Source organism: Pseudomonas sp. PvP027 (genome assembly GCF_017833005.1).
In the GTDB taxonomy this organism is placed as follows: Bacteria; Pseudomonadota; Gammaproteobacteria; order Pseudomonadales; family Pseudomonadaceae; genus Aquipseudomonas; species Aquipseudomonas congelans.
In genome coordinates, this window is record NZ_JAFIBK010000001.1 from 1 (window position 1) to 115,343 (window position 115,343).

Annotated in this window: 105 protein-coding genes and 2 pseudogenes (1 of these 107 running past the window's edge); 54 read left to right on the forward strand and 53 right to left on the reverse strand. The window is 56.2% G+C overall.

The window, feature by feature from the left end:
• Window positions 1-777: LysR family transcriptional regulator (locus tag JOE33_RS00005; protein ID WP_209924001.1), on the reverse strand; the 777-nt coding region annotated here is incomplete at its 3' end.
• Between the two features lie 156 nt (window positions 778-933).
• Between JOE33_RS00005 and JOE33_RS00010 the strand changes: the two genes are divergently transcribed.
• The 3 genes from JOE33_RS00010 to JOE33_RS00020 all read left to right on the forward strand — a co-directional run bounded on the left by JOE33_RS00010 (window position 934) and on the right by JOE33_RS00020 (window position 3,619).
• Window positions 934-1,689, forward strand: a complete 756-nt coding sequence (locus JOE33_RS00010; RefSeq protein WP_010432715.1) for a 5-oxoprolinase subunit PxpA — start codon at window positions 934-936, stop codon at window positions 1,687-1,689.
• Between the two features lie 86 nt (window positions 1,690-1,775).
• Window positions 1,776-2,648 carry an allophanate hydrolase subunit 1 gene (locus JOE33_RS00015; RefSeq protein WP_046719364.1) on the forward strand — a complete coding sequence of 291 codons (873 nt, stop codon included), beginning with the start codon at window positions 1,776-1,778 and terminating at the stop codon, window positions 2,646-2,648.
• Window positions 2,645-3,619 (forward strand): biotin-dependent carboxyltransferase family protein, encoded by a 975-nt coding sequence (locus JOE33_RS00020; RefSeq protein WP_187625786.1) that lies wholly within the window; start codon window positions 2,645-2,647, stop codon window positions 3,617-3,619. Before JOE33_RS00015 ends, JOE33_RS00020 begins: the two co-directional genes overlap by 4 nt.
• A gap of 5 nt (window positions 3,620-3,624) precedes the next feature.
• On the opposite strand, the gene JOE33_RS00025 is transcribed toward JOE33_RS00020, so the two are convergent.
• Entirely contained in the window at window positions 3,625-4,206 is a 582-nt protein-coding gene (locus tag JOE33_RS00025; protein ID WP_187625785.1) for a TetR family transcriptional regulator, read from the reverse strand.
• 321 nt (window positions 4,207-4,527) lie between these two features.
• Here JOE33_RS00025 and JOE33_RS00030 point away from each other — a divergent pair, with 321 nt between their 5' ends.
• Window positions 4,528-5,712, forward strand: coding sequence for an L-dopachrome tautomerase-related protein (locus tag JOE33_RS00030; RefSeq protein WP_010432727.1), 1,185 nt, complete (start codon window positions 4,528-4,530; stop codon window positions 5,710-5,712).
• A 26-nt stretch (window positions 5,713-5,738) separates the two neighbouring features.
• On the forward strand, window positions 5,739-6,047 hold the full coding sequence (locus tag JOE33_RS00035; protein WP_187625784.1) for a putative quinol monooxygenase: 309 nt from the start codon (window positions 5,739-5,741) through the stop codon (window positions 6,045-6,047).
• Between the two features lie 47 nt (window positions 6,048-6,094).
• Here the strand turns inward: JOE33_RS00035 and JOE33_RS00040 are convergent, their stop codons facing one another.
• The 4 genes from JOE33_RS00040 to JOE33_RS00055 all read right to left on the reverse strand — a co-directional run bounded on the left by JOE33_RS00040 (window position 6,095) and on the right by JOE33_RS00055 (window position 10,898).
• Window positions 6,095-6,577 (reverse strand): hypothetical protein, encoded by a 483-nt coding sequence (locus JOE33_RS00040; RefSeq protein WP_054994167.1) that lies wholly within the window; start codon window positions 6,575-6,577, stop codon window positions 6,095-6,097.
• Window positions 6,578-6,694: 117 nt separating this feature from the next.
• The gene (locus JOE33_RS00045) at window positions 6,695-8,026 is read right to left on the reverse strand and encodes an OprD family porin (RefSeq protein WP_187625783.1); all 1,332 of its coding nucleotides are present in this window, start codon (window positions 8,024-8,026) and stop codon (window positions 6,695-6,697) included.
• Between the two features lie 57 nt (window positions 8,027-8,083).
• Window positions 8,084-9,679 carry an MFS transporter gene (locus JOE33_RS00050; protein ID WP_187625798.1) on the reverse strand — a complete coding sequence of 532 codons (1,596 nt, stop codon included), beginning with the start codon at window positions 9,677-9,679 and terminating at the stop codon, window positions 8,084-8,086.
• Between the two features lie 10 nt (window positions 9,680-9,689).
• Window positions 9,690-10,898, reverse strand: coding sequence for an aspartate transaminase (locus JOE33_RS00055; RefSeq protein WP_096101651.1), 1,209 nt, complete (start codon window positions 10,896-10,898; stop codon window positions 9,690-9,692).
• Window positions 10,899-11,174: 276 nt separating this feature from the next.
• Here JOE33_RS00055 and nac point away from each other — a divergent pair, with 276 nt between their 5' ends.
• The 12 genes from nac to JOE33_RS00115 all read left to right on the forward strand — a co-directional run bounded on the left by nac (window position 11,175) and on the right by JOE33_RS00115 (window position 20,953).
• Window positions 11,175-12,086 carry a nitrogen assimilation transcriptional regulator NAC gene (gene nac / locus JOE33_RS00060; protein ID WP_096138928.1) on the forward strand — a complete coding sequence of 304 codons (912 nt, stop codon included), beginning with the start codon at window positions 11,175-11,177 and terminating at the stop codon, window positions 12,084-12,086.
• Between the two features lie 115 nt (window positions 12,087-12,201).
• A complete protein-coding gene (locus JOE33_RS00065) occupies window positions 12,202-12,648 on the forward strand; it encodes an acetyl-CoA carboxylase biotin carboxyl carrier protein subunit (RefSeq protein WP_187625782.1) in 447 nt (148 codons plus the stop codon).
• A 55-nt stretch (window positions 12,649-12,703) separates the two neighbouring features.
• Window positions 12,704-14,056, forward strand: a complete 1,353-nt coding sequence (gene accC / locus JOE33_RS00070; protein WP_187625781.1) for an acetyl-CoA carboxylase biotin carboxylase subunit — start codon at window positions 12,704-12,706, stop codon at window positions 14,054-14,056.
• Window positions 14,053-14,724 carry a 5-oxoprolinase subunit PxpB gene (pxpB, locus tag JOE33_RS00075; protein ID WP_187625780.1) on the forward strand — a complete coding sequence of 224 codons (672 nt, stop codon included), beginning with the start codon at window positions 14,053-14,055 and terminating at the stop codon, window positions 14,722-14,724. The genes accC and pxpB overlap by 4 nt, the downstream gene beginning before the upstream one ends.
• A complete protein-coding gene (locus JOE33_RS00080; RefSeq protein WP_187625779.1) occupies window positions 14,721-15,692 on the forward strand; it encodes a biotin-dependent carboxyltransferase family protein in 972 nt (323 codons plus the stop codon). Before pxpB ends, JOE33_RS00080 begins: the two co-directional genes overlap by 4 nt.
• The gene (locus JOE33_RS00085) at window positions 15,692-16,114 is read left to right on the forward strand and encodes a biotin/lipoyl-containing protein (protein ID WP_187625778.1); all 423 of its coding nucleotides are present in this window, start codon (window positions 15,692-15,694) and stop codon (window positions 16,112-16,114) included. The genes JOE33_RS00080 and JOE33_RS00085 overlap by 1 nt, the downstream gene beginning before the upstream one ends.
• A complete protein-coding gene (locus JOE33_RS00090; protein ID WP_187625777.1) occupies window positions 16,104-16,874 on the forward strand; it encodes a 5-oxoprolinase subunit PxpA in 771 nt (256 codons plus the stop codon). The genes JOE33_RS00085 and JOE33_RS00090 overlap by 11 nt, the downstream gene beginning before the upstream one ends.
• Window positions 16,875-17,001: 127 nt before the next feature.
• Window positions 17,002-17,754, forward strand: a complete 753-nt coding sequence (locus tag JOE33_RS00095) for an SDR family oxidoreductase (RefSeq protein WP_187625776.1) — start codon at window positions 17,002-17,004, stop codon at window positions 17,752-17,754.
• 118 nt (window positions 17,755-17,872) lie between these two features.
• Entirely contained in the window at window positions 17,873-18,574 is a 702-nt protein-coding gene (locus tag JOE33_RS00100; protein ID WP_187625775.1) for an amino acid ABC transporter permease, read from the forward strand.
• Between the two features lie 6 nt (window positions 18,575-18,580).
• Window positions 18,581-19,321 (forward strand): amino acid ABC transporter permease, encoded by a 741-nt coding sequence (locus JOE33_RS00105; protein ID WP_187625774.1) that lies wholly within the window; start codon window positions 18,581-18,583, stop codon window positions 19,319-19,321.
• A 19-nt stretch (window positions 19,322-19,340) separates the two neighbouring features.
• Entirely contained in the window at window positions 19,341-20,069 is a 729-nt protein-coding gene (locus JOE33_RS00110; RefSeq protein WP_170963801.1) for an amino acid ABC transporter ATP-binding protein, read from the forward strand.
• 50 nt (window positions 20,070-20,119) lie between these two features.
• On the forward strand, window positions 20,120-20,953 hold the full coding sequence (locus JOE33_RS00115) for an ABC transporter substrate-binding protein (RefSeq protein ID WP_122694122.1): 834 nt from the start codon (window positions 20,120-20,122) through the stop codon (window positions 20,951-20,953).
• A gap of 69 nt (window positions 20,954-21,022) precedes the next feature.
• Here JOE33_RS00115 and JOE33_RS00120 read toward each other — a convergent pair whose 3' ends face one another.
• Window positions 21,023-22,297: a glucarate dehydratase family protein gene (locus tag JOE33_RS00120; protein ID WP_010432743.1), complete on the reverse strand. Its 1,275-nt coding sequence runs from the start codon at window positions 22,295-22,297 to the stop codon at window positions 21,023-21,025.
• Between the two features lie 18 nt (window positions 22,298-22,315).
• Window positions 22,316-23,659, reverse strand: coding sequence for an MFS transporter (locus JOE33_RS00125; RefSeq protein WP_338125260.1), 1,344 nt, complete (start codon window positions 23,657-23,659; stop codon window positions 22,316-22,318).
• 139 nt (window positions 23,660-23,798) lie between these two features.
• Here JOE33_RS00125 and JOE33_RS00130 point away from each other — a divergent pair, with 139 nt between their 5' ends.
• Together JOE33_RS00130 and JOE33_RS00135 are read left to right on the forward strand one after the other, a co-directional pair.
• The gene (locus JOE33_RS00130; protein ID WP_187625772.1) at window positions 23,799-24,698 is read left to right on the forward strand and encodes a LysR substrate-binding domain-containing protein; all 900 of its coding nucleotides are present in this window, start codon (window positions 23,799-23,801) and stop codon (window positions 24,696-24,698) included.
• A 138-nt stretch (window positions 24,699-24,836) separates the two neighbouring features.
• Window positions 24,837-25,520: an ATPase gene (locus JOE33_RS00135; protein ID WP_187625771.1), complete on the forward strand. Its 684-nt coding sequence runs from the start codon at window positions 24,837-24,839 to the stop codon at window positions 25,518-25,520.
• 50 nt (window positions 25,521-25,570) lie between these two features.
• Here JOE33_RS00135 and JOE33_RS00140 read toward each other — a convergent pair whose 3' ends face one another.
• Window positions 25,571-26,563 (reverse strand): nucleoside hydrolase, encoded by a 993-nt coding sequence (locus JOE33_RS00140; RefSeq protein WP_032614048.1) that lies wholly within the window; start codon window positions 26,561-26,563, stop codon window positions 25,571-25,573.
• A 250-nt stretch (window positions 26,564-26,813) separates the two neighbouring features.
• Between JOE33_RS00140 and JOE33_RS00145 the strand changes: the two genes are divergently transcribed.
• On the forward strand, window positions 26,814-28,784 hold the full coding sequence (locus JOE33_RS00145; RefSeq protein WP_032614047.1) for an EAL domain-containing protein: 1,971 nt from the start codon (window positions 26,814-26,816) through the stop codon (window positions 28,782-28,784).
• Window positions 28,785-28,859: 75 nt separating this feature from the next.
• Window positions 28,860-29,570, forward strand: coding sequence for a GntR family transcriptional regulator (locus JOE33_RS00150; protein WP_122529529.1), 711 nt, complete (start codon window positions 28,860-28,862; stop codon window positions 29,568-29,570).
• Here JOE33_RS00150 and JOE33_RS00155 read toward each other — a convergent pair whose 3' ends face one another.
• From JOE33_RS00155 to JOE33_RS00165, 3 genes are all read right to left on the reverse strand, one after another.
• The gene (locus tag JOE33_RS00155) at window positions 29,571-30,521 is read right to left on the reverse strand and encodes a PDR/VanB family oxidoreductase (RefSeq protein ID WP_122529528.1); all 951 of its coding nucleotides are present in this window, start codon (window positions 30,519-30,521) and stop codon (window positions 29,571-29,573) included.
• 73 nt (window positions 30,522-30,594) lie between these two features.
• Window positions 30,595-31,659 (reverse strand): aromatic ring-hydroxylating dioxygenase subunit alpha, encoded by a 1,065-nt coding sequence (locus JOE33_RS00160; RefSeq protein ID WP_096130164.1) that lies wholly within the window; start codon window positions 31,657-31,659, stop codon window positions 30,595-30,597.
• 145 nt (window positions 31,660-31,804) lie between these two features.
• Entirely contained in the window at window positions 31,805-32,692 is an 888-nt protein-coding gene (locus tag JOE33_RS00165; protein WP_187625770.1) for a LysR family transcriptional regulator, read from the reverse strand.
• Between the two features lie 130 nt (window positions 32,693-32,822).
• Here JOE33_RS00165 and JOE33_RS00170 point away from each other — a divergent pair, with 130 nt between their 5' ends.
• On the forward strand, window positions 32,823-33,572 hold the full coding sequence (locus JOE33_RS00170; protein ID WP_187625769.1) for a gamma-glutamyl-gamma-aminobutyrate hydrolase family protein: 750 nt from the start codon (window positions 32,823-32,825) through the stop codon (window positions 33,570-33,572).
• A 127-nt stretch (window positions 33,573-33,699) separates the two neighbouring features.
• Window positions 33,700-34,248: a cupin domain-containing protein gene (locus JOE33_RS00175; RefSeq protein WP_003344936.1), complete on the forward strand. Its 549-nt coding sequence runs from the start codon at window positions 33,700-33,702 to the stop codon at window positions 34,246-34,248.
• Between the two features lie 72 nt (window positions 34,249-34,320).
• Here the strand turns inward: JOE33_RS00175 and galE are convergent, their stop codons facing one another.
• A complete protein-coding gene (gene galE, locus JOE33_RS00180) occupies window positions 34,321-35,349 on the reverse strand; it encodes a UDP-glucose 4-epimerase GalE (protein ID WP_122529526.1) in 1,029 nt (342 codons plus the stop codon).
• Between the two features lie 432 nt (window positions 35,350-35,781).
• Here galE and JOE33_RS00185 point away from each other — a divergent pair, with 432 nt between their 5' ends.
• From JOE33_RS00185 to JOE33_RS00210, 6 genes are all read left to right on the forward strand, one after another.
• Window positions 35,782-36,966, forward strand: coding sequence for a glycosyltransferase family 1 protein (locus JOE33_RS00185; protein ID WP_209924002.1), 1,185 nt, complete (start codon window positions 35,782-35,784; stop codon window positions 36,964-36,966).
• Entirely contained in the window at window positions 36,954-38,135 is a 1,182-nt protein-coding gene (gene glf, locus JOE33_RS00190) for a UDP-galactopyranose mutase (protein WP_122529524.1), read from the forward strand. Before JOE33_RS00185 ends, glf begins: the two co-directional genes overlap by 13 nt.
• A gap of 2 nt (window positions 38,136-38,137) precedes the next feature.
• Window positions 38,138-39,280 carry a family 1 glycosylhydrolase gene (locus JOE33_RS00195; protein ID WP_122529523.1) on the forward strand — a complete coding sequence of 381 codons (1,143 nt, stop codon included), beginning with the start codon at window positions 38,138-38,140 and terminating at the stop codon, window positions 39,278-39,280.
• Between the two features lie 144 nt (window positions 39,281-39,424).
• The gene (locus tag JOE33_RS00200; RefSeq protein WP_096138951.1) at window positions 39,425-41,029 is read left to right on the forward strand and encodes a hybrid sensor histidine kinase/response regulator; all 1,605 of its coding nucleotides are present in this window, start codon (window positions 39,425-39,427) and stop codon (window positions 41,027-41,029) included.
• A gap of 461 nt (window positions 41,030-41,490) precedes the next feature.
• Complete coding sequence (locus JOE33_RS00205) at window positions 41,491-42,510, forward strand: hypothetical protein (protein ID WP_032614037.1); 1,020 nt, start codon at window positions 41,491-41,493, stop codon at window positions 42,508-42,510.
• Window positions 42,511-42,747: 237 nt separating this feature from the next.
• On the forward strand, window positions 42,748-44,229 hold the full coding sequence (locus JOE33_RS00210) for a phospholipid carrier-dependent glycosyltransferase (RefSeq protein ID WP_187625797.1): 1,482 nt from the start codon (window positions 42,748-42,750) through the stop codon (window positions 44,227-44,229).
• A gap of 33 nt (window positions 44,230-44,262) precedes the next feature.
• On the opposite strand, the gene JOE33_RS00215 is transcribed toward JOE33_RS00210, so the two are convergent.
• Genes JOE33_RS00215 through arnB form a run of 8 tightly spaced genes read right to left on the reverse strand, consistent with a single transcriptional unit; the run spans window position 44,263 to window position 53,086 of the window.
• Window positions 44,263-45,657, reverse strand: coding sequence for a UDP-glucose/GDP-mannose dehydrogenase family protein (locus tag JOE33_RS00215; RefSeq protein ID WP_010432798.1), 1,395 nt, complete (start codon window positions 45,655-45,657; stop codon window positions 44,263-44,265).
• Window positions 45,635-46,039, reverse strand: coding sequence for a 4-amino-4-deoxy-L-arabinose-phosphoundecaprenol flippase subunit ArnF (gene arnF / locus JOE33_RS00220; RefSeq protein WP_240009401.1), 405 nt, complete (start codon window positions 46,037-46,039; stop codon window positions 45,635-45,637). The genes JOE33_RS00215 and arnF overlap by 23 nt, the downstream gene beginning before the upstream one ends.
• Before the next feature lie 26 nt (window positions 46,040-46,065).
• The gene (gene arnE / locus JOE33_RS00225; protein WP_096244034.1) at window positions 46,066-46,410 is read right to left on the reverse strand and encodes a 4-amino-4-deoxy-L-arabinose-phosphoundecaprenol flippase subunit ArnE; all 345 of its coding nucleotides are present in this window, start codon (window positions 46,408-46,410) and stop codon (window positions 46,066-46,068) included.
• Window positions 46,407-48,056 carry a lipid IV(A) 4-amino-4-deoxy-L-arabinosyltransferase gene (arnT, locus tag JOE33_RS00230; protein ID WP_163009579.1) on the reverse strand — a complete coding sequence of 550 codons (1,650 nt, stop codon included), beginning with the start codon at window positions 48,054-48,056 and terminating at the stop codon, window positions 46,407-46,409. Before arnT ends, arnE begins: the two co-directional genes overlap by 4 nt.
• On the reverse strand, window positions 48,056-48,937 hold the full coding sequence (arnD, locus tag JOE33_RS00235) for a 4-deoxy-4-formamido-L-arabinose-phosphoundecaprenol deformylase (RefSeq protein ID WP_187625767.1): 882 nt from the start codon (window positions 48,935-48,937) through the stop codon (window positions 48,056-48,058). Before arnD ends, arnT begins: the two co-directional genes overlap by 1 nt.
• The gene (arnA, locus tag JOE33_RS00240; RefSeq protein WP_187625766.1) at window positions 48,937-50,931 is read right to left on the reverse strand and encodes a bifunctional UDP-4-amino-4-deoxy-L-arabinose formyltransferase/UDP-glucuronic acid oxidase ArnA; all 1,995 of its coding nucleotides are present in this window, start codon (window positions 50,929-50,931) and stop codon (window positions 48,937-48,939) included. Before arnA ends, arnD begins: the two co-directional genes overlap by 1 nt.
• Complete coding sequence (arnC, locus tag JOE33_RS00245; RefSeq protein WP_187625765.1) at window positions 50,928-51,941, reverse strand: undecaprenyl-phosphate 4-deoxy-4-formamido-L-arabinose transferase; 1,014 nt, start codon at window positions 51,939-51,941, stop codon at window positions 50,928-50,930. Before arnC ends, arnA begins: the two co-directional genes overlap by 4 nt.
• Entirely contained in the window at window positions 51,938-53,086 is a 1,149-nt protein-coding gene (arnB, locus tag JOE33_RS00250) for a UDP-4-amino-4-deoxy-L-arabinose aminotransferase (RefSeq protein WP_096101625.1), read from the reverse strand. Before arnB ends, arnC begins: the two co-directional genes overlap by 4 nt.
• A gap of 834 nt (window positions 53,087-53,920) precedes the next feature.
• Between arnB and JOE33_RS00255 the strand changes: the two genes are divergently transcribed.
• Together JOE33_RS00255 and JOE33_RS00260 are read left to right on the forward strand one after the other, a co-directional pair.
• Window positions 53,921-54,463 (forward strand): DUF2946 family protein, encoded by a 543-nt coding sequence (locus JOE33_RS00255; protein ID WP_338125258.1) that lies wholly within the window; start codon window positions 53,921-53,923, stop codon window positions 54,461-54,463.
• A gap of 108 nt (window positions 54,464-54,571) precedes the next feature.
• Entirely contained in the window at window positions 54,572-55,966 is a 1,395-nt protein-coding gene (locus JOE33_RS00260) for a PepSY-associated TM helix domain-containing protein (RefSeq protein ID WP_187625764.1), read from the forward strand.
• A gap of 163 nt (window positions 55,967-56,129) precedes the next feature.
• On the opposite strand, the gene arcC is transcribed toward JOE33_RS00260, so the two are convergent.
• Window positions 56,130-57,059: a carbamate kinase gene (gene arcC / locus JOE33_RS00265; RefSeq protein ID WP_054994133.1), complete on the reverse strand. Its 930-nt coding sequence runs from the start codon at window positions 57,057-57,059 to the stop codon at window positions 56,130-56,132.
• A gap of 94 nt (window positions 57,060-57,153) precedes the next feature.
• A pseudogene (locus JOE33_RS00270) lies at window positions 57,154-57,225 on the reverse strand (ornithine carbamoyltransferase); the annotation flags it as partial.
• Here JOE33_RS00270 and JOE33_RS00275 point away from each other — a divergent pair.
• Window positions 57,222-57,971: pseudogene (locus JOE33_RS00275) on the forward strand (methyl-accepting chemotaxis protein); the annotation flags it as partial. The pseudogenes JOE33_RS00270 and JOE33_RS00275 sit on opposite strands and share 4 nt — an antisense overlap.
• 61 nt (window positions 57,972-58,032) lie before the next feature.
• Here JOE33_RS00275 and JOE33_RS00280 read toward each other — a convergent pair.
• From JOE33_RS00280 to JOE33_RS00325, 10 genes are all read right to left on the reverse strand, one after another.
• Complete coding sequence (locus JOE33_RS00280; RefSeq protein WP_187625763.1) at window positions 58,033-59,628, reverse strand: gamma-glutamyltransferase family protein; 1,596 nt, start codon at window positions 59,626-59,628, stop codon at window positions 58,033-58,035.
• Between the two features lie 31 nt (window positions 59,629-59,659).
• Window positions 59,660-60,532, reverse strand: a complete 873-nt coding sequence (locus JOE33_RS00285) for an ABC transporter permease (RefSeq protein ID WP_003410575.1) — start codon at window positions 60,530-60,532, stop codon at window positions 59,660-59,662.
• Complete coding sequence (locus JOE33_RS00290) at window positions 60,532-61,476, reverse strand: ABC transporter permease (protein WP_054994130.1); 945 nt, start codon at window positions 61,474-61,476, stop codon at window positions 60,532-60,534. The genes JOE33_RS00285 and JOE33_RS00290 overlap by 1 nt, the downstream gene beginning before the upstream one ends.
• A 28-nt stretch (window positions 61,477-61,504) precedes the next feature.
• On the reverse strand, window positions 61,505-63,007 hold the full coding sequence (locus tag JOE33_RS00295; RefSeq protein WP_010436232.1) for an ABC transporter substrate-binding protein: 1,503 nt from the start codon (window positions 63,005-63,007) through the stop codon (window positions 61,505-61,507).
• A complete protein-coding gene (locus JOE33_RS00300; protein ID WP_096138962.1) occupies window positions 63,004-64,137 on the reverse strand; it encodes an oligopeptide/dipeptide ABC transporter ATP-binding protein in 1,134 nt (377 codons plus the stop codon). Before JOE33_RS00300 ends, JOE33_RS00295 begins: the two co-directional genes overlap by 4 nt.
• On the reverse strand, window positions 64,134-65,150 hold the full coding sequence (locus tag JOE33_RS00305) for an ABC transporter ATP-binding protein (RefSeq protein ID WP_054994127.1): 1,017 nt from the start codon (window positions 65,148-65,150) through the stop codon (window positions 64,134-64,136). Before JOE33_RS00305 ends, JOE33_RS00300 begins: the two co-directional genes overlap by 4 nt.
• Window positions 65,147-65,884, reverse strand: coding sequence for an FCD domain-containing protein (locus JOE33_RS00310; protein ID WP_010436236.1), 738 nt, complete (start codon window positions 65,882-65,884; stop codon window positions 65,147-65,149). Before JOE33_RS00310 ends, JOE33_RS00305 begins: the two co-directional genes overlap by 4 nt.
• Before the next feature lie 289 nt (window positions 65,885-66,173).
• Window positions 66,174-66,536 (reverse strand): hypothetical protein, encoded by a 363-nt coding sequence (locus JOE33_RS00315; protein WP_096130145.1) that lies wholly within the window; start codon window positions 66,534-66,536, stop codon window positions 66,174-66,176.
• The gene (locus JOE33_RS00320; protein WP_187625762.1) at window positions 66,533-67,897 is read right to left on the reverse strand and encodes an acyclic terpene utilization AtuA family protein; all 1,365 of its coding nucleotides are present in this window, start codon (window positions 67,895-67,897) and stop codon (window positions 66,533-66,535) included. Before JOE33_RS00320 ends, JOE33_RS00315 begins: the two co-directional genes overlap by 4 nt.
• On the reverse strand, window positions 67,898-69,190 hold the full coding sequence (locus JOE33_RS00325; protein WP_187625761.1) for a citrate:proton symporter: 1,293 nt from the start codon (window positions 69,188-69,190) through the stop codon (window positions 67,898-67,900).
• A 131-nt stretch (window positions 69,191-69,321) separates the two neighbouring features.
• On the opposite strand from JOE33_RS00325, the gene JOE33_RS00330 reads away from it, so the two are divergent.
• The 4 genes from JOE33_RS00330 (at window position 69,322) to JOE33_RS00345 (ending at window position 73,915) form a co-directional block, all read left to right on the forward strand.
• Window positions 69,322-70,221 (forward strand): LysR family transcriptional regulator, encoded by a 900-nt coding sequence (locus JOE33_RS00330; protein ID WP_187625796.1) that lies wholly within the window; start codon window positions 69,322-69,324, stop codon window positions 70,219-70,221.
• Between the two features lie 90 nt (window positions 70,222-70,311).
• Entirely contained in the window at window positions 70,312-70,782 is a 471-nt protein-coding gene (locus JOE33_RS00335) for an arsenate reductase ArsC (protein ID WP_187625760.1), read from the forward strand.
• 73 nt (window positions 70,783-70,855) lie between these two features.
• On the forward strand, window positions 70,856-71,383 hold the full coding sequence (locus JOE33_RS00340) for an NUDIX domain-containing protein (protein WP_054994120.1): 528 nt from the start codon (window positions 70,856-70,858) through the stop codon (window positions 71,381-71,383).
• 2,037 nt (window positions 71,384-73,420) lie between these two features.
• Window positions 73,421-73,915 (forward strand): hypothetical protein, encoded by a 495-nt coding sequence (locus tag JOE33_RS00345; protein ID WP_209924003.1) that lies wholly within the window; start codon window positions 73,421-73,423, stop codon window positions 73,913-73,915.
• Window positions 73,916-73,955: 40 nt separating this feature from the next.
• On the opposite strand, the gene JOE33_RS00350 is transcribed toward JOE33_RS00345, so the two are convergent.
• Window positions 73,956-74,936 (reverse strand): IS5 family transposase, encoded by a 981-nt coding sequence (locus JOE33_RS00350; RefSeq protein WP_105223850.1) that lies wholly within the window; start codon window positions 74,934-74,936, stop codon window positions 73,956-73,958.
• A gap of 335 nt (window positions 74,937-75,271) precedes the next feature.
• On the opposite strand from JOE33_RS00350, the gene JOE33_RS00355 reads away from it, so the two are divergent.
• From JOE33_RS00355 to JOE33_RS00365, 3 genes are read left to right on the forward strand one after another with little or no spacing between them, the layout of a single operon-like run.
• Window positions 75,272-77,380, forward strand: a complete 2,109-nt coding sequence (locus JOE33_RS00355; protein WP_010434553.1) for a hypothetical protein — start codon at window positions 75,272-75,274, stop codon at window positions 77,378-77,380.
• Between the two features lie 15 nt (window positions 77,381-77,395).
• A complete protein-coding gene (locus tag JOE33_RS00360; protein ID WP_010434556.1) occupies window positions 77,396-78,385 on the forward strand; it encodes an ATP-binding protein in 990 nt (329 codons plus the stop codon).
• A complete protein-coding gene (locus JOE33_RS00365; RefSeq protein ID WP_157769318.1) occupies window positions 78,366-79,892 on the forward strand; it encodes a hypothetical protein in 1,527 nt (508 codons plus the stop codon). Before JOE33_RS00360 ends, JOE33_RS00365 begins: the two co-directional genes overlap by 20 nt.
• A gap of 388 nt (window positions 79,893-80,280) precedes the next feature.
• On the opposite strand, the gene JOE33_RS00370 is transcribed toward JOE33_RS00365, so the two are convergent.
• Window positions 80,281-80,748, reverse strand: coding sequence for a helix-turn-helix transcriptional regulator (locus tag JOE33_RS00370; RefSeq protein WP_010434560.1), 468 nt, complete (start codon window positions 80,746-80,748; stop codon window positions 80,281-80,283).
• A 393-nt stretch (window positions 80,749-81,141) separates the two neighbouring features.
• Here JOE33_RS00370 and JOE33_RS00375 point away from each other — a divergent pair, with 393 nt between their 5' ends.
• The 7 genes from JOE33_RS00375 (at window position 81,142) to JOE33_RS00405 (ending at window position 86,477) form a co-directional block, all read left to right on the forward strand.
• Entirely contained in the window at window positions 81,142-81,507 is a 366-nt protein-coding gene (locus JOE33_RS00375) for a hypothetical protein (RefSeq protein ID WP_010434561.1), read from the forward strand.
• A 569-nt stretch (window positions 81,508-82,076) separates the two neighbouring features.
• The gene (locus JOE33_RS00380) at window positions 82,077-82,811 is read left to right on the forward strand and encodes a metallophosphoesterase (protein ID WP_010434562.1); all 735 of its coding nucleotides are present in this window, start codon (window positions 82,077-82,079) and stop codon (window positions 82,809-82,811) included.
• A gap of 346 nt (window positions 82,812-83,157) precedes the next feature.
• Window positions 83,158-83,382 carry a hypothetical protein gene (locus tag JOE33_RS00385; RefSeq protein WP_010434569.1) on the forward strand — a complete coding sequence of 75 codons (225 nt, stop codon included), beginning with the start codon at window positions 83,158-83,160 and terminating at the stop codon, window positions 83,380-83,382.
• Window positions 83,383-83,514: 132 nt separating this feature from the next.
• Window positions 83,515-83,904, forward strand: coding sequence for a hypothetical protein (locus JOE33_RS00390; RefSeq protein ID WP_010434571.1), 390 nt, complete (start codon window positions 83,515-83,517; stop codon window positions 83,902-83,904).
• Between the two features lie 18 nt (window positions 83,905-83,922).
• Complete coding sequence (locus tag JOE33_RS00395; protein WP_100069513.1) at window positions 83,923-84,609, forward strand: HAD family hydrolase; 687 nt, start codon at window positions 83,923-83,925, stop codon at window positions 84,607-84,609.
• Between the two features lie 10 nt (window positions 84,610-84,619).
• A complete protein-coding gene (locus JOE33_RS00400; RefSeq protein WP_010434576.1) occupies window positions 84,620-84,829 on the forward strand; it encodes a hypothetical protein in 210 nt (69 codons plus the stop codon).
• A 655-nt stretch (window positions 84,830-85,484) separates the two neighbouring features.
• On the forward strand, window positions 85,485-86,477 hold the full coding sequence (locus JOE33_RS00405; protein ID WP_010434578.1) for an FAD-dependent oxidoreductase: 993 nt from the start codon (window positions 85,485-85,487) through the stop codon (window positions 86,475-86,477).
• A gap of 243 nt (window positions 86,478-86,720) precedes the next feature.
• Here JOE33_RS00405 and JOE33_RS00410 read toward each other — a convergent pair whose 3' ends face one another.
• From JOE33_RS00410 to JOE33_RS00460, 11 genes are all read right to left on the reverse strand, one after another.
• A complete protein-coding gene (locus JOE33_RS00410; protein WP_239642855.1) occupies window positions 86,721-89,420 on the reverse strand; it encodes a glycoside hydrolase family 3 C-terminal domain-containing protein in 2,700 nt (899 codons plus the stop codon).
• Window positions 89,421-90,270: 850 nt separating this feature from the next.
• Window positions 90,271-91,062 (reverse strand): SDR family NAD(P)-dependent oxidoreductase, encoded by a 792-nt coding sequence (locus JOE33_RS00415; protein WP_025991028.1) that lies wholly within the window; start codon window positions 91,060-91,062, stop codon window positions 90,271-90,273.
• A 649-nt stretch (window positions 91,063-91,711) separates the two neighbouring features.
• Window positions 91,712-92,368, reverse strand: a complete 657-nt coding sequence (locus JOE33_RS00420; protein WP_010434586.1) for an amino acid ABC transporter permease — start codon at window positions 92,366-92,368, stop codon at window positions 91,712-91,714.
• On the reverse strand, window positions 92,365-93,012 hold the full coding sequence (locus tag JOE33_RS00425; protein ID WP_010434592.1) for an amino acid ABC transporter permease: 648 nt from the start codon (window positions 93,010-93,012) through the stop codon (window positions 92,365-92,367). The genes JOE33_RS00420 and JOE33_RS00425 overlap by 4 nt, the downstream gene beginning before the upstream one ends.
• Complete coding sequence (locus JOE33_RS00430) at window positions 93,012-93,803, reverse strand: amino acid ABC transporter ATP-binding protein (RefSeq protein ID WP_100069514.1); 792 nt, start codon at window positions 93,801-93,803, stop codon at window positions 93,012-93,014. The genes JOE33_RS00425 and JOE33_RS00430 overlap by 1 nt, the downstream gene beginning before the upstream one ends.
• A 160-nt stretch (window positions 93,804-93,963) precedes the next feature.
• On the reverse strand, window positions 93,964-94,851 hold the full coding sequence (locus JOE33_RS00435) for a nitrilase-related carbon-nitrogen hydrolase (protein ID WP_010434598.1): 888 nt from the start codon (window positions 94,849-94,851) through the stop codon (window positions 93,964-93,966).
• Entirely contained in the window at window positions 94,844-96,340 is a 1,497-nt protein-coding gene (locus JOE33_RS00440) for an AMP-binding protein (RefSeq protein ID WP_010434600.1), read from the reverse strand. Before JOE33_RS00440 ends, JOE33_RS00435 begins: the two co-directional genes overlap by 8 nt.
• 50 nt (window positions 96,341-96,390) lie before the next feature.
• Window positions 96,391-96,879 (reverse strand): MaoC/PaaZ C-terminal domain-containing protein, encoded by a 489-nt coding sequence (locus JOE33_RS00445; RefSeq protein ID WP_010434604.1) that lies wholly within the window; start codon window positions 96,877-96,879, stop codon window positions 96,391-96,393.
• Window positions 96,872-97,708: a polysaccharide deacetylase gene (locus JOE33_RS00450; RefSeq protein ID WP_010434611.1), complete on the reverse strand. Its 837-nt coding sequence runs from the start codon at window positions 97,706-97,708 to the stop codon at window positions 96,872-96,874. The genes JOE33_RS00445 and JOE33_RS00450 overlap by 8 nt, the downstream gene beginning before the upstream one ends.
• Window positions 97,705-98,889 carry an acyl-CoA dehydrogenase family protein gene (locus JOE33_RS00455; RefSeq protein WP_025991030.1) on the reverse strand — a complete coding sequence of 395 codons (1,185 nt, stop codon included), beginning with the start codon at window positions 98,887-98,889 and terminating at the stop codon, window positions 97,705-97,707. The genes JOE33_RS00450 and JOE33_RS00455 overlap by 4 nt, the downstream gene beginning before the upstream one ends.
• 101 nt (window positions 98,890-98,990) lie before the next feature.
• Window positions 98,991-99,776 carry an aspartate/glutamate racemase family protein gene (locus tag JOE33_RS00460; RefSeq protein ID WP_010434615.1) on the reverse strand — a complete coding sequence of 262 codons (786 nt, stop codon included), beginning with the start codon at window positions 99,774-99,776 and terminating at the stop codon, window positions 98,991-98,993.
• Window positions 99,777-100,054: 278 nt separating this feature from the next.
• On the opposite strand from JOE33_RS00460, the gene JOE33_RS00465 reads away from it, so the two are divergent.
• The 4 genes from JOE33_RS00465 to JOE33_RS00480 all read left to right on the forward strand — a co-directional run bounded on the left by JOE33_RS00465 (window position 100,055) and on the right by JOE33_RS00480 (window position 103,284).
• Window positions 100,055-100,444, forward strand: a complete 390-nt coding sequence (locus tag JOE33_RS00465; protein ID WP_010434618.1) for a RidA family protein — start codon at window positions 100,055-100,057, stop codon at window positions 100,442-100,444.
• A 23-nt stretch (window positions 100,445-100,467) separates the two neighbouring features.
• A complete protein-coding gene (locus tag JOE33_RS00470; protein ID WP_010434619.1) occupies window positions 100,468-102,048 on the forward strand; it encodes an NAD(P)/FAD-dependent oxidoreductase in 1,581 nt (526 codons plus the stop codon).
• 197 nt (window positions 102,049-102,245) lie between these two features.
• Window positions 102,246-102,659, forward strand: a complete 414-nt coding sequence (locus tag JOE33_RS00475; RefSeq protein ID WP_025991031.1) for an acyl-CoA thioesterase — start codon at window positions 102,246-102,248, stop codon at window positions 102,657-102,659.
• Window positions 102,660-102,678: 19 nt separating this feature from the next.
• Window positions 102,679-103,284, forward strand: a complete 606-nt coding sequence (locus tag JOE33_RS00480; RefSeq protein WP_010434623.1) for a TetR/AcrR family transcriptional regulator — start codon at window positions 102,679-102,681, stop codon at window positions 103,282-103,284.
• A gap of 49 nt (window positions 103,285-103,333) precedes the next feature.
• Here the strand turns inward: JOE33_RS00480 and JOE33_RS00485 are convergent, their stop codons facing one another.
• The 3 genes from JOE33_RS00485 to JOE33_RS00495 form a co-directional block, all read right to left on the reverse strand.
• The gene (locus JOE33_RS00485) at window positions 103,334-104,185 is read right to left on the reverse strand and encodes a transporter substrate-binding domain-containing protein (protein WP_010434627.1); all 852 of its coding nucleotides are present in this window, start codon (window positions 104,183-104,185) and stop codon (window positions 103,334-103,336) included.
• A gap of 89 nt (window positions 104,186-104,274) precedes the next feature.
• Window positions 104,275-104,892 (reverse strand): TetR/AcrR family transcriptional regulator, encoded by a 618-nt coding sequence (locus tag JOE33_RS00490; RefSeq protein ID WP_010434630.1) that lies wholly within the window; start codon window positions 104,890-104,892, stop codon window positions 104,275-104,277.
• Between the two features lie 107 nt (window positions 104,893-104,999).
• Complete coding sequence (locus JOE33_RS00495) at window positions 105,000-105,803, reverse strand: citryl-CoA lyase (protein ID WP_209924004.1); 804 nt, start codon at window positions 105,801-105,803, stop codon at window positions 105,000-105,002.
• A gap of 469 nt (window positions 105,804-106,272) precedes the next feature.
• Between JOE33_RS00495 and JOE33_RS00500 the strand changes: the two genes are divergently transcribed.
• Window positions 106,273-106,902, forward strand: a complete 630-nt coding sequence (locus JOE33_RS00500) for a TetR family transcriptional regulator (RefSeq protein ID WP_157769319.1) — start codon at window positions 106,273-106,275, stop codon at window positions 106,900-106,902.
• A gap of 184 nt (window positions 106,903-107,086) precedes the next feature.
• Here the strand turns inward: JOE33_RS00500 and JOE33_RS00505 are convergent, their stop codons facing one another.
• From JOE33_RS00505 to JOE33_RS00520, 4 genes are all read right to left on the reverse strand, one after another.
• Window positions 107,087-107,767, reverse strand: a complete 681-nt coding sequence (locus JOE33_RS00505; RefSeq protein WP_100069515.1) for a cache domain-containing protein — start codon at window positions 107,765-107,767, stop codon at window positions 107,087-107,089.
• The gene (locus JOE33_RS00510) at window positions 107,760-108,512 is read right to left on the reverse strand and encodes a GntR family transcriptional regulator (protein WP_010434639.1); all 753 of its coding nucleotides are present in this window, start codon (window positions 108,510-108,512) and stop codon (window positions 107,760-107,762) included. Before JOE33_RS00510 ends, JOE33_RS00505 begins: the two co-directional genes overlap by 8 nt.
• 155 nt (window positions 108,513-108,667) lie before the next feature.
• The gene (locus tag JOE33_RS00515) at window positions 108,668-110,095 is read right to left on the reverse strand and encodes an aldehyde dehydrogenase family protein (protein ID WP_025991034.1); all 1,428 of its coding nucleotides are present in this window, start codon (window positions 110,093-110,095) and stop codon (window positions 108,668-108,670) included.
• 62 nt (window positions 110,096-110,157) lie between these two features.
• On the reverse strand, window positions 110,158-111,624 hold the full coding sequence (locus JOE33_RS00520; RefSeq protein WP_025991035.1) for an APC family permease: 1,467 nt from the start codon (window positions 111,622-111,624) through the stop codon (window positions 110,158-110,160).
• A 622-nt stretch (window positions 111,625-112,246) separates the two neighbouring features.
• Here JOE33_RS00520 and JOE33_RS00525 point away from each other — a divergent pair.
• The 3 genes from JOE33_RS00525 to JOE33_RS25950 form a co-directional block, all read left to right on the forward strand.
• Window positions 112,247-113,932: a choline dehydrogenase gene (locus tag JOE33_RS00525; protein WP_025991036.1), complete on the forward strand. Its 1,686-nt coding sequence runs from the start codon at window positions 112,247-112,249 to the stop codon at window positions 113,930-113,932.
• A 468-nt stretch (window positions 113,933-114,400) separates the two neighbouring features.
• Window positions 114,401-114,970, forward strand: coding sequence for a GNAT family protein (locus JOE33_RS00530; RefSeq protein WP_010434649.1), 570 nt, complete (start codon window positions 114,401-114,403; stop codon window positions 114,968-114,970).
• Between the two features lie 67 nt (window positions 114,971-115,037).
• A protein-coding gene (locus tag JOE33_RS25950) for a VOC family protein (RefSeq protein WP_275574511.1) crosses the window boundary here: on the forward strand, window positions 115,038-115,343 show its 5' portion. The gene runs 33 nt beyond the window's last position; only the first 306 of its 339 coding nucleotides appear in the window; the start codon lies at window positions 115,038-115,040; its stop codon lies off the right edge, out of view.

Below are 115,343 nucleotides of genomic sequence, written 5' to 3' on the forward strand. Positions count from 1 at the left end.
GATCGTTTCGATACGCTTGCCTTCCAACGACCAGGGGCGATGCACCAGATCGGAGAGGATCGCCACGCCGCTGCCGTTGGCGACCATACTGCGCACCGCTTCCACCGAGCTGGTGCGGATTCTGACATTGGGCTGCTGCCCGGCCAGTTCCCAATAGCGCATGGCGCTTTGTTCGGCTTCGTCGACGGTCAACAGGATATAGGGCTCCTGCGCGACGTCGGCGAGGCTGACAGAGGCGCGTTGGCACAGCGGGTGATGGCTGGACAGCCACAGGCGGCGCTCGGAGTTGAACAACGTTTCCGAGATGATATCCGGGTGAGTGATATTTGCCGTCAGCACTACCGCCATGTCGAAGCGACCTTGCAGCAGGCCTTGTTCGATGGCTTGTCGTTCCTGTTCATGCACCTCGATGGCGACGTCCGGGTGCCAGTGTTCCAGGCGCTGCAAATGATGCGGCAGGAAGTAGCCGATGACCGTGTAGCTGGCGGCCAGGCGCAATACGCCGCTGGCGCGAATATCGGGCAGCGGGCTGTTCAGCGCATCATCGACGCTGCGCAGGATGACGTAAGCCCGGTTGAGAAAGTGACGGCCTGCTTCAGTCAGGCTCATGCCCTGCGCCGAGCGCTGAAACAGCAGGGTGCCGAGCATGCTCTCCAGTTCCTTGATCGCCGTGGTGACCGCCGATTGGGAAATGTTCAGGTGAATGGCCGCCTGCGAGATCTGCCCGATCTCGGCAGTTGCCACGAAATAACGGACCTGGCGCAAGGTCAGGGACATAAGCACTCCAGACAAAGGTTCCACTGGGCGAGGTATCTGTTTTTCAGAAGATGGCGTATCTGTTAATAGATCTACCCAAGGGGTGCGACTGAATTTAACGTGCTTTGCATGAAGCCGGATAGCCCTTTGTCCGGACAGCCCCCAGGAGCAACTGCCATGCAGGTGGATTTCAACTCGGACATGGGTGAAAGCTTTGGCGCGTGGACCATTGGTGACGGCGTCGACATTGAATTGATGACGTTTATCAGCTCCGCCAATATTGCGACCGGGTTTCACGCGGGTGACCCCGGCACCATGCGCCGCACGATCGAGCAGGCGAAGCGCCTGGGCGTTGCCATCGGCGCACACCCGGGGTTCCGCGACCTGGTCGGCTTTGGCCGCCGGCATATCAACTCGACGCCCCAGGAACTGGTCGACGACATGCTCTACCAGCTGGGAGCCCTGCGCGAGCTGGCACGGGTTCAGGGCGTGGCCTTGCAGCATTTCAAACCGCATGGTGCCTTGTACATGCACTTGGCCAGGGACGAAGCCGCAGCCCGACTGCTGGTGGAAAACCTGCAGCGCCTGGAGCCTGATTTGCTGCTTTACTGCATGCCCGGTTCGGTTATCTGCAAGATCGCCGAGGAGCTGGGCCAGCCGGTGATCCGCGAGTTCTACGCTGATCGCGATTACGACCTCAGCGGCTCCATCGTCTTCACCCGTCACGTACGCGCGCTGGACCCGACCGAAGTCGCAGCCCGCGTGGTGCGTGCGTGCCTGCAAGGTCTGGTGCGTACCGTCGAGGGTGAGGACCTGAGTATCGAATTCGATTCGATTTGCCTGCACAGCGATACGCCCGGCGCGCTGGACCTTGCGGAAGCGACACGCCTGGCGCTCGATGCTGCGGGCATCAAGGTGCGTGCACCGCGTTGAATAAAAGGCATCGTGTGCGCAGACGCACGAGCCGTGTTACTGATTTTTGCCTGCCGTTCTACAACGATTTCAAGAAAGGAACAGACATGGCTGATCCGATACGCTACAGCTTTGGCGCTGATGAACATCTGTTCGCCGAGGTCAGTGACAGTATGTCGCTGGAAGCATTTTTCAAGGGGCTGGCAGTGACCCGTGCGGTCGAGCGTCTGGCGCTGGATGGTGTGCTGGACGTGTGCCTGGCCAACGCGTCATTCCAGATCCGTTTTGACCCGGACCGCATCGCACCACATGTGTTACTTGAAGCGGTAAGGGCGGCCGAGGCCGGTGCGGTCGCCGAACGTACCCTGCAGACCCGGATCATCGAGATCCCGGTGCTGTACAACGATCCGTGGACCCACGAAACCCTGATGCGTTTTCGTGACCGCCATCAGGACCCCGATTCCACCGATCTGGAATACGCTGCACGCATCAATAATCTGGCGGATGTCGATGCCTTCATCGCCGCCCACAGCGGCGCGCCGTGGTTCGTTTCGATGGTCGGTTTTGTCGCCGGTCTGCCGTTCATGTTCCAGATGGTGGAGCGCGAGCGTCAGCTGCAGGTGCCCAAATACCTGCGTCCGCGCACCGATACTCCCAAGCTCACACTCGGCCACGGCGGCTGCTTCGGTTGCATCTATTCGGTACGCGGGGCGGGCGGTTATCAGATGTTTGGCGTCACTCCGGCGCCGATCTATGACCCGCAACAGGGTCTGGCTTATCTGAAAGAGCACATGGTGTTTTTCCGTCCGGGCGATATCGTCCAGTTCAAACCGCTTGATCGGCAAGCCTATGACGAGGCTGTCGCAGAGGTTGAAGCCGGGCGCTTCGACCTGCGTATCCGCCCGGTCGAGTTTTCACTGGATGCCTTTCTGGCCGATCCGGTTGGCTATCCCAAGTCGTTGCAGGAGGTGCTGGCATGATCAAGGTGCTCAAACCCGGTCTGGCCACCTCGGTTCAGGACCTCGGCCGCGAGGGCTATTACCACCTGGGCATCCCGCCCTCCGGTGCGCTCGACCAGTACGCCCTCAGCGCCGCCAATCAGCTGGTTGGCAACCCACCCGGTGCTGCGGGGCTTGAATGCACACTGCTGGGTCCGGAACTGGAGTTCCAGTGCGATACGCTGGCTGCGGTCTGCGGCGCGCACATGGCGGCGCGCCTCGACGGCGTGGAAATGCACCACGACACTGCCTTTGCGGTGAAGGCCGGGCAAGTGCTGCGTTTCGACTTTCCCAAGGACGGTGCGCGCACCTATCTGGCCGTCGCGGGCGGTATTGATGTGCCACTGGTGCTGAGCAGCCGTTCGACTTACACGCTGGGGGCGCTTGGCGGTTTTCAGGGCCGTCGACTGGCCGCTGATGACGAGCTTCCGATAGGCACACCCAGCGGCAAGGGCCGTGCCGGGGCCAGCCTGCCGATGGCTTTGCGCCAATCGCTGGGTGGTGAAGTGTATCTGCGGGTCGTGCCGGGCCTGTATTACGAGCGCCTGACCGAATTTGCCGCCACCAGTTTTTTCTCCGAGCCGTGGAGCGTCGGGTCGGAAGCCGACCGCATCGGTTATCGCTTCAAGGGGGGCAGGGCGCTGACCTTCCAGCCCAGGGAACAGCCATTCGGGGCGGGTTCCGATCCATCCAATATCGTCGACAGCTGCTACCCGATCGGCTCGATTCAGGTGCCTGCCGGGCTGGAACCGATTGTGTTGCACCGTGACGCGGTGTCGGGCGGAGGCTACGCGATGATCGGCACGGTGATCAGCGCGGACCTGGATCTGATCGGTCAGATGCAACCCAACCAGACCGCCCGATTCGTGGCCGTAACGCTGGAGGAAGCGCTGGTGGCGCGCAAGTCATACAAGAAGAAGCTGGCGTGCCTGAGCAAACTGTTTCCTTCCTGAGACTGTCAGTCGGTCTGCCCGGACTCCAGTTGTGCCCGCATCCTGGCTCGGCACACCTCGAGTATTTCGTCCGCCAGCGGCGAATCATTCGGGCAGCTGCGTGACAACAGCAGGGCCCCCAGCGCATGGGCAAAGCGGTCGATGGTGTTTGCCCGCGCCTGTTTCCATTCTTCGTCGCCGGGTGATGCCTGTGCGGGAGCAAGCGCTGCAAGCAGGCTCTCGATGCCGTCGGCGAAGGTTGTTTTGACCTCGTCCGGCTGGCGCGCTGCATCGCCGCTCAGCGCGGCCAGGGGGCAGCCCGTGCCGAGGTTTTCGCGGTGCTCTCGGGACAGGTAGTAATCGATGAATTGCGCTGGATCGATGCCGGTCGATTTCGCCACTGTCTGCGAGATGGCACAGGCCGCCGACTCGGCCATCAAGTCTGACTTGGAGCCGAAATGCTTGTAGAACCCGCCGTGGGTAAAGCCCGCCGCAGCCATCAGGTCGGCCACCCCGACACCGTCATAGCCATGTTCGCGGAACTGGACGGATGCCGTCTCGACGATGTGCGCCCGGTTGGCTTGGGCCTGCGCCTTGGTAACTCTCATGCAGGTTGCCTCTTTGCCTGTCTGGTTATGCCTGTCTGGGCCTGGAAGAGCGTGAATATAGCATTGATGCTGACCGTCATCAAAACCGCTGATCGCAGGCTGCTGAAGGCAGCAGATGGCTGACGGGCGATACGGATCTTCGCCTCCGCGTTGAAAGTGTTAGCTTAATCCCCGCGTTTTTCTTTGTAACAAGAAAGATCAGACTAAGCGCCAACCTGTTTATCGCTTACCTTGCGCGGCAGATGTGATGAGCGTCATTACCCCTCGCGCGCAAAAAGCCCCCAATGCTGATGGGCAACTGGCCCTTCAGGAGAGAGCACCATGCATCGAACGAAAATTTCCGCAGCACTTGCCATCATTTCCGCAGCCACACTCGCCACTTCGCTGGCTTACGGCGCGACCGCCATTCCACTGCCTGCCAGTGCGCCTGCCGACAAACCCATCGGCAAGCTCGAGCAGGTCCATGCCTTTTATGACGCGATGCCCACCGGCGTGACCGTGACTGAAACCGGACGGATCTTCGTCAACTTCCCTCGTTGGGGCGACAAGGTGCCGTTTACCGTGGGCGAGATTCGTGACGGCAAAGTGGTTGCCTACCCCGATCTGGCGGTCAACAAGGAGAACCCCAAAGACCCCGGCGACGGGCTGATCAGCGTGCAGAGCGTGGTCGCCGACGGCAAGGGGCGTGTCTGGCTTCTGGACACGGCCGCACCGGGTTTTGCGTCTCCGCGTCGAGGCGGCGCCAAGCTGGTTGCGGTGGACCTGGCCACCAACCGGATCGTCAAGCGCCTGGTGTTTCCGGATAACGTCATCTTGCCCGGCACCTATGTCAACGACATGCGCTTTGATTTTCGCAAGGGATCGGAGGGGACGGTCTATGTAACGGACTCATCCTTGAGCGGGCCGGGCGCGATCATTGTCATGGACATTGCCAGCGGCCACGCCGTGCGACGTTTGAACGGGGCGCAGGCAACGTCTGTCGATCCGGCTTTTGTCCCTGTCGTCGAGGGCGTTGCCGTGCTGGGCGATGGCCCGAACGGAACGCGCAAACCGGTCGGCGTCGCCTCGGACGGCATTGCGCTGTCGGCAGATGGCAAGACACTGTATTTCTCGCCGTTGTCCAGCCGCCATCTGTATGCCGTTGCCACCGAGCTGCTGAACGACAGCAAGGTCAGTGAGCAGCAGTTGGCAGCGGCGGTGCAGGATCTCGGTGAAAAAGGCGCTTCGGATGGCCTCGAGGCCGACGCCAAAGGCGCGGTATACGCAGGCGACTACGAGCATAACTCGATTCGCAAACGCCTGCCGGATGGCACTTGGCAAACCGTGGCACACGATCCGCGCATGCTGTGGCCTGACACCTTGTCGATCGGCCCGGATGGCTACCTGTACTTCATCGTCAACCAGCTGCACCGCCAGGCCAACTTCAACGCCGGCCATGACAAGCGGGAAAAACCCTACAGCCTGCTGCGTTTGAAAATAGACGCTGCGCCCGCACCTACCCATTGATCGAATCGACTACCGGAGCATCGATAATGAACGCACCTGCAAAGCCATTGGCCTTGATGGCGGTCCTGAAAGCCAGTGCCGGCAAGGAGTCGGCCCTGAAACACGCATTATCGGAACTCGTGGAACCGACCCGGGCGGAGCCGGGCAATATCGAGTACACACTGTTCGAAGCGCGTGATGAGCGCGGCACGTTCTACATGCGTGAATGCTTCAAGGATCAGGCAGCACTGGACGCCCATGTCGCCACACCACACTACCAGCAGTTCGCGGCGGTCAGCGGCGAGTTGCTGGCAGAGCCGCCGCAGCTGATATTTCTTGATCAGGTATCGGGCTGAGTGTCCGAAAGGGCCCGGTCAGTCCGGGCCCTTTCGCAGTGAGTTGATCAGTTCTGCAACAGGAGTACTAGCGCACCGGCCAGCGCAACCACCCATTGCACAGCCAGTAAGATCACCAATCCCTTCGGCGCCCGCCGAATGAACCAGTACACCGTATTGAGCACCGCCGATATCAGATTGGTAAACCACAGTGCGGCAGCTGCAAGCACTCGATTTATTTGAGGCCAGTCGCCGTCCAGATTCAGAAAAAAGATAGCGACACAAACGCCGACAGCCACAACCGCAACTGAGGCGAAGGCAATGTACCTGCTCAGGTAAAGCGAGCTGAAGGGCATGCCAGTCTGGTTTTCCATTCCAGGGTAGGGTGCTGCAGGCATATCGCTAAAGGCAGGGTGAATGGCCTTGTGAGGTGTCGCCTGGACGCCTGCTTGAGGCGCGGACGGTCCCGACTCCAGATGACCGTTTTCAGGCTCTACTGACGGTGGCGGACGGGCGGGATCAGTTGCGTCATCCGGATGTGTGCTGTTCATGGTGTTCGCTTCCTTTGCATATTGCAGAGGTTATAACGAATGATTGGCCAATACGAGTTCGGGTGACTGATGCCGGTTCGCACAGCAGACACGTCCTGCATCTGCTGTCCCGTTGCCTTAGAAAATATTGATCGGGTAACTGACGATCACCCGGTGCTCGTCCGAGTCACGCTGGCTGGCGAATTCGGTGCGCAGTTGCGCGTGGCGTAGCGCGACGCTGAGGTTTTTTGCCGGGCCGGACTGCACTACATAACTCAGGGTCACGTTGCGTTCCCATTCCTTCTTGTCGCCGTCGGACGTCTGGATGTTCGAGCCGCTTTCATACATTGCCAGGAAGTTGAGACCCGGTACGCCCAGTCTGGCGAAATCGTAGCCATAGCGGATCTGCCAGGTACGCTCTCCGGCACGCTGGAATTTACCGATCATGGACTCGGTCATGAAGTAAGCGGTCGAGCCGTCACCCTGATTCAGCCAGACCGCGTCGCTGTCGCCTGTCACGGCCTGGTAACCCGCGGCGAAAGTGTGGCCATTGATCAGGTAGGTGAACTGGGCGCTGGACAGGCGGCTGTCGACTTCACCCTTGGTGACGCCGTTGCCGTAATAACCCACTGTGTAGAACGCCGGGTCGTGACCGTTGGCGCCGTCCGAGCGGTTGTCGAAATGGCGCAGGTCGGTGCGCAGGGTGCCCGGGCCCAGTTGCATGTCGTATTTCAGGCCCAGAAAGTTCTGCTTGTAGAAGTTTTCCAGGTTGCCGTAGTAGTACTGCAAGGTCAGGTCTTTGGTCGGTTTGTAATCGACGCCTGCATAGTAGAACTTGTTGACGAACTCGCCGGTCAGCGGGTTGTTTGCACCCGGAATGGACATGCCCATCTGATTGGTCGAACCACGGCCCATGACATGTTCCAGCTGGCCTGCGGTGAAGGTGAAGTCCTTCAGGTCGCCAGACTGAATCTGCCCGCCACGAAAAGTCTGTTGCAACATGCGGTCGGTGGACATCACCACCGGCAGCATGGGCACCAGCGTGCCGTATTTCAGTTCGGTCTTGGAGACGCGTGCCTTGAGCGTCGCCCCCAGGCTGCTGAACTCGTCGACCGCACGACCGTCGCTGTCCGTGGGAAAGATATTGCCATTGAACGCCGTGCTTTGCGGGTTGTAGTGGCGGCCTTTGCCCGAGTCCAGACGGATGCCCAACTGGCCGAGTGCATCGACACCGAAGCCCACTGTGCCCGGCGTATAGCCCGACTGGTAGTTGAGCATGAAGCCCTGGCCCCACTCCTGTGTGTAGTTCGGGTCGGCAGCGCCGCTGCGATTGTCTGCGTTGCTGAAGAAATTGCGCGCAAGAATGCTGGCCTTGCTGTCCTCCAGAAAACCTTCGGCGTAGCTCTGCTGAGCGATCAGCAGACCACAAAAGCCCGCAACGAAAGGGGTGGCGCGATTGATACGCTCCATCGGGTTCATCCTCATGCTGTAATTAAGTGTTTTTTGAGAGGCAGAGTCAGGCGGCAGTCAGGTTTCTTGTTGTTTTTCAGGCGCAGGTGTTGCAGATGAGTTCGTTGCAGACGTTGCTGCACGGGGCACCTGATGAAGCGTGATGCGAGGCAGGCGGTGCAGAACCAGCAACGCGAGCACGCCGAGTCCCGCGCATGTCAGCAGCCCTGTGCCAACGGCCTGGGCGAGGGCAGTGCGGGCTATCAGCAAAGCCGCATCGACATTCGCCGAGGGCGCGTGCTGCAGCAGAACCTGAGGGTCTGCCAGGCGCGGCAAGGCCGACGCCTCACCTGCTGCGCTCAGCGCACGTTGCAGGTTGGCGACATACAGCACTTTGACCAGCACCCCCATGGCCGCCGTGCCCAGCAAACCGCCGACCAGTCGCAAGGATTGGGTCAGCGCCGTGGCAATGCCGAGAAATTGTCGTTCGGCGAGCGTCTGGGTGAACACGGTCAGGTTGAGCAGAATGAAACCCAGTCCCAGCCCCGCCAGAAGAATGAGCCCCAGCAAGGTGCTGAACCCGGCATGCAGCCCGATCAGAGCCAGGGCAATGCAGGCGACTGACAAGGCCGCGAACCCTGCGATTGGCAGCCGGTTGGGGTTGTCCATGCGCGTCACGATCCGACTGTTGACGATGGCGCCCAGTGTGATGCTCAGCGCCAAGGGGGTAAGCAGTAACCCTGCGTCTTTGGGTGAGTAGCCGTAGCTGCCCTGCAAGAGCAGCGGCAGGTAAAAAAGAAGGGTGAACATGATGGCGCCAGCCAGCAGCGACATGACGAACAGCAAGCGGATGCTGCGGTTGGCGAACAGCCCGGCGGGCAGCAAGGCAAAGGCACAGCGACGCTCCTGGAACCACAGGCCGGCCATGGCCGCGAGGGTCACGGCGCCACAGGTGAGACTGATCGACAGAGAACGCTGGCCCAGCCATTCGACGAATAATTGCAGGCTGCCCAGAGTGAGTACGATCAATAAAGCCCCGAGCCAGTCGAGCCTGATCGCACCGGCAGAATGGGGTCGATACCCTTGCGGGCGATACCACGGCAGAAAGCGCCAGGCAAAAAACAAGGCAACCACGCCCAATGGGAGGTTCAACCAAAACACCGAGCGCCAGCCAAACTCGCCGGACAGATAACCCCCCAGCCCTGGACCGATGGCATTGACTACGCTGAACATGGCGCTCAGCAACACCTGCCAGCGCAACCGCTGGCGGGTGTCGGGAAACAGCTCGGGCACGCAGGCAAAGGCGGTACCGATCAACATGCCGCCGCCCACGCCTTGCAAGGCTCGCCCGATCACCAGTACCAACATGCTGTCTGCCAGTGCGCAGAGCAGCGAGGCCAGCGTGAAGATGACTGTTGCAGCCAGCACGAACGGTTTGCGCCCGTAAAAATCGCCCAGCCGGCCAAAGATCGGGATGGTTACGATAGACGCCAGCAGGTAGCCGGTGGCGACCCAGGCGTACAACTCGAAACCGTTGAGTTCGGCGACGATGCTTGGCAGTGCGTTGCCGATGACCGTCTGATCCAGCGCGGAAAGGCCCAGCACCAGTGATATGCCAAGCATGGCCAACAAAGCCTGTTTGAAGGTCAGGGCTGGATGGCTCGGCGTCGTCATGTCGAGGTGCTCAGCGCAACGCAGCGACAGCAGCCGCCATGCGCGCGCAGCCGTTTTCAAGGGTTTCCAGTGCTGTAGCCGTAGACATCCGGAAGAACGGTGCCAGGCCATAGGCGGTGCCTGCGACAACGGCCACGCCCTGGCTTTCCAGCAGATACAGAACCACGTCCGTATCGGCTTCCAGTACCGAGCCTGACGGTGTGGTTTTGCCGATCAGTGCCCCGCAATTGACGTAGAGATAGAACGCGCCCTCGGGCTTGATGCAGCTCAGGCCGTCAATGGCGTTGATCAGCTCAAGGCAACGATCACGGCGCTGTTTGTAGACCTTGACGCTGTCGCTGACAAAAGACTGGTCGCCGTTGAAGGCGGCTACTGCGGCGGCCTGGCTCACCGAGCAGGCGTTGCTGGTGGACTGCGATTGCAGGGTCGCCATCGCCTTGATGATATCGTCGGGGCCTGCGGCGTAGCCGATGCGCCAGCCGGTCATGGCGTAGGTTTTCGACACGCCGTTGATGATCAGCACGCGTTCGCGCAGCGCTGGCTCGACAGTGAGCAAGTGGCTGAGCGGAGCGTCGTCGTAGCGGATGTGCTCGTAGATGTCATCGGTCATGACCAGCACGTGCGGGTAATCGAGCAGTACGTCGGCCAGCGCGCGCCATTCGGATGCGCTGTAGGTAGCACCGGTCGGGTTGCTCGGCGAATTGAGCAACAGCCAGCGGGTGCGTGGAGTGATCGCATTGCGCAGTTGCGCGGCAGTCAGCTTGAACTGGTTTTCTTCCGGACATGCCAGGGTCACCGGGCGTCCGTCGCAGGCCAGGACCATGTCCGGGTAGGACACCCAGTAAGGTGCAGGGATCAGCACTTCATCGTCGACACCCAATGTCGCCGCGAATGCATTGAAGATCGCGGCCTTGGCACCACTGGTGACCACGATCTGGCCAGGCGTATAAGCAAGGCCGTTTTCACGCTGCAGCTTGGCGGCGATGGCCTCGCGCAACGCCGTGGTGCCAGCGTTGAGCGTGTAGCGCGTTTCACCGTTCTCGATGGCGGCACAGGCGGCCTGACGAATGTGCGCTGGCGTGTCGAAGTCCGGCTCGCCAACCACCAGATTGATGATCGATTTGCCTGCGCGCCGCAGTTCATTGGCCCGATCGGCAGCAGCGCTGCTTGGCGACGGTTTGATACGGAGCACGCGGGCAGCGATGCGAGATGCGGTCACGTTGGTATTCCTCGTTGATGGCCTTGACGGGGAATACGTTACGAGCCGGTGAGGTGCTCGCCATAAGACGAGTTCGTTCTGGGTTGATAGGCAGCGCTTATGACCGCAGATGAACCAGCGTCGCACCAAAAGCGGGCGGGCAATGGTTGCAGGGGGATCAGCGCCTGGAGAACCCGATCAGCGGGGACTGACATAGCAATTGCTTATGTCTGGTTTTTCCGGAGCTGGCCTGGGTCTTGCTGAAGTCTGTGTGTCGTGACTCTGGAGTGCAGCACCTTGAACCTTCGCCGTTTGAAGTATTTCGTGAAAATTGTCGATATCGGCAGCCTGACCCAGGCCGCCGATGTGCTGCACATTGCGCAACCAGCGCTGAGCCAGCAGTTGGTGACGCTGGAGGCCGAGTTGCAGCAACAGTTATTGATCCGCACCAAGCGCGGCGTCACCCCGACCGAGGCGGGCAAGGTTCTGTATGGGCATGCTCAGGTGATCCTGCGCCAGTGCGAGCAGGCACAGAGTGACGTCAACGCCAGCGGCCTCGCGTTATCGGGGCCGGTGTCGGTAGGGCTGGCGCCCGGCACTGCCGCTTCGACCCTGTCGCTGCCGTTGCTCAAACGGGTACGCGAGCGTCATCCGGGCATTCTGCTGTACCTCAATGAGAACTTTGGCACCACCCTCAGCGAGCTGATCATGAACGGGCGCATGGACATGGCCGTTCTCTATGGCGGGCGAGAGGTACATGGCCTGAGTTTCGTGCCGCTGATACGTGAGCAGCTGTACCTGGTGAGTGCCGAAGAGACGCTCCAGGGCTGCGAGGAAATTGCGCTCAGCGAGCTGGCCGATATCGACCTGCTGTTGCCGCGCACCTACAACACTGTCCGTCGTCTGGTGGACGAGGCATTTGTGCGTATCGAGCGCAGTGCCCGGGTGGTGGCAGAAGTCGAATCGTCGACGACGCTGGCCGCAGCAGTGGCCGATCGATTCGGCTCGACCATTCTTCCCGAGTCTGCTGCACGGGTGCTGGCAGACACGCATGCGGTCAACCTGAGCCGCATTGTCGAGCCCGAAATCGAAGCACCTCTCGCGCTGTGCCTATCCGGGCACTTGCCGCTGTCGGTTCCGGCCCAGGCGGTCAAGGCGATCCTTCTGGAGCTGGTCGCAGAGATGCGCGGCAGCCGCCGTACGCAATGACCCCGACGTCATAAGGGGCGCTTATCACCCCACAGTCAAACCGTCTTGGCGGTCAAAAACCTGCCTCGTTACATTGCCCTCAGCCACATTTCATTTGCCAGGCAAGGGCTGTTGCATGAAACCGGAACGTATCAAAGCACTTATCGACCTGATGGCCGAATCGGACCTGAGCGAACTGAGCCTGTGTGAAGGCGACGCGCAGCTGCGTTTGCTGCGCGAGCCCGCTCAGGTCGCCAATCGCGTCAATCCGGCTGTTTCGACAGCGCAGACGACGCCTGCAGCGCGCACGGTTTCTCCGGCTCAGGCAAGTACGACAGCCGCTGTGCAGCAGACACAGGCCTGCGCTTCGCTGTATGGGGTGTTGCATCTGACCCCGGCACCCGACCAGCCGCCTTTCGTCGAGACAGGCACGTCCGTCGAGGTGGGGCAGACCCTGGCAGTGGTTGAGGCCATGAAGATGTTTCATCCGGTGAAGGCTGAAGCGGCAGGGGTCGTGACTGCCATTCTGGTTGCCAATGGCGAAGAGGTTCAGGCCGGTCAAGCGCTGTTCAGCATTGCTTGATGGTCTTGAGTTGCCTTGCGGACCGTTTTGCGGGTTCACCGATCAGGGGTTTTTGATGTTCGATAAAGTGTTGATCGCCAATCGCGGCGAAATCGCCCTGCGCATACAGCGCGCCTGCAGGGGCCTGGGCCTGCGTACGGTAGCGGTCTATTCCGAAGCGGATCGCGACGCCGGTTATGTACAGCAGGCCGACGAAGCGCTGTGCATCGGTCCTGCCGCAGCGGGACAGAGTTATCTGAATCAGGCGGCCGTGCTCTATGCAGCGCAGCTGACCGGTGCTCAGGCGATCCATCCCGGCTACGGGTTTCTGTCTGAAAATGCTGCGTTCGCCGAGCGCATCGAGCAGGCTGGCCTGACCTTCATCGGCCCCAGCGCTGCGTGCATTCGGGTGATGGGTGACAAGGTCGCTGCCAAGCGGGCGATGCGCGAGGCTGGCGTGCCGTGCGTACCCGGTCCGGACACCAGCATGCCCGCCGATCCGCAAAGCATCCTGCAAATCGCCCGCGACATCGGCTACCCGGTCATCGTCAAGGCCGCAGGCGGCGGCGGAGGGCGGGGCATGCGCGTGGTTCAGGAAGAGTCTCAGCTGCTCGATGCGATTGCGCTGACCCGCGAAGAAGCCCGACACGCCTTCGGCAATCCCGAGTTGTATATCGAGAAGTTTCTGGGTCAGCCGCGCCATGTCGAGATTCAGATGTTATGCGATGCCTACGGCAATGCCGTCTGGCTCGGCTCGCGGGATTGCTCGATGCAGCGCCGCCACCAGAAGGTCCTTGAGGAGGCGCCTGCGCCCGGCATCGACGCGGCATTGATGGCCAGGGTGGGCGAGCGTTGCGCACAGGCTTGCCGCCAGATCGGCTATCAGGGCGTCGGCACGTTCGAATTCCTGTTTGAAAAGGATGAGTTCTATTTCATCGAGATGAACACCCGTCTGCAGGTCGAGCATCCGGTAACGGAAATGACGTCCGGCATCGACATTGTCCAGCAGCAGATTCGCATGGCGATGGGTGAGCGCCTGAGTTTCAGTCAGGCCGACGTTAGCGTGTCGGGCCACTCGCTGGAGTGCCGGATCAACGCCGAGGACCCGCGCAGCTTCATGCCGACGCCGGGGCAGGTCACCCGCTGGCAGATCCCCGGTGGTTTCGGCGTGCGGGTCGATTCGCATGTCAGCCAAGGCTACCGCGTCCCGCCTTACTACGATTCGATGGTGGCGAAGGTCATCACCCACGGCGCCAGTCGCGACGAGGCGTTGGCACGCATGCGCCTGGCACTGAGCGAAATGCACGTCGAGGGTATCTCGACCAACATCGCGCTGCATCGCGACATTCTGCAGGACCCGGTGTTCTGCAAGGGTGGCATGGACATTCATCATCTGGAGCGCTGGCTGCAGACAAGGAGCCAACCATGACCCTTGTGCAGGCGCCGAATGCGCCAAGAATCACCTTATTGGGAACCAGCGCGTTGCTGTTCGAAGCACCCGGCGAGCTCGACCTGGCACCGCAGCAACGGATATGGGCGCTGGCCCGTCTGAGCAAGGACTGGCCGCAGGTACGCGAGGCGGTCCCCGGGATGAACAACCTGATGTTGACCTTCGCGGCGCCGCCGCGTGATCTGGCCGGTCTGAAAACCCGTCTGCTGGAGGCCTGGGAACAGTGCCAGCCGCTGCCGTTGCAGGGCCGGATCATTGAATTGCCGGTGGTGTACGGCGGTGATGGCGGCCCGCACATGGCTGATGTCATCGCCCATACCGGGCTGGATATCGAAACCGTCGCCAATCTGCACTGTGAGCCGCTGTACCCGGTATACGCCTTGGGTAGCCATCCGGGTTATTGCTACCTGGGCGGCATGGATCAGCGTCTGGCAACGCCGAGGCGCAAGGTGCCGGTAATCGATATCGGTGCCGGGTCGGTCTCTATCGGTGGCGTTCAGACGGGTATTTCCGCGTCGGCCGGCCCCAGCGGCTGGAACACCATAGGACGCACGGAGATGGTGTTTTTCGATGCGGGTCAGCACCCTCCGGCGCTGTTGCAACCCGGCGATCAACTGCGCTTGCGTATCGAGAGGATCATCCGATGATCGAAGTTATCAGCGCTACCGCACTGGCGACCGTCCAGGATCTGGGGCGGCATGGCAGCCTTGGCTATGGCGTCGGCACGTCCGGCGCGATGGACACGCTGTCACTGCGGCTCGGCAACCTGTTGCTGGGCAACGATGAAGACGCGGCGGGCATTGAAATTCCGCTGTTCCCGTTCGAAGTGCGCTTTGTCGATGACTGTACCTTCGCGATCACCGGAGCCGCCTGCGGTGCGTCGCTCGATGGGCAGCGGCTGCCGGGCAATTGGGTCGCTCAGGCGCGCAAGAATCAGGTGTTGCGGCTCAATTACCCGACGATGGGCAGCCGCGCTTATCTGTGCCTGGCCGGTGGCGTCGATGTGCCGGTGGTGCTGGGCTCGCGCAGTACGCAATTGCGTGGGGCTTTTGGTGGCTGGCAGGGCCGTGCGTTGCAGCAGGGCGATGTGATTCCTGCGGGCGCTGCCAACCAACTGCGCGCCAGTGATTTCGGTGTGCAATCGTCCGTGGCGGCCTTGCCGTTGATGCTCGACGGGTTGCCCGCCATCCGGGTGCTGCCGGCGGCCGAGTTCGACTGTTTCAGTGCCGAGGCGCAAGACGCGTTTTTTGCCGGCGAATGGAAAATCACCACGCAGAGCAACCGTTACGGCTACCGCATGGAGGGCACGCCCTTCCTTGCACGCGAGGCGCTGGAAATCCGCTCTCACGGCATCGTGCCTGGCGTGATTCAGGTGCCCCACGGCGGTCAGCCGATCGTACAGATGCGTGATGCCCAGCCCAGTGGCGGTTATCCCAAGTTTGCCACGGTCATTGAAGCCGACCTGTGGCGCCTTGGTCAGGCCCCGATCGGCAGCAAGGTGCGTTTTGTGCAGTGCAGTTACGACGAGGCGGTCGACGCGCTGGACACCAATCACGCTTTCATCGAAGACGCCCGGCGCATGCTCGCGCTGCGCAGCCTGCAAGGACATCGCTGATGAACATCAAAGAGATTCGCCAGCTGGCAGCATGGATTCGGGACGCCGGGCTTACTGCGCTGGAACTGAAACGCCCGGGGTTCGAGCTGGTGATTCGCCGAGGCGAGCCTGTGCGGGCCTTTGCTGCGCCTTCAGCGACACAGGTTGCCGCTGAGCGGTCTGCGCTGACTGCCCATGTGGTAACCGCTGATAACCCCGGCGTATTTGTGTTGAGCCATCCTGATGAACGCAGCCGCTACGTAAAACCCGGCGATGCGGTGGCTGCGGGGCAGTTGCTGGGGTTGTTACGCATCGGCCTGCTGTATCTGCCGGTGCGCAGTAACCAGGCAGGACGCGTGGTGCGCTTCCTGGCCGCCGAGAACGAACGCGTCGGTTATGGCCAGCCGCTGATCGAACTGGAGGAACATGACCATGCGCATTGATCTGAATGCTGATCTGGGCGAGGGCTTCGGGCCCTGGACCATGGGCGAGGACGAGGCGTTGATGCCATTGATCTCCTCGGCCAACGTCGCCTGCGGCTTTCATGCCGGAGACCCGTTGATCATGGACAGCACGGTGCGCCGCGCCAAGGCGTTGGGCATCGATCTCGGTGCGCATGTCGGCTTTCCTGATCTGCAGGGGTTCGGCCGCCGCAGGATGAACATCGAACTCAAGGAGTTGTGCGCCATTGTGGTGTATCAACTCGGCGCTCTGGCGGGTATTGCAGCCGCTGCCGGTTACCGCGTTACGCACATGAGTTTTCATGGTGCGCTGGGCAATATGGCCGCGGCCGATGCCGAACTGGCCGGGCCTTTGGTAAGGGCCGTCGCAGCGTTTGACCCGCAGTTGATCATCAGTTCATCCAGCAGCGCGGCCATCGAGACTGCCGCCGAGGCGTGCAATCTGAGGGTGGCGACGACCTTTCTGGCTGACCGCGCCTATGACGAAAACTGTCTGCTGGTACCGCGAGGCATTGCCGGCGCGGTGGTCAAGGACCCGGAGCAGGTCCGGGCCAGGGTTGCGCAACTGCTGCAGGACGGCACCGTCACCACCCTGAGCGGCAAGCATGTGGCGGTCAATGCGCAGTCGATTCTGCTGCATGGCGACACGCCGGGGGCGGTGGAGCTGGCGCGCAGCATTCGCCAAAGCATCGAAGAGCAGGGCGGGGTCATCACCCCGGTTTCACAGTTGCTCGGGTCATAAGCGCAGCTTATTGCCACACAACCATTGTGTCTTGGTCGCTGCCCGTGACGCTCGTTAAAGTCTGGTACAAGGCGATCAGCATTACTAGCCAAGCGGCTGATCGACGCTTATTCAAGGAAACCCCGACATGCCTTTTTCCGATTACAAAACCGCGCTGGTCACCGGCGCTTCTTCCGGCATTGGCGAAGCCGTCGTCGAGCGGCTGTGTGCCGAAGGTCTGCAGGTCCATGCGCTGGCGCGCAGTGCAGACAAGCTGGCGGCACTGGCGCAGCGCACCGGTTGCATCGCACACGCCATCGACGTGACCGATCTGGCTGGCCTGACGGGCTTGTTTCAGGCCCATCATTTCGATGTGGTGGTCAACAATGCCGGAGTCGACCGGCCTGGCTCGCTGCTCAAGGCGGACGCCGAAGGCATTGATCTGCTGGTCGATGTGAACCTGCGCGCGGTATTGCAGATCGCCAGGCTCTCGTTGCCAAGGATGGTCGAGCGTGATCGCGGGCACATCATCAACATCAGCTCGATCGCTGCGGCTTACAACTTCGGTGGCAACTCGACGTACCACGCGACCAAGGCGGCGGTAAGCATGCTGTCCCGGCAGTTGCGCATCGATGCCTTCGGCAAGCGCGTGCGGGTCACCGAAATCTGTCCAGGGCGCGTGGCGACGGATATCTTTGCCCACGTGCACGGCGACTCCGAGGAAGTGCGCAGGCGTTTCATCGAGGGCTATGAGCTGCCGGTGGCCAAGGACATTGCCGATGCGATCGCCTATGTGATTGCCGCGCCCATCGCGGTCAACATCGGGCATATGGAAATTACCCCGACGCTGCAGGTCCCCGGCGGACTGTCGACTGCGCGCCCGCAGGACTACGAAGGCTGAAGCTGCGTCTTCAAGGGCTGTACCCCATCACGAGAGCGGCACCAGCCGCCATGCCATACCCGCGCCAGAACCGCTGGCGCCTTGCTTCTGCCCTGGCTGAATGTCTATGGGAACAACCATGACGAGTAAATTCGATCTTTCAGCGATCCTGCAGGGCGAGTACGCCGAGCTGATCGTCAAGGGCATAGAAACGACCCTGCAACTGGCCTTCGTTGCCTGGTGCCTGGCGATGGTGGTTGCTCTGCTGCTGGTGTCGATTCGCCTGACCGGCAACAAGTACGCCGAGCGCCTGGTGGCGGGCTATGTGTCCTACCACCGCAATGTGCCGACGCTGGTGCAACTGATGCTCTGGTATTTCGGTATTCCCACGTTGCTGTCCGAAAGCACGCAGATCTGGCTGGCCAACTACAGCACCGAATACCTGTTCTCGGTTATTGCGCTGGGGCTTTGCCAGGCGGCTTACTTCAGTGAAGACATCCGCAGCGGGTTACGCGCGATTCCGGCCGGGCAAGTCGAGGCGTCGCGCGCCCTGGGCCTGGGCTATGTACGCTCGATGCGCTACGTGATCCTGCCGCAAGGGGTTCGCAACTGCCTGCCATCGCTGATCAATCACACGGTCCTGCTGTTCAAGAACACCAGTCTGGTCATGGCCATCGGCGTGGTGGAGCTGACTTATGCCACCCGCGAGGTAGAGAACTACACCTTCCGCACCTTCGAAGCGTATCTGGTGGCAACCGTGGTCTACCTGGCCATTTCATTGATGCTGATGGGCCTGGGTGCGTTGCTGGCCCGGCAGTTCAGCAAAGCCATGGCGAGGTAGGCGGCGATGTTCGATGTATTCACGATTGTTCGCGATAACTGGACTTTGCTGCTGATCGGTCAATACCCACACGGCCCGATGGGCGGCCTGATATCGACGCTGATGCTGGCGGCGCTGGCCCTCTTGCTGGCCTTTCCGCTGGGGCTGCTGCTATCGCTGGCGCGGGTTTCGCCGTGGCGCTGGCTGCGCTACCCGGCGACGGTCTGGGTCTATGTGATGCGCGGCATCCCGCTGCTGATGGTGATTTTCTGGACCTACTTTCTGGTCCCCTTGCTGATCGGCCATAACATCACCGGCTTCACCACCATGCTCTGCACGCTGGTGGTCTATCAGAGCGCCTATCTGTGCGAAATCATCCGTGGCGCTATCCAGGCGCTGCCTCCCGGTCAGTACGAAGCCGCCCGCGCACTGGGCATGGGCTACATGCGCACCACGGTCTGGGTGATCCTGCCGCAGGCGCTGTACAACGCCTTGCCGAGCCTGATCAGCCAGTTCATTTCGATCATCAAGGAAACGTCGCTGGGCTACGTGATCAACGTCCAGGAAGTGACCTTCGCCGCCAATCAGATCAATAACCAGCTGCTGACCAAGCCGTTCCAGGTGTTCTTCATCCTGGCGATCACTTACTACGTGCTGTGCTACGGCCTGACCCGTCTCGCCGCCGTGGTGGAGCAGCATATTGCCCGCAAACGCGAAGGCGATGTATCGCCTGTACCCGTTTCCCGGCCTTTGACTACCGATAACTGAGGGTTGCCCAATGCATCCGATGATCATGTTTTCCAGGATCAACAAATGGTATGGCGAGTATCAGGCCCTGACCGACATCACCGCCGAAGTGCAGCGCGGCGAAGTGGTGGTGCTGTGCGGGCCTTCAGGCTCGGGCAAGTCGACGCTGATCAGAACCGTCAATCGTCTTGAGGACGTGCAGCAAGGCCAGATCCTGTTTGATGGCCGTGACGTGAATGGCACCGACGCCAACGTCAACCGGCTGCGCAGCCGAGTGGGTTTCGTGTTCCAGAGCTTCAATCTGTTTCCGCATTTGTCGGTGCTCGACAACATCATCCTGACCCCGACCAAGGTGCGCGGCCTGAAGAGCAGCGAAGCACGCGCCCGCGCCATGGAATTGCTGGATCGGGTAGGGCTGGCACACAAGGCCGGTGCCTATCCCGCGCAGTTGTCCGGTGGCCAGCAGCAGCGTGTGGCGATTGCCCGCGCGCTGGCCATGGAGCCGCCCGTCATGCTGTTTGACGAGCCCACCAGCGCACTCGACCCGGAGATGGTCGGCGAGGTGCTCGGCGTCATGAAGGGCCTGGCCAAAGAGGGTATGACCATGATGTGCGTCACCCACGAAATGAATTTTGCCCGGGAAGTGGCCGATACCATCTGGTTCATGGACGCGGGGCAGATCCTCGAAAAATCCAGCCCTGAGGTGTTCTTTCAGCAACCGAGCCATCCGCGTGCCCAGCGCTTCATTGCCGACCTGCGCAGCCATTGAGCGCAGGCACTGATTTCAGCGAATCACTTATTCATTTCAGGAGTCTCACCATGCGTATCAAGTCTGTACTGGCTGCCCTGGCGTTGTCGCCGTTGACTGTTTCGGTGGTCCATGCCGATCAGCTCAGCGATGTGATGAGCAAGAAAAGCCTCAGCTGTGGCGTTTATGCCGACGTTCCGCCGTTCTCGGCACCGGACCCTGAAACCCGCGAACTGGTGGGCATGGACGTCGACCTGTGCAAAGCCCTCGCCAAACATATGGGCGTGGAGCTGGAGCTCAAGCCGCTGTCGGTCGAAGCACGTATCCCGGAAGTCAAAATGGGCCGCGTGGACGTGATTTTCGCCAACCTGGCTTACACCAAGAGCCGTGCCGACCAGATCCAGTTCAGCGACCCTTACTACATCGCCAAGGAAACACTGGTGGTTCGTGCGGCGAATGCCGATCAACCGAAATCGTTCTTCAAGGGTAAACGCATCAGTTCGACCAAAGGTTCTACGTCCGAGCAGTCGATCCGCCTGGCTGACGCAACGCCAGTGACCTTCCAGGACACCGGCTCTGCCTACATGGCACTGCAACAGAACAAGGTGGTGGGCCTGGTGACCAACACCATGACTGCGATCAAGCTGGTCGGGCAGGCCAAGGCCGGCGGCGTGGAATTGGCAATCGCCAAGGAGCCGATGGCGCTTGAGCCCATTGGTGCCGGCATGCGCCAGGGCGAGCCGGCTTTTCTGGCAAAGGTCAACGAATCGCTGCGCGAAATGGAAGCCGCAGGCGAAATCGATGCGATCTGGGCGCACTGGATCGGCCCGAATACCGAATACAAGATGGTTCGCGAAGACAAGGTGCAAAGCCTCAGCGAATTGAAGTTTGATCCGTTGCCTTGATCAAGGAATAAAGTTTCTCAAGCTGGACGGACTCTGTGCCTGTCCAGCCCATTTCTCGCTGGCAGACGCTCAATACCTCGGTTTGACCGCCTTCCATTCCGGCTTGTACTTCTGCATCTGCTTCACATCATCGCGTTGCCGAATGCCACAACTGTGGTACTGATCGTTGAGCTTGCCGAGCTGGTCGTAGTCCAGTTCCAGCCCTAGGCCTGGGGCGCGGGTGATGCTGACGCAGCCATCGACAATCGGCAGTTTGCCGCCCTTGATGACTTCCTCGTCCGGTTCCTGCCACGGGTAGTGCGTGTCGCAGGCATAGTCCAGATTGGGCACCGCCGCTGCGACGTGGGCCATGGCCATGAGGCTGATACCCAGATGCGAGTTGGAGTGCATCGACACGCCCAGGCCAAAGGTGTCGCACATCTTCGCCAGCGCCTGCGTGTCACGCAGGCCACCCCAGTAATGGTGGTCGGCGAGCACGATCTGCACGCTGTCTAGGGCCACGCTGCGGCGGAACTCGTCGAAATCGGTCACCACCATGTTGGTCGCCAGCGGCAGGCCGGTGCGTTTATGCAATTCGGACATGCCGTCCAGGCCCGGCGTCGGGTCTTCGTAATATTGCAGATCATCGCCCAGCAGTTCGGCCATGCGAATCGAGGTCTCGAGTGACCAGTTGCCGTTGGGGTCGATGCGCAGAGGATAACCGGGGAAGGCTTTTTTCAGTGCCTTTATGCACGACACCTCGTGTTCCGGCTGCAGCGCACCGGCCTTGAGCTTGATGCTTTTGAAGCCATAGGCGTCGATCATGCGCCGGGCCTGGGCGACGATCTGCTCTTCGCTGAGCGCTTCACCCCAGCTGTCGGGCGCGTAGGGCGCATCGGCATGCTGCGCGTATTTGAAGAACAGGTAGGCGCTGAAGGGTATCTGGTCACGAATGGCACCGCCGAGCAGGTCCACCAGTGGCAGGTTCATGGAACGCGCCTGCAGGTCCAGAAACGCCACTTCGAACGCAGAATAAGCATTGCTTACCGCCTTGCTGGCGTGTGAGCCCGGCGCCAGTTCGGCACCGGCCAGGCTGGCAGGCTTATGCGCCGCCACGGTCGCCTGAACGATGCTGCGCAGCTGATTGAGGTTGAACGGGTCGAGCCCGATCAGCTGGTTCTGTACCTGTTGCTGAATCGCCAGTGCCGGGGCATCACCGTAGCTTTCACCGAGGCCGATATAACCGTTGTCGCTTTCCACCTCGATGATCGAGCGCAGGGCAAAAGGTTCGTGAATACCACTGGCGTTAAGCAGTGGCGGGTCGCGAAAGGCGATAGGGGTTACGGTCACACGTATGATTTTCAAAAGGCGGTCTCCCGGAAGTCAGGGTTTGAGGCTGGAAGGGGTGCTGTTGACGGCAGGGCTGAGCGGTGTGGGCCGTTCAGCCGTGGACGGGCGGCCGCGGTCACCGCGTGGTGTGGTGCGGGCAAAGAAGATCACCACGGCAGCCAGCAGCGAGGTGCCGGCCAGTCCATACAGGCCGCCTTGAATCGAACCGGTGGTCTGCTCCAGAAAGCCGAATGTGGTGGGCGCGACGAAACCGCCCAGGTTGCCGATGGAGTTGATCAGCGCAATGACAGCAGCGGCAATGCGGGCGTCCAGATAGCCCTGAGGGATCGGCCAGAACAGCGCAGACGCGGCTTTGAAACCGATTGCCGCAAAGCAGATGGCGACAAAGGCGAACACCGGACCGCCCACGGTCGACATGAACATGCCGGCGGCGGCGATGACCAGCGTGACGGCCACCCAGGCCTGCTGGTGCTTGAAGCGTGCGGCCAGTGCTGCGAAGCCGTACATGGCCACGATGGAGATGATCCACGGGATTGAATTGAACAGCCCGACCTCGAAATCGCTGAAGCTGCCCATCTTGCGGATCATGCTCGGCAACCAGAAGGTGGCGCCGTAGATGGTCAGGGCCACGGAAAAGTAGATGAAGCAGAACAGCAGGATCTGCCGGTCCGCCAACAGGCGCAACACCGATGGCCTGACGGTTTGTGAGGCTTCGCGCAGCCGTTGCTCTTCGGCGATGGCGGTGCTGAGCGCGTTTTTTTCCTCTTCACTGAGCCAGCGGGCTTCGTGAGGATGTGATTGCAGCCAGAACCAGACAAAACCGCAGAGCACGATCGACGCGAAGCCTTCGATCAGGAACATCCATTGCCAGCCATGCAGGTTCAGGCCCTCGATGCCGAGCAGGGCGCCGGACACCGGTCCGGAAATCACCGACGCTATCGCCGAGCCGCTGAGAAACAGCGCCATGGCCTTGCCACGGTCACTGGAGGGCAGCCACTGGGTGAAGTAATAGATGATACCGGGGAAGAAGCCGGCTTCGGCGGCACCCAGAATGAAGCGCAGCACGTAGAAGCTGGTTTCCCCCTGAACGAACGCCATCGCCATGGCGGCCGCGCCCCAGGTGAACATGATGCGGGTCAGCCAGGCGCGGGCGCCGTAGCGCTGCAACAGCATGTTGGAAGGGACTTCGAACAGCGCGTAACCGACAAAGAACAATCCGGCACCCAGCCCGTAGGCCGCTGCGCCGATGCCCAGATCGGTTTCCAGATGGCTGCGTACAAAACCGATGTTGACCCGGTCGATGTAATTGACGATGAACATCACCACGAACAGCGGCAGCACGTGGCGTTTCACCTTGGCGGCCGCACGGGCAAGCACCGTGGCGTCCGTAGTACCAGGGACGGTATTCAAGAGGCGACTCCCATTCATTGTTTTTTTGGGGATCAGTCGATCATGGGGGCGTGTATTATTCCCGTCCAATCCAGTTAGTGACTTGATTGATACCGGGAGTGGATCAATGTTCGAGCTTTCCCAACTGCGTTGTTTCACCACGGTGGCCACGGAGCTGAATTTTCGCCGTGCCGCCGAACGGCTCAACATGACGCAGCCGCCGTTGAGTCGGCAGATTCAGATACTGGAGCACAATCTGGGCGTCGAGCTGTTCACCCGCAGTACCCGCAGTGTGGCCCTGACTGCGGCGGGCAGGGCTTTTTTCATCGAGGCGCAGACCTTGCTGGAGCGCGCGCAGCAGGCAGCCATTTCGGCGCGGCGCTTTGCCGAAGGTGATATCGGCTCGGTGACCATCAGTTTTGTCGGCAGCGCGGTGTATGAGTTTCTGCCCAGCGTGATCGCCGAGGCGCGCCTCAAGCAGCCGCAGGTGAAGATTTCCCTGACAGAAATGAATACTTATCAGCAGCACGAAGCACTCAGGGCACGGCGCATTGACCTGGGCATCGTGCGGGCGCCGCTGTTTCAGCCGGGTTACGAGAGCGAATGCCTGGTACGCGAGCCTTTCGTGCTGGCCGTGCCGAGCAATCATCGGTTGGCACATGCCGATTCGGTCGCGGTGGCCGATCTGGATGGCGCACCGTTCCTGATGTATTCGCATTCGGCGTATCCACCGTTCAACGAACTGCTGACCGGTATGTTTCGTTCCGCACGAGTTGCGCCGGAGTATGTCCAATGGCTTGGATCGTCACTGACTATCCTGGCGCTGGTCAACGCCGGGATGGGGCTGGCATTGGTACCGCGTTGTGCGACCAATGTGGTGTTCAAGGACGTCGTGTTTCGTGACATTGATCTGGGCGAGGGCGTGCAGAGCGAGTTGCACCTGGTCTGGCGCACCGACAATGACAACCCGGCGTGCCGGATGCTGCTCGAGGCCATTCGTACGGCCGTCAGGGCGGATGAACATTGAAGCGAAAAACCTTGCAACCTTATGGCATCAACTATCATTCATTCAGTCGATAGTCATCATCAAGCAAGGCAAGTTCTGTTTTTCCGGCAAAGGAGGAGGATGGCGTCATAGCCACCTGCTCCAAAGGGAGACGACGCGATGAGAATGTTCAATCTGTTGACGTTTGCTGCCGTGTTCAGCACCAGCATTGTGTTCACTGCGCCCGTCAATGCTGCCATCGCTCCGGTCTCCGAACAGTCCTGTCATTTCATGCCCGTCGTCGACAGTGCCGCCAGCCTGCAACACACGCAGTCGGTGGGCGTGCTGTACAGCGAAGACACGCTCAGCAACCTTCAGTATTTGAACAACTACCATTCGGTGGCGCTCAGAAGCGGCCGGAATGGCGCGCTCGATGCGCGTATCCGCAACGCATTCATCAACAGCTCGGACCCTGCACTGGCGACCGACTGGCTGGTGGGCTCCTTAAAGAAAGAGTTCGCCTCGGTGACCGTTTACGACAATCTCGATGCGCTTATGCAGGCGCGGCCGGACGTGGTGGTCATGCTCGACACCTATAACCGGCTGGTGAGCAAGCGCAACAGTCAGGTCGAGGCGCGTTTCATGGCGCGCTTTTATGACAACAACCTGCAATATATCGGTAAGGCCGAAGGTGAAGTTGTCCGGGAAATGACCTCGGTCTGGGTGCAAGGCAAGGCCGCTCCGGAGATCGCCGCACAGATCGATCAGCAGCGTGACCTGCAGGTGAATGCCTTGAAACAGTTCGACGCCTCGCTCAAGGCCCTGGTCATCCAGGCCGACCGGGCGCAGGTGGCGGCGAACTGATGAAGACTGCGCCAGGCGGAGAGGGCGCGGCGCAGCACTTCACACCGGCCTTAGCTGTTGATCACCTGGGCGAAGTTGTTGCTGAACGCGAACTGCGAGACACCCAGCACCGAAGCAATCATTCGTGAACCGCTGCCTTGCACCTGTATCTGACCACAGTGGTTGTCCTTAGGCGTGAGGTCGGTGTTGACCGACAGAAACTGCTCATCGACTTTCGTCGCTTCAATACCGCACGCCATCAGCATGGTCGCCAGCGGATCGAAGATCGGCACGGGAAGCCCTTCGGCATGTGTTCCGGATTTGTGTTCGAGCACCTGCCTGACCAGGGTGGCGACAGGGTCGGTGGCGGTGATCAACTGCGAGTAGCTGGCGTCGAGGATGATCTGGTTGCAGACGTCCAGCGGTACCAGGGTCAATGGCAGGCTTGACTGGAAAACGTTGTTGGCCGCGACAGGGTCCACGAACACATTCCATTCTGCATAGTGGTTGCTGCTGTAGGCCTCTCCCTGATCCCATGCTATTTGCGCGTTGTTCAACGCGGCGACGTTGCCGTCGACGTAGACAGCGCCGGCCATGGCGACAATCTGCTCGAGCATTTTGAAGTCGGCTGGCTGGCCGCTCAGCGCGAGCATCTTCGCGATGTTGGTAAAGCCCCCCAGTGACAGCAGCGTGATGGGGTCCTGGCTGTTTTTCACCGTCTGGTACATGAACTCCCAGGCGGGCAGGCTCGACAGTTCCGGCAGCGCGGCAGGGTTCAGTGTCCCCAGCAGCCCCATGATGTCGTTCATATCGTTTTTGAAGGGTTGCGGGAAGCGGTTGTCGTACTCAAGTGGCTGATCGGTGCCCTTTGCCACGACGGTGCCGAGTCGGTTGCCGATGCCCAGCAGATGCTGCGCGATGATGACACCCCAACCGAGGTCCGTTTCGCCGCATCCGGTTACGGTAATGCCGAGGATGTCGATGTCCGGTCGTTTCATCAGGTAGGCGATCGACAGGACGTCATCCCAGCCCATGTCCGTATCGATAATGACTTTCCTGTTCATGTAATGCTTCCTGCTCATTGGGGACGTTTAAGAAGGGGGGGCTGCAAGCGTCGCTGTTTTACCCGAGTGTGCGCTTGAAAAGGCTATCACCGGGTTATTTCAATTAAACCGATGCACGGCCTGGTTTTACCGTAAAGAATTAATCACATCTGCCGAGAGCCTGACAAGCGAGCCGACAATTAGCAGTCCGGTTCGCATGGTGAGCAGCAAGCCACGTGTGCTTTGACTGTGGTAACAGAGAAGCCTTGCGATGCTGAAAAAATTATCGGGTGCCTTGCGTGCCCTGATGTCTGTGCCTGCTGATAACCCCAGGTTGTTGCAGGCCCAATACGTTGCGTTGTCCCGACAACTGCCGTTGATGTACTTCGTGCTGCTGGTCAATACCTGGGCGTTGGCGTTCACCCATTGGCTAATCGCTCCGGTGTGGCTGACGCTGCTGGTCCCTGCGCTGCTCACGGTTATCTGTGGCGTCCGGGCACGCAAATGGTTGCGCACGGTAAACCGGCCGCCACCCGCTCCGGCGATCATTCTGGCCACGCTGCGCGGTACGCATGGCCTGGCGGGCGTGATAGCGGCCGGGTTTGCTGCCTGGTCGCTGTCGCTTTATCCCTATGGCGATGCTTATTCCCAGGCGCATGTCGCGTTTTTCATGGGCATTACGGTGATTGTCTGCATCTTCTGCATGATGCACTTGCGGCCTGCAGCGCTGACCACCGCGCTGGTCGTCAACACCGCCTTCGTTATTTTCTTCGCATCCACTTACAACATTACCTTTATCGCCACAGCGGTGAATATCGTACTGGTGTCGATCGGCATGCTGATCATTCTTCATTACCAGTACCGCGATTTCACCAGCCTGGTAAATGTGCAGGTAAAGACCGAGCAACTGAGTAACGAGAACCTGCTGCTGGCCAATCAGGACAGCCTGACGGGCCTGCCCAATCGTCGGCAGTTCTTTCAGACGCTGGACGCCGCGATGATTGAGGCAATGGCGCAGCGCAGCGGGCTGGCAGTGGGCGTGTTGGACCTGGACGGATTCAAGCCGGTCAATGACCTTTATGGGCACCGCATAGGCGACCGTCTGCTGATGCTGGTTGCCGAACGCCTGACCAGCGCCTCGAGCGACAAGGTGCATGTGTCGCGACTGGGCGGCGACGAGTTCGCGCTAGTCATCAAGGGTGACATGGACAGCGACGCGTTGCTGACGTTCGGCAAGCACCTGTGTGACCTCATGCACGAAAGTTTCGAGCTGTCGGACATGCCGATCCAGATTGGCGCAACACTGGGCCTGGCGACGTACCCGGCCACGGCGGATAACGCGACCCAGTTATTCGAGTTCGCCGACTACGCGCTGTATCAGGGCAAAAACCATAACCCCGGCACGACCTGCCTGTTCTCCGCCACCCACCGTGAGCAATTGCACGCCGACGGTGTTACCGAACAGGCCTTGCGGCGCGCCGATCTGGAAACCGAGTTCCACGTGTTGTTTCAGCCGATCATTGAAAGCTGCACGCGCGAAACGGTGGCTTTCGAGGCACTGGCGCGCTGGAACAGCCCGGAACTGGGGGCTGTTTCGCCGGCGCATTTCATTCCGATCGCCGAGCGCATCGGCATGATCAACAAGCTCACCGTGCCCTTGTTGGCCCAGGCGCTAAGCATGGCCCTGTCATGGCCTGCGCCTATCAGGCTGTCGTTCAATCTGTCCGCTCATGACTGTGCGTCCTGCGAAAGTGTCAGCAGAATTGTCGAGATCATCAAACACAGCGGTTTCGATGCGTCGCGGCTCGATCTGGAAATCACCGAAACGGCGGTCATGCAGGATATCGCCCAGGTGCAGCAGGCCATTACCCAGTTCCGTAAGCTGGGTTGCGGTATCTCGCTGGATGACTTCGGGACCGGTTTCTCCAGCCTCAGTCAATTGCACGCGCTGGCGCTGACCAAGCTGAAGATCGACCGCAGCTTTGTCACCGGTGTGCACCACAACCCGGCCAGTTACAAGATCGTCAAATCGCTGGTTGCCTTGAGCCTGGACATGTCCCTGGGTTGCGTGATCGAAGGCGTCGAAACACAGGATGAGTTGACTGCGCTGACCACCCTGGGTTGTACGATGGTGCAGGGCTACTTCTACAGCCCGCCGATCAGTTTTGCAGAGACGCTGACGTGGATTGAAATACCCGATGAAGAACGCACCTTCGGTTACGCCACCTCGTGCCCCCTCTGATCGATTTCATGTGAGCGATTTACTTGGGCGTGCGTGGGGTAAGATGCTTGCCTTGATCCCCACGGAAGCCTTTTGATGAGCAAACCCGGGCAGACCGTCCTTGTTTCGTTGCGCAAGATGATTGCATCAGGCGAGCTGCCTGCGGGCGAGCGCTTGATGGAAGTGCCGACCGCCGAGCTGTTCGGCGTTTCCCGCATGCCGGTGCGCATGGCGTTTCGAACGCTGGAGCAGGAGGGGCTGCTGGTACCCTTTGGTGGGCGCGGGTTTCAGGTGCGTTCGATCAGCCCGATGGAAATCGCCGGCGCGGTGGATGTACGCGGTGTCCTGGAGGGGCTTGCCGCGCGGCAGATGGCCGAGCGCGGCCTGACCCAGGAGGCGCGCGACGAGCTTGAGGCCTGTCTGGTGCAGGGTGACGCGCTGTTCGAGAAAGGCCATGTCACTGAAGATGACCTTGAGCTCTATCACGACATGAACATGCGTCTGCATCGCGTGATCGTCGAGGGCAGCGGCAATCGCGCCATCGCCGACGCACTGTCGCGTAACGACCATTTGCCTTTTGCGTCGGTGAACGCGCTGGCCGTGGATCGCGACAACCTGATTCGCGAATACCGGCGTTTCAATTTCGCGCACATGCAGCATCACGCTGTGGTGGATGCGCTGGTCAACGGGCAGGGCGCCCGCGCCGAGGCCATCATGCGTGAGCATGCCAACGCGACCTTGCGCTACGCCGAAATCTTCGGCGCAGGGCAGAACGAGCGCATGAAGGTCATTCAGCGCCCGGACTGATCAGATGTCGAGCACCAGCACGGGCGTCTTCGAACGTGAGCAGCAGGGCGTGAACTGATCGTTGAGCGCCTGCTCGTCTTCGGTCAGAAACAGATCACGATGATCCGGAATGCCTTTCAGCACCCGTGTCAGGCAGGTGCCACACACACCTTGTTCGCACGACAGCGGAATATCGATGCCGTGGCTTTCTAGCACCTGAGCGACGGTCTTGTTGGCCGGAATGGCAATGATCTGGCCGGTACTGGCGATCTCGATTGAAAAACTGCCGTCGTTGCTGGTGTCTACCGGCTCTGCGGAGAAGTACTCGCGGTGCAGATTGTCCTCGGACCAGCCAGCGGCACGCGCGCTGTCGAGGATGTATTGCATGAAACCGCCTGGCCCGCACACATACAGATGGGTATCGGGCTGGGGGTGGGCGAGCACCTTGGCAGCCTCCAGCGCGGTGTCCGGCTGTTCATCGAAGTGCAGCGTGATGCGTTCGGCAAATGCAGAATGCTTCAGGCGTTCGATAAAGGCGCCGCGCTCGGCGGAACGCACGCAATAGTGCAGCTCGAAATCGGCAGCCTCCAGCGCAAGCTGTTCGGCCATGCAGAGGATGGGCGTAATGCCGATACCGCCGGCGAACAACAGCGTGCGCCGGCTGTTTTCAGCCAGGGGGAACAGGTTGCGCGGTTCGCTGATACGCAGCTGCGCGCCAGGCTGAATCTGCTGATGCAGGCTGCGTGAACCACCACGCGAAGCCGGGTCGTTGAGGACGCCAATCAGGTAGCGATGACGCTCGTTCGGGGCATTGCACAGCGAGTACTGGCGGATCAGCCCGTCAGGCAGGTGCACGTCAATGTGCGCGCCTGCGGTGAACGGCGGCAACAGCTCTCCGTCTGCGCGCACCAGTTCAAAGCTGCAGATATCCAGCGCTTCGTCGTTACGTGATAACACCGTCACGTCGATCATGGTAGGTCCTCGGGTGACCGCGGCACGGGTCACTTCTGATTGTTTTCTTCGTGTTTCGACGGGCAATGGCCGGTCATTTTGTCGCCATCACCGGAATCTGTTCGCCGGGACCGGGCTGCTCGGCAGCGATCAGGCGCTCCAGAATCTTGCGTGACTGCACGCCGCCGGCGTCGATATTCAGCTTGAGCAGGTTGCGATGCGGGTGCTTGAGCAGGTTCTGTTGCTGGCGTTCAAGCATTTCCAGGTCTTCGGTGAAGATCTTGCCCTGGCCTTCGCGGATGCTGGCGGTCAGCTCTTCGTCAGCGGGATTGAAGTTGCGCGCCATACCCCAGAAGTACCAGATGGAAGTGTCGGTCTCGGGGGTGATGAAGTCGACGACGATGCTCGACGCCTTGAACTCTTTAGGCGCGTGATAGCCGCCTTTGCCCGCATGGGCTACGCCGACTTCGATCAGCACATGGCTGGGCGGCGTGAAGCGGCAGATCTGCCAGCGATCGACCGGCACGTCATCGGCCAGGTTGTTGCCGCGCAGTGCCATCTGCCAGAACGGCGGCGGCATGATGTTTTCCATATGCCGGGCGGTGACCACTTCCTCGCCTTCGACCGTTGTGACGGGCGCTGCCTCGTCGATTTCCTTCTGGCCGATGCTGGACGCATGCACGTAGGTTTCGTGGGTGAGGTCCATCAGGTTGTCAATCATCAGGCGGTAATCGCACTGGATATGAAACAGCCCGCCGCCATAGGCCCATTCGTCGCTGACCGCCCACTCAAGGTGGTGGATGAGTGCCGGGTCGGCCTTTTCCCGATCACCTGGCCATACCCAGATGAAGCCATAGCGCTCGACCGCCGCGAAGGTCTTGTTGCAAGGAAAGCCGCGAACACGTTGGCCGGGCATTGAAACAGTCTTGCCATCGCCACCCATGACCAGCCCGTGGTAACCACACACCAGCTGACCGTTCTCGACATAGCCCAGCGAGAGCGGGGCGCCGCGATGCGGGCAGAAGTCTTCGACGGCAACGACCTGCTGGTCCTGGTCGCGATAGAACACCATCTTTTCGTTGCAGATCTGCCGACCCAGGGGCTTGTCGGCGACTTCATCCGCTGTGCAGGCGACGTACCACGCATTTTTCGGGTGCATGATGGTTCTCCACGGTTCGATTATTGATCTTATGGATCCACAGAATGAATCATGTTGTTTCCTTGCGATTATTAATGCCACAGGATCGAGATTAATCCAATGATTAATTTTGTTAACTATTATTTAATGGATCCATAGAGGCTGATCAGTCGGGGTTGGATACCTGCAAAGCAGCTCGCAGGCGCGGTGCGAGTGCCTCCAGCAGGGTCTGCACAGAACGCAGTGCACGGCAGTCGGGGCGCGTCAGCAACCACAGGTCGGTGCGGCATCCTTCCAGTGGACCACTCAGACGCTCGACCGCCCCAAGGCCCTCTACCGTAAAACCGGTCAGCGCCGCCACGCCCAGGCCGGCAGCAACCAACTGCGAGACAGCCGACATGTTGCTGCAGCGGTAGCTCGGCAATACCCCCGGAAACGTCTGTTTGCGCCAGATCACCGAGGTGTGGTCGGGCATCGAGTCGTCCGGGCTGATCCAGGGGATCGAGGCAGGGTTTTGCGTCAAGGCCTCGAGGTATTCGGGGCGACCGCAGACAAAGTAGTCGGCACTGCCCAGGCAGCGCCCGATCAGGTGCTCGGGTGGCGTATTGGTCAGACGCAGGGCGATGTCGGCATCGCGACGGCTGAGGTTGGCAAAGGCGTTGGAGGTGGCCAGCTCCAGCGTAAGGGCAGGGTACTGCGGCATGAAGTCCGCCAGCGCTGGCAATAGCAGGCTGTGCAGTACCGCATCGGTACAGGTCAGGCGTACCGTACCGCTGACGACCTGTTCGCCCTGTTGCAAGGCGATACGCGCTGCGGCAAGTGCTTGTTCAGCACGCTCGGCCTGCTCGGCCATGGCCTGAGCGGTATCGGTCGGTATGTACCCGCGCCGGTTCTTCTCGAACAGCGCTGCACCAAGGGCTGCTTCGAGGCGGCGGATCGAGCGGAATACGGTCGATACATCAACCTGCAACAGGTCGGCGGCGCGGGCCAGCGTGCGGCCACGAACCAGCGCGAGCACCAATGAAAGGTCGGCGTGGGTGATTTCATATTGCATTGGTGCATTGTTCCTTTGCCTGAATGCCTATGTTTGTTGCGCAGATGACTATCCTAGACTGGTTTCATTCCCCCTGGATAGCGTCCAATAATCGGCGTTGACCACTCAGATTTCACACAGGATTCAACCTATGTCGCGACCTCCATTGATTGGTGTCACCGCCTGCCGTCAGCAGTTGGGCAAGTACTCTTCTCACACTGCAGGCGACAAATACGTCGAGGCCGCAGTCTTTGCGGGTATGCCGGTGATTCTGCCTGCACTTGAGGTGCCTTCCGAGCCTGCGCAACTGCTCGCGTCGCTGGATGGCCTGCTGTTTACCGGCTCGCCGTCGAACGTCGAGCCGCGTCACTACAATGGACCGGCGAGCATGGAGGGCACCGCTCATGATGTATTCCGGGATCGCACCACACTGCCGCTGCTCAGGCCTGCCATCGCTCAAGGCGTTCCGGTGTTGTGCATTTGTCGCGGTTTTCAGGAGCTGAATGTCGCGCTGGGTGGCAGCCTGCATCAGCGGGTCCAGGAGCTGCCTGGTTATCTGGATCATCGAGAGCCGCAAAGCGAGGTGCTGGCGGTGCAATACGCGCCAAAGCACGCCGTGCAGGTGCAGCCAGGCGGTTTGCTCGATTCGCTCGGGCTGGCACCGGGGTTCGAGGTCAACAGCCTGCACAGCCAGGGTATCGATCGCCTGGCCTCGGACCTGCGCGCAGAAGCACTGGCCCCCGACGGTCTGGTCGAAGCGGTGTCCATGCCCGGCGCGCCAGGTTTTGTCCTGGGCGTGCAGTGGCACCCGGAATGGGAGTTCATGGACAACCCTGTGTCGCTCAGCCTGTTCAAGGCATTTCGCGAAGCCTGCCAGAGGTATGCGCGCAGCCGCTGCTAGAGCGATGAGCTGCTGAGTGTTGTCGGCAAACGTGATTTAATATCCGGCTTGACGGCCTCGGGTAATGGACGATCCATTGCGCCGGGGCGCAGCTTCATTCACCGGATATCTTGCACATAAGGCCACTATGGATACGGGAGCACGACTCAAACTGGTGCGTGAAAGCTATAAGCTGTCACAGCGTGAGCTCGCCAGACGCAGTGGTGTGACCAATGCCACGATTTCCCTCATCGAACAAAATCGTGTCAGTCCTTCCATCAGCTCGCTGAAAAAGCTGCTGGAGGGGATTCCCATGACACTGGCGGATTTCTTCACGTTCGATCAGCCTCCGGGGCAGGATCAGTACGTGTTCCGAGCCGGTGATCAACCCGATCTGGGGCGCAACGGTGCTCGTCTGTTGCTGGTGGGCGCGACCTTACCGAGCCGGCAGATGCGTTTTCTGCGTGAGCAATACGCACCGGGTGCCGACTCGGGTGATGAACCCATCGTCCACAGCGAGGGCGAGGAGTGCGGTCTGGTGACGCGTGGCACCGTGGAGCTGACCATCGATGGGCAGGTCAACATCCTCGGTCCGGGGGACGGCTATTACTTCCCGACCACATTACCGCATCGCTTCCGCAATATCGGCCAGGACGAAGCCGAGATCATCAGCGCCAACACGCCAGCCAACTTCTAGCATGAGCTTGCTGACGTGCCGTCACGATAACGTGGGGACCGTTGGCACGTCTGGCAGGCGTCTGGATGGCATTCAAATGACCAGCGCTGTCGGCATATAGCCCTGCGGGTTCATGCACTGCCAGCGCCAGGCGTCGGTGAGCATCGAATCAAGGTTGAACCTGGCTCGCCAATCCAGCTCACGCGATGCCTTTCCCGGGTCGGACCAGCATGCTGCAATGTCTCCTGGTCGGCGTGGCTCAAAGATCAACGGCACAGCTTTGCCGGAGATACGCTCGAAAGCCTGCACCACCTCAAGCACTGAATAACCCTGTCCTGTCCCCAGATTCCAGATGGATACGCCACGTTCGTCATGAATTCTGTCCAGCGCCTTCAAGTGTCCCTCGGCCAGATCCATCACATGAAGGTAATCACGCACACCTGTTCCGTCCGGCGTGGGGTAGTCACTGCCGAAAATGTGCAGGGCAGGGCGTAGTCGATTGGCAACCTGCAGCAGGAAGGGCAACAGGTTGCTCGGCGTGTTGCAGGGCGACTCTCCCAGTAGGCCGGACGGATGCGCGCCAATGGGGTTGAAGTAGCGCAGCAGCCCGATGGACCAGCGTGGATCCGAGCGGGCGACGCTTTGCATCACATGCTCGGCCATCAGTTTGGAGTGCCCGTAAGGATTGGTCGGTAAACCCGTTGGGCTGTTCTCATCCAGCGGCATCCGCTCACACTCGCCGTAAACCGTCGCGGATGAGCTGAATAACAGGTCGAATACACCTGCTTCTGCCATTGCCTGACACAAGTTGACGCTGCCGCTCACGTTGGTCTCGAAATAGCGCAGCGGCTCTCGAACGCTTTCGCCCACCGCCTTGAGTCCGGCGCAATGCACCACCGCCTTGACAGGGTGCCGAGCGAACAAGCGGTGCAACGTCGCCTTGCTGCGCACGTCGCCGTGAATGAACGCAACCTGTCGCCCGCAGAGTTCCTCTACCCGTCTTAACGGCTCTCGCGAACTGTTGCACAAATTATCAAGCACTACGACGTCGCGGCCATCTTCGAGCAATTCGAGCGCGATGTGAGCGCCAATGTATCCCGCACCACCGGTAACCAGAATCATGATTGTCCTCCCTGGATTTTCGCCGCTTCGACAAGAAGCGAGCTGACGGCTCGGCGTCGTGACCTTTATCAACAGGACGACAGAGGAGCCTTGCTTGCGAAAATCAGGACCAGACCACCGCGTGGGGAAAACGTACTGCAGGTACAAAAAAAACATTCGCTCAAGACTAGGGGCGCATTCTCTGCGACGAGTTCAATGCTTCATTCCCGACGGCGCATACCCTTTATCGGAATCAATGAACACAGGTGCGCCGGCGTGCTCGAAATTCATGAGCGTCTGCGGGGGCGTTCAATGCGTGTTGTTTCATGCCTGTGGTTGTTCCATGCAGGCGACAGCCGCCAATGTCTATCCTCATCATGAATGCCGTCGAAGTTCAGCCCTTTTTCAGAGCCCTTCAGTTTCATCCAGGACTTTTAATAGAAGGGAAACTCTATGAACGGTGTTCAAACAATTCAATCCGAGACGTCGGCCCTAACCACAGTCGAGTCTGCCGTAAGGCCTTTTCTGCTGTGCCTGTCCCACCTGCGATGGGCGTTTGTATATCAGCGTCCCCAGCACATCATGTCGCGCATGGCGCAGGATTATCAGGTGTTGTTTCTTGAGGAGCCTGTTCTGTCGGACTCCCCTGATATCCGGTTTGAACAGCTGCCGCAAGCGTGCGGTGTTACCGTACTGGTGCCGCACCTGCCCTGGAAGATGCAGCCAGATGAGGTGATCACTGCGCAGCGCACGTTGCTGGATGGTTTTATGGGGGCGCAACAATTTGGGGAACTGCTGCTGTGGTATTTCACCCCGATGAGTCTGGCGTTTACCGATCACCTCAGCGCGCAGGTGACGATCTTCGATTGCATGGACGAATTGTCTGCGTTCAAAGGTGCTCCGCCAGAGCTTATCGAACAGGAAAAAGCGTTGATGAAGCGCGCAGATGTTGTGTTTACTGGCGGCTTCAGCCTATGGGAGACCAAGCGTCTGCAGCATGCAAACGCGCACGCCATGCCCAGCAGTGTCGATGTCGGGCATTTTGCAGCCGCTCGCAGCGTACAGCCCGACCCTGAGGATCAACAGTACATTCCCTATCCGAGACTTGGCTTTTTCGGCGTCATTGACGAACGTTTTGATATCGGGATGATTCAACAGCTGGCCGAGTTGCAGCCGCACTGGCAAATCGTGTTGATCGGCCCCGTAGTGAAGATCGATCCGGCAAGCCTGCCGCATTTGGCCAACGTCCATTATCTAGGTAGCAAGTCCTATGAGGACTTGCCAGCTTATCTGTCTGGCTGGGACGTTGCGTTGATGCCATTTGCGCTGAACGACTCCACACGCTTTATCAGCCCGACCAAGACGCCGGAATACCTGGCCGGTGGCTGCCCTGTGGTATCAACCAGAATTGCCGATGTTGTCAGAACGTATAGCGAGTCGGGTGTCGTCGCCATTGCCGACGATGCCGACGCGTTTGCACGCGCGATTCAAGAGGCACTGGCGTACAAAGGTAGTACCGATTTCCTTCGCAAGGTTGACGCATTGCTGGTCGGCGAGTCCTGGGACAAGACGTGCGCGGCCATGAAGGCGCAAATCCGACTGGTGGCCATCGGGGAGCACAGCGAATGCCTCGGATAAATCTTGAATCAGCCGCGCGTGAAAAGACGCCCTATGACTTTCTGATCGTCGGTGCAGGTTTTGCAGGCAGTGTGTTGGCGGAACGGCTGGCGGCGGGATCGAGTAAGCGCGTTTTGCTGATCGACCGACGTCCACATATCGCGGGTAACGCTTACGATCACCTGGACAGCGCCGGGGTGTTGGTTCATCAATACGGGCCACATATCTTCCACACCAACGCTGAGCGGATTGTGGAATACCTTTCACGATTTACCGAATGGCGCGATTACGAACACCGTGTGCTCGCCAGCGTAGACGACCAACTGCTGCCTGTTCCGATCAACCTCGACACGCTCAACAGCCTGTACGGCTTGCAGATGAATGAACGAGAAGCCGAGACATTTCTTGCCAGCCGTGCCGAGCCCGTCGAGACGATAAGAACCTCCGAAGACGTTGTGATCAATCAGATTGGTCGGGAGCTGTACGAGAAGTTTTTCCGAGGCTACACCCGCAAGCAATGGGGGCTGGACCCATCGCAACTGGACCGCTCGGTCACCGCCCGAGTGCCTACCCGCACTAACTCGGACAGTCGTTACTTCACGGATACTTTTCAGAAAATGCCGCTGCATGGCTACACGCACATGTTTGAACGGATACTCGACCACCCGCTGATTGATATCGTTCTGGGGGTCGATTTTGCCGATGTTCGCAAGGCGGTGAAGTATTCGCATGTGATCTATTGCGGGCCGATCGACGAATACTTCGGTTATTGCTACGGCCGTCTTCCGTATCGGTCGCTGCGTTTCGAGCACACGACCGTTGATCAGGCGCAGTTTCAATCGGTGGCGGTGATCAACTACCCGGATGAGGCGGTCCCCCACACGCGTATTACCGAATACAAGCACCTTACCGGCCAACTGCACGCCAGAACCAGTCTCAGCTATGAGTTTCCAAGTGCCGAGGGCGACCCTTATTACCCCATTCCCCGACCCGAAAATGCCGAGCTGTACAAGCGTTACAAAGCATTGGCCGATCAGTCGGATGAGGTCACGTTCCTTGGGCGGCTTGGCACTTACAAGTATTACAACATGGACCAGGTTGTGGGCCAGGCATTGGCGTTGTACCAGCGGCTGGCCGGCGAGTTCCCTGAGCAGCTTCCGGAACCGATCGAACAGCCTGCGCGAGGTTGAGCATGGGCGGTCTGTTCGACAGTTTTTTCATCGGCGGATTCGAGTGCGCCAGCCACCGACGAGGTGACGGTATGCGACTTGACCTGCTTCACTCCACCGGGCACGACCGCTGGACGCAGGAAGATTTTGCCGCAGTGGCTGAGTGCGGAATGCGTACGGTACGCGACGGTTTACGCTGGCATCTGATTGAAGCTCGTCCAGACTGTTACGACTGGAGCAGTTTTCTGCCCATGCTGCGAGCCGCGCGGCATCAGGGCACCCAGGTGATCTGGGACTTGTGCCATTACGGTTACCCTGATCATCTGGATGTCTGGCGGCCGCAGTTTGTCGAACGCTTTGCGCGTTTTGCCGCTGCGGTGGCTCAGGTCGTAAAAGACGAAGGGGAGACCGCCCCTTTCTATTCACCGATCAATGAGATTTCGTTCTGGAGTTGGGCCGGAGGCGATGTCGCTTATTTCAACCCCGGTAGCCAGCAGCGCGGCATGGAGCTCAAGCATCAACTGGTACGGGCCAGTATCGCGGCAATAGACGCGATACGCACTGTAGAGCCCAACGCGCGTTTTATTCAGGCCGAGCCATTGATTCATGTGGTATCGGCCACGCGAAGCAGCAGAGATATCGCGGCAGCAGAGCGTTACCGGCTGGCGCAGTTCGAAGCCTGGGATCTTTTATCCGGACGGCAATGGCCTGGCTTGGGCGGCCGCCCGGAGTATCTGGATATACTGGGCGTCAACTTTTATCCGCATAATCAATGGCAGCTCAATGGCCATAAACTTACGCATGACGATCCGCAGTACAGGCCTTTTCAAGGCATGTTGAGCGAGCTGCACGGGCGATACGCCAGACCCTTATTGATTTCTGAAACCGGTGCTGAAGACGTTCAGCGTCTGCCCTGGTTCAATTACGTTTGTCTCGAGGTCAGCAAAGCCGTGAGGGCAGGCGTACCTGTGCAAGGCATCTGCTGGTATCCCGTTCTCGACTATCCGGGCTGGGATGACGCCCGCTACTGTCCGGTGGGGCTGCTGGGTTATGCGGACGGGCAGGGCACGCGGGCGATCTTTCACCCTTTGCAAATGGCGTTGCGCGAAAGCGCGCTTGTATTTGCGGCTCTCATTCGAGAAAAGAATGGAAAATCTGCCGTTTGAGTAAGCGCTTCGGGAGTGCGCGACCCTTCAAATGAATATAATTCGATTTTTGTCAGATACTTTAGAACCCTTTTGAGGCTTCACCAGTCCTAGCCATTAGAGAGCATGCGCAATAGCCCAATAAACAGTCGTGGAGTTTCTGGAGTGTCGGAAAATAAAGCCCGAGTCGACAATGCGGCGACGGGAGATATCAAGCATCAGGGAAAGGATATCTTTTTCGCGGCGGTAGAAACGACTCGGATGCCGATGGTCGTGACGGACCCCAATCGCCCGGACAATCCCATCATTTTTGCCAACCGGGCATTTCTGGAAATGACCGGCTATACGTCAGAGGAAATCATCGGTATCAACTGCCGGTTTCTTCAAGGGCCGGACACGGATAGGGCGGCGGTGCAGTCGATTCGCGATGCAATCGAAGAGCGCGTCGATATCTCCACTGAAATTCTCAACTACCGCAAGGACGGTTCCTCGTTCTGGAATGCCCTGTTTATTTCTCCGGTCTATAACGACGCGGGCGAGCTTATTTATTTCTTTGCCTCCCAACTGGACATCAGTCGCCGTCGAGATGCTGAAGAGGCATTGCGTCAGGCACAGAAGATGGAGGCTCTGGGGCAGCTTACCGGTGGCATCGCGCACGACTTCAACAACCTGTTGCAAGTGATGGGCGGTTATATCGATCTGATCGGCAGTGCGGCAGAAAAGCCCACCATCGACGTGCAGCGTGTCCAGCGCAGTGTTCATCACGCCAAGTCTGCCGTCGAACGCGCCAGCACATTGACCAAGCAACTGCTGGCGTTTGCCCGCAAACAGAAACTGCAGGGGCGAGTGCTTAATCTTAATGGCCTGGTTTCCACGACAGAGCCGTTGATCGAGCGTACGTTCGGCCCGGACGTGATTATCGAAACCGATCTGGATCCGGCACTGAAGAACTGCCGTATTGATCCGACCCAGGCAGAAGTTGCCTTGCTGAACATTTTCATCAACGCGCGCGATGCGCTGATTGGCCGGCTCAACCCCAAGATATTCATCGAAACCCGCAATCTGGTCGTCGATGAGCTGGCCAATATGTCCTATGACGGTCTGTTGCCGGGGCGTTATGTTTCTATTGCGGTGACGGACAACGGCATTGGCATGCCTGCGAGTATCCGTGATCGGGTAATGGACCCGTTTTTTACCACCAAGGAAGAAGGCAAGGGCTCCGGGCTCGGTCTTTCGATGGTCTATGGCTTTGCCAAACAGTCGGGTGGCGCGGCGCGTATCTATACCGAAGAAGGTGTCGGCACCACGCTGCGCATGTATTTCCCGGTAGACGAGGCTGTGCTGAGCAAAAACGATCCGCCCAAAGCCTCGGAAAGGCGCATTGGCAGTGCCGAGCGGATTCTGATTGTGGAAGACCGCCCTGACGTGGCCGAGCTGGCCAAGATGGTGCTGGATGATTACGGCTATGTATCGGAAATCGTTCTCAATGCCCGAGAGGCACTTAAGCGCTTCGAGGCCGGCAGTACGTATGACTTGCTGTTCACTGATCTGATCATGCCGGGCGGCATGAACGGGGTGATGCTCGCGCGGGAAGTCAGGCGCAGGTACCCGAAGGTCAAGGTGTTGCTGACCACCGGCTACGCTGAGAGCTCGATCGAGCGAACCGATATTGGCGGCTCCGAGTTCGAGGTGGTGTCCAAGCCTTGCATGCCGCAGGACCTCGCCAGGAAGGTCAGGCAGGTACTCGACGGGCCAAACGGTATCGCTTGACGGCACTGGTAATGAACACATGAAGGCCTGACTGTTTCAGTCGGGCCTTCATGCTGTCTGGCGCACAGTGTATGGCGCTGTCTTCAGGCTGACACCCGGGTGACTGCAGACTTTTATTATGATCCCTCCGTACACCCTATACGGTTGCGTATATCCAGTGAGTAGGGGAATTCAAAAAAGACAGCAGCCGGTTAATTCCCGTCTGTTATTAACGGACATCAGACAACTCCCAATAGTTAGAGCAAACAGCCTAATAAAACGGCGGGTTTGTAAATTGCTTGGAGTATTGGGCAAAGGTTACGTTCCATTGATGTGCGTCACTATCGATACAGTTCTATTGTGCTTTTTCCAGGCTGAAAAAAGTCTATAAAAATTTTAAACTTCTTGAGTGTTGTCCGGGTCATTGATTTGTACGCCACACATGTGTGCGTTTACTGCCAATGACTCAAAGGACTATGACTATGATTCGCGATGACCGTATCGCCCCAGGTGCCCCTGTGTACCACGAAACTCATGCAGCGGGTCCGCTGCTTAAACGAATCTCCTGGAGTGCGATTCTGGCCGGTGTTGTTCTGGCCATGGTTGTTTCGCTGTTGCTGAACCTGTTGGGTACGGCAATCGGAAGTGCCAGTATCGATCCCATGCAGGAAGCCAATCCATTGTCCGGCATTGGCACGGGCGCAGGTATCTGGGTCGTTGTCAGCTCGGTAATCTCGCTGTTCGTCGGCGGCTGGGCCGCTGGACGTCTGGCGCAGCGCGAAGGTGCGTTTCACGGCCTGCTGGTATGGGCAAGCGTCTCGCTGATCACTGTTTATCTGGTCTCCAGCGCAGTGACCGGCGTCGTGCGCGGCGGCCTCAACCTGGCGGGCAGCGGCATGTCGGCACTGGGCAGCGGTATCGCTCAGGTGGCTCCGGCCGTTGGCGGCAAGATTCAGGATCAATTGCGCGCCCAGGGCATTGATTTCAATCTGGACGACATCCAGGGCGAGATCGAAACAGCCATGCGTCAGACCGGCAAGCCCGAGCTGAACCCGGACAACGTCAAGCAGGAAGCCCAGGCGACTCAGCAGGACGCGCAGAACACTGCCAAGCAGAGTGCACAGAATCCTCAGCAAGCTGACGAGCAATTGAGCGGCCTGATGGATCGCATCAAAGCCAAAGGCGACCAGGCATGGGATGCCGCTGACCGTCAGGCGCTGGTCAACCTGATCAAGGCGCGTGGCAACAAGACTGATGCCGAAGCCAACCAGATCGTCGATCAGGCCCAGGCCAGCTACCGTCAGGCTTATGCCAAGTATCAGGAACTGAAAGCTCAGGCTGAACAGAAAGCCCGTGAAGCGGCTGAAGTGACCGCCAAGCGTGTTTCCCAAGGTGCATGGATTCTGCTGATCACTCTGGTGATCTCGGGTCTGGTCGCTGCGGGGGCAGGTGTACTGGGTCGTCGTACTCAGCCGCCAGCCAAGGTTGTTGCTGCGGTCTGAGTCACTGCAAAAAAGCGTGAACTGATGTATCGAACGGGGGGCGATTATCGCTCCCCGTTTTTTTTGTTTTCATATACCCGTGATGAAGTCTGAACAGTGCCTGAACTGTTCAACATGACGGCAGGAATTTCACCCTGAAGGTTTCATGGGGTAACGCATTTTCAACAATAAGCGCCTTATACTTTACCGGTTCGTTTACCTGCCTTTCCCTTCCACGTCGCTGCGGTAATTCCCTTGATAACTTCTCGCGTGCTGGCGCCATTGCTTTTGCTGTTGGGCGCGTTGCTGTTTTTTCTCGCGCTGGGCAATCACCAATTACAAAACTCGACAGAACCCCGCGTGGCGGGCATTGCCATGGAAATGCACCTGAGTGGTAATTGGGTGACTCCGAAACTGAACAATCAACCCTTCCTGGAAAAGCCGCCGTTGAGTGTCTGGCTCGACGCTGCGTCTATCGGGATATTCGGTGCGACTCCCTGGGCGGTCAGGCTTGCGTCCGCCTTCGCGGGACTCTTCAGCGTGTTGCTGCTTTACAGTATGCTGCGTCGTCTCGGGCGACCTGCATCTGTAGCGTGGGTGGCTGCATTCATGCTCGCGACCCAGGCCAGCTTCTGGAGCAATTCGCGGCAGGTGGGTGAGGATGCGTTGCTGGCGCTGGGCGTGAGCATGGCGTTGCTAGGGTTCTTTCAGGCCAGTGAGCGTTTGCGCCGCGACGGATCTTGCGCAGGGTTCTGGTTGCTGTTCGTATCGGGCATCGCAGTGTCGACCCTGAGCAAAGGGGTACTGGGGCTGGCCATGCCTGGCGTAGTGATTTTCGCGTGGCTTGTCTGTGAGTCAGTGCAGCGCAGACGCGTGGTCATTGCCGACTGGCTGCGTCCGGCGATATTCACTGTTGTGGCGCTGATACCGCTGTTTGTCTGGCTTTATCTGCTGTACGGGCAGGGCGGTACGCAGTCGTTGAAGGACGTGCTCTGGACCAACAGCGTCGGACGTTTCAGTGGCTCGTTCGAAGAGGCGGGGCATTACGAGCCTTTCCATTACTACCTGACGAAATTGCCCGAGGCGTTTTTGCCATGGAATGTGCTCGTCTACCTGGGGCTGTGGCATTTCCGCAAACAGCTTCTCGCCAATCGTTACCTGCTGTTTTTCAGCCTGTGGTTGATGGCGCAGTTCCTGCTGTTGTCGCTGGCCTCGAGTAAACGCATGGTTTATCTGATGTCACTGGCCCCGGCGGCGGCAGTTATTGCGGCGGAGTACGCCTTTGTGCTGGGTGAGCAAATCAAGGCCCGCTCGCAAGGCTCTTCTTCTGCGGCGTTCATGGTACGGAACGCAAAGGTGATGACTGTTGCCGGTGCCGTCGTGATCGTGACGGGGTATCTCGGCGCAGCCCTCTGGCTGGCACCGCGGGCAGACCGGCAGTTGTCGTTTCTGCCGCTGACTGACAAGGTCCACGCTCTGCAGGTCCAGGGACGCCATGTCGCCTTGTTTCAGCCCAGTGAACGGCTGGCAGGGGCCTGTGTGTTCTACAGTCAGAGCCTGCTGGACACGTTTACATCCAGCGCTGAACTGAGCACCTTTCTGACCCGTGCCGACGGCAATGTGGCGCTGATGGAAAGCCTGCAGCCCCCCGAACTACCCTTGCGAGTGGTCGACAGCGTCAAGGTCGGCGAGCGTATCTATTATTTCGTCAGTCAGGCTCCGGTGGCTGTCGGCAACTGACGTCCACCGCTTATGCCAACCGGTACAGCGCCGTTATACAACCTGGCTGCTGACCAGCGGGTTATAGGCCGTCCACTGTTTTTGCGGGATCGGCAGGTCGCAAGATTCGCCACGCCCGATGGGGAAGTAGTGAAAACCGCGTTTTGCCAGTCGCTCGGTGTCGTACAGATTGCGTCCGTCGAAGATGACCGGCGCGTTAAGCCGTTGCTGGATCAACTCGAAATCCGGAGCTTTGAACTGTTGCCACTCGGTGCAGATGATCAATGCATCGGCCTCGTTGAGCGCGGACTCCGGCGTGCCCATGAGCATCAGATCCTTGCGATGGCCATAAATGCGCTGGGTTTCCTGCATGGCCTCGGGGTCGAACGCGCGCACGCTGGCTCCCGCGTCCCATAACGCTTCCATGAGTACGCGGCTCGGGGCATCGCGCATGTCGTCGGTGTTGGGTTTGAACGCCAGCCCCCACAGGGCAAAGGTCTTGCCGCGCAGGTCGCCCTGGTAGAACGCGTTGACCCGCTCGAACAATTTGTTCTTCTGCCGTTCGTTGATGGCCTCGACCACCGACAACAGATCGTTGGAGCAGTTGGCCTCCCGGGCGCTGTGTATCAACGCGCGTATGTCCTTGCCAAAGCACGAGCCGCCGTAACCGCAACCGGGGTAGATGAAGTCATAACCGATGCGTGAGTCGGCGCCGATGCCCAGCCGCACCGACTCGACATCTGCGCCCAGATGCTCGGCCAGTTCGGCGATCTGGTTGATGAAGCTGATCTTGGTTGCCAGCATGCAGTTGGCGGCGTACTTGGTCAGCTCGGCGCTGCGCAGGTCCATGAACATGATCCGGTCGTGATTGCGGTTGAACGGCGCATACAGCTCGCGCATGACGTTGCGCACCGCTTCATTTTCACAGCCGATAACGATACGGTCCGGGCGCCGGCAGTCTTTGACCGCCGAGCCTTCCTTGAGAAACTCCGGATTGGAGACGATATCGAACTGCAACAGCCGGCCCGCCTGACGCAGTGCCTTGTCGATATGGCTGCGCAAGGCGTCGCCACTGCCGACCGGCACGGTGGATTTCTCGACGATGATCAGCGGTTCGCGTCGGTGCCGGGCGATGGCTTCGCCCACCGCGAAAAAGCCGCTCAGGTCGGCCGAACCATCGGCACGGGAGGGCGTGCCGACCGCGATGAACAGGACCTCGGCATGTTCCACTGCCATCTGCTCGTCGGTGGTGAAACACAGACGCCCCTGGTCCAGATTTTCACGCACCAGATTGGCCAGTCCTGGCTCGTAGATATGCACCTGGCCCTGACACAACTGATCGATCTTGGCCTGGTCAATGTCCATGCAGACCACATCGTGGCCGACTTCGGCGAGCACGGTCGCTTGTACCAGGCCAACATATCCGCTACCGAAAACGCTGATTTTCATGGGAAAGATCCTGAGGTGATGGGCCGGAAATGCGCCGGAGGTTGATGGTCAAGACACCTGCCACGATCAGGGTGACACCCACAGTTTTCGATACCGTGAATGTCTCGTGGAAAAATGGCAGCGCTGCAGCGAGCGTATAAACCAGGGCGTAGCTGATACTGAGCAGCGAATAGGCACGGCTCAGGGGCAAAACCCGAAGGGCCAGCAGCCAGAAAAGCATGGAGAGCGCATAAGCGGTGATCGAGATGCAAACGACCATTACCGCACTGAGATCAAGCTGCGCATGATCCGGCAGGTGCAGCCATTGAACGGGCGAGGGCAGGCGGCTCATGCTCCAGCGCATGCCCAGTTGCGCCGCGCTGACCAATGCAACACTGGCCATGGCGCACAGGGTTGCCCGGCAGCGGGTCACGCCTGGTGCCCCAACTGAATGACACCGATAAGGATCAGCGCAATGCCCAGCCAGTGCTGTGCATCAACCGGTTCGTTGAACACATAGCGACCTGCCAGCGTGATCAGCACGACGTTAACACCCAGCATCGGATAGGCGATGCCGACGTCCAGGCGTTGCAACACCAACAGCCATACCAGCAGGCCGGACCCCAGGCAGGCCACCGCCAGCCACAGCCATATCGAGCACAGTGCTGCAAATGCACCGGGAAATGCGCCACGCCAGTCTTGTACCGCGTACTTCTGCGCGATCTGACCCAGGCACGTCAGCAGGCATGCACACGCCAGCATCAGCCAGATCACGATGCCGACTTCTCGTAAATGAGGATCGCCAGGTTGCCTTCGTCATAGCGTTGGCTATCCTTGGGAAGACGTTCGAGCTCTTGCAGTTCTTCATCGCTCTTGCCACGCATGATGACGCCGACGCGGCCTTCACTGCGGGCGTTCTTCATCCAGGCATCAATGTCGTGCAGGCGGACTTCACGACCCTGCACATCCGGATAGCCCAGGCCGTATTCCAGCTCGCCCCAGGTGTTGAACAGCGCAACATCAGGCCGTTTCAGGCGCCACGCCAAAGCCGAGGCTGCCCCCAGATCGTTGCTCAGCAGATGCGCACAGTCCGCCAGTTCGGCCTGGTGACTGACGACGAACGGGTCGGGAGTCTTGTTGTTGACCACCTCGTTCGGCAGTGCAGCGGGCAGCAAGGCGATCAGCAGCCAGCTGCCCAGCGCGGGCATGGCCCAGAAGGTCAGCGGGCGCAAGCCTTGCAGGGCGTTGGCGAGTGTCCATCCGAGAAGCAGGATGACCGCCAGTGACAAATGCGTGGGCTCGTTTTCGTACACCGGCTGCTTGAGTTGCAGGTACATCAATGCCAGAAGCACGACAAAAGTGACGGTCGCATTCAGTATTCCGTTCGCGCGCAACGCTGTGCTGTGACCTTGATCGAGGCGTTCGACCAGCGTGTTGGCCATCAGCAGCGCCAACGGCAGCAGACACGGGAGTATGTAGGTCGGCAATTTGCCTCTGCTCAGACTCAGAAACGCCAGCGGCAGCAGCAGCCACAGCAGCAGAAAGGTACTGTCAGGGTGGCTTTTTTGTTGCCATGCCTGTTTCAGGGTTACCGGTAGCAGCAGTGCCCACGGCACACAGGCCGCCACCAGCAGCGGCAGATAGAACCACCAGGGTTGGGCATGTTGCGCGTTGTCCCCGGCAAAGCGGCGAATATGCTCGTGCCAGAAGAAGTAACGCCAGTAGTCGGGCTCTTGCTGGTGGATCGCCAGCGCCCACGGCAAGCACAGGGCGATGGCAATCACTACCGCGAGCGGGCCGAATCTGAACAGTTCGGCCAGGCGTCTCTGCCACAGCATGTAGGGCAGAGCGATGACGACGGGCAGTGCCCAGGCGAGAAAGCCCTTGGTCATGAACCCCATCCCGCAGGCCACACCGACTACCGTCCATGCCGCCAGACGTGCGCGGCCGACGCTGTGCACGGCGTACCAGAAAGCGACCAGTGTCAGGTTGGTCCAGAGGGTGAATTGCGGATCGAGATTGGCGTAACCGGCCTGGCCCGCGACGAACCCGAAGCTCATGAGCAGCAAGGCGCTGGCGAACTGCTTGCGCGGGTCGTTCCAGATCTTGCCGGCTAGCAGATAGGCCAGCAGCACGCTCAAGCCGCTAGCCAGTGCCGAAACAACGCGCACGCCGAACAGGTTCTCGCCAAAGACCTGCTGCCCGAGTGCAATCAGCCAGTAACCGGCAGCCGGTTTTTCGAAGTAACGCAGCCCCATGAAGTGCGGCGCGATCCAGTTGCCGCTGTGGAGCATTTCCTGGCTGATCTGCGCATAGCGGGTTTCATCGGGAATCCACAGACCGTGAAACCCCAGCGGCAGCAGATAAGCCAGCACGAACGCCAATAACAGCAGCGCAAGATGACTTTGCCTGACCTGCATCACTGCTGCACCCCCAGCCAGCCATCGCGGCCGGGCAGGTGGCCGCGAACGATATGCCCGGAAGGCAACCGTTCGATGGCATCCGGTAGCAGATGACCCAACGGCGCAAAGTGGATTCCTTGGGTATTGGCCCGCTTTAACAGTTGCCTGAAACCTTCGGCCATGATGATCCCTTCCACTTCGGAGTGAAGGGTGTAGACATTGAGCCGTCGTGCGGAAAAGCGGCCGAGAATGTAGTCGTTGAACGCATCCGCCTGCAGGTGCGGGCCGATTATTTCATCGAAGGTCGGTAGGTCCACCGGAATCTGAGCGGTACCGAGGCTGCCGTCGGCCAGCAACGGGCGAAACAGGCTGGCGCCACGGCAGTCACTGTTGTAACGAAAGCCAAACGCTTCTTTGGCCTGCACGACTCGCTGGTCGGCGCGCCAGCCTGCCGCTGCGGAGCAGACCACCGGATGGCCGAGAATGTCGCTCAGGCAATCGACTCCACGGTGTATCTGGGCGGTCAACTGCCTGTCGCTCCAGTGTCCGGCATTGGCTTGCCAGCCATGATGATCCCAGGCATGCAGGCCGATTTCGTGACCTGCATCTAGCGCGCGACGCATCAGCGGGCCGAGGTCGCGGCCGATCGGTTTGCCCGGCCATGCGGTGCCGGCCAGTAGAATATCCCATCCATACAGGCTTGCTGCCCTGGAACGCAGCATCTTCCAGAAGAACGTCGGCCTTACCAGGCGCCACAGATGGCGCCCCATGTTGTCGGGACCGACACTGAAAAAGAAGGTCGCTTTGACCTGCGCTTCGTCGAGTATGTCCAGCAGCCTTGGCACGCCCTCACGCGTGCCCCGGTAAGTGTCGACATCAATTCTCAAGCCTGCCTGCATCAGCACTGATCCGCTTTTTCAGCCATGGCTTCGCGCAGGAAGAAATCCAGGGTTTTGCTGATGGTTTCGCTCAGCTCGATACCCGGCGTCCAGCCAATCAGCTTTCTGGCGTTGTCGATGCTTGGCTTGCGGTGACTGACATCCTGATAGCCCTTGCCATAGAAGGACTGGCTTTCGACTTCACGAAAGCCGGCGAAGGGCGGGAAATGGCCGCGTAACGGATGGGCTTCGAACTGGCGAAGCAGCTCTTCACCCAATTGACGGATGCTGGCTTCATTGTCGGGGTTGCCGATGTTGATGATCTGGCCGTTACAACGCCCATCGCGGTTTTCGATGATCCGTGCCAGCGCCTCGATGCCGTCGGCGACATCGGTGAAACAGCGCTTCTGGGCGCCGCCGTCCACCAGGCGAATGGGCGTGCCTTCGACCAGGTGCAGGATCAGTTGGGTGATGGCCCGCGAACTGCCGATGCGCGCCGAATCCAGGCGGTCCAGACGCGGTCCCATCCAGTTGAACGGGCGAAACAGGGTGAATTGCAGGCCTTTCTGGCCATAGGCCCAAATCACCCGGTCCAGCAGTTGCTTGGACACCGAGTAGATCCAGCGCTGCTTGTTGATCGGGCCAACGATCAGGTTCGAGGTGTCCTCGTTGAAGTTGGCGTCCTGGCACATACCATAGACTTCGGACGTGGACGGGAAAATCACGCGCTTGTTGTACTTCACACAGTAGCGGACGATCTTCAGGTTCTCTTCGAAGTCCAGCTCGAAAACCCGCAGTGGATTGCGCGTGTATTCAATCGGCGTGGCGATGGCCACCAGCGGCAGCACAACGTCGCATTTCTTGATCTGGTATTCGATCCACTCGGTATGGATGCTGATGTCACCTTCGATGAAATGAAAGTTCGGCTTGGCACGCAGGCGCTCGATAGCGTCCGAGCCGATATCCATGCCGTAGATTTCGTAACGATCATCCTGCAACAGACGCTCTGACAGGTGATTGCCGATGAAACCGTTGACGCCGAGGATCAACACACGGGTACGACGGACCGCCCGGCGCTTTGCCTTATCGAGCAGTTGCGAGCCTGCGACCAGCCCGAACTCGCGCGCCAGTTGCGCGCCACTGAGGTACAAGCCGTTGTCACCGCGCTGCCCTGCGGTGATGACCAGCGAACCCTCGCCGCAGGCAATACACAATGGCTCGTGGCTGATGACCGTACCGGGTGCTTCTCCATTGCTGCTCGTGTCCACGCTGGCAGCCCAGACGATCAGCTTGTTGTCGCCAACCGGGCAAAACGCGCCAGGGTAGGGCTGTGTTACCGCGCGGATCAGGTTGTAGAGCTGGCTGGCCGGCAACGACCAGTCAATCAAACCGTCGGCCGGGGTGCGTCGACCGAAATACGTCGCACGGGATTCATCCTGGGGCGTACCTGGCAGTTGCCCCTGCGCCGCCAGCAGGGGAAGTGTTTCGCAAAGCAGGTCAGCGGCGGCGTCACGCAATTTGCCGTGCAGCGTCAAGGCGGTATCGGTGGCACTGATCGCAACCCGCTGCTGGGCGACTATCGGCCCGGCATCGGCGCGTTTGACCATTTGATGCAGGGTGACGCCGGTTTCGCTTTCGCCGTTGACCAGCACCCAGTTGGCCGGCGCGCGTCCGCGATAACGCGGTAGCAGCGAGCCATGCAGGTTGAGCGCAGCTTTTTTCGCGCAGGCCAGCAACGAATCGCCGAGTAGCTGGCGATAGTAGAAGGAGAAAATGAAGTCCGGGGCCAGTTTGCCGATTCGCTCCACCCACAGCGGATGATTCGGGTCCTCGGGGGCATGCACCGCAATGCCGTGCCGGGCGCACATCTGGGCCACAGAGCCAAAAAAGGTTTTTTCCCCGGGGTCGTCGGCATGGGTGAACACCGCCGCAATCTCATAGCCGGCATCCAGCAACGCTTGCAGGCCGACACAGCCAATATCGTGATACGCGAAAACGACAGCTTTAGTGCTCATGGCGCGACCTTGTTCATATAGGGAGTTACAGAGGAATCAATGCTGTCGGTGGCAACCCGGGACGAGCTGCGCACGATCTTTTCGATAAAGAAGCGCGGACGCGCACGCACATCGCTGTACATCCGGCCCAGGTACTCACCCAGCAGCCCCATGCCGATGAACTGGCCTCCGGTGAACACGAACAGCACGGCAAACAGTACGAAAGTGCCGTCCCCGGCCCATGAAGCGCCGAAGATCAGGCGCAGCACGATCAGCAGCGCCGCGAACGAGACACCGAGCAATGCCATGCTGAAACCGATAATGCTGAGCAGGCGCAGGGGCGTGGTGGTCATGCAGGTGATCAGGTCGAACATGAGGTTGATCAAGCGCATCGGGCTGTATTTGGAGTCGCCGTGCTCGCGTTCGGCGTGGTCGACCAGCACCTCGGTGGTGTGTCGCGCAAAGCTGTTCGCCAGAATCGGAATGAACGTGCTGCGCTCCCGGCAGGCGAGCATGGCGTCGACAATCGTGCGTCGGTACGCGCGCAACATGCAGCCGTAATCGTTCATGGCCACGCCGGTGGAGCGCTGCACGGCCAGGTTGATGAGTTTCGATGGCCAGCGTCGCCAGGCGGAGTCCTGACGATTTCTGCGCACCGTGCCGACGACGTCGTACCCCTGTTCAGCGAGCTTCACCAGGCGAGGGATTTCCTCGGGTGGATTCTGCAGGTCGGCATCGAGCGTGATGACCACGTCGCCCTGGCACTGCTCGAATCCGGCCATGATGGCGGCGTGCTGACCGTAGTTTCGATTCAGGATCACCGCGACGAAAGGGCTGTCGTCGCGCTCGGCAGCCCGTTGGAGAATGTCTGCCGAGTCGTCGCGGCTGCCATCGTCGACCAGCACGATTTCGAAGCGGTGGTCGAGCTGTTCGCAGGCCGCTTCAGTGCGACGCAACAACTCTGGCAGGCTTTGTCGTTCGTTGTAGACGGGGATGACGATCGACACGAACTTGATCGGATACGGTTTCACTGGCTGGATTCCACGGTCGATTCAATGGCACCGACAACCCGCTCGACATCATCGAGGGTCATGTCGGGGAACAGGGGGATGGAGCAAAGCCTTGATGAATTCCATTCCGTGTCGGGCAGGCAGACGTCGGGGAAACGCTTGCGGTAATAGCTGTGCAGGTGAGTCGCGATGAAGTGGATGCCGGTGCCGATGTTTCGCGCTTGCAAGGCCTTCATGAAGGCGTCGCGATCCAGCCCGCAGCGCTCGGGATCGATGCGCAGAATGAACAGGTGCCAGGCGTGTTGCTGGGCATGGCGAGGCAGGGCGAGAGGCAGAACGGGGCTATTGGCCAGTCGTTCGAGGTAATGGCTGGCGAGTGCCTGGCGCTGCGCATTGATGGCGTCAAGGCGCTGCAACTGTACCCGCGCAATGCTCGCGTTGATGTCGGCCAGGTTGTATTTGAAGCCAGGCTCCATGACCTCGGCCTGTGGCTTGCGGCCCAGGGTCAGGCGGTCGTAGGCATCGACACCCAGGCCATGGAATTTAAGCTGACGCACCCGGTCAGCCAGCCGTGCATTGTCGGTGACCAGCATCGCGCCTTCGGCACAGGTCATGTTTTTGATCGCGTGAAACGAAAAGATCGCAGTGCCCTGCTGGCCGACCGGGCGTCTCTGGTAACCGGTGCCGGCGGCATGCGCAGCGTCTTCGATCACGGTGATGCCGTGCCGGTTGGCCAGCGCATACAGCGGGTCGAGATCGAATGCAGCGCCTGCGTAATGCACAGGAACTATGGCCTTGGTCCGCGGAGTAATGGCTTGCTCAATCAGCGCGGCGCTGGTCATCAGGGTGTCGCGGTCGACATCGACAAACACCGGAGTGGCCCCCAGCAGGCAGATCATGTTGGCCGTCGACACCCAGGTTTGCGAGGGTGTAATCACTTCATCGCCAGGCCCGATACCCAGCGCCAGCAGTGCAACGTGCATTGCCCCCGTGGCCGAGGAAAGTGCAACCGCATGCTGCGCGCCGACCCGCGCGGCGAACTCCTCCTCCAGCTTCTGACATTCCGGTCCGGTGGTGATCCATCCGGAACGCAGCACACGCGTCACCGCAGCAATTTCTTCATCGCCAATGGACGGCCGAGAAAAAGCAAGAAAAGTTTGACTCATCTACAGAGACTCTCCGATTGACGCAGCAGGGCCGAACATAAAACAGTCACACGACGAGTGTGCAAACATGGGGTGAAAGTCAGTGCCGTGAACTTAGGCGTTCAAATATGAAAATAATGTCTGCACGCCGTTGCTTTTTTGTATCGCCTGGCAGGCTTTCGAATCATAGAGTAGGGTCAAATCCAAACGGACGACAATGCCGTTATGCGTCCATGTAGAATTATTAATCTGTCGTTCAGGTTTCATCGAACGCGTCATGAATAGACAGCTTTAGTTCAGCTTGCTCATGATAATCATGGACAGTTAAAGCGGATGAAGCGTGTTGCAGTTGCAGGATTTTTTAATGAAGTTTTTATGACCGTAAAATAGGTTTCGCCTGTTGGGTAAGGTCGAGCCTGGCGCTGTGAAGTTACTTGCAGCCCGGTTTTATTTGCGTAGCCGCACTTTTCTCGGTTCTCTGAGGAACAGGTTGCGTGTGCGCTTAAACTTTCGCTCGGGAGGAAATGACTGCGCGAGTGCTATCAAGTGATATATATAACCAAGCGATACGATCGGCAGTGGGGGCGGAAAGCAAGTTTGCCGATAAGGGCCAGCCTGGTGCAGGCCATCATCACGGTGTGAGTGTGGGAGTTATAAAGTCGAGGCCGTTCAGTGCAGACGTGCTGGTTATTATGAGGTATTCAAGGTTTACTGTATGTAATTTTATTTCCACTGGCTTGTTCCTGTAGGGAGCGGGTGCAGGCGAAAATATGTAACGGGAGGTTTTAAAATTTCTGTCTGCGCGGCTGCAATTGCCAGGTTCATTTGCTGCAGCAACGCCGGGAGCCATGCGCTGTGCGCTTGGCTTTTGCGAACACATGGCGTGTTCGGATCACCCATGTCACCCCGGTTATCGACCCTACGAAGGCTGCGGACCTGCACACCCCGTTCTGTCTAGTTCCGGCCAGAGATGTTAAATTAGCCGCCATGAACTTTTCCCGAACCCATTGCTCGCCCATTGCCTGGATACTGTACGCAGTTGTCCTGTTCAATGGTCTTGCGTGCAGCATCGGTCACGGCCAGATGATGGCAGCTTTTGCCGGTACTGCAGTGGCTTCGGTTACCCATCCCGGCCATGGGATGTCAGACATGCATGCCGGGCATCACACGATGCACATGGCCATGCACGACTCGTCCAAAAAGATGGACATGTCAGGCAGCATGAAGGCGCAGTCGGGAGACTGTTCGTTTGCCGGAACACTGACGCTGGCGATGATTTTCTTCGTGGCGCTGGGCTGGCTGATCCGTATCCGCCGCACTCGTTTTGTGTTGCCCGACCTCTGGCTCGGCAACCTGCCAAGGTACACCCTCCCGGGACTCAATCCACAGGCCCCTTAGTGCCCATCGTGGATGTGTGAGTATCGCTCGCACGAACAACCGATATTGCCTTTACAGCCTGCCGGAAGGTCATTCCGGCGGGGCGCGTTCATACGTTGGTGAGTCCCTATGTCTGCATCATTTTCAAGCCCGGAGCCACGGCCGTCCGGGGCATTTGTCGCCTTTCTGAAAAGGCTCCATTTTTACATCGGCGTATTCGTCGGTCCGTTCATGCTGGTCGCGGCCTTGAGTGGCGTCGTCTACGCACTGACCCCGCAGATCGAAGATTCGCTCTATGCGCACGCGCTGCACACAGACAGCCGTGGCCCCGCCATGAGCTTGCAGGCTCAGATCCAGCGCGCGCAGGCATCGGCAGGTCCGGGCCTGAGCGTTGCCGCAGTGCGCCCGGCACCCCGGGAAGGGGATACCACTCGGGTGATGTTCAGCGATCCGGGCTTTGGCCCGTCGGAGCATCGAGCGCTGTTCGTGGACCCGGTGAGTGGCGAAATTCGCGGAGACATGAAGGTCTACGGCACCAGCGGCGTATTACCGTTGCGCACCTGGATCGATCAGTTTCACCGGGGCCTTCTGCTGGGCGATGTCGGCAGGATCTACAGCGAGTTGGCAGCCTCATGGCTGTGGGTGGCTGCACTCGGCGGTCTGGTGCTGTGGGCAGTCCGCCGTCGTCGGCAGAGTCGTGAACGCGGCAATGTGCGCCGCTGGCATGCAACTACCGGCGTATGGCTGTTGCTGGGGCTGCTGTTCTTCTCGGCCACCGGTTTGACGTGGTCACAATACGCTGGCGATAACATCGGCGTATTGCGCGCCTACTACGGCTGGTCAACACCAAGTGTGGCCACTGCACTGGGCAAGTCGGCGGCGATGCCAATGTCTATGCCCATGGACGAGCACGCCGAGCATCATATGCACATGGCGCCGACGAAACAGGCGTCCGAGCTGGACCCTGCCTTGTTCGACAGTGTTCTGGCCAGAGCGCGCGCCGAGCATATCGATGCTGCCAAGGTTGAAATCAAGCCATCCGCGAGCAATGACAAGGCTTGGGTCGTCAGTGAGATAGATCGCAGCTGGCCGACGCAAGTGGATGCTGTGTCGATTAACCCGCAAACACTGGACGTGGTCGATCACGTCAGGTTTTCAGAGTATTCGTTGCCCGCCAAGCTCACCCGCTGGGGCATCGATGCGCACATGGGTGTGTTGTTTGGTCTGGCCAATCAATTGGTGCTGGTGGTGTTCGCCAGTGGCCTGGCTGCCATGGTCGTCATGGGTTATGTGATGTGGTGGCGACGTCGTCCAATGCTTTCTCAGCCGCGCAATCCGCAGGCAACGCTGTCGAGTCTCTGGCGCTCGTTGAATCCGGGCGCGAAATGGACGTTGACCCTGGCTGCCCTGTTGACTGGCTTTGCGCTGCCTGTACTGGGCGTGAGTCTGCTGGGCTTTATCGTTCTGGATGCGTTATTGGGCTATCGTCGAGCCGCGAGACCTTTGGTCGAAGGCAAGGTGTAACCCCAGGGTGCGCGGGTGATGCGTCACAGGTACCAGGTCGGAGCATGGCTGAGTCTGTTCGCCATGCTGATGATCTTCGCCGGTTCCCTGATCAGTCATGGGATCAGTCAGGGGATCAACCTTGTCCACGGCAAAGCCAGCCGATGCAAATGGCTGGCATGGACTACCGGTAGTTAATACCGGGATGCCCGGTACTGATGCGCGTACCCGCGAGCCCCTGGACGATCGCTTCAATATCGGCAAGTGACCCGATAGCCGCGACTTTTCCAGTATGGCGGGCGAATTCGCAGGCAGCCTGAACCTTGGGTCCCATGGAGCCTGCGGCAAACCCCAATTTTTCCATTTCGTCAGGGTGTGCCTGACCGATTGCTTTCTGGGTCGATTTGCCGAAATCAACGTAGGCCGCATCGACGTCAGTGGCAATCAGCAGCAAATCACTTTCGAGTTCTTCAGCCAGCATTGCCGAACATAGATCCTTGTCGATGACTGCTTCGACACCCGCCAGTTTGCCTGGCGCGGTATAAATGGTCGGGATGCCACCACCGCCAGCGCAGATCACGATGCAGCCTTTCTCGAGCAGCCATTTGACAGGGCGAATTTCAAAGATGCGTTTAGGTCGTGGACTGGCCACTACGCGTCGGTATTTATCACCATCCGGAGCGATGGCCCAGCCCTTTTCGGCAGCCAGTCGTTCAGCTTCGGCCCGGGTGTATACAGGGCCGACAGGTTTGCTTGGTTTTTTGAAGGCCGGATCCGCCGGATCTACTTCAACCTGCGTGAGCAAGGTAGCGAAGGGCACCTCGAAGTCCAGCAGGTTGCCCAGTTCCTGTTCGATCATATAGCCGATCATGCCCTCCGTTTCGGCACCCAGTACGTCGAGCGGATACGGCGAAACAGGTGTGTAGGCTGCCGCTTGCAGAGACAGCAAACCTACCTGCGGTCCGTTGCCGTGTGCGATGACCAGTTGATTACCCGGATATATCCTGGCGATTTGTTCAGCAGCGACTCGGATATTGGTACGCTGGTTGTCAGCCGTCATGGGTTGGCCACGGCGAAGCAGGGCGTTGCCGCCCAGGGCTACGACAATACGCATAGTACAGTCCTGTAGGAGTTCGAAAGCCACTGCAGCACCGGCATCAAACGTGCGCTGCAGTTAGGCAGTCTGGTTGCAGAAAGAAGGCTGGCGCTTAAATATCGGCCAGTGCCGAGACCAGAATGGCCTTGATGGTATGCATGCGGTTTTCTGCCTGCTCGAACGCGAATTACCGGCAGTTCCGAGCAGGTTACGGACCTCAGCCAGTCGCTGTCGGACGGTGCAGCAAACTCTGCATCCTCGATCACTGAGATCAGCGCGGTCATGACGCAAATGGCCGCTCAAACGTCGGACAACGCGGTCAACGCCAAAAAAGCCGATGAACAATCGCAGGCTTCACGAGCTGACGCCGGAGAAAGCGACAAGCTGATGACTGAGCTTATTTCCGCGATGACGGAAATCGATAACTCAGGTAAAGACATCACCGCGATAATCACCACCATCGACAATATTGCAGCACAGACCAACCTTCTGGCGCTGAACGCGGCGATAGAAGCGGCGAGAGCAGGGGAGCTTGGGCGTGGTTTTGCAGTGGTGGCTGACGAGGTACGGTCTCTGGCGGCACGCAGCGCGGAGGCAGCCAAGCAGACAGCAACACTGATTGCCGACTCATCTACCAAAACGCAGCGCGGGATGATCATTGCCGGCAGAACGGCTGAATCACTGAAAAATATCGTGAGTGGAACCAGTGCAGTCTCAAGCCTGGTCTCCCTGATCTATCAGGCATCCAGTGAGCAGGCTTCTGGCCTGCAGCAGGCGAGCCTCGGGCTTGAACAGATTGATGAAGTGACGCAACAAAATCAGTCCAATTCCCGAGACTGTGCAGCTTCCGCAAAAGACCTGTCGGTGAGGGCGTCTCTCATGCAGCGCGAGTTGAGTCGCTTTAAAGTAAAAAAGACACCTCTACTGTGAACGGACTCACTCACTCTGCACGATCGGTCGCCGCCTGATAAGCGTTAGAGGTCTGCTTAACTTAATAAGCAGCGACCGTTCCGTCCTTCCTCGGATCAGTTCCGCCCACATACCCATGCGCGGTGCGCTGAATAATCTGCGCACCGCCGAAGGCAAACACGCCGCTCGGCTCTTCGACATCAATGTCGTGACCCTTGGCACGCAGTGCTTTCACCACTTCCGGGTCAAATGCACGCTCCACGGCGACTTTCAGGCCGGATTCGATCCTCCAGCGCGGTGCGTCGGCAGCGGCTTGCGGGTTCTGTTTGTAGCGCAGGATGCGCATCATCATCTGCAAATGACCCTGCGCCTGCATCGGGCCGCCCATCAAACCGAAGGACATCAGCGGCGTGCCGTCGGCATTCATGACAAAACCGGGGATGATGGTGTGGAACGGGCGCTTGCGCGGCGCGACGTAATTGACGTGCTGCGGATCCAGCGAGAAGCCCGCGCCACGGTTCTGCATGCTGATGCCCGTGCCAGGGACAACCACACCCGAACCGAAGCCCATGTAGTTGGACTGGATGAACGAGATCATCATGCCGCTTTCATCCGCTGCCGACAGGTACACCGTGCCGCCCGGTTTTGGCGAGCCGTGCCCGGGATTGGCGGCCTGATCGGTGATCAACCCTGCGCGCTCCGTCAGGTAAGCGTGGCCCAGCAAGTCGGCTGAGGGCACGCGCATGTGCTCGCTGTCCGCAACATGTTCGTCGAGGTCGGCCAGGGCCAGTTTCATTGCTTCCAGCACCGGATGAACCGTCTCAAGGCTGTCCACCGGGTGTTCGCCGACGCCCAGCGCTTCGAGCATGGTCAGGCCGGCGAGGGTGGCAATGCCCTGGCCATTTGGCGGGAGTTCATGCACCACAGCGCCCGCGTATGGCACCGACAGGGTGTCGATCCAGTCCACGGTGTGCGACGCCAGGTCGTCGAGACTCATCACGCTGCCATTGGCGTTGGCATGGGCGATGATTGTTTGCGCCAGTTCGCCGCGATAGAACGCTTCGCCTTTGGTCTGCGCGATCAGTTCCAGCGTGCGGGCGTAATCCTTGAGCCGGATTTTTTCTCCGGCCATAGGGGCCTTACCGTTCGGCATGAAGCACTCAGCGAAGCCCGGTTGGTCCTTGAGCAGATGCGCGCCGCGTTTCCACAACTCGGCGATTATCGGCGTGACCTGATAGCCGTCGCGGGCGTAGCCGATCGCCGGTTCGGCCAGGGTCGCGAAGGGCAGTTTGCCGTAGCGCGCTGACAGCTCCACCCAGGCCGACACCGCACCCGGCACGCTGACTGCAGGCCAGCCGCGCTGCGGCATCTGGCTCTGGCCTTCGAAGTGTTCCGGTGTCCAGGCTTGTGGCGCGCGGCCGGAAGCGTTCAAGCCTTGCAGCTTGCTACCGTCCCAGACAATGGCAAAGGCATCGCTGCCGATTCCGCAGCCGGTGGGCTCGACCACGGTCAGCACCATGGCCGCGGCGATGGCGGCGTCGACCGCATTGCCGCCACGGCGCAGCATGTCCAGCCCGGCCTGAGCGGCCAATGGCTGGGAGCAGGCGACCATGTTGTTGCCCATCACCGGCGAGCGGGCCGACGCGTACGGTTGGTTGTAATCAAGATCATCGAACATAAGCGTTTCTCTTTGACAGAAGGCGAAAGGTTTAGCCCTTGGGGTCCAGCGCATCGCGCAGGCCGTCACCCAGCAGGTTGAAACACAGGACCGTGATGTAGATCGCCACGCCAGGCGCAATCGACATCCACGGAGCCTGCTCCATGAAATTCTTCGCCGTATTGAGCATCGAGCCCCAGGACGGCGACGGTGGTTGCTGGCCCAGGCCGAGGAACGACAGGCTGGCTTCAGCCAGAATCGCCGAGGCGATGGTCAGCGTTGCCTGCACTACCAGCGGCGACATCACGTTGGGCAGCACGTAACGCAGGATGATCCAGCGATCCGGCAGACCGATGGCACGGGCACCTTCAAGGTAATCCTCGTGCTTGATCGACAGCACCTGGCCGCGTGTCAATCGGGCAAAGATCGGCATCGCGGATAAACCGATGGCGATCATCGCGTTGGTCAGGCTGGGGCCGAGAAAGGCGCCCAAAGCGATGGCCAGCACCAGAAACGGGCAGGACAGCAGCGCTTCCATGACCTGCGAAATGATCATGTCCAGCTTGCCACCGAAGTACCCGGCCAGCAGGCCCAGCGGCACGCCGATGAACATGGCGATGGCCACCGAAACACCACCGGCCAGCAGCGAGCTGCGGGCGCCATACAGCAAGCGCGAGAACAGATCGCGGCCCAGTTCGTCGGTGCCCATCCAGTAGATCAATGAGGGGGCCTTGCGTACGGCGAGGAAGTTGGCTTTGAGCGGATCATGAGGCGCAATCCAGGGCGCCAGAACGGCCGCCAGGACAAACAGCAACAACACCGCCGCGCCAAGCACCGCGCCTTTGTTGGCAAGGAATTTTTTCAGAAAGGGCGAGCGACTGCGGGGCAGGATCGCGCTGTGCGAGAGGCTGGCAATAGCGGTCATCAGGCAGTCCTCAGACGTGGGTTGATCAGGCGATAGAGCACGTCGGCCAGCAGGTTCAACATCAGGAAGCCAATTGCGACGCACAACACCACGCCTTGCACCACGGCGTAGTCACGGTTGAACACGGCGTCGACGATCATCTTGCCGAACCCCGGAATGCTGAACACTTGCTCGGTCAACACCGCACCGCCGAGCAACTCGCCGAACAGCAATGTTGTGAGGGTGATGATCGGCATCAACGCGTTGCGCAATGCGTGCTTGAGAATCACCGTGCGGGGGAACAATCCCTTGGCCCGGGCTGTGCGGACATAGTCAGCGCGCAGCACTTCCAGCATGGCGCTGCGGGTGTGGCGCATGAGAATTCCCGAAAGCCCTGCACCCAATACGAAGGCCGGCAGGATCAGGGTCTTCAGGTTTTGCCCGAAGTCCTCACCCATCGGCACAAAGCCGGAGGCGGGCAGCCACTGCAGTTTCACCGCAAAGACCATGATCAGCAGAATGCCCAGCCAGAAGTGCGGAATGGAAATCCCCGACAGCGCCACCACGTTGGCCCCGTAATCCACCGCAGTGCCTTTGCGCACCGCCGAAATGATCCCGGTGGGTATGCCGATCAACAGCGCAATCAGTAGGGCCAGTATGGCCAGCTCAATGGTCACCGGCAGTTTCGACGCCAGCAGCGTGGTCACCGGTTGTTCGGTGCGCAGCGATGTGCCCAGGTCGCCGGTCAGCACGTTGCCGACCCAGTTCAGGTACTGCAGCGGGATCGGGTCATCGAGCCGGTACTTGTCGCGCAGGTATTCCATGACCGCCGGATCGCGTTCTTCCCCGGCCATGGCCAGCACCGGGTCACCCGGCAGCAGCTTCTGCAGGGTGAAGACGAACAGCGAAACCAGAATCAGCGTCGGGATCGAGCTGAGCAGGCGTCGCAGGATGAACATCAGCATACCGGAACCTCGCAGGTGCGCCCGTCAGTCATGGCTTGAACGCGACATTGTTCAGACGAATCAGACCGTCCGGGTTAGGGACGAAACCGGTCACGTTGTTACGCATGGCAATGATTCGCGGGTCGAAATACAGGTAAGCGGTCGGTACTTCATCGGCCAGCAAGCGCAGCGCGTCGTTGTACAGTGCCTGGCGTTGTGCAACGTCGTTCACGGTGCGCGCCTTGTTGAGCAGTTCGTCGAGCCTGGCGTTGCAGTACTTGCCGTCGTTCTGGCCGCCTTTGCAGGTTACGAACTGATGGATATCGCCATCCGGATCAGGACGGCCCGACCAGGCGCTCATGCCGATCTGGAAGTTTCCGCTCGCCTGTTCGCTGAGCATCGTCGCGTATTCAGTGGCAATCAGGTTGACCTTGAAGCCCGCTTCTTCAGCCATGGCCTGAATGATCTGCCCGACCTGTTGCGCGATAGGGTTGTTGGCCACTTTCAGGTCCACCGCCAACGGCAGTTTCACGCCGGCCTGAGCCAGCAGCGCCTTGCTTTTCTCGACATCGCGAGCCGGGATCGGCAGGTCCTTGTCGTAATACGGGCTGTTTTTCGGGAACGGCTGAGCGCTTGGCGCGTACAGGCCCTCGAACACCACCTGGTTGATGGCGTCGCGGTCGATGGACAGCTCAAACGCTTTGCGTACGCGCTTGTCCTTGCCCATCGGCGAGTTGGCTTTTTCCCCGTTACCGATGTTGAACATCAGCTGCATGTAGCCCAGCCCGGGAGTGTTGTAGATCGCCAGCTTGCTGTCGCCCTTGACGGTTTTCACATCGGTTGGCGCAACACGCTCGATGATGTCCAGGTCGCCGGAGCGCAGGTTGGCCAGGCGCACCGAGGTGTCCGGAATCGGCAGGAATACGACTTTGTCGAAGTGATACGCCTGTTTATTCCAGTAATTGCCAAAACGCTCCAGCACGATTCGATCCTGCTGCACGCGCTGGACAAATTTGTAAGGGCCGGAGCAGACCGGGTTGGAGGCGAACTCGCCCTGCGCAGCTTTTGGCGCGAGCATCATCCCGGCGCGGTCCGACAGTTGCGAAACCAGCGTGGCGTCGGCTTGCTTGAGCTTGATGGCGACGGTTTTTGCGTCGATCACCTCGACGCTATCCACCGAGGCCAGCTCGCTTTTGCGCAGCGAGTCGGGGAGGGTGCGGGCGCGGTCGAGGTTGAACTTCACCGAGGCAGCATCAAAAGGTTCGCCATCGTGGTACGTCACGCCTTCGCGCAGCGTCATGGTCAGGGTTTTACCGTCTTCGCTCCAGTTCCAGGCGGTGGCCAGTTGTGGCGAGTAGGTCAGATCCGGATTCACGTCCACCAGTTTGTCGCACAGCGCGGTGTACACCAGGCGACCGGAGTAGGTGCGCGAACGATGCGGATCAAGCACATCTGGGTCGTCCTGGATGCCGATGCGCAACGTCGATTCGGCAAAGGCAGCGTTGGCGGCCAGCAATAACAAGGTTCCTGTTACGACGCGTGCGATTTTCATGGCTGGCTCTCCACTGCAAGGGATTGATGGTGCTTGAACAGATTCAGGCGCTGCGTGTAGGCAGCGCTGGGTGTCGGAAGGATCAGCGTGGCGCTGCCTGCGTTGGCGATTTCACGCCAGAAGTGGCAGGCGACCTGGCGTTCGGCCTCGACTGTTTCCATGACCGGCGCAGCGTCCTTGCACAGCGCACGGGCGTGTGGGCAACGGGTATGAAAGCGGCAGCCCGAAGGCGGGCGGCTGGGGCTGGGCATGTCGCCGCCGAGTAGTGGGCGCGGCTGGCGCAGGTCAGGGTGGCTGACCGGCACGGCGGCCATCAGCGCCTGGGTATAAGGGTGCAAAGGGTTTTCGAACAGCGCGTCGACCGGCGCCAGTTCGACGATTTCACCCAGGTACATCACCGCCACGCGGTCGCTCATGTGGCGAATCACGGCCAGACCATGGGCAACAATCACCAGGGTCAGGCCGAATTGATGCTTGAGGTCTTCGAGCAGGTTGACCACTTGCGCCTGCACCGAAACGTCCAGCGCCGAGACCGGCTCGTCACCGAGGATCAAGCGTGGCTCGGAAGCCAGTGCACGGGCAATGCCGATGCGCTGGCGCTGACCGCCGGAGAACTCATGGGGATGCCGACCTCCGTGCTCTGGAGCCAGACCTACTGTACGCAACAACTCGGCCACTCTGGCCTGACGGTCGCTGCGGCTGGCCTGGCTGTGCAGCCAGATCGGTTCGCCAACGATGGATTCCACGGTCATGCGTGGATTCAGCGAGGCGAACGGGTCCTGAAAGATGATCTGCAAATCACGGCGTACCTGACGCAGCTTTTCCGGCGTCAGGTTGGCCAGGTTGCGGCCCTCGTAAATCACGTCACCCGCAGTCGGTTGCAGCAGGTTGAGCAGCAGGCGGCCAAGGGTGGATTTACCCGAGCCGGACTCGCCTACTAATGCCAGCGTCTCACCCTTGCGGACTGACAGGTTGACCTCATTGACGGCCTGTACCGGCGGCTTCTTCGGCTGTAAAAGACCGCTTTCCACGGCGAAGTGCTTGCTCAGGCCGATGCCTTCCAGAATGGGTTTCTGCGCGTTGCTGTCGGGGCTGACGCGCCCGGCGGTGTCTGGTTTGGAAAGATTCACGCACTGACTCCCACATGCTGTTCCAAAGGCGCACGAATGCACGCGGCGAAGTGTCCGGGAGACAACTCAAGCAGCGGCGGGCGTTCGTCTCTGCATTGCTGGATCACAAACGGGCAGCGCCCGGCGAAACGGCAACCGCCGGGCATTTCCGCCGGCGTCGGTACCCGGCCGTTAATCGTTGCCAGGCGGCCTTCACGAGGACCGATAGAGGGCATCGAGCCCATCAGGCCGATGGTGTATGGATGCTGCGGATCGTCGAACAGGGTTTTCACCGGGCCGCTCTCCACGACGCGTCCGGCGTACATGACCATGACGTCATCGGCGACTTCGGCGACTACGCCCAGATCGTGGGTGATCAGAATCATCGCTGTGCCGGTCTCGGTCTGCAGGTTGGCGATCAGCGAGAGAATTTGCGCCTGAATGGTGACGTCCAGCGCCGTAGTCGGTTCGTCCGCGATGATCAGCGCCGGGTCATTGGCCAGTGCCATGGCAATCATGGCCCGTTGACGCATGCCACCGGAGAGTTCATGCGGGTAGGCGTCCAGCCGCTGGCGAGCGTCCGGCACCCGGACCTTTTCCAGCATGTCCAGAGCCCGCTGGCGGGCAGCCTTGTCGGAAAGGCCCTGATGACGCATCACACTTTCAGCGATCTGCTCGCCGATGGTGAAGACCGGATTGAGAGAGGTCATCGGCTCCTGAAAGATCATCGCCATGCGGTTACCGCGCACATCCAGCAGGCGCTCTTCGGACATGCCCAGCAAGGCTTCATCGATCAGCAGCGAATCGCTCGCGCCGACCCTGGCCGTTGACGGCAACAGGCCCATCAGGCCCATTGAGGTCACGCTCTTGCCACAACCGGACTCGCCGACGATGGCCAGGGTCTTGCCGCGTTTGACGGAAAACGACACGCCGTCGACAACATTGGCGGGCGCACCGGCAAAGCGCACGGTCAGGTCGCTGATGCTGAGCACCGTGCCGTCGCCGTTTTCTGTGAGGTGGGCATTGGCGCTCATAGGCTGGCCTCCAGGTCTTGGTTGATGACGGTGTTCAGGGCCTGTTGCAGTGCACGCAAATGGCCGCGCATGGCCGTGGCGGCCTTGATCGGATCGCGGCTTTCAATGGCGCTGACGATGTCGTCGTGATCGTGGCTGTACGTGTCGAGGCGGTCGGCATTGCGCGCCCGATGACGCAAATCGCGCCAGGCGGGGTCGAGGCGGATCGCGTCGAGCATTTCGAAGATGTCCAGCATCAGCCGATTGCCCGCTGCTTCGGCAATGGCGCGGTGCAGGGCGCTGTCCCACAGCTCGATGCCCTCGGCATCGCTCTGCTCGGCGACCTGCTGGCGAGTGGTGCGCTCGGCAAGGCGGCGCAGAATCGCCATCTGCTCACCATTGGCCCGTACCGCTGCCAGTGAGGCAAGCGCTGGCTCCAGGTGCAGACGCGCCTCCATGACCTCGGTGAAATTGGTCCGGCCGGAGAGCCGCGCGAAGCTCATGGCGGCACTAGGGGGCGTAGGTCCGACAAAGGTCCCTTTACCTTGCCGGCGCCAGACCTGGCCTTCGGCTTCCAGCACCGACAGGGCGCGACGAACTGCGCGTCGGCTAAGTCCGAAATCGGCCGCCAGATCCCGCTCGGTAGGCAGTGCCCGCTGGGGGAAGGCAGCATGCTGGGCAACGATCTGGCGCAACGCATCCAGCGCCAGTTTCGAAGCGTTGTCGATGGGAATGTCAGGGTCGAACCTTTGCATCGTGGTACTCGCACCAGACCGAAAAAAGAGGCCCTGAGCTGCCCGCAGGCAGGGGTTCAAGGCAAAGGGGCTGGTGCAAGAGCGATGCCAATGAAAATTGGTTCGCTCAATTTTGTCCGGCAAGATGGCCAGCGGCTGCCGCGGATCAAGACTGGCGGGCCAATGTTCAAAGGTCCGTCTGGTTGGTCCGCGGCACGGAGAGGGGATTGGTTCGCCGGTGGGTGAACCAATTTTTCAGCGGGTACGGATTTGTTGCATCAATGCGTGCAGGGTGCGCCAAAGTGCGCCGCTAGATTGCCGACCGGAGTGTCGAATCGGGTGAAGCGGCTCGCCATTCCAGGTCCAGATCGAGCAGGGCGGCCCCCAGAGCCTTGCCGTGGGCATCGAGCGCCAGTGACCGCGTGACTCCGCCACGCAGAATGCCGGGCAGGACGAAGTTGAGCGCGCCTACACGTGGCAGTTCGTAGCGCCGTACCGGTGGTCCGTTCAGGTCCAGCAGTTCGGCGAAGTGTTCAGTAACCCGTTCCACCGTGAGCAGCTCAGCCAGACGTGGATAATCGTCGATGTGAAAGGCAACGATGGAGATATTCGAGACGTCACCCTTATCGCCGGTACGCGTGTGCGCGATGTCCCGCAGTTTGGTGGTGTTCATGCCAGATCCTCCAGGTGCACGTGCAGGTTGACTTGGTCCCTGGGCACAAACAGTGACGCCACCGCGACGATCTGGCGGACGGACTTGCTCGCACCGCCGCCTCCGTACGGGCCGTTGGTGTAGAGGGTTTCCACTTCATTGCCGACGCGTACCGCATCGCTTTTGTCCACGCAACGCGCGGCGACCCGAAGACGTACCTCCCAGGGCTCGCCCTCGGCGCGCGTGCCCAGGTGACTTCCATGCAAGGCGTTAACGCCGATCAGTTCGGCTCGAATGTCCTCGCATGCCACGCCGGTCAGGGCCAGGCGTTTGAGCACGATGTCCTTCGCCAACTGTCCGCGAGCCAGCGCGCCGGGGCCGCCGTAGGACATTTGTCCTTCGCCGATCCAGCCATCGAGAAAACCTACTGACACCTTCAACGTCTCGGGACGTGCATGTCCGTCCGCCCCCTGAACGCGTACTTCGTCTCTCGCGATGGATTCGAAGGCAGCATGGGTGAAATCCGCGCTGACATCGGGCGTCAGGTAGGCGGCAGGGTCGTGCACTTCGTACAGCATTTGCTCGGTGCAGGTGGCGGTATCAATGCGGCCACCGGAGCCCGCCACTTTGCTGATGACAGCGTTGCCTGCCGCATCTATTTCGGCCAGCGGGAAGCCCAGGCGGTCGAGGTCCGGGACGTCTTTAAAGCCCGGGTCCGCGAAATAGCCGCCGCTGACCTGGCCGGCGCATTCGAGCAAATGCCCGACCAGCGTTCCGCGGCCCAGCAATGCCCAGTCGTCCTCGGCCCAGCCGAACTCGAATATTTGCGGTGCGAGAAACAGTGAAGGATCAGCGACCCTTCCGGTAACGATCACGTCAGCATCGGCACGCAAAGCCTGGATGATTCCTTCCGCGCCCAGGTAGGCATTGGCCGAAATGAGTCTGTCGCCGAGGGATCGCAGAGACCTGCCGTTGTCGAGGATTTGATCGGGCTGCTGCAGCAGGGCTGAGAGCACGTCATCGCCTGTCAGCGCTGCGACTTTCAAGCCGGTCAGGCCAAGCTCAGCCGCTATCCGGCGTATTTCGCTAGCAGCGCCAAGCGGATTTGCAGCTCCCATGTTGGTGATGATTCGCAAGCGGCGTCGCGTGCCGTCAGCGCCTTTGCCTACAAAGGGCAAGACCCGGCGCATGCGCTCGCTCAGCAATGGATCGTAGCCAGCCGCCGGATCTACCAGCCGCGACTGCTGTGCCAGCGCAATGGTACGTTCTGCGAGGCATTCGAATACCAGGTAATCCAGTTGCCCATGCTCGGCCAGCTCGATCGCCGGCTCGATGCGGTCGCCGGAATAACCGGCACCTGAACCAATCCGTATTGTTTTCATTCAGAAAACTCCTATGACCATAGCGGTCAGGGTCATGATGACCGAGGCCGCAAACAGGAAAGGGATAGTGAAGCGCTGGTGGTCGGCCAGCTCGATCTTGCACAGGCCGACCAGCAGAAAGGTCGCTGGCGTCAACGGGCTGACCGGGAATCCGGTGGTATGTACGCCAAGCAGCGACGCTTGAGCGACCTGCATCGGGTCAACGCCGAGCGCTTTGCCGACCTCGGCGACCACGGGCATGATGCCGAAGTAGAAGGAGTCCGGATCGAAAAGCAGGCTCAAGGGCATGGATAGAAAGCCTACGACGACCGGGATCAGCTTGCCGTGCCCGGCCGGAATCTGGCCCACGGCCACTTCGGCCATTGCCTTCAGCATCCCGGTGCCTTGCATGATTCCCGTGAACACCCCGGCAGCCAGCAGAATACTGGCCATGGTCAGCGCCGTTTTCGCGTGAGCGTCGATACGCGCCCGCTGTGCGTCCACGGCAGGGTAGTTGATGCACAACGCAATCACGGTGCCGAGCATGAACATCACCACCGGGTCTACAACCCCCGCGATCATCACGCCCATCACCAACAGCGTCAGCAGCAGGTTGACCCAAAACAACCGAGGCTTGCGCAGCTCACGCTCGGCATCGCTGAGCACGCGTTGGTGGGGTTTTACATCAAGGTTGTCGGGGCCCAGACCCAGGCGTCGCTCTTCGCGCCGTCCGAGGAAAAACGCGCAGGTGAAGACGAAGATCAGTCCGACGATCTGCACCGGAATGAGCGGCTGAAACAGATCCGAAACCGGTACGTGAAGGGCGGCGGAGGAGCGCAGCACCGGGCCCGTCCAGGGCAGGAAGTTGACACCCGCAGCCATCGCCGTCACGCACGCCAGTATGCGTTTATCCATGCCAAGCCGTGTATATAACGGCAGCATTGCGGGAATGGTCACGAGAAAGGTCACTGCACCGGAGCCGTCCAGATGCACCAACAGCGCCAGCAGTGCGGTGCCCATGACGATGCGGGTTGGCCGTGTACCGACCCGTTTGAGGATGCGGTCTATGATCGGATCGAGCATGCCGGCATCCGTCATGATGCCGAAGAAGAGGATGGCAAAGACAAACATCCCGACTACGGGCGCAACATTCTTGATGCCTGTAATGATGAAGCCACTGGTTTGCAGACCAAAACCAGCGAGGAGGGCGGCGATGATCGGAAGGGCGATCAATGCAACCAGGGGAGATATGCGTTTGCTCATAATGCTGACGAGCATGGCAAGGATGGTTATCACACCAACTGTGGCGAGCATAGGCTGATCCTCTTTGGCATCCCTGTGCGCGGTAGCGACGAGACACCCTATTGTTGTTTTGCAAGAGTAATAGCAACGACGCTATGCTCTGTGAATTGAAATATTCAGTGGGTCTTGTTCGGAAAAACAAAATGAAGAATTCGATCCAGCACATCCGCGCCTTTCTGTCAGTGGCTCAGACCGGCAATTTTTCCAAGGCTGCAGCCGCCCTCAACTTGTCGCCGTCTGCACTGACCGTACAAATCCAGCAACTGGAGGATTGGCTCGGCGTTGCCTTGCTGGAACGAAGCCCACGCCATGTCTGCTTGACCGGCGCCGGCCAAAATGCGCTGTTGCCCATGGAGAAACTGCTGCTGGATCTGGACAACATCGTTAACGCTGCACGGGACATTGCGGCCTCACGACGCGGCTTGATCACCATCGCCGCCTTGCCGTCACTGTGTTCCGGCGTACTGCCTGCAGTGTTGAAAACGTTTCGCGAGCGGTTTCCCGGTGTCGAGGTCAGGCTGCGGGATGTCGTCGCGCAAAGAATCGATACGCTTGTCATGGAGCGCGAAGTGGATTTCGGGTTAGGCGTACAGGTTCGGCCCACCCACGGGCTGGAGTTCAACGCCATCCTGGAAGACCGTTTGTGCCTGTTCGCTCCAAAAGACCATCCACTGGCGAAGCGTCCCGCAGTGAGACTGAGCGAGATAGCGGGTTTCCCGATCGTTCTTACCGGCAGGGAAAGCAGCGTTCGCGATCTGGTCGAGCGAGTGTTTGCTGACGAGCAACTGCCTTTATCTGCGGGGCTGGAAGCCAATTACATGTCTACCGTCCTGGCCTTGGTCAGGCAGGGGCAGGGCGTTACGCTTCTTCCGGAGTCAGCGGACGATGGGCGGGGAGACCTGAGCAAAGTGCCAGTGGATCATCCGGGTGTTGTACGCCAGATCGGGCTGATCACTCGTACGGAACAAGCAATGGCTCCAGCCGTTGTCGAATTTGTTCGATTGCTGGAGGATCTGCGCACGCTCGGCAATCACAGCCGTTGATTTCCTGTTATACGAATGGCATAGGATTGGATGGAAGAAAGGCGGGTGCCTCGGTATTGCGTCTCAGGTTCTGACTCAAGGTATACAACGATGAAAGTGTTGTTCATGTGCACCCACAATAGCTGTCGCAGCATCCTGTCCGAGGCGCTTTTTAACCATCTGGCGCATCCAGGCCTGGAAGCGGTCAGCTCGGGAAGTTTTCCCAGTGGCCAGGTGAATAAACGCGCTTTGCGAACCCTTGAGGCAGCGGGCATTTCCACCAAAGGCTTGAGCAGCAAGGCTTCGGACGCTTTTGAAGGCTCACCTCCAGACATCGTGATCACCGTCTGTGACAGGGCTGCGGGTGAGACCTGCCCAATCTTTTTCGGGCCCGCTGTGAAGGCGCACTGGGGCTTGGCTGATCCGTCCGAAGTGTCTGGAGCGGAAGCCGAGATCACCGCAGCGTTTGAAAGCACACTCACCAAAATTCGCGAGCGTGTGGCGGCGTTTCTTGCGTTGCCGCTGGAGACTATCAGCAACGACCAGCTCAAGGCCGAACTCGACCGCATCGGTTCGCTTTGAAGAGCGATAAAGGTTGCGCCGGTCAGGCAGACAACTGATTTGTACTCTCCAGCTCACTTGAAATGAAGATCCCATGCAACTCATTACCGAAATCATTCATCCCGAACTGAAGTCCACGCAGGGCAGGATATTCCGACGTCATGCGGCACGCGGCATTGTACTGAGAGATGAACAAATCCTATTACTATTCACTGAACGCTATAACGACTTCAGTTTTCCCGGAGGCGGCCTTGATGCAGACGAGGACGTTGTTACAGGGCTGAAGCGTGAACTTGAAGAAGAGACGGGCGCTCGCGAAATTCAGGTGCTCCAGCATTATGGTTACATCGAAGAGTATCGGCCTTATCGGAAGCCTGAGTATGACCTGATGCACATGACCTCGCATTTTTATCTGTGCGAAGTCGCGCACCAGTTAGCGCCCGTGAGAATGGAAAGCCATGAAATAGCCAATGGAATGCGACCCGTGTGGATCAGCGTAACTGAAGCCATCGCCCATAATGAGGCTGTTATGGAGCGCCAGGAGTCCTCGATGGGTCAGTCGATACAGCGCGAGACCTTTATGCTGAGAAAAGTCGCCTCAGAGTTGATCGTCAACGGTTGATGGATAACTCAACTAAATGACTGTTTAGTTGAGTTATTAATTAGAAGGGAGGTTAAGGCTGGGCGAGGGTGGTTGTTCTGGAGGTATATATGAGCCTTAACCCTCCTTTGAAAGCTGCCATAAGCAGATGTGAAGGTGATTAGAATTTTCGTCGATGGCAATAGTGGCGTCTTTACTGGCTTGCTTCAGATATTGCTGTAGACAGTGAACAGCTTGTTATTGTTGGACGACGGTAGATTGAATTGGGCGGTGAGTCACCGTATCTACACGCAAATTAATCAGACAAGGATTATATTCATCTCCTGTTCGCTGGCGCAGGGTTTGGGTATTTAAAGCCAGTCAATTGGATCACCGAGGGGTTCTTTGATCCACCGTTGATATAAGCGTCGAAGGCGCGCCGTCCACTTGGTAAAACCTTGTCTGATTTGTGCAGGCGGCTCGATATTCCGGCCGGCTCAACGATGGCAGGCATCGGTACGCTGGTATTCAGCGTTCACAACACCGAGGCAGCACCGCATAGTTTTGCAAGGAACCTGGCGCTGATTTGGAGAGATACGGGCATTCGCGTAAGCGTACTTTCACCAAGACCGATCCGAACAACCTGCCTGGACTTGGTGTCGCTTAAGCGGATCAGACCGACGCCATCGTCGACGGAATGATTGAGCGTTTATCACGGAGCTGCGATCTGCAAGCTGGGAAAACTCATCACGGCGACGTTGCTCCTGGCGTAAAAAGAAAGCAGCTTCGTGACTGGGGTTGGAGTTTTGCAGGTGGCGGTTTCGCTCAGATTTAACTCGAGGTTGGTTGGCATGTGCCGGCAGAAGCCTTAGTACTCGGAAGTAAACATTAGTAAACGGCCATAAAATATAAAGCACCTAAAAATCAATAATATATCGCAATGACCTACACGCAGATGTAGTTTGTGTCAGCCGTTTACTGCACCTTTTTTTGTCAGTAAAGAGTGGAAATGGAGAATGAATGCAGCAAATAATCGAAATGGAGAAGCTCTGCAGTAAAGATTAGAAATGGAGCAGGCATGCAGTAAAGAGTGAAGATGCGTGTGGACTGAGACTGGGCCAAGACCATTAAGCTTGCTGGCGTCGGCCGCCTCAGCCGTGCATGCCGTACGCCTGTCCAAGCGCGAATACGCCGCCTCTGATCTCTAGAAACCTAGTCAATCCCCGCCAAATCGACTGGTCGAGATCAAGGAGTAGCACGTGCGGGCGGCCCCGACCTCGTTCGAAAGGTGAGCGATCAGTCGGTACGTAGGTTCCCAAGCCAGTGAAAAGACCAAAAAACAAAGCGAGCGCGCAGCATCGCGCCCGCTGACAGGTCGTCGATGCAGCCAGAGAAAATCTCAGCGGTAGGGTGGCGGGTGCGGCTAAGCGCGGTATCTCAAAATCGTCAGACCGGCTTGGTGGCTGTGTCCAAAAAAGCGCAGAGAAAAAATCTCAAGCAGATTGGCACATTGAGCGGTGTAAGTTGGATCTCTGATAACGCTCAGAACCGGGTTTCACAGCAAGCCATAATGCAAGCCTGCAATAAGCTTGCCAACTGATAAAGGTGAAAGCACAAGCTACTACTGTGAAAACCATAAGCCGGTGGTGGGGTACTGTGGTTTTGACCTAAATTGGGAAGATTTGAGCGCGTGGTCTAGACGATTCGCCCATATTGTAAGGGGTTTGCCCATAACCCGTTAAGTAGCATCCAGAAATGCTCTGGCTAAACGAATGATTTTATTTAATAACAATACACCGCTAAATAGTTTGAATAATCAGAGAAATTTACGTTTTTCTAAAGAATTGATCTCAATTCTTTTCGGGTTTCAATATGCATGAAAATATATCTAGTTATTCTCTCTTCGCAGATTTTGAATGCGCGTTAGATTAAAAAATTATTTTGCTACTGTTGCGTCTCGATCTATGGTCGCTAGCAACCAAGCAACCAAGCAACCAAGCAACCAAGCAACCAAGCAACCAAGCAACCAAGCGGGCAGTTCGGCAGAACGGTTATCATTGACAACGTTGTGGGGTGGTAATGGCGTCACTTAAATCCAAGCTGCGCCGTAAACTCATGGAATCGCACGGGGCGAGGAAAAATACACGTAACGCAATTTGGTTGGCGTACAGTCCAAAATCCAAATCAGACGTTGCGTTGGCAAGTAATAATGAATGTGTTTACTGGTTGACTCATTTGGAAACCGATCCAGCTATAAAAGGTTTCCATTTTGGGTATGAAGCACAGCTTAAGTTTGAGAGTGAGGATGGATTCCGAAAGCGTGAGATCATCCGTGTGGAACTCCAAAACGGCGAGATACAGGCACATGTGTTGTCTGCGGGTGATGGTGGAGTCGTACGTAACACTGTCGCTATCTTCGCACTATTTCCAGGAAAAGCGGTCAAGGAGGAACGTCAGATATCTCATATTAGAGTCCACAGTGATCACCTAAGGATGCTCCGATCAACTTGCTGCGCAGCGGCGGCGAGTCGCAATTTGCCCGGCACCCAGCGCTATTTGCTGAAAATGGCCTGATGCAGCGCGCGTTGAGGGCGTTTCCGCCCGGTTTTCCGTGTTAAACGCGCAACTCACCCATACCCATCAGCTGTTTTCGAGCCATCCACAGATTCGACAGGGCGAACAGCGTGGTCAGCTGAGCTGTGTTTTTCATCAGCCCACGAAAGCGCACTTTCACGTAGCCAAACTGACGCTTGATTACGCGAAACGGATGCTCGACCTTGGCCCGTGTCTGAGCTTTGCAGTACTCGATCTTGCGCTTGGCCTTGTAGAGCACGCTGCGTTTATTGAGCCTGGAATACGTGCTGCGCCGCGCAGCGATTTGCCAGATGACCTCACGATTTTCATGCTCTTCACGCTTCTCGACACCGGTGTATCCCGCGTCTGCATACACCGCGTTTTCTTCGCCGTGGAGCAGTTCGGCGACCTGCGTGACATCGGCCACATTGGCCGCAGTGCCATGAACATGATGAACCAGGCCCGACTCCGCATCGGCGCCGATATGCGCCTTCATCCCGAAGAAGTATTGGTTACCTTTCTTCGTCTGATGCATCTCGGGATCACGCTTTCCTTCCTCGTTCTTGGTCGAGCAAGGGGCATGAATGATGGTGGCATCGACGATGGTGCCCTGGCGCAGGGACAGGCCTTTCTCTTGCAGATAACCGTTGATGACCGCGAGGATCGCAGGGGCCAGTTGATGCTTTTCCAGCAGGTGCCGGAAGTTCATGATCGTGGTGTCTTCAGGTATCGGGGCGCTCAAGGTCAGGCGTGCAAACTGGCGCATGGGCGTGATTTCGTAGAGCGCTTCTTCCATGGCCGGGTCGCTCAGGGAGAACCAGTTCTGCAGCAGATGAATGCGCAGCATGGTTTCCAGAGGATAAGGTTTTCTGCCTCCGCCGGCCTTGGGGTAGAACGGTTCGATCAGGCCCAGTAGACCTGTCCAGGGCACGACCTGATCCATCTCGGCGAGGAAGCGTTCGCGGCGTGTCTGCTTGCGCTTACCGGCATATTCGAAATCGGAAAAGCTCATCTGGCTCATGGGCGGCTCGGATCAGGTGGTCAGGCGTATTTCAGCACATTTGAAGACTTGTTCGGAGATTCCCTAAGGCAGCAGGCACAAAAAGCTACTAGGGTTTTGAAAATGATCGGATTCGCTTCTCAAATTCGGGAGCACCGGCATGATGTCGTAACTGCTGCTGTCGAATTGACCCTCTTAGCACTAAAGGCAGGACGCGTGGAGCAACTACTGTTGGCGACGTCCAGGCATGATCCTATGGTTGTTCTAGGAGTATTGGCGGAAAAAATATTGGCAGGAGGGGTGGAGATCGATTTGGAGACGCGCGCTTTAGGCAATCATAGCTATTGGAAACTCAAATGACAGCCAAGAGAAGCCGTCATGAGATTGAACAGGCAATAAAATCGACTCAACCCTGGGCGCAGGTGTCAACAGCTTTTATGGATACTGATACCGAATATCTCTTTCGGAATAGAGTCAGGGCCGTCGATCTTTATGCTGACGGAGAACCCCTTTTAGGTATCAAAGAAACTACAAGTATTAACGGCGCCGAACTGCATAGGCTGATTAAAAGATGCCTCTCTGCATCTAGCGACGGCCTTGTTAGGGGGTATGCTGGGCTTATACCAAATGCGCGATTGGTAAGTTATGCACGTATCAGCCCGCTTAAAGCAAAGCTTCCAGAAAGTAAGGGAGGGTATGCTGGGGCGTTTTCTAATCTTCTGGTAAGGTATCCAGAGCTAGAGCAGCTGTTGGTTAGAAAGATTCTCAAGTTGAAATATGAAAAAGCCGTTTACGAATTTCGCATTAAGCCGAAGCATGTACACAAATTGATGATTAATTATCTTAAGCGCAAGGATCATCCAAAGGATGAATGGCCTTATGGCACTAAGCTATTAGGATATAGAAGCGTTAATCAGTTTGTACACAAGGTTCTCGATCATAATTTTGACCGCGGGGTGTTGGTGAATGGCGAAGCAGCGGCCCAAGCACATCTTGCAGTAGGTAGTGGTAAAGACGCACTGCTTACCTATGAATACATGATGGAAGCGGCAGAGATCGATAGCTATCATATTGATGCGCACTTCTCAATAGGTTTTGAAAACCAAGATGGCTTGATAAGCTATGTTTCGATGGAGCGTATAAATATCATTGCTCTTGTCGATCGGGTTTCGACAGCAGTGTGGTGGTTCTCAGTTGTGTTCAGTAGCGAGGTTAGTGCTTCCGATGTGGTAAGACTGATGACCGAAAGTTTGAGGTCAAATCTTCCTCGGCCGGAGAGAGCATCCCTTCCTATAAAATTGACTGAAGACATGGGCTTCCCAACAGAGATCTTTCCCGAACTGGCTCACACAGTACCAACAGTGCTGATGCCTGATAATGCGTTAGCCAACTTGGCCGGTGCAGTATCGGAGACACTTCGTAAGAATACTGGGTATACACTTTGCTATGGCCCACCCGGCCATTTCGAGGCCAGGCCGAATGTGGAGAGGACATTCGGGACATTGGCTGCTGAGATATTCCAGCGGTTACCAAGTACTACGGGAGCTGGGCCCGGACTCGGTAGAGTCAAAGGCGGCGCCAAAATTTCAGCTGACCTTAAGATGGATGCTAGCCATATAGAAGAATTGGCTTTTAATCATTTCGCCATCAGTAATGCTACTCCTTCCGAGGGGATCGGATTCCTGTCACCAATCGAATACATTCGCCAAAAAATGCAACAGAATAACGGACATTACCTTCCTCGAACTGTCCTCCAGGAGCGTATTGCTAAAATGGCTCACTACCATATCACTGAGTCGGTGGTTGTCAGATGCTACCCTAAACGTGGAATAAGGCCATATGTTCAGATTGACCGCGTTCACTACTCTTCTGACGTCATGAGAGAGTCTGCCTGGCTCTCAGGGAAAGAAATCATCATAGAGATAGATGAACACGATATGAGAACGGTGAAGGCCTACTGGCCCGATGGCACATTTATGGAGGTTCTAACAGCGGCTGCAAAATGGTCTCGTACAAAGCATAGCCGAAAAACCCGAAAAGCCATAAATAGCTTGATTGCTCAAAAGCTATTGATTGTTTCTGAGTTTGACGATCCAGTCATTCTATACATGGAGCTTCTTTCAGACATTGCCCAAAGCAAGGTTGTTGGTGTGCCAGGCGTTGCCTCTAGTCCCACCAAAGCAGCCACTGAGCGCCACCGGGTCGAGAAGGAAGTCACTGAAGGGTTGGGACTAGAGGACGACGTGTTCGAGGCCGGCGAGGAAGCCGAAGACACTGCTGATCATCACGTGCCCACTTCAAAAGTAGAAAAAACGGCAAAAAAAGAGTCAGTAGCAACCAAAGTGTCAAAGAAAGAGGCAGACCACGACTCAGATGATCTCGAAGCTGAATCATCACCTACCAAAACAGCCACAATCATCCCATATCCCATGCCCGACTTAAAAAAGATTATCAAAGGGTTTTGATAGCAGGAGCTCTGCATGCGCATATTTGACCCGCTGGATACAGCTGCGAGGGACGAGCTGATGTCTCAGCATCCCATTATGCTAAAAACGTATTTCACATTGACGCCCACCATCGTAGATGTGTATGAGAGAGTGAGGGATTTAATTTATCTGAGTGAACCAAGTATGTATTTTTGGTCTACGCCCAGAATGGGCAAAACTGAATGCGCTAAAGCCATTCGCTACCTGATCTCGCAAGAATTTCCGGATAAAATGATTATCCTCGCATCTTGTGATCCAGAAAAAGAAAAAGGCATTGTTCCAACCATATTTAAAAGCCTTGGGCTTGAAAAAGATAAATATCGAATTTCACTAGCGGAAATTCGAGATCGTGTGATTGATCATATTGTGTGCGAGCTATCTGGCAAACATGGGAAGCATTGCTTGCTGATGATTGACGAAATGCAGGCAATGGTAGACAAGGACTATCAGGGGTTGCAAGCCATACAAAATGAGTTGAAATTAAATAATATTTCTCTCACTACTGTTGGGTTTGCGCAGCACCAGATTAACAGTATGCGTACATCGCTGGTCAGCGCAGGAAAGATAGCGCTCGTCGCAAGGTTTTTGAGTCGGCGGGGTAGATTTCATGGCTGCAAAAAAATTGATTGGCTGGCGTCTACTCTTCAACAGTTTGATGATGGGTTACAATTTCCAGAGATGAGTACGTGTACTTACACGCAGTTTTTTCTTCCCACTGCTTATGCTGCAGGGTTTAGGCTTCAAAGCTGTTCAGAATTGATTTATAAGGAAGCCAAGAAGGCGGTTTCTAATTCGAAAGCCAAAATTATTCCTACGGCGCATCTCTTCACGGCTATCGGATACATGCTCGCGACTGGTAGGTCAGAGGATAAGCCAGAATTTGTCTTAACACCTACCATGGTGAGCCGCGCGATCAAAATTTCCGGGATGGCTGAATTCGCCGGACTTGTCGACGTTACGGGGGATGATCAAGTTGATTCTTAAAACTTTATCGTATCCCAAGGTTGAAACGGCTTATCAATCTTGTTGGCTGATTGTAACCAAAGCGCTTGTCATCAACCGCCTTAGCTTGAAAACGTTGCTCACAAATCTTGATGTAACTCACCACGGCGTATCAATTTTAGGCAGCGGAGGAGTGGTACCTGAGCTCCTGTTGCCTTGCTTAAATACGCGTCTGCGCTTGTCGAAATTAACCCTAGCTCAGGCATCTCTAGGTTTAAATTTCCAACCGTTACACCATGGGCGTCGTCAGAGCATCCGCCACTGCCAAGAGTGCATTGATGCTAATTATCATTCGGCGATTTTTTTGAACCCTTTAATACATAGTTGTCCTGTGCATAACAAGGTCTTGGTTCACTGCAGTCGCTGCTCAAATGCGTTATACAAGGGTGGAAGTCTTTTTACACAACCTCTAATGAAATATGGTACCTGCGAGCATCTGAGGGCCTTTGTCGAGGCGCGTGTACCTATGGTGACCCTGTCTGATCAGGACGTCCAGGAATTTGAGAGAGTGGGGGATGAATATCAGCGCTGGCTGGACTCAATTGAACGACTTGAGTTGGGGGCAGTTTCTGACGTTATCCCAAAGATATCTGGCCCAAAAGATTTTGAGCTCAGCCAGTTTTATTTTGAGTACGTTCGTCGCTACGCCGGCCTTCCATTTGATCTCCCCTGGCAAAGCGCCCCATTCCCCTATGAAATTTGTAGTGTAAATTACATTTCGCGATCAAATGAACTAGACCATCCCCCGACACCTCTTGTGACGACCGATTCGGCCGAACATACCAGCAGCCTGGCTAGACACATTGAGCTCAACGTCGATCCAGTTGACGTCGTAAAGTGCGTAAAATCCATTCGCCGCTATTTACACAAAGCTTATATTACCCCGCACCGTAAGTGTTTCAATGCTATTAGAGGTCTTAGCCACGGTCAATTGAACATCCTGAACTTTACAGAAAGATGCAGTTGCGTGTCTGCTTACTGTGCTTGGCTGGTTTCATCAGGGGGTGTTTCGACGTTACCTGAACACCAAAGCATGAGGTCGAACGCTCCTATGTTGGAGGTTTATAGTGATCTACTCGCTAAAAGTGCCGTAAGCCTCAGAGAAATTCTCCTGACCCAGTTAGTGTCTTTTTTTGACGTATGGGGAGCACTAGAAGCTGAAAGTGCCCACGAGCGGACGTATTCTGACACCGTCATTTCTAGAGCCTTGATCGCTAATGAATCTTTTAGCTGCATGAATGCCTCATACACGTTGACACGTCGAGATAAAATTGGAGGGAAGAATCACAAGCAGAAAAGTTACTTTATCTCCCCACGCCTGTTGGCTGCTCGGTCACGGGAAAGATGTTCCTGCAACCAGCGGACATCATTTTCAAAGCTTGTTGAAACCGGCAGACGTAACGTCTACGTTCCCAGCTCACACGGTATAATGAGATTCGTTGACGGCCGATCTGACATTATGGACACGCTTGTGATTAGCATCTGGTGATAGCCCTCCAAGGGGTGCCTAAGCGATGCCACTCTTGTACCTAACTGGCTTGAGTCAGCGAGATCCCGGGTCAAACGTCTTCCACGGCACAGCCGACTACGTCGCTGCTCCTGGGCTTCATCGATGCCTTTATGCGATGATGTCGAAGAATTGTCCGTATTCTAGACCTAGATCCATGCCTGCAGGTTGAGTTCCACTCTGCGTTACAGGATGACTTAGGCGAAGTACACCTTGGTTATACATAACGTCAAGTGTTGTTTTCGACGCTCTTCTGAATACGAGCCTCTATACCGAACAAGGCCACTCGGCTTTATAAGATCACCTGCGGTTAAGCCAGGCTTATGCGCAACGCCTCGTGACAAAAGCCGAGGGAGGGCCAGCGGGAGGATCATTCAGACTCGCGCCAATACCTGCTGACCGTCATCTTGTTCACACCCAGATTCTGAGACGTCTGCGACTGACTCAAGCCCTGAGCTTTGCACTCCTGAATCGAGACCTTCAGATCGCGATCAATCACCCGGCCGGCTGGCCTGCTACGTAGCCCACCGTCATCCAATTCTGCCCGCGCTGCCGCGAGTGTGCCGGTGGCATCCAATTCGCGCATCTGTTCTGCGAATCTCTCTACGATCGCATCAACAGTTATGCCTTCCTGGATCAGGGTGGCTGCGCCAACTAGCAACAGGGGAGACGCCCCATAGGCTTTCGACAGATCCTGCAGCTTGTCCAAGGTGGGGCTCGACTTGCCGTGCTCAAGCTGACTCAGGTACTGACGATTGCTCCCCTCGGGAATTGACTCCTGGGTCAACCCTTTGTGAGCTCGCAGCGCGCGAAGGATCGCGGCTAAAGGTACCTTCATCGACACAGGCATTCCTCAAAACCGAGGATGTAGCCATGTTGTGCCGTAACACTCTACCGTATATAGTAGTCGTATGGTTACGGCGCAAGTGCGAGGTTCGGCCTACCGCTGCGTGGGTTCAAGCAGGCGGGTAAGGGCAGCGGCTCAGGGCGACATCTCTCTACCAGATATCAATTTAGCCCTAAACCGTCGATTGTGATTTTTATCCTCTAGCCCTAGGCGAGCTGCATAGCCCAAGTCAGCAGGGGTTACGTCCGGGTGTTGGCAAACACTGTAGAGGCGGCCTCGGAACTGGATGAAGAACCCAGAGCGCGAAGTGAACGGGGGTCTCCGGAATCGGTGTGCAGCGAACAGAGCAGCGTGAGAGACCTGGACTTATGCGAGGAACCACCAGTGAGCAACACAGCATTGCCAGACCCTTCGGCATTCATGATCAAAACCTTCGGGTCGACGATAAGAGACCTTAGCTTCAACAGGCTACCAACGGTGATTCGAAAGGCGAAAGCGGCGATACCAGATGAAGACGTGGTCGGGTTTCTTTTATGCGCGCTGTATCGACCTCCGCGGATGACCGGGTTGATCTTCTGTAACCGCATAAGCCACTTGTCACCGGGTCTGCCAGCTCACACACCGCCAGTTGTAAGGCGGTTTCACCGCAACGGATACCTGGTGGTAGAGGCGGACACGGGCGGACTGTTCGTGGTGGCCCACCATTACTTTGAAAACGGTGCTATCAGGCCTTTTTTCGAAGTGCATTGAACACAGGACATCGCGCCTAGACAGATCGAGTGAATTGCCATGCCGACAGACTATGAGTCTTTGAACAGCTTGCAAACCGCCGCGGAGGTCAAGCCGACCTCGATTCCCGCGAGCGTCGAGCGTGCTATGGGTGTGCAGTTCGAATTTCCGGCCACCGCTTACATGTGCTGCGCGAGGGTAGATCATGAAATCAGCTGTCTGGTAGGTGTGATTTACCAAGAACAACGCGGGCGTTTTCGAGATGGAGCGACCGTTCGGACGTCTTCGCTACGTCGAAGGTTCGAGAGCCACGGATACCACATCTTCGAAACAAGCAATGGCAGCTCATACGTTGTTTGCGAGTGGGCGCCGGACGGAATGAGCCCACGATTTTCTGGCGTACGCCACTAGGCATATGGGACACGAATCCCGCCATTCAAAACGTTACAGGCCCATCGACGATCAAACGTATTCGGAAACAGCAGAGCTCATAACGGTGCCGGCGAGGTGGTCAAACAGGTGAGCAGATACTCACACCGTGCAACCTCTAAACCACCTTGAAAAACAGCAAATTCATAAGTGACCCAGCGATGAAGCTACGAATTTACTCAGACCTGCATAACGAATTTCACCGCTTTGACCCACCGGCCCTCGATCACGATGTCGACTTGGTCATCCTTGCCGGCGACATCGACAAAAAAAGCCGGGGCATCAAGTGGGCCAATGAGACCTTCACCTGCCCGACCGTTTACATCAGCGGGAACCACGAATTTTATGACGGCCACATCGATCGAACTCTTCAAAAAATGCGAGACGCCGCTGAGTCCCATGTCCATCTGCTCGAGAACCAAAGCATCATTATCAATGGCACCCGCATCCTGGGCACCGCAGCATGGACGGATTTTTCCTCAACTGGCGACCAGATCGCCGCCGCCTCTATGGCCAAAGCATCCATGAACGACTTCAGATACATCAGAGCAGATGCCGGATATAGACGCCTGCGACCAGATGACCTGATTACCCGCAACCACGCAGCTAAAGCCTGGCTGACCCACCAGCTTGCCCAAGATTTTCAAGGCAAAACGATCGTCATCACTCACCACGCCCCATCGCCCGTGGTCGTCGGAACGAAGCATGACGGGCATCTGAATGCGGCTTACACCAACGACTGGCCCAGACTTATCGAGAAAGCGGATTTGTGGGTCTTTGGTCACACCCACCAAGCTGTGGACGTCGAGCTTGGCGGCTGCAGAGTGGTCTCCAATCCGAGAGGCTATCCCGGCGAATCGACAGGTTTTGATCCTCTCTTCGAAATTGAAATCTGAGGAGTGCTCGTGCTTTGAAATCAAACGTTATCTCTTTCACAGGGAGCGCACTTCCTCGGTCTGAAACGATGAAAAAAGAAAGTATGCCTTGCGAGGTTGTCCAGGCAATGAGTCACGACTGGGGTGTCCTTGTGGATGCTTATCTGTTCAACGCAGCTCGTGTCGGGGATCGCTTTGCCGCTATCGTGTTCTGTGATCGGTCTGGAATGGTTCCCGACGGTGCGACCGTTGCCACTAAACCAGTACGCCTAATCGCTGTCCGGGGGGCGTTCAAGCTTTTTCAAACCTTGGATGGTGCGGATCACTACGTGCTAGTGACGGAACACGACGGAGGAGGGGCTATTCGATGGTCGACCAACCGATCCCGCTAAGCGGTATTGCGGCGCTTAATAACGCCGACAGCACTGTTTACTGCGACCTACAAATGTCTATTGCCCAAGTGCGCGAGCTCCTGGCCCTTGTTCGAGGGTTAAGTGTGTCAGCGCATCATCCTGGTCTCGAAAGCGTCTTCCGTGATATGGAGGAAGAGCTTGGTCGCTCGGTGAGTAGCTCGTCTGAAAACGTTCGTTAACCAGCGGGCGCCGAGCGTGCGCACTAACAGTCCTTTGGCTATCGCGATATTTGGGGTAGGGCGGGTGACAACGGGGCTTACGTTCCGATGTGCGTTGGCCAAAATTGCCCCTAGTTCACTTAAGGATTATTCATGAAGGACTTTGATGTACAGCAAATGATCGGGCCGAGTGTTGTGATGTCTGGACGTGAAATCGAGCTTGAGGATGCGATTCAAGTCACGCGTGAGCAGTTTCCGGACAGCAGCTTTTGTATCGTGAACGAGTGGGTATGGCTCGATCTGGAAGCGCCTGACCTCGTCATTAAAGAGCTGGCCGCTGAGGGAAAAAAGCCGACAATGTTGCTAGTTTTTAACGTGCTGTTCGACAGTTCATCTACTTCTAGATCGCACTGGTTTCGGTCGACACCGTTGATCGATTTTACGGACGACATGTTTTTTCAAACTGAGTCCAAGCTGTACGTTTTGCTCGGGCATGGGCGCCGGAAGTCCATGTCTCTTTCAGCCGTCGTGCGGTTATTTTGAGAGAGAAAGGGAGTAGGAATGGAAGCGACCTCACCAAGTGCAGCAGGCACAATGATCGGCGGGGTGGTGCTGGACGCATTCGGAACAATTGTGCGGATCAACCGCCGGTTGAACCCGTATCGCGAGCTGATACGAGAGGGGCGCCGCCAAGGCTGTGATCTCACGTTGGGCGGCACTCATTTCCTGATGACTGCGAACCTGTCGTTCGTCGAAATGGCGTCGCAGCTGGGCATCTCTCTCTCGCCATCGAAGCGTCAAGAACTAACCCGAGCACTGGAACTGGAACTCGCGTCTATTGAGCCATTTCCCGATGCGTTAGAGGCCATGGCGCAGTTGCAAGGCGCAGGCGTGAAACTGGGTATTTGCTCGAATTTGGCCAGCCCGTACGGCCCTGTCATCAAAGAGTTCTTCCCAAATTTGGATGGGTACGCATTCAGTTATGAGGTCGGATCCATCAAGCCAGATCCAGTCATTTATCAATCAATTTGTAGCGAAATGGACGTGGAGCCGGGACACCTCTTCGACGACGGGCGGGGGCGCGTTTTGATGATTGGTGATTCTAAAAAGTGCGATCAGGATGGCCCAAGGTTGGTCGGAATAATGGGGCTTCACTTAGATCGTAACGGTCAGTGCGCAATCAATGACCTCGCACGATTCGCCGAACTGGTGGTAGACCATAACCACAAATTGGGGTCGGGACGTTGATGGGGAATCAATGAAGGATGTCGGGCAAGTTGAGATCGAAGCTGTTGCCCACCTCGTGTGCGATGTGTGCCAGGGTTCTACTCGGATTGAAAGCGTCGAGCTTCAATACGCTGAGGGCTCGACGCGAGGTGCGCTTACTGCCGATGAATTTGACGAAATGATGCGCAAATACGACGACGCAGGCGACTGGATGAGAGATCAGCTCAAGGTTAGGAAATGAGCGATCGCCGAGCGATCCCTGCTCCAAGGTACCTCGGCGATGCATTTACAAAGATTGCATCAGCGTTCATCCACCTAACGATTTGGGCGGGTCAGATGTTGTCCCATTGATGCCTCGGGATGTAGCACATACCCACTGATGTGAGATGAAATTCTTCTGCGATGGGTTTGCCTGATCTATGCAAGGTGTGTTCCCTGGCCACTTACTGAATTAGCAAAGCGCGCACGATTAATCTCAATATTCATCCTGACTCAGTGTGCTCAAAAAAGGGGCGCGTATGCTTACCCTTAATCCGCAAGAAGGTAAGCAATCGTTCGCCAATCGTAGAAAGACCGTAACCGTCCGGCGAACTCACCTTCCTAGCCTCGACGCCAAAAGCGATGGCATCAGGAAGGCGTGTTTCCCGGACGCTTGTTGTTATTACAGCATAGCTTTCTCAGCCGCCGAGGTGTGACCTGACATTAGCACCGAATCTGAACGGCAGATTGCACGGTAGCACGGCCTGTGAAGGCAGAATAAGCCCTACCACATTGAAGTCGAATTCATAGCTTGACGTTTGCATGGCACCAACATACCTTCTGATCTATAAAAGATACCCTATGGTCTTTTTTGGTTTTCCAACACAGTACCGGTCATCAAAACGAGGAGGGCAGTTATGCCTTATGAGAATGCACAGAAGGCTGTGGCTGTGTTCGGTGACGGGATAGAGGCCCTGCTCAATGGCTACTACCTGCAGCGTTTTGGATTCAAAGCTGACATCTACCTTTCTCAGCCGAGTTCCGCTGCGCAAATAGTTCCCGAACTGATATCAAGCTGGCTTTGTCAGTACCGTGACCCTGTCTCAAGACGGCTCGCTCTTCAGGGTATCGCTGAACTCAGGGACATTTCGATTGACCTTGGCGCGCAACTACTCGCATCGACCGAAGGATCAATCGTTTTCGAATGCAGGAAGACGCATGTCTCAAAACTGGAGCAGTTTGCTGAGGGATGCAGTAGAACCGGCATCTTGGTGAAGCGTGCGAGCACATCAGGTTCCGTTAGCCTGCCTATAGGCAGTTTGGCGGCTTTCAGTTTTCCTCAGGATGTATCGCTCTACCCAAGAACATTCTACAAACTGCTCATGGATGCATTAATGCGCCGAGGCGCCTCTATCTATAGCGGGCGAGGGCTTAATCAGCTACAGATGGATGATCATGTGTACCGCATTACTTACGGGGGAAGTACTCGTCGTTATGATTTGGCAGTCCAGGCAAGGGAACCGGCGTCGTGCAATTCCGAGACTGAAGCTTCGGCAGGGGTAGCTGAATTGAAGCCGGCTCTCGTCGGAAGGTATGCTTCATTCGAGCGCCTATGGGATCATATTTCAGACGATTCTTCCTGTACTCCGGCTGAGTCCAAGTCACGCATCTTGTCGACCATAAGGCGGGCCCTGACCGGGACTTCTCAGAACGGTACCTATATGGATGAAGATATTGACCTTACCTATCTAAATTTTCAACGCGTGCCTGGGCACGAAAATGCATATTTGACCTCCCGATCAGATGGCATTGCGCAGTGTGTAGCCAATGCCCGACTCTTGGCTGAATCCTTATACGCGGGGCAGGATGCTATCGCTTCCGAGAGGCAGTCACGTATGGTTGTAACTTGACTACGAGAAACATCCCTCATCCGTCCATGGTGAGGACGAGGGCACTGTGGAGATGCTGCTGTGTCACGGTCACCGGCGCGAAGAGGCGACGCAGATGATGCGTCATTTCCTGTAAAAACTTTGTTGATGCAACAAACGAACGTCGGGAAATCACAGATCTGCTAATGTAAAGGTTCCCAGTCAAGCCTTAGAGGGAACCTTTACAACGAGTTTAGACGTTAGTCAGGTTATGATCGAAACTGCTCAGTAGGCACGAGCACTATCAACCTGTACTGATTCGCGCACATTGGCCGGAAGAGGGTTGCTACTGACTACAGGGAGAACTTGTCTGTACAGGCTGTTAACCGTGTTTTTCAAAGGAAGGCTATCCGAAGATCCACCTACCAAAACTCGATATTGGCCAGCATCCACAATCCAGTTCCATGTAGTGGTATCAAAATAAGCCAACGATCTTGAGTCTAATGGAATTGAAACCTCTTTAGTCTCACCAGGTTGTAAGAATATTTTCTTGAACCCTTTAAGCTCTTTTATCGGGCGTTCGATTTTGGAGTTAAGCGGACTAACGTAAACTTGAGCGACCTCGTAACCAGCAACTTTTCCAGAGTTGGTGACCGTGAACTTAACATTTATTTTCGTGTCCGCCAGGGAAACCTTAGGCGAGACAGAAAGCCCGCTGTAGTCATAGGACGTGTAGGACTGACCGTAGCCAAATGGGAAAAGCGGTTTCTTGTGAGATTTATCGTAACCACGGTAACCCATAAAGATATCTTCTTTGTAGGTCATGTCCGATAGTGCGTGATCACCCTGATAAGGCCTTGGGTCAGGATAGCTCGCATAGCTAGGGTTGTCTTCTAGGTTACGATCCCAAGTGACAGGCAGTTTGCCAGAAGGGTTCACGTCACCAAAAACGATTTCAGCCAAAGCGCGACCGGCCTGAGCACCAGGATACCAAGCGTGAATGAAGCCATTCGCTTTGTTAATCCAAGACGAAACATTCAATGTTCCGCCAGCATGCATTACGACCAGCGTTTTGTCATTTGCAGTAATGACATTTTTTATCATCTCGTCTTGATATTCCGGCAGGTCAAAGCCATGATCGGTTGCCTCGCCTTCATATTCATTATTGATGCCCGCGGCGACATAAACAGCATCATATTGAGCAAGATTTTCAGGCGCAGCCAATGAAGCCCAGCTCATCTGGATGCCCCACAAACCACCAAGGCTCGGAATGAATTTGCTGTTCGCACGACTGTATTCCAGTCTTACGTCATACATTTGCCCGGCTTCAAGCTTGACGGCGCGCCCGAATTTTGAATATGTACCTGCCAAGTCGCTAGAAAGTGCAGGATTTAGGTCGTCGATTATGAGCTTGTTATTTACCCACAATTTTATAGAGCCATCCGCACGAACTTTGAATACTTGATTGCCTGAAACCGTCGGTTTGATCCGTGTAGTGAAGCGGGCTGAAAAGTTACCTTGCTGCGGATAAAGAGAAGTAAGCTGACTATTACCTTTGGCAGTGGTATTGGTCAGCGACGCGAAATCCCAATTTAGACCAGGTTCGGTTCTCGTAAGCGCAGGTGCGCCTGAAAAATCAGCATTGTTATAATACTCTGCCTTTAGCCCGTTGGTATATTTACCAGGCGCCGTGTCACTGTCAGACTTAGTCCACCACACTGATTGCTGGGGATCTAAAGACATGCTTTTTATATAATCAACCTGGCCTGTGCCAATCTTTTTCAAACCTTCAATTTCACTGATATGATTTTCAACCTTGGAGTAAGCTGTTCCAAAAGGTGAAGGGGGAGCTTGGTTAGCAATATCACCAATAACTGCAATTTTTGCATCTTTTTTAAGCGGAAGCAGCTTTGCGCCGCCACCAATAGACTCGTTCTTGAGCAGAACGATTCCTTCGCGTGCAATATGTAATGATGCACTAATGTTTCTGGGATCGTTACCAATGCCTGAAGGCGTTGGTAGCCCTTTATCAAAACCGTAACTCACGATTCCACGCAGATTCCGACGAATCTTATCATCCAGAGCTACTTGTGGTAGCTCACCGCTATAAAGGTAAGGTGTTAGGTTTTTTTCGTTCATTTGTAGACCGCCAGGCGAGTCTACATCAGCTCCAGCTTGAGCAGCCTTTAATCCGTTAGTAATGGCGTTGTAGTCGCTAATTACAAATCCTTTGAAACCCCATTCTCCCTTTAAGGTATCAAACAGAAGGTTATGGCTTTCGCAGGCGTACTCATCATTGATCTTGTTGAAACCGCACATGAACGAAGCAGGATTTGCATTCCGGACAACAGATTCAAATCCAGGCATATATATTTCACGTAGCGCGCGTGAGCTGACATGGACATTGAGCGCGTGGCGATTGGCATCTTGCTCATTAGCAACAAAATGCTTAACCGCAGTCATCACGCCCTGTGCCTGAATGGCATTCGTTATGGCAGGCCCCATAACAGCGCCCAAGAATGGATCCTCGCCTGAGACATGCTCGGCAGCTCTACCAGTTAGCGGTGTGCGATACATATTCATGCCTGGCGATAGCACTTGCTGTGCTCCTGCTGCTCGGGTGTCGTAACCTATCGCCAACCCGAACTCCTTGGCACGAGGGATACTCCAAGTGGCCGCCAGCGCAGATTGAGATGGATACTGGGTACCGAACATTACGTCCCTATAAATACCCATAGATGAGTCGACGCTAATCGTAGCAGGCAAACCAAGTTGCGGCACGGCGCGCAAAATGTGCCCTGCATCACTTGTAATGTAAGTTAACTTATCAGAGGTGCTCATCTGCCCGAGCATAGCTTCTACTTTTTTTTCTACTTCCTCTCCCACTAGCGGTGGTGCGGCTAAGCTAGGGAAAGACGCAGCAAGCGGAAATGCTGCCAAAGACGTACACAAAAGAAATTTTCGTGTTGAAAGTTGCATTTTCATGACACTCATAGTGGTTTTTTTGAACTCAAACGCCTTTGTCGGCGATACATATCAGGTATGCGCAAATCAGACCTTATGAGGGGCTCTTAGTTCGAAGCATTATGAGATATAAATTTATTTTAGTTCAGTTAAATCGCTAGTTTTCTGACGCCGGAAAGAAGGCGTATTTTGCCGCGGTGGCAAAGATATTTAACGAGATGGCCAAGGAAAGCTCAACAGATTACTAGTGTATGCTCATCTTGAGGTTTAAAGCTTTAAATCCAGTCGTTACCTATTAGAAGCAATGCCTGAGTGCGAAACTCTTGATCTCGCATATGTGTTAATCATTTGCTCGAAGTGAGGCCAGTCAGAGGCTGAGGGGGGAATTTAGCTCAGGACTTGGATTAAAAGAGCCTTGCTGAGTTATACGATGTTGATCAACTGATGTATATGTTTCTGTTCATATACTTTGAAGAGCAGTTAAAGTTCAGAAATGGCGCACAAATTTCGTCCTTGATCGACCACTGTGCAGATAGGTTTTCTCCGCACCCTAACTGAATTCGGGCTCACTGGACTAGGTTACTGCCTCGGGTTTCGGGTAGCTGAATGCATAAGTTGTAAGAATAGGCCCAAAGTAATCGTAGTGAACTGACAAGAAAGATCACCATCGCCGGGTATGCTAAGCTCAAGGCGTGATGTCCATAAAGCACATTGGCTGCTGTGGACAAGGTACTGCGCTTCATTAAGCCAGGTGCTCCGAGCAGCTTGGAAACTCCGGCTTTGGAATCAGAGGCACGGCTACGTTGGCTGGCGATAACATCAACACCGCTGTCGATAATATTATCTTCTCAATAGCGGTGTTGTAATGCGTTTACGCTACATAACCACCGTCAACTGTTAGGTCATGGCCAGTTATATAACTAGCTTCATCAGATGCGAGAAAAATAATAGCTGCCGCGATTTCGTCAACAGTACCCTTACGTCCGGCGGGAATTACCTTTTTCAGAGCGTCTGGATCCGAGCTGCCCACACCGCGATTCATCAGGTGCGCAGCAGAAGGTATCACCGACGCGGAGTTGCTTCGAATATCTGTAGCGATAGAGCCTGGGCAAACCGTATTGAAGGTAATGCCTGTGTGAGACAGGGATGCTGCCATCTGCCGAGTGAAGCCAATCAAGCCGAACTTTGATGCCGTGTAAGCTGCGCCATCTGCCCGGCCTACGAGGCCGCCAATCGATGAGACGTTGATCACTCGTCCAAATCCTTGTGGGATCATATGCTTGAGGACGGCTTGTGAAGTCAGGAATGCCCCTTTAAGGTTGATGGCCATAATCTGATCCCAGAGGTCTTCGGTCGTCTCAGTTACATCAGCGAATCCGTCAAAGACACCTGCGTTATTGATCAGCACATCGATCTTTCCGAAATGATCGATAGCAGTGCGTACCAACGCGTCCACTTCCTCTCGATCACGGACGTCAGTCTTTACAAAAACAACTTCACCGCCCTTGTCAGTCAGCTCTCGGCATGCCTCTTGACCGCGAACTGCTTGAATCCCCCCCATGACTACCTTGGCGCCTACGCCGGAAAGCGATTTACAAACGGCCAAACCGATCCCCGATTCACCGCCAGTGATGACAACAACCTTATCTTTGAGGTTAAACATTGCGACTCCCAGATCGATGGAATTATCGGTAAGACGGGGCATGAATTTCTAGGTCAAGAAACAAGGCGGGCACGCCGAGGTAGGTATTCATACCCATAAAAGACCAATAGGTACTATATTATACCTTTGAGTACGTTTTTTCAACCGAGTAGGTGGCGCGAGCGGATCCAGGGTTGGTTGTCAGCAGTTTGGCCTTCTATCTCCAAGGCAGAAGCTTTCCCTTCTGGTCAGCTTCGACACGTATCGTTGTGGGACTACCGATAGGCATATCGCTGCACTATCGATTGGCTCACACCTAAATGCTTGCTGACGCGCTAAAGCTTAAAGTCCATATGCTGAACCCGAACGAACACTTGGTTTTAGCCCTTTACACTGAGGCTCCATGTTGAAAACCAGATCACTGACCGATGCGAATTTGACTTCTATATCGGCCAGGGCAGGGCGCGAACGTCAATTTCATTAGGCACAAAACGTTTTGGCGATGTGGGTTTGGACACCTTGAGATTCCCTAACCGTGGTCGGAGCCAATAAGTGAACTTTGCCAACCGTCTCAGGGAGCTATTCATACCGTGCGCTCTAGAGTTTGTCGCCAACACAAAGGTGGCGGGGTGGAGAGGTGAGGGGTTTCAAAGATCTTCTTAGTGTGTAACTAGATATGCCTGCTCAAGCGCCTTTCCATCTGCGATACGACGATGGTAGCGGGTATGCACACGGCGGCGTACATCAGCCCTGTGAGCATCAGAACTGACATGTATTGAAATGTGGCCGAACCTATTTCGTTGGCTCGCGAAACAATCTCTGGCAAGGCGATGGTGAAGCACAGTGAGGTCGTCTGCAGCATGACGAGAGCAAATCCTAGCAGAGGAGGTAAGCAAATCCTCATGGCCTGGGGGACTATCACGATCCGCATTGCCGTCGCAGGCGCTAAACCTAATGTAACTGCCGCCTCTCGTTGACCAGGCGGAACAGCTTTGAGTCCACCCCGGATGATCTCGCTTGTGTAGGCTGCGGTACTCCAACCAAGTGCAAGAATCGATGCTGCCGCAGAGCTCAGCGATACATGCACATTGGGAAGGCCGAAATAAAAAAACTGCAGGAGAATTAACACCGGGGCTCCTCGTCCGAGCTCCACTATGCAGATCGAAAATATGCGCAACATTTTGATCTTAGAATCTGTGCCTATCGCTAGAAAAAGGCCAACTGGTACTCCCCAAAGCAGAGCGAGAGCGCAAATCTGGAGGCTAAATTTATAACCTTCTAAAAGTTCGGGGAGCCATACAGACCAGTTACTAAAGAATTCGCTCATCGTTCGATCCTAGCGCGAAGGTTCGCATCAACAGTGCGTGAAAGCCATGCCATCGCGAAGCTAACTAAAAGATAAAGGCATCCGGCCAGAGCGTAAATCTCTAGTCCTTTAAACGTCTGCTGGCTGAGCTGGTAGGCCACTTGGGCCACCTCAGGAACGCCAATTGTAGATGCAATAGCTGTGTCCTTTAGCAAGCCGATCGCGTACGTGCTGCAGGCTGGCAAAGAATAACGAAACACTTGAGGCACCATAACTGACATAGCTCTATCCCGAAAGCCTAGCCCGAGCACGTGCGACGCTTCACGCTGCCCGTGCGGTATAGCCAATAGAGCCCCGCGGTAAATCTCAGCGAGGTTCGCCGCGGTTATTAAACCCAAGCCTAGCATTGCTGCAACGAACGCATTAAGTTGAACTACGTATTCGCTGAAAGAAAAGAATATGAAAAATAACCAGACGATTGGAGGAATCGATCTCATGAATACAGTTAGGCTGATAGCAATTGCGCGCAACGTGGCATGCTTTGAGATACGCATCATGCACAAAGGTATAGCCAGAAGAGCGCCCAGCAAAAATGAAGAAAGGGTCAGCGCTAAGCTCCATGGCACTGCTTTCAGCAATGCCATGATAAAGATCAGGGAGTCCATCAGCGATCCCTCACCGCAGTCAGGAATCTTTGCACACGCTCGTTTTGGGGATTACGCATAACCTCCTTGCTAGGGCCTTGCTCAATGATGCGGCCTTCAGCCATGACGACCACACGATCGGATACTTGCTCTGCGAAACGCATCTCATGGGTCACCACGATCATGGTCATGCCGCTGTCGGCCAACTCACGCATTACTGCCAACACTTCCAAGCCAACCTCAGGATCAAGTGCAGAAGTAGGCTCATCGAATAACATGATTTCTGGATCCAGAGCCAACGCCCTAGAGATAGCAATCCGTTGCTGTTGGCCGCCGGAACAACGGCTAGGGTAAATGCTTGCTTTGGCGGCTAATCCTACTCGAGTCAACAACTGCATGGATCGATCATCGGCCTCCCGCTTGCTGCGGCCGAGCACCTTGCGCTGCGCTAGGCTGACGTTTTCAAGCACAGTGAGGTGGGGGAACAGATTAAAAGATTGAAACACCATCCCCAGTTTTTTCTGAAGCCTGGCCAGATCCTGCTTGGAGGGTGTCTTTGTAGCGTCAATGACGACGTCCCCAACCCGAATGATTCCTTCAGTAGGCGGTTCCAGCTGATTGATACAACGCAGTAACGTACTTTTCCCGGAGCCACTAGGCCCGATTATGGCTACAACTTCCCCGCTGCGTAGCGAAAAATCAACGTCCTCAAGTACTCTTATTGTACCGAACTTTTTTCCTACCCCTTCAATACACAAAACAGCGCTGGGGTCGCTTATTTTTTTCGACAGATTTATGGTAGAGGTCGTCATGCTATTCATGGTGGTATTCCGATGGCGAACAAATAGACTGGAACCCGGCTTCTAAAGGGCCGGGACGCCTTGATCTGAACAACAGCAGTCTAAAGTCGAGCAGTAATAGTTATTTTTATGATTGGCCGAAAGCTCATGCTAAAGCGGGATGCTGAATGAGTTAACGGTATAGTTTCTCATATACATCGGGCCGACGATCTGTAAGTTGTTTAACCTCTCCTTTTGCGCGAGACAGCCTAAGAAGATCGAGATCCAGAACAGTGTGCAGCAGCGCCTCGGTGTTCATTTCTGCCGAAGCATATGTGCCATCATCTATTTTGAATCTGTTATCTATAGGGCATGCTACAAACGCTTGCCCTTTGCAAACTGTGCGGTAGTCATTTGGGATGTCCAGCGCCCCAAGCAGAGGAGAAACGCAAACGTACATCTGATTTTCCAGCGCGCGGGCGTGTCCACTATGCCATTCTCTCCAGGCACCGCGAGTTTCAGTAAGCGTTGGAACGAAAATCACCTCCACGCCCTGATCCGCTAAATGCCTGGAAAGCTCAGGATATTGCACGTCGTAGCAGACATACATGCCACACTTTACACCTTCTATTTCGAAGACATTCAGCGCACTACCACCACAGGTATTAATCGCTTTTTCACCGCGTGTGAGGTGTATTTTGTCCTGCTCTAGAACAGCGCCATCCGGTCTAAATACAAAGCTTGTATTGAAGGCCTTATCATCCACCTCATGCCAATAGGTCGCGCCTACAATCGTGACATTATGACGCTGAGCCAGTGCAGACATTCCGACCTTATAGCCGTCGTACAGTGGGTTAAAAACAGTGCGATAGAATGCTGCAACTGTGGTGTTGTCTACCGTCGCAGCCTCATCATGGCTCCATAGTAGACCCATTCCGACAAACTCCGGCAGTACGAGAACTGCACTACCTGCCAACTGCGCTTCTTTGACCTTCTTCTCAATATCCTGCAAAAAATCATCGAGAGAGCTACAAGGCTTTATTGTGTAAGCCGAGATTGAAACCTTCAGCGAATTAGACATTTTGTGTCCCCTTCCAATAACTTGACAATGCCTTCTTGTCAATCTTGCCCGTGTTGCCCAGAGGCATTTCGTACAAGTGGACAAAATGTGCCGGAACTTTAAAGTCCGCAAGTACATGTCGACAATGATCAGTTAGCGCTTGCGCGTTCACAGGGTGATTTGTACGTGAGACATAAAAAGCTACCGGCAACTCACCAAATTTTTGATCTTCTACCCCTATTACTCCACAGGATTGAATATCCTGGTGGGTTAAAAGAACTCCCTCAACCTCTGCTGGGGCAATATTGGCTCCACCGCGGATGATAATGTCTTTGATTCTCCCGGTGAGATAGAAGTAGCCCCAGGTATCAAAATGACCGAGATCGCCTGTACGGAAAAAACCATCAGCAAAAGAAGCCTCTGTGAGAGCGTCAGCGTTCAGATAGCCTAACGTTGTGGCAGGGGCACGTACTATAATTTCTCCCGTCACATTGGCTGGTAGTACAGCTCCCGAACTGCTTACAACCTTTATTTCAACTCCTGGTGATGCCTTACCTATAGCTCCAGCGGGCACAGGATCATGGTCGGCTGCGAATTTGCCAAATACAGGCCGAACCTCAGTAAGCGCGTAGTAATCTTGGATATCCGCTCCGAATCTTGCGGTAAAACGCTGCCGCAGTTCCATCGGCAAGGGAGCTCCTGCTGAAATGAGCAGACGCACGCCCGAAAGATCAACACGCAGCGAATTTTGCTCTGCGTACTCCACCATCATGGAGAACATTGTTGGCACACCCTGAAAGACAGTGATGCCGTGATGGACGATTGCTTCCAAGACATCTTGAGGTCGAAAGCGCCGCAGCACTAAAACTTCGCAACCGGCTTGGAGCCCAGTGGCGGCAGCGGTCGATAATCCGTACAGGAAGCCAAGCGGTAGGGCTACTAGCATTTTGTCCGCGGGCTTGATCTGCCACATGTCTATCAAGGACTGATTGCCAGCAGTTTCCGCATTTTGGTCGAACAGAACCGCCTTGGGTATGCCAGTCGATCCCGACGTGTAGATGATCAAGAAGTGAGACGATGGGGCCTCTTCCGCATGGATCGTCTCAAGAACTGGCGTGGCAACAAAGAACTCCCTCGCCTGATACACCTGACAATCCAAGCCATTTGCCGCCTCATTGGCGTTTGTGGTCAGCTTTTCATCGGTAAGCAAAAGCTTTGCGTGTGCATGTTCTAAAATGTAAGCAACTTCAGTGCTGCTCAGGCCGGCGTTGATGGGCACGAAGGTGCCGCCCAGCTTTGCCATTGCGTAATAAAGCACAAGGATATCGCTACTGTTTTCGCAGTATACGGCCAACGTCGATGTGTTACTCAAACCTCTCGCACGTAGTACGTTGGCAATGCGATACACCTCACGCACCAAACCGCCATAAGTGAACGCTTTGTCTTCAAACCGCAACGCCATAGCGTCTGGGTTTTCGTGGGCGACGGCTTCGATGCTTTTCAAAATCATGACACTTAACCTCGGATGGAGCGTTTGTGCGTGAGGGGTTTATCGAGTTCTTAAACAGGCTTGCAATGCATCATCACTTTCCACTCACCTTCCTGAACCGACTCGCCTCGCTGGTTCCTGAGGGATACGTGGAAGTTTACAATGCCAACGCCTGGTTTTTTGGTTTCGCGCTTGGAGTCCACGCGCTGGTAAACATGGATAGTATCGCCAATCTTGATAGGGCCGCGCAGATCCCATGTCATGCCCAAAAAGGCGATTGCGGTGCCTTCCTTGATGCCTAAACGGCTTTCAAGGCCAGTGGCGATCGCAAAGCCCGCTGGGCCATGGAGAATACGCCCACCAAAGACCGTGTTTTTTGCAAATTCTTCGTCAGTGTGAACTGGGTTGTGATCGCCAGTCAGAGCGGCGAACATCACAATGTCGGCTTCTGTGATAGTGCGGCGGGGAGAATTCCACTCCTTGCCAACCTCGAGCTCGTCGAAATACAAAGCGTTCTGGCCGATTCCGGCGCGTTCAACTGCTTGTGCGGTGTCAGACATTGTCTTGCTCCTGTTTAAGAACTTTGGTGTTGAGCTTTTGCGCAGCAGCTCCCATCGTCGAGAACTCGACATTGGGCTGTTGCATGTAAGAAATGAGCTGTTCCAGCATCGTTATGCGAGGGCCGCGACCAATTATCTCGGGATGACACGTCAGCGTGAATATTCCCGATACCGAGTGGGCATAATCGAATTCAGAAGACCATGCTTTGAACACATCACTCGGTAGCCTTAGACCAGTATTCAAAGGTCGAACATTGAATTGGAAGTAAGGGTAATCATCGAGCTCCCAAGCCACTGGGAATTCAAGGACTGCGCTTTCAGGGCCGTGAGTGAACTGCTCTTCAGTTAGTACGTCATTTTTTCGTGCGTAGAAGACATTGAAATCGTTGGACATAAGGCTGCTGTCATAGATCAGCCCATGTTCCTCCAAGAGATCAATGGTGTTAGCGCTGAGATCCCAGGCCGGAGAGCGATAGCCTATAGGACGAACGCCAGTAACGGCTTGCAGCGTGTCCATGCTTTTAGATAAGAGCGCGCGTTCTTCGGCGAGCTCCAGTCCAACCGGAGACTCGTGGATATAGCCGTGACAAGCAACCTCATGACCTTCAGTAATGATCCGCTTGACCAGGTCTGGATACGAAGCTGCCGTATGTGCTGGCACAAAAAACGTGGCAGGTACTCCACGGCGTTTCAGTACGTCCAGGAGGCGTGGCATGCCAACCTCAGCGCCAAACTCGCCCCGAGACAGAGGGGTAGGGGATACCTGCTTAAAAGTACTCAACCAAATTGCAACGCCATCGAAATCAAACGTTAGGCAAACGGTGGTCATTGGGGAAGCCTCAAAACGTCGGCCTCAGACTCGTCAATCAGGCGGCGGGCGATGACCAATTTCTGAATGTCGTTCGTACCCTCACCGACGATGTATAGAGGCGCTTCCCGGTAAAGGCGCTCTACGACAAATTCGTCGATGTAGCCGTAGCCACCATGGATTCTCAACGCGTCTTCAGTGATATCCCGAGCAGACTCGCTAGCTAGAAGCTTTGCCATGCCAGAAAGCATATCGGCGCGTTCACCTGACTCCTTGGCTCGTGCGGCTTCTGCAGTCATCAATCGAGCAGCCACAAGCTTGGTTGCCATTTCAGCGAGTCTGAGCTGAACAGCCTGATGCTGATCAATGGCTACCCCAAATGACTTGCGGTCGCTTGCATAGCGCTTGGCCTCGCTCAAAGCGTTTGCAGCAAGACCCACTGCGCTCGCAGCGATAGCAATTCGACCTACCTCCAACGCGTCGAGCAAGTGCCGCATACCTTTACCGGTAGCACCACCCAGCACAGCGGTTTTCGAAGCCACAACCTTGTCCAACACGATTTCCATCGTATCAACTAGGCCATACGCCATTTTGTGAAATTCGCTTGTGACACTTACGCCTTCTTGGGTTTTATCAAGTAAGAAAAGGCTGGAGCGAGGCTTATTGGTTCCTTCATCAAAGCTGGTACGTGCAAGGGTTAAGAGAATCGTAGCCTTGGCGCCATTGGTGACGAAGATTTTGCTGCCACTGATACTGAATCCATCTTCAGTAGGGGTGGCAATTGTTCTGATAGATTGCAGGTCAGAGCCTGCCCCGGGCTCAGTTAGCAAAAGAGCGCCACGCTGCTCACCAGTTGCCATCAATGGAAGATAGGCTTGCTTCTGCTCTTCGGAGCCGTACTTAGCAATTGCGTAAGCTACAGTGCAGTGACTATTGATGTAAGCTGCGAGCGTCGTCCAACCCGCTGCAATCGTCTCCATGACTACCGCAAAGACAGGAAGCCGCAGCTGAAATCCGCCGTACTCTTCAGGGATGGACAAACCGAACAAGCCCATTTCCTTCATCGCTGCCAACATTTCGGTAGGGAAAGTCTTGCTGCGCTCCATCTCATGTGCGTGCGGGCGAACCTCACGAGCGATGTATTTGGTCACGGTGTCGATGATATCGTTTTCGATATCAGTAAAATCGGTATGTCGGCTCACTGTAATAACCTCTAGAGCGGTAATACGCTGATACGAAGCTAATCTGAAGACAACCATGAAGCATGGCGATCCCCCAGGCTGCTGTTTCTAATTATTTAAAGTTATTTAAAGCGCGTAGAGCGGCCATACTTTTCGCGGACTTGAACGAATTCTTCTGGACGGCGTTGCTGCATTTTTTCGTAGTAGCCCACTCGACTAATACCGTATGCGCCTTTTTGGTGAAGTAAGCCTAATGACTCAGCCATCTTCAGTGCAAAAGTATTAGGGTTCAAGATAGTCGTATTGCGTGGCTCCCCACTTGTCAGGAGCCATTTTTCAGTGCATGCCGAGATGATAGTGCACGCCAGAATTACCGACTCAACGCCTCCGTCCTCCATAGCCTTTGTCGATGCGGCCAAGGCATCCTTGGCTACACCTTCATAATCATTGATCATGTCGGTGATGTACCAATTGATGTAACGCACGTCCTTACATTGTTCGCTCTGGCCGTAGAGACGTACCAAGTCACGCATGTACGCTGCAGATTTGCGGTGGTCGGTTACCAGTAGGTAATCATGGCCGAAATAGGAAGCGTGCTGCATGGTTGCTTCCAGAGTTCCGACTACAGGGATGTCAACGAGCTCTCGCGCGGCTCGGACACCTGGATCGTTACAGCAGCCCACGATGACTGCGTCGAAACCTTTCTTTTCAGCATCGATGATGCACTCGAAAAGCACTTCTTCAGTAAGGTGTTTTGGATACCACCAATCGCAATTTTCTGGGCAGTTTTCCACGTTGGTGACAACCAGCTCATTCCCCTCGTTCAAGTAGGGCTCAAGAGTCTCGGTGATCAGCCCGTTGTACGCCGGCGTTCCGAAAGGATTGATGAAGTTGATTCTGACGCCCATGACCATTTCTCCAAACGGGGTGGAGAGCTGAATAGCTCAGCATACCGACCGTATTAAAAATTAGACCGCCGGGTCAGTATGCGGAAATCTTTGGCAGAGTCAAGGGCCTGCTGCGTACCAAAACAGCAGCCAGCTCATCCCGCCACGCGTGCCGTGACATCAGCCTGATCGACCCTTGCATCATAGCGACTCACCGTATAAATTGGATACCCAGCGGTCAGTTTTTTTGGATGATGGTAATTTTTCTCTCATCCATCCCCCAACCAGGAGTGAACAGCATGATCAAAGGCATCAATGCAGGCAGTGGTTATCCAGGCGTGTCGATGGGCACGTTGGTAAGTGAAGGTACGTTGTTGTTCTTGTCTGGCCATGTCGGCACCGACGAGGCAGGTGAGCCGGTAACAGGCGGTTTCGAAGCTCAGGTTCAAGCTGCTTTCGAAAATATGGGTAAGACCCTGGCAGCGGCCGGTGTGGGGTTCGAGGCATTGGCCAAAATGACGACCTACATTACGGATCCAAGCCCTGAAAGCCTGGCTGCCTTCAAGAAAGTTCGAAACTCCTTTGTGAATATGGATTGCCCGCCCGCCAATGCACTCGTCACCGTTGCAGGGCTTTATGACCCTGCCATCAAGATCGAGATCGAAGGCGTGGCTCTGATCCCTCGTTAAATTCTGCTCAAGCGAGAATGGTAATGGCCGAGTACGATGCAGTAATAGTTGGCGGCGGACACAACGGTTTGGTGTGTGCAGCATACCTCGCCAAAGCTGGAAAAAGAGTTTGTGTTCTGGAACGTCGTCATATCCTGGGCGGGGCCGCTGTCACTGAAGAGCTTTGGCCAGGATTTCATTTGTCCGTGGCGTCCTATTGGATGTCTCTGCTTCAACCCAAGATTATGATTGACCTGAATCTTATGAAGTACGGGGTCAAGGTTCTTGATATCAATCCAGCCATACATCCGTTCTTGGATGGCACATCTGTAACGTATTGGCCAGAGGAGTCGCGTATGAGCGACGAACTGCGCAAGTACTCGCAAGAAGATGCGGATGCCTATCCTGAATTTACCGCACACATGCGTAAGCTAGTGGCTCATCTCCGAGAACTGATTTTCGAGGTGCCAGTGGATTTCACTACGGGTAAGGTCAAGGATCTCACGAAAACCGCTGGTTTAGTTTGGCGCATGCGTAAGGCCGGCCCTATGTTTTATGACATATGGGATCTGCTCACGATGAGCTGTCATGATTACCTAAAGCGGTGGTTCTCGAACCCTCAGGTGCTTACGGTATTTGGTTGCTACGCGTCTGGCAGCGGCGGCAATATCGGCCCTATGAGCCCAGGTTCTGCCTATGTACTCGCACGACCTTATCTCCGTGAAAGCGATACCGCCGCAGGCCCAGGTGGGCTCGTGCAAGGAGGCATGGGTGCCATCGCAAAGGCGCTTGAGCTAAGTTGCCGAGATTTAGGCGTAGACCTTCGATGCAATGCCCCCGTGAAAGAGATTGTCGTTGAGAACGGACGCGCTTCAGGTGTCTTGCTTGAAAGCGGGGAGATGGTTCGGGCCAAGAAGGTAGTAGCCAACGCAAACGCCAAAACGCTATTTCTTCATTTGCTGAAACCGGAGCATGTTCCAGCTGAGGTGATTGCTCGCGTCAAGCGGATCAGGACACAATCGACAACCTTCAAGATCAATATGGCGTTATCCGGCTTGCCAAAGTGGAATTGCTTGGTTGGGAAAGACCTGCAGGTGCCCGGTTCAATTACGATCGCTGAGAATCTTACCGAGCTCCAAGAGGCGTTCGAGTCTGGCCAGCATGGGCGAATCGCTCAGCATCCCTACATGTGGATCCTTACCCCAAGCGCGTTTGATCCGACGTGCGCCCCTGAAGGCATGCACACGCTTAGTTTGCTTGGTGGACACGTTCCATACAGTCTTAAGGACGGGCGTGCCTGGGATGAGGTCACCAAGGAGGAGCTGTTTGATCGTGTCGTTGCGCAGATCGAACGTTATGCGCCTGGTTTTCGTGAGTTGGTGGTGCATAAGCAGGTACTTACGCCCATCGACATTGAGAAGATGTTTGGCATGACAGACGGTCATGTTCACCATGGCGAGCTAAGTATTGATCAGATTTTTTTCCGCCGTCCAATCGCGCAGTACGCGGATTACAAATCGCCTGTTGACGGGCTCTACATGTGTGGCGCTTCAACGCATCCAGGTGGTGGCGTCACGGGAGTACCCGGCTACAACGCATCTAGGGTCATTCTCGGCGACTTCTGAGATCCGACCGTAGAGTTCCCCATGCCGAGCGCTGACTCGCGCATGGGGTTTTTTTTTGGTACACGGTCGGTGTATCAAGATCAAAAACGCCCTCTGGGAAGATTAATTTGACTCGTTAGTCCAAAAAAAAGACAATGCGAAAATCACGCCCGCGGGAATATTTCTAACGTCTGTCCAGGGTTTACCAAGAGGTTTAGGTGGAACATACATATCGTGGAGTCGTCTACCCCGCACAAACAGACGCCATGGGGCATATGACAGTGCAGTACTACGTCGCTGCATTCGATCAAGCGTTTTGGCATTTCATTTCTGCGTTGGGTTACAACCCTGCCTGGCGCAACACAAAAGGCGAAGGGTGGGCAGACGTCAAGTACGTTATCAATTATTCAAGCGAGTTGAAAGTCGGTGATCTGTTCAGTGTACGCAGTAGAGCTGTTCGAGTAGGGAACAGCTCATTGGTTACCCATCATGATTTGCTCAACATCGAAGGCAGTATTTGCGCTGATATTGAAATGACCTCCGTGTACTTTAATTTGGCCGAGCGTGAAGCTATGAGTATACCGGACGCCATCCGTCTCAATGCAAATGCTGCAATTTCTAAGCAGCAATAAAATTTATCAAGGTGACACTGTGACTATCGATCTTCGTGACCAGCTAAAGCTAAAAAAACAGGCCTATGTTCAAGATGAAATCTTGTCCACTGCCGCCATTCTTTTTGCTGACAAAGGTTTTCGCGCCATAACCATCAACGACATCGCTGCTGGACTGGGGTACACGAAGTCAGTTGTTTATTATTACTTCAAGAATAAAAACGAGATACTGTGGCAGATATTTAATAGAATGTATGAAAGTTATCAGCAGTCTATAGACGAAGTGATTGGGAAGTCTCAATCGCCCACTGAGACTCTGCGCGAGATTCTTTATCAGCATGCTCTTCAGGTAATGAAGCGTAAACATTGGACTGCCATCTACTTTCGAGACGAAAGTGAGCTGGAACCAGAGCAGCAAAATCTGATGCGCAAGCGTAAGCGCGAATACGACGCCTCAATTGAGAAGGTCTATCAGGAGGGCGTCAAGGAGGGGGTATTTGTCGATATTCCGTCACATATTGCTGTGTCGGGATTTCTAGGCATGTGCAACTGGTCTCATACTTGGTTCAACGACAATGGTAGTCATACAGCTGAGCAAATTGCTGGCTATTACTGCAGCATCATGTCGAAGGGATATTTGAAGTAACAGAAGCAGCCGGCATGCGCCCTCCCATGAAGGCGCATCAGGTTAGGACTTATTGATCAGCATAACGTGGCGTACCAGGGGTCGCGGCGCTTGCATCCAGCCCTGCTTTTTGCAGCTCTTTTCCCAGCGAACCATTATCTTGCAGTTCCTTGATGAACCGATCCATGGCCTGCCCCAATTCCTGGTTACTTTTTTTGTACAGATAAGCGGTTTGTGCGGGTTCGATGGAGGACTTGACCGCCGGGTCTGGGGTCGCGACCTTGACCTGTATGTCCTTAGGCATTCCACCTTGCTTCTGCGTTTCCACACCTATGGAATACGTATTGACTGCCGCGCTGATACGCCCACTGCTCAAGTCTTGCGCAAGTGCAACGGCAGTAGGGTAGAGATTCAGATCCGAGCCATACATTTTCTTCAGCTCAGGCACCCACAGGTAGCCCTGCACGGTTCCTACTTTCTGTCCTTTGAGCTGAGAGAACTGGGTAAGTCCCTCGCGCGAGTAGATCGCTGTTTGTTCTAGGTATACGGGTGCGCTGACACCTAGTACCTTCGCACGTTCAGCAGTGCGGTACCACGCGCCGACGGCAACGTCTGAACGGCCTGCGACAACGTACTGGATAGCCGCTGCCGAATCGGTGAACTGGTGTTGGACTTCCAGGCAATTGGCCTTGGCGAAAGCCTCCATGACGAAAGCGTCAACGCCGGCTGCGGTTTTGCCATCTTGAGCTTGAACGATGTAGGGAGGTACGACCGCTGATGTGACCTTCAAAACGCCTGGCTCCAGCGTCGAAAATTTGTCTGCTGGTTTGCATTCCTCGGCGGAGGCGATGGACGGAACAAGGTTGATCACGCCCGCGATCACGACAACACCGAGTTTTACTGCAGTACTTTTGCTTACCATTTTGATTCTCCGAAGATATTATTAGTTAGGCAGAGCTTTGAAGCCAAGTAGAACAGTGACACATCCAGACATCTTATTTTTTAGTGCTATTACTTCTTATAACCAACAACGCATAGGATCAGCGATGCAATTTTATCTTTAGCATACGCATAATTAATATTGCAGTAGTCCAGCTGCTGGAAGACACCTTCTAATAAGGCGCGAATGGCTCCTGTCGTAAGCTTTACATCGCTAACGCTAAACGTGTCCTGCGAGTTGCCCAAGGTTAGAATCTCCTGTAGGACTGCTGCCTGCTTATTGCGGATAGTTAATATAATTTCGAGCTGTTGTTGCGAAAGATATCCCGAATCGCGCGTTGCTAGGGCATGGTGACAGCGATTTTCATAAATGAAACGCAGGTGGCACTGCACGTAGCATTCCAGCAGCTTAATGGCAATCTTCTTGCTCCGTTTTGGAGGCCGGATTGCGCTCAGAAGTACATGCTCAGCTTCCTCAATGAGTTCAAAGAGGAGCTCCTGTTTGTTTTCCATGTGGTTATAGAGCGATCCCACTTGGATCCCTACTGATTCTGCAAGCTGACGAAGACTTACGGAGGGATAGCCGTGTATTGAAAACAGCTCAAGAGCCGCCTCCTTCACTGCCTTCCCTGTATCCGATTTTCGGGCTTCAGTGCCATTGGTCAGAGCGTCTTCAAAGATTGCGGCCATGTTTACCTTGGGCGACGAGCGTCGAGTCAAAATAATCCGCCCGGGAAGTAGCAATCTCACGGGCGGCTGACAAAATCGTCAGAAACAGAGGAACCGAAACTGGTAAATCAACTGTCTGAGTAGTCCTCAGCAAACGAGCGGCGGTCACGGGAGTAATCAACGTTTTCATCTGGAATGACCCGGATGCGGACTTTGCTCTGCATTTCTTCTGAGATGTGCGCGACAACACCTGGCATGGTAGAAATCACGGCTAGACCAGTCATTTCAGCAGGCGTAAAGCCCATCTGGGCCAAAATAGCGCCCATCATGCCTACTTCATTGATAACGATTTCAGGCTTATTTGCTTGGGTAGTGAACGCCTTGTGAATGGCCTCATACCATTCACACACATCACCCCAAACACCACACTCCAATGCCAATGTTTTCAACTGCTGAGCGCGAGGATCTGTGAAGCGAAAAGCCGGATGACCCAGGCCTGGAACTCGTTCTTTTCGAGCTCGCATGCCCTCGACTAATGTACTAGCAGCCTCATCAAGACTTGCAGCGCTTCGTGCGTCAGAAAGTGTCTGGTTGAGAAAATGGCCAGTCTGATCGGGTGCCAGCGAGTACTCTCCAGCTGATAACACCGCCGTAGCAAGGCCGGCGACCATAGAAGGATTGCTGGACACGCAGTAGCGCGCGGCGGCTGTGCCAGGCTTCTTCAGAGCGTAATCCAGTACAGAGCACAGAACCCCATCGATCATTTTTGCTTCACCTGCTGACGGCAGTCGACCCCTAATGAGCAAAAACGTTGCTTCTGGAAAGCTCAGCTTGCCGATCAAATCACTCAGATCATAACCGCGGATGTAGACGGTGTTGTTTTCGACGTCACTTACTGATGTCTGCCAATAGCGATTTTGTTCTGTGCTCATGTTGATGTCCTTAAAGCGATATGGCGGCGGCGCCATTGGGCCGGTGTGCATCCATCGTATTGTAGGTCTGTTTTTTTGTCTAGCGGGTCAGTTAGAAAGAATGACCGGTTGGTCAGTCGGCTGAGAAGCGGCCGCGGCCTTCGCGGACGGCTCATCAGACGTTTAGCCATCTCCACCTGAGCAGGGCAGTGCTGAGCCACCGTCAACACATGTCGTAGGGTGTTTTGCGCTAGTGAAGCCGATGGCTGGCGCTGCTCCGATAAGCTGCAGTTAATTTTCCTGCCATGTCTACTGGGTGCCAGCAAGCTGATATGACGGCGTCAGCATCCCAGCCAGCTGCCTGCGAAGGAGTTTTCCTACGCCCTAAAATACCTTATGGTCTGATAAAGTGACCATAGGGTATTATTGTAGCTATAGGCTGCGCTTGGTCTGCACATGCGCAGCATTCGGCTTGTAAATGGGGATGCTGATGAAAGACCGGCCTAGGATTGAAGAGCTGAGCGACATTGGATCGTCCATACGCACCTACGATGTTGGTCGAATGCATGAAGTGGCGACCAGGCTGTTTCTTGAAAAAGGATTCTTTGCGGTCAGTCTTAAGGACATCGCTTTTGCAGCCGATATCCCTGTAGGTTCGATGCATAAACTTACAGGAGGTAAAGAGCGCTTATTGTTCCAGCTAATAGAGGGGTATGAGATAGGTTTGCAGGAGGCAGCATCAGTACGAGTCAAATGTGCACGTACGGCCATGACAGAATTAGATGCTTTTGTTACTGCTTACGTGGAATATGGCGTGTCTGCTCGGCAAAGGCACTACTTGGCAAACCAAGAACTGCTGGCGCTCCCCGAAAGCTCAAAGGCGACTCTGCGTTCACTGAGAGATAAACGGGTCAATGATTTGTGGCGAATAATCGCGCATGGGCATGCGACGAAGTCGTTCGACTGCCCTGAGCTTAGGTTCACTGCCAAAATTATCTTGGCCAGCCTAGAGGGTATTCTCAGCAACCGAACGGTTGGAAGCGATGAGCTTCAACAGTCCGTAGAACTTCTAAAAAGAATGGCAAACAGATTCGTTATTGCTTTTAATGAAACGATGTAATTTTTTTGGCGTAGGGTGGGTAATTCCTCGTTACAGCCTCGCATGCTTTCGATTCGAACAGAAGGGTAGTGCGGGCATTAGGTGAATTGAAGCTACGCTTGTTTTAGAGTAACAACGCAATGTGCGTCGCATTCTTTTGGGGTATCGAAAAATTTCGATAGGTTATTTGTCAGCGTTCAGGTTATCAGGGTGCTTCGATGTGAATAATTCTCCATCCGCATAGCTGGATGGGTGTACCTAAGGTTTTATAGGCGTCATTGATTGATCCAACAGGGTGGGATGTCGTGTTTGACACGACGACTCGACCCTCAGAGTTGACTATCATGCAAGGTAGCTCGAATCTTGAAAGGGGATAAGCCACTGAGCGTTCGAAGTCATCCAGTCTTACGTCCGCAGCTGCTACGCCGATGAATTGATCAGATACAATAATCGGAACGGCTAGCGTGAGCAGGTACTTATCAAAGTCGACATAGGGCCCAACAACCACGGGCTCCCGATTGATTCGCGGAAGATTCATCCATTCAGCTTTGGAGTACTCATAGAAATTACCACGCCAGGGATAGCGGCTATTAGAATCTTCTTGGATGCTTCCATCAGTGGAGAGCTCTAGCCAACTGAGCGCATAATCTGTTCCTGGAATGACGTTTTCGTCCAGAATGATACCTAAAGAAAATGCAGAACCGTCCAAACGCATTAGAGCCCTCACGAGGGTTGGTCGCATCTGCTTTACATGAGATTCCATGACCTTGCCGCTGTGAGTCGACTTGTCTTCGATCACTTGGGTGAATTGGCTACTGATCAGGCGTAACTCATCGAAGACTTTTTCAAATGCAGAGCAGGCGGCCTGTTTAAGAAATTCATTCAACGATATGACCTCGAAGTGCACGTTGGTGTGATCTTGACGCAATCAAGCTCAGCCGTTTCTTTGCCAAGGATTCGAAGGATATCCGCGTTCTGTCACGAGCTAGTGCACCCGCGCCATGCACCGACCTTTGGCCCACCATCTTGGTTACCGCTGCAAGCGTCTGTGCGCACTCTTCTGTATACCCTTGGTCTTCGTGGGCCAACGCGAGCAACCAGCTGTACTCTTCGTAGGTATGAAGCGCCGCGGAACTTAGTCTCACTGACTGAGCTGCTGCTGCTAGCTCGATGTCGAATCTTGCGTGTGCACGGCAGGCTGAGATTGCACTGGTGGCACTGAGTACACGACTGCTGTATTCCTCAAGGCGAGCAATATTTGACGGTGAAGCGCGGCTAGCTGCCAGCTCGGCCGCCTCACCCAGAAGCATTGCTTTCCAATCAGATAGGTCTCTTAAAGCCGTGGCAGATAACTCCCTCAATCGAATTTCCGCTTTGTCGTGAGCCACCCGGGATGTGTGCTGCACGAAAGTACCGCCGCCGCGTCCAGGCTTTGTATCGACTAGGCCTTCCGACCGGAGCTCAGCTAAAGCCTCGCGAAGAGTGAAAGCCGTGACATGGAGCTCTCTGGCCAACACTGCTTCCTTGGGAAGCATTTCCCCGTCTTCAAAAAAACCGAGATCGATGGCCGTGCGTAAGCGCGTCACCACTGAGCTCACCCCAGTAAGGTGCTGAGGTCGCAGCGAAAACATGGTCACTCCCTGGGGGAGATCTGAACCGAGAGTCATGAGCGTCCTATGGGACAAATGATTACTCCCCATTCTATCGGTCATGAACGACCTATGCGACCCGGAATACGTCCGGGCCGAGACCACGGCCTCAAGCCACAGCCTAAGTCTTATGGCGCCTAGCTGTAATAGCCCACCGTTGCCTTAATCTCCAAGTACTCAGACAGCGCGTGCGGGCCGCCCTCCCGGCCATTTCCAGATTGCTTATAGCCTCCAAAGGGAGCCATGACATCCCAGTCCGGGTAGTTTATGAAAACCGAGCCGGCGCGCATTTTGCGAGCCACCGAGCGAGCACGATCGGTATCGGCGGATTGAACGTAACCTGCCAAGCCATAGTGACTGCTATTAGCGATGGCGAGGGCTTCCTCTTCGGTATGGTACGCAGAAATGACTAATACAGGCCCAAAGATCTCCTCTCGAAGAATAGCCATCGACGGTTTAGCATCGGCAAAAATAGTTGGTCTGGCGAAATAGCCTTTCGTAAAGCCTTTTGGCCTACCTACACCGCCAGCTACCAGTCGTGCGCCTTCATCTATCCCTGCTTGAATCAGCGTTTGTACCTTGTTGAACTGCATTTCGCTCGCCAGAGGCCCCAACTCGACTGACTCATCCTGAGGATCACCAACGTTCAATGCGTTGGCAGTCCTTGCGGCTATGTCCAGCGCCTGTTCATAAACAGCGCTCGGCACCAGCATATGAGTAGGTGCGTCACACGACTGCCCGCTGTTGGACATGCAGATGCTCACGCCTGTGGAAACAGCGGTTTCTAGATCGGCATCATCCAAGACAATATTTGCGGATTTTCCACCAAGCTCTTGCGTGACCCGTTTGACGGTGTCAGCAGCGGCTTTGGCCACCAGAATTCCCGCTCTTGTGGAGCCCGTGAACGAAATCATGTCGACGTCAGGATGTCGGGACAGCGCTTCTCCGACGGTCGGCCCATCGCCATTCACTAGATTGAACACACCTTTAGGCAGCCCAGCGTCATGTAGAATCTCCGCAAATATGATCGCATCCAGAGGTGCAATTTCGCTTGGTTTGAGCACAATGGTGCAGCCTGCGGCTATGGCAGGAATCACCTTGCAAATAACCTGGTTCAGAGGCCAGTTCCAGGGGGTAATCAAAGCGACTACTCCAATAGCCTCTTTAGCAATCTGAGTAGTTCCCTGCCGTTCCTCAAATGAGTAGTTTTCCAGGATCTTGATCATCGCTTCGATATGCGCGAAACAAGTGTAGGTCTGTGCATCACGTGCGAAGGTGATGGGAGCCCCCATCTCCCTTGTCATGATTTGGGCTACTTCCTCCCTTCGCTCGTTGAAGCCCTTCAATATTCTTTGCAGCAGCTGGATTCGATTCGATACCGAGGTCTCTGAAAACTCGCCAAAGGCCGCCTTGGCTGCAGCAACAGCCTTATCAACATCAGCTGTATTACCCATGGCGATCTGGTCGAATGGCGCTTCAGTGGATGGATTTATCACATCCAGAAAACTTGAGTCCGTCGGGGCCACCCAGGCGCCATCAATATAAAATTTTCTAGTATTGCTCACTTCATTCCCCTTAAAACGCTTGCTAAATAAACATGCCAACGGCTCAGCTGGCATGCCTAAATTCAGATTTCTTGACGACCAATCACGTGGTAAACGCTTGGTTTCGAAGATTTCAGTCTCACTGCGTAGATTGACCCGACGATCAGCGCGCCGAACAAAAATGCTAGGAGGATCATTGCTGTCTGCTCGCTACCAGTGAGAAGACCGATATTGGCTGTGGCCAGCCAAGCAGTGACCAGCAGGCCAAGCAATGCCAGTACTGGCGCAATCACGGACTGCCATTTGGACGCCGTGTGATCGACTTTCTTGAAAAATACCAACACGGCCACAGTCGTTAAGATTTGCAGGATCAAGAGGGTATAGCCCGCAATCCCGACCAATGATGCATACCCCCCATAGGGTTCTATCTGCGCGATGACGACAGCTACAACGCTAGCCAGCGTAATCAATAAAACTGTTGCCGACGCTTTATAAGGAGAGCCATGACGCGGGTGTACATTGGAAAATATCTTTGGGAATACGCCATCGACGCTTAATGAGTAGATGTAGCGACCCAAGATATTATGAATGGCCAAAACACACGCGAAAATGCTGGTGGCCATCAGCGTATGAACGATATCGACACCCACGCGACCCAGGTACATCTCAATAGCCAGCAAGCCAGCGTTCGAAGGATCGTTGGTTGATTTTTGAAGTGCTTGCTCTGGCCCTAGTGCCCAGATGAACGCGGTGGTACCGGAAGCGAAGATTAGCGTCATTACGATGATTGCGATGTAGGTGGCGCGCGGAACTGTTTTCTCCGGGTCGCGAGCCTCTTCGCGAAAAACGGCAGTTGCCTCGAATCCAGCAAAACAGGTCACGCCAAAAAGGACAGCAAGACCAATCGAACCAGATGTAATGGCGCTTGGGGTTAGCCACTCAAAGCCAATGCCATTTGCGCCACCCTTGCTCACCACGCTCGCCTCCCACGCGAACACTACAATGACTTCCAATATCAAGGCGGCAGTCAAGACCTTCGCTGATAGGCTAATTCGGAAATGTCCGAGAATCCCCACCAGCAGCGCAAGTACCAGTGTCCATTGCCACCAAGGCAGGCTCTCTATTCCAATCCATGACAGTGAAATGGAAGAAAAGATGACACCGGCATAAAGATAGGCGCCCACCAACATGAACGTATAAGCCAGGATCGCCATGAACGCGCTCCCCAAGCCCAGGGGGCGGCCAAGGCCGGCCGTGATGTAAGCGTAGTAAGCGCCCGCATTCGGAACGTGTCGCGCCATCGTTGTGAAGCCCACGGCGAACAGCAGCATGAGAGCTCCTGCAGCCAGGTACGTCAGGGGGGCACCTAGGCCGTTGCCAGCCCCGATAATAACGGGGATCAACCCGATGATGATCGTAAGTGGTGCGTTGTATGCCAATACGGTGAACACGATATCCATCGTGCCCAAATGTCCTTTCAGACGATGGTTTGCACCTGAAGCTGCAGCCGGTGAACCCGCTGAATACTCAAGCTTTTCGGAATAGCTCATACATTCCCCTTGCTGCTGCCAAAGCAACTGCTCAAATGACGATCGTTAAAAAACGGGCTGAGGCTTACACCTGGTTTATCGCTCGTTTCTTCGTTTCGAATCTGCGTGAGGCGCAGAGTCAATGGCAGGGAATCTAAGGGCCGCCGCGATCGGGATTTGGATAAGGCATCCCATCGAAAGGGCTTAAGGCTAATTATTTTTACTCTACTGGCGCCATAACAGGTGCCTATGTAGGTTGCTGTGCTCGCTCCGTCATGGGTTTTTTCACTCCCACACGGTTGATGCCAGCGCTGTGTCTGGAATAGGGGCATGCTTCACCTCTTGTTGTTGTGTTTTGCGTGTCTGCGCGTAGCCCATTTAAAATCTACGCCCACAAATATTTTTAGACAAGGCCTTTTGAGGTTGGTAACGTAATCCTCAGTGGCTGTTATTGGTCGCTAACAGTAAATGGCCTACTGAGATAAGAAAAATGGCCTTTTTTGTCGCTATCTGCTGCCAATTTGCTAATTCATGTGCTACGCCAGATTTAGATCCGAAATCGGGTTTTTCACCCTGGTGTAGGGGGCAGGCACGCGATACCACGAATTTTTTCGTGGGACGACGAGACGTATAGGTGGGCGAAATGAGTACAAGATCGAGTGAAAGCTACGACTACATTTTGGTAGGTGCAGGCTCTGCAGGATGCGTTTTAGCCAATCGGCTTTCGGAGGATCCGGAAGTCAGGGTGTTGGTAATCGAAGCAGGCGGGCCTGATCGAAAATGGGACTTCCGTATTCAGATGCCGGCTGCGCTCACCTATCCGCTCACAGGAAAAACGTATAACTGGCAGTTTCTTACCGAGCCGGTGGAGTCGTTGAACGGGCGTCGTATTCCGTATTTCCGAGGCAAGGTGTTGGGCGGCTCTTCCACTATCAACGGCATGGTTTACATCCGCGGCAATGCCATGGACTACGATAATTGGGCCAAGGATCCGGAGCTTAAACACTGGTCGTACGATCAATGCCTACCCTATTTCAAGCGAGCGGAATGCTACGACCAAGGCGAAAGCGAGTACCGGGGTGGAAGCGGCCCCCTCCACGTGACCAAGGGGTTCGGAGCAAGTCCCCTCTATCAGGTCTTTCTAGAAGCGGCGCAGGAAGCGGGGCACGCGCACGTTAACGACCAGAATGGTTATCGGCAGGAAGGCTTCGGCCGTCTGGACATGACAGTCCACAACGGCGTTCGGGAAAGCACTGCAAAAGCCTATCTCCATCCGGCTATGGCTCGACCTAACCTCGAAGTTATCACGGGTGCCCTGGTTCGATCGGTCGCTTTCGAAGGAACCCGCGCGGTAGGGGTGAGCCTTCTCAGCGAAGGCAAGGAGCAAATCATTCGCTGCGATCGTGAGGTCATTCTTTGCGCGGGGGCAATTCAGTCCCCGCAAATTCTAATGTTGTCTGGTGTCGGCCCCGCAGAGGAGCTGACCAAGCATGGGATAAAAGTGGTTTGTGACTCCCAAGGAGTAGGGAAGAATCTGGGGGATCATATCGAATACATTGTGGCCTACGACTGTACAAAACCGGTCTCCTATTACTCGGAATTAAAGCTTCACCGCCAGGCAGCAATCGGAGCGCAATGGCTTGCCACTCACAAAGGGCTTGGTGCTTCCAACTTCTTCGAGGCCGGTGGGTTTTTGCGATCTTCACCTGATAAACCTTGGCCAGATGTGCAGCTCCATTTTGTAGGCGTTGCTGCCGAGTACAGCGGTCGCATGGCAGCAGAAGGGCACAGCTATCAAGTTCACCTAGGCCCTCAGCGTCCACTGAGTCGCGGATGGGTTACATTGGCTTCGGCAGACCCTACAGCTGCGCCGCTGATTCAGCCCAATTGGCTCACCCATGATCAAGACTGGATTGATTCACGCAACGCGATACGTTCAACCATCGACATCATGGAACAAGAAGCTTTCAGGCCTTATCGAGGTAAGCAATTGAAGCCCACCCCTGACATGATGACTGATCAGGGATTAGACCAATTCATCCGCGAGCACGCAGAGTCGGGTTACCACTTCTGTGGTACCTGCAAAATGGGAAGTGGCCCAGAGGCCGTTGTTGATGGGGAGCTCAGGGTCAAAGGTATCCAAGGCCTAAGGGTCGTTGACGCCTCGGTCATGCCTGAAGTCACCAATGGCAATACCAATGCCCCTACGATCATGATCGCAGAACGTGCCGCTGACATGATTCGTGGTCGTCAGCCGTTACCGGCGAACAATGCGCCTGTATACAGGGCTCAACTTGGAATCCCCTCAGCTATCAAAACATACGCGTAAGATCGTCTAGTCGAAAAGGCTCTCGCTGAACCCGAGAGTCTTTTGGTCTGAGCAACGTTATGCCTTTTCCTCCTCTCTCCGGCATTTTAGCCGTGCCTCATGCCTGCCCAATGAGTCCCATCGTTGGGCATTCGGGGTCTTTCGGTGTGTCCAGTGTAAGCGTTCAGCGAAGTCACCTTACTTTTCCCCGTTCGATTTTGTACCTAACGAGTCAGCTAAGACGAAAGTCCCGGATTGCAGTAAACGTCTGAACATCGCGTCTTGCACGGCACTAACCTGTACACAATAATGTTGCAGCACTTGATCAATGGCGGTAGCTGCCAGCAAGGCCGCCGGTCGTCTAGCGACCCACGGAAGACATTCACTATGGAAGGGACAATGCCTTCACTGCCTATCGGGCCCATCGCATCTGCACCTGAATGTCGCCCCCCTTCCAAGCGGAGCCATGTAGGTCGGAGTGTCAAGCTCATGCCCATGACCAAGAGCCACGCGCAAGAACTATGGCGCGCTGCTCAAAAGGCGGACGAGAGTTGGACATATCTCGGCTATGGCCCGTTCGGATCCTACGAGGACTTCGAAGCACATGTGGCTAGACTTGAAGGGCTTCTAGACCAGCCATTTTTTGCTGTTCTACCCTCCAATGGAAACGTTAGCGGATGGATTTCGTTTTGCGACATCGATACGGATAACGCCGCTCTTGAAATAGGCAGCATCTGGTTCTCACCAGAAATGCAGCGGACTCGACCCGCAACCGAGGCGATATACCTGCTTATTGACCACGCTTTTTCTATTGGATTCAACAGAGTTGCTTGGCGGTGTAACGCGCTCAATATGCCCTCTCGAAATGCGGCGCTACGACTAGGATTTTCCTTTGAGGGCATTTGGCGTCAAGCTCAAATTATCAAAGGCAGATGGCGCGATACAGCTTGGTATGCTCAATTTGCAGAAGAATGGCCAGCTAACAAGCTCCTTATTGAGCGGTGGCTGGCCGATGATAACTTCGACGCCAATGGCCGTCAGTACACCTCGCTACGGTGAGAGGTGAGGCTAGCAGCCCGACCAACATTCCTTTTTACAACGACGCCTATGGCGATTGGGGGCCACTATGCAGACTTCGCTGGATCACTTAGTCATCGTGGCGCCTACGTTGGTAGCGGGTTGCCGCTTCGGCAGTCAGCGACTGGGTGTTGAGGTTCAACCAGGCGGTTGCCATCCGCTTATGGGAACCCATAACAAACTGCTGCGGCTGGGTACACATTTCTATCTAGAAGTGATCGCTATTAACCCAGCGGCCCTGCCTCCAGATCGGCCTCGGTGGTTTGGCCTGGACGGGTTACCAGACAACGTATCTCCTCGGCTAGCCCATTGGGTAGCTAAAACCGACACATTTAAAAAACGCTCAGCCCGGTGC

Bases quoted from the DNA above. Each gene is read 5' to 3' on its own strand.
- pxpB (WP_187625780.1), top strand. From the start codon at position 14,053: ATGACCCTTGTGCAGGCGCCGAATGCGCCAAGAATCACCTTATTGGGA.
- JOE33_RS00195 (WP_122529523.1), top strand. From the start codon at position 38,138: ATGGGCGGTCTGTTCGACAGTTTTTTCATCGGCGGATTCGAGTGCGCC.
- JOE33_RS00490 (WP_010434630.1), bottom strand. From the start codon at position 104,892: ATGGCCGCAATCTTTGAAGACGCTCTGACCAATGGCACTGAAGCCCGA.
- JOE33_RS00035 (WP_187625784.1), top strand. From the start codon at position 5,739: ATGAACGCACCTGCAAAGCCATTGGCCTTGATGGCGGTCCTGAAAGCC.
- JOE33_RS00465 (WP_010434618.1), top strand. From the start codon at position 100,055: ATGATCAAAGGCATCAATGCAGGCAGTGGTTATCCAGGCGTGTCGATG.
- JOE33_RS00095 (WP_187625776.1), top strand. From the start codon at position 17,002: ATGCCTTTTTCCGATTACAAAACCGCGCTGGTCACCGGCGCTTCTTCC.
- JOE33_RS00310 (WP_010436236.1), bottom strand. From the start codon at position 65,884: ATGCAAAGGTTCGACCCTGACATTCCCATCGACAACGCTTCGAAACTG.
- JOE33_RS00525 (WP_025991036.1), top strand. From the start codon at position 112,247: ATGAGTACAAGATCGAGTGAAAGCTACGACTACATTTTGGTAGGTGCA.
- glf (WP_122529524.1), top strand. From the start codon at position 36,954: ATGCCTCGGATAAATCTTGAATCAGCCGCGCGTGAAAAGACGCCCTAT.
- JOE33_RS00140 (WP_032614048.1), bottom strand. From the start codon at position 26,563: ATGAACAGGAAAGTCATTATCGATACGGACATGGGCTGGGATGACGTC.
- JOE33_RS00390 (WP_010434571.1), top strand. From the start codon at position 83,515: ATGAAGGACTTTGATGTACAGCAAATGATCGGGCCGAGTGTTGTGATG.
- JOE33_RS00155 (WP_122529528.1), bottom strand. From the start codon at position 30,521: ATGATCGACGTGACGGTGTTATCACGTAACGACGAAGCGCTGGATATC.
- JOE33_RS00305 (WP_054994127.1), bottom strand. From the start codon at position 65,150: ATGAGCGCCAATGCCCACCTCACAGAAAACGGCGACGGCACGGTGCTC.
- JOE33_RS00340 (WP_054994120.1), top strand. From the start codon at position 70,856: ATGCAACTCATTACCGAAATCATTCATCCCGAACTGAAGTCCACGCAG.
- arcC (WP_054994133.1), bottom strand. From the start codon at position 57,059: ATGCGTATTGTCGTAGCCCTGGGCGGCAACGCCCTGCTTCGCCGTGGC.
- JOE33_RS00165 (WP_187625770.1), bottom strand. From the start codon at position 32,692: ATGCAATATGAAATCACCCACGCCGACCTTTCATTGGTGCTCGCGCTG.
- JOE33_RS00335 (WP_187625760.1), top strand. From the start codon at position 70,312: ATGAAAGTGTTGTTCATGTGCACCCACAATAGCTGTCGCAGCATCCTG.
- arnB (WP_096101625.1), bottom strand. From the start codon at position 53,086: ATGAGTCAAACTTTTCTTGCTTTTTCTCGGCCGTCCATTGGCGATGAA.
- JOE33_RS00320 (WP_187625762.1), bottom strand. From the start codon at position 67,897: ATGAAAACAATACGGATTGGTTCAGGTGCCGGTTATTCCGGCGACCGC.
- JOE33_RS00015 (WP_046719364.1), top strand. From the start codon at position 1,776: ATGGCTGATCCGATACGCTACAGCTTTGGCGCTGATGAACATCTGTTC.
- arnF (WP_240009401.1), bottom strand. From the start codon at position 46,039: ATGGCCAGTGTTGCATTGGTCAGCGCGGCGCAACTGGGCATGCGCTGG.
- arnD (WP_187625767.1), bottom strand. From the start codon at position 48,937: ATGCAGGCAGGCTTGAGAATTGATGTCGACACTTACCGGGGCACGCGT.
- JOE33_RS00185 (WP_209924002.1), top strand. From the start codon at position 35,782: ATGAACGGTGTTCAAACAATTCAATCCGAGACGTCGGCCCTAACCACA.
- JOE33_RS00020 (WP_187625786.1), top strand. From the start codon at position 2,645: ATGATCAAGGTGCTCAAACCCGGTCTGGCCACCTCGGTTCAGGACCTC.
- JOE33_RS00520 (WP_025991035.1), bottom strand. From the start codon at position 111,624: ATGAGCTATTCCGAAAAGCTTGAGTATTCAGCGGGTTCACCGGCTGCA.
- JOE33_RS00330 (WP_187625796.1), top strand. From the start codon at position 69,322: ATGAAGAATTCGATCCAGCACATCCGCGCCTTTCTGTCAGTGGCTCAG.
- JOE33_RS00470 (WP_010434619.1), top strand. From the start codon at position 100,468: ATGGCCGAGTACGATGCAGTAATAGTTGGCGGCGGACACAACGGTTTG.
- JOE33_RS00285 (WP_003410575.1), bottom strand. From the start codon at position 60,532: ATGACCGCTATTGCCAGCCTCTCGCACAGCGCGATCCTGCCCCGCAGT.
- JOE33_RS00325 (WP_187625761.1), bottom strand. From the start codon at position 69,190: ATGCTCGCCACAGTTGGTGTGATAACCATCCTTGCCATGCTCGTCAGC.
- JOE33_RS00025 (WP_187625785.1), bottom strand. From the start codon at position 4,206: ATGAGAGTTACCAAGGCGCAGGCCCAAGCCAACCGGGCGCACATCGTC.
- JOE33_RS00030 (WP_010432727.1), top strand. From the start codon at position 4,528: ATGCATCGAACGAAAATTTCCGCAGCACTTGCCATCATTTCCGCAGCC.
- JOE33_RS00370 (WP_010434560.1), bottom strand. From the start codon at position 80,748: ATGAAGGTACCTTTAGCCGCGATCCTTCGCGCGCTGCGAGCTCACAAA.
- JOE33_RS00040 (WP_054994167.1), bottom strand. From the start codon at position 6,577: ATGAACAGCACACATCCGGATGACGCAACTGATCCCGCCCGTCCGCCA.
- JOE33_RS00500 (WP_157769319.1), top strand. From the start codon at position 106,273: ATGAAAGACCGGCCTAGGATTGAAGAGCTGAGCGACATTGGATCGTCC.
- JOE33_RS00145 (WP_032614047.1), top strand. From the start codon at position 26,814: ATGCTGAAAAAATTATCGGGTGCCTTGCGTGCCCTGATGTCTGTGCCT.
- JOE33_RS00345 (WP_209924003.1), top strand. From the start codon at position 73,421: ATGGCGTCACTTAAATCCAAGCTGCGCCGTAAACTCATGGAATCGCAC.
- JOE33_RS00415 (WP_025991028.1), bottom strand. From the start codon at position 91,062: ATGTTTAACCTCAAAGATAAGGTTGTTGTCATCACTGGCGGTGAATCG.
- JOE33_RS00450 (WP_010434611.1), bottom strand. From the start codon at position 97,708: ATGACCACCGTTTGCCTAACGTTTGATTTCGATGGCGTTGCAATTTGG.
- JOE33_RS00365 (WP_157769318.1), top strand. From the start codon at position 78,366: ATGATCAAGTTGATTCTTAAAACTTTATCGTATCCCAAGGTTGAAACG.
- JOE33_RS00405 (WP_010434578.1), top strand. From the start codon at position 85,485: ATGCCTTATGAGAATGCACAGAAGGCTGTGGCTGTGTTCGGTGACGGG.
- JOE33_RS00510 (WP_010434639.1), bottom strand. From the start codon at position 108,512: ATGTTTTCGCTGCGACCTCAGCACCTTACTGGGGTGAGCTCAGTGGTG.
- JOE33_RS00045 (WP_187625783.1), bottom strand. From the start codon at position 8,026: ATGGAGCGTATCAATCGCGCCACCCCTTTCGTTGCGGGCTTTTGTGGT.
- JOE33_RS00425 (WP_010434592.1), bottom strand. From the start codon at position 93,012: ATGGACTCCCTGATCTTTATCATGGCATTGCTGAAAGCAGTGCCATGG.
- JOE33_RS00080 (WP_187625779.1), top strand. From the start codon at position 14,721: ATGATCGAAGTTATCAGCGCTACCGCACTGGCGACCGTCCAGGATCTG.
- JOE33_RS00295 (WP_010436232.1), bottom strand. From the start codon at position 63,007: ATGAAAATCGCACGCGTCGTAACAGGAACCTTGTTATTGCTGGCCGCC.
- JOE33_RS00350 (WP_105223850.1), bottom strand. From the start codon at position 74,936: ATGAGCCAGATGAGCTTTTCCGATTTCGAATATGCCGGTAAGCGCAAG.
- JOE33_RS00050 (WP_187625798.1), bottom strand. From the start codon at position 9,679: ATGACGACGCCGAGCCATCCAGCCCTGACCTTCAAACAGGCTTTGTTG.
- JOE33_RS00440 (WP_010434600.1), bottom strand. From the start codon at position 96,340: ATGATTTTGAAAAGCATCGAAGCCGTCGCCCACGAAAACCCAGACGCT.
- JOE33_RS00105 (WP_187625774.1), top strand. From the start codon at position 18,581: ATGTTCGATGTATTCACGATTGTTCGCGATAACTGGACTTTGCTGCTG.
- JOE33_RS00410 (WP_239642855.1), bottom strand. From the start codon at position 89,420: ATGAAAATGCAACTTTCAACACGAAAATTTCTTTTGTGTACGTCTTTG.
- galE (WP_122529526.1), bottom strand. From the start codon at position 35,349: ATGATTCTGGTTACCGGTGGTGCGGGATACATTGGCGCTCACATCGCG.
- JOE33_RS00430 (WP_100069514.1), bottom strand. From the start codon at position 93,803: ATGACGACCTCTACCATAAATCTGTCGAAAAAAATAAGCGACCCCAGC.
- JOE33_RS00360 (WP_010434556.1), top strand. From the start codon at position 77,396: ATGCGCATATTTGACCCGCTGGATACAGCTGCGAGGGACGAGCTGATG.
- JOE33_RS00090 (WP_187625777.1), top strand. From the start codon at position 16,104: ATGCGCATTGATCTGAATGCTGATCTGGGCGAGGGCTTCGGGCCCTGG.
- JOE33_RS00150 (WP_122529529.1), top strand. From the start codon at position 28,860: ATGAGCAAACCCGGGCAGACCGTCCTTGTTTCGTTGCGCAAGATGATT.
- JOE33_RS00460 (WP_010434615.1), bottom strand. From the start codon at position 99,776: ATGGGCGTCAGAATCAACTTCATCAATCCTTTCGGAACGCCGGCGTAC.
- JOE33_RS00380 (WP_010434562.1), top strand. From the start codon at position 82,077: ATGAAGCTACGAATTTACTCAGACCTGCATAACGAATTTCACCGCTTT.
- accC (WP_187625781.1), top strand. From the start codon at position 12,704: ATGTTCGATAAAGTGTTGATCGCCAATCGCGGCGAAATCGCCCTGCGC.
- JOE33_RS00435 (WP_010434598.1), bottom strand. From the start codon at position 94,851: ATGTCTAATTCGCTGAAGGTTTCAATCTCGGCTTACACAATAAAGCCT.
- JOE33_RS00170 (WP_187625769.1), top strand. From the start codon at position 32,823: ATGTCGCGACCTCCATTGATTGGTGTCACCGCCTGCCGTCAGCAGTTG.
- JOE33_RS00215 (WP_010432798.1), bottom strand. From the start codon at position 45,657: ATGAAAATCAGCGTTTTCGGTAGCGGATATGTTGGCCTGGTACAAGCG.
- JOE33_RS00175 (WP_003344936.1), top strand. From the start codon at position 33,700: ATGGATACGGGAGCACGACTCAAACTGGTGCGTGAAAGCTATAAGCTG.
- JOE33_RS00260 (WP_187625764.1), top strand. From the start codon at position 54,572: ATGTCTGCATCATTTTCAAGCCCGGAGCCACGGCCGTCCGGGGCATTT.
- JOE33_RS00385 (WP_010434569.1), top strand. From the start codon at position 83,158: ATGGTCGACCAACCGATCCCGCTAAGCGGTATTGCGGCGCTTAATAAC.
- arnA (WP_187625766.1), bottom strand. From the start codon at position 50,931: ATGAGCACTAAAGCTGTCGTTTTCGCGTATCACGATATTGGCTGTGTC.
- JOE33_RS00110 (WP_170963801.1), top strand. From the start codon at position 19,341: ATGATCATGTTTTCCAGGATCAACAAATGGTATGGCGAGTATCAGGCC.
- JOE33_RS00010 (WP_010432715.1), top strand. From the start codon at position 934: ATGCAGGTGGATTTCAACTCGGACATGGGTGAAAGCTTTGGCGCGTGG.
- JOE33_RS00355 (WP_010434553.1), top strand. From the start codon at position 75,272: ATGACAGCCAAGAGAAGCCGTCATGAGATTGAACAGGCAATAAAATCG.
- JOE33_RS00100 (WP_187625775.1), top strand. From the start codon at position 17,873: ATGACGAGTAAATTCGATCTTTCAGCGATCCTGCAGGGCGAGTACGCC.
- JOE33_RS00420 (WP_010434586.1), bottom strand. From the start codon at position 92,368: ATGAGCGAATTCTTTAGTAACTGGTCTGTATGGCTCCCCGAACTTTTA.
- JOE33_RS00280 (WP_187625763.1), bottom strand. From the start codon at position 59,628: ATGTTCGATGATCTTGATTACAACCAACCGTACGCGTCGGCCCGCTCG.
- JOE33_RS00495 (WP_209924004.1), bottom strand. From the start codon at position 105,803: ATGAGCACAGAACAAAATCGCTATTGGCAGACATCAGTAAGTGACGTC.
- JOE33_RS00065 (WP_187625782.1), top strand. From the start codon at position 12,202: ATGAAACCGGAACGTATCAAAGCACTTATCGACCTGATGGCCGAATCG.
- JOE33_RS00130 (WP_187625772.1), top strand. From the start codon at position 23,799: ATGTTCGAGCTTTCCCAACTGCGTTGTTTCACCACGGTGGCCACGGAG.
- JOE33_RS00400 (WP_010434576.1), top strand. From the start codon at position 84,620: ATGAAGGATGTCGGGCAAGTTGAGATCGAAGCTGTTGCCCACCTCGTG.
- JOE33_RS00135 (WP_187625771.1), top strand. From the start codon at position 24,837: ATGAGAATGTTCAATCTGTTGACGTTTGCTGCCGTGTTCAGCACCAGC.
- JOE33_RS00205 (WP_032614037.1), top strand. From the start codon at position 41,491: ATGATTCGCGATGACCGTATCGCCCCAGGTGCCCCTGTGTACCACGAA.
- JOE33_RS00290 (WP_054994130.1), bottom strand. From the start codon at position 61,476: ATGCTGATGTTCATCCTGCGACGCCTGCTCAGCTCGATCCCGACGCTG.
- JOE33_RS00160 (WP_096130164.1), bottom strand. From the start codon at position 31,659: ATGCACCCGAAAAATGCGTGGTACGTCGCCTGCACAGCGGATGAAGTC.
- JOE33_RS00395 (WP_100069513.1), top strand. From the start codon at position 83,923: ATGGAAGCGACCTCACCAAGTGCAGCAGGCACAATGATCGGCGGGGTG.
- JOE33_RS00445 (WP_010434604.1), bottom strand. From the start codon at position 96,879: ATGTCTGACACCGCACAAGCAGTTGAACGCGCCGGAATCGGCCAGAAC.
- JOE33_RS00530 (WP_010434649.1), top strand. From the start codon at position 114,401: ATGCCCATGACCAAGAGCCACGCGCAAGAACTATGGCGCGCTGCTCAA.
- JOE33_RS00085 (WP_187625778.1), top strand. From the start codon at position 15,692: ATGAACATCAAAGAGATTCGCCAGCTGGCAGCATGGATTCGGGACGCC.
- JOE33_RS00485 (WP_010434627.1), bottom strand. From the start codon at position 104,185: ATGGTAAGCAAAAGTACTGCAGTAAAACTCGGTGTTGTCGTGATCGCG.
- JOE33_RS00115 (WP_122694122.1), top strand. From the start codon at position 20,120: ATGCGTATCAAGTCTGTACTGGCTGCCCTGGCGTTGTCGCCGTTGACT.
- JOE33_RS00315 (WP_096130145.1), bottom strand. From the start codon at position 66,536: ATGAACACCACCAAACTGCGGGACATCGCGCACACGCGTACCGGCGAT.
- arnT (WP_163009579.1), bottom strand. From the start codon at position 48,056: ATGCAGGTCAGGCAAAGTCATCTTGCGCTGCTGTTATTGGCGTTCGTG.